The sequence below is a fragment of the Xanthomonas sp. genome (assembly GCF_017163755.1).
Taxonomy (GTDB): Bacteria; Pseudomonadota; Gammaproteobacteria; order Xanthomonadales; family Xanthomonadaceae; genus Xanthomonas_A.
Window position 1 is genome coordinate 1 of sequence record NZ_JAFIWC010000012.1, and the last position, 111,638, is coordinate 111,638.

Sequence of the window (111,638 nt, forward strand, 5' to 3'; positions counted from 1 at the left end):
GCTCAACGCCATCGCGCGTGATCGAGCGCCTTATGCCCCTCCTGGGATCGCTCCTGCATGACAGTTGACTCCTACAGAAGGCAGACTTCTGGCTAGCCGAAGGCACTGGCCGTGAAGAAAAACTCCGGGGTCAAGCCATCGAATCCGGCGCCGCGCGGCAGCGTACGGCAAAAAGCGCGGCGAAACGAACTCGCCGCACGTCAACGCGGCGACTTGTGCTGCGCCGCCGCCAGCGCTACAGCACCCGCCACGTCCCCGGTGCCAGCCCGTCCAGCCGGTGCGCGCCGACCGCCACCCGCACCAGGCGCAAGGTCGGCAGACCGACCGCGGCGGTCATGCGCCGCACCTGGCGGTTGCGGCCCTCGCGCAGCACGATCTGCAGCCACGCGTCGGGCACCGTCTTGCGGAAACGCACCGGCGGATCGCGCGGCCACAACGCCGGCGCCGCCTCCAGCACATCCGCCTGGGCCGGCGCGGTGGGGCCGTCGTTCAACACCACGCCGTCGCGCAGGCGCTGCAGTTGCCCGGGCTGCGGCATGCCTTCCACCTGCACCCAATAGGTCTTGGGCTGCTTGTGCCGCGGGTCGGTCAGGCGGTGCGCCAGCGTGCCGTCGTCGGTCAGCAGCAGCAGGCCCTCGCTGTCGTAGTCCAGCCGCCCCGCCGCGTACATGTCGGCGGGCAGCCCGAATCCGGCCAGCGTGCGCCGTGGCGGCTGGCTGCGGTCGGTGAACTGGCACAGCACATTGAACGGCTTGTTGAACGCGATCAGCATGTGCAGCGCTATGGGCAGGCGGTAGGCGCGAAGGAATCGCGACGCAGGCAGCGCCGCGCGCGGGACCATTCTCCCACGCGCGATCGCCGCGCCGCTGGTGTCGCTTACGGCTTGACGAACTTCAACGTCATCCGGTCGCTCTCGCCGATCGCCTTGTACTTGGCCTCGTCGGCGGCGTCGTGGCTGTTGCTCGGCGGCAGCGTCCACACCCCGCCCGGATAATCCTTGGTGTCGCGCGGATTGGCGTTGACCTCGCTCTTGCCGGCCAGCTTGAAGCCGGCGGCCTCGGCCATCGCGATCACCTGCGCCTGACCCACGTAGCCGCTCTTGTCGTCGGCCGGCACGTCGGCCTTGGCGCGGTGTTCGACCACGCCGAGCACGCCGCCGGGCTTGAGCACCTGGTAGAAGCCCTTGAACATGCCCTCGGCCTGGCCGGACATGCGCCAGTTGTGCACGTTGCGGAAGGTCAGCACCAGGTCGGCCGACGCGGCCGGCCCGAACACCGGCGCGGTGGGCGCGTAGCCGACCAGCTTGGCCTTGCCGTACTGCGCCGGCGCGGCGGCGAACTTCTGCTCCAGCGTCGTGCGCGCCTTCTGCTGGTAGTCGCGGCCGCGGCCTTCAGGCACCGCCGCCGGATCCACCACCGCGGCCACGTACTGGCCACGCTCGCGCAGGTACGGCGCCAGGATCTCCGAGTACCAGCCACCGCCGGGCGTGATCTCGATCACTGTGTGGGTGGGCTTGATGCCGAAGAACGCCAGCGTCTGCCCGGGATGCCGGTAGGCGTCGCGTGCCACGTAGGCGCGGTCGCGCCAGCTGCCGTCGATCGCGGCCTGAAGCGCCGGATCCGGCGCCGGCAGGCTGGCGCTGTCGGCGGGCTTGATCGCCTGCGCCGGCGGGATCGCCAGCGTCGCGGCAATGGCGAGGGTACAAGCGCAGGCAAGGGTGGTTCGAAGGCTCATGGCGTACGTCCGGTTTCGATGTGAGGCGAGCCTAGCATGCATGGCTGCGCACCCGAACGTTGCCGTCGCGTTAGCGCGAATCACGCAAACGGAACGCTGTTTTCGCCACCATCGCCCCGATACCGAAACCCCGGGCGACTATCCTGTCGCCCTTCCCCACAGCGGAGCGTTCCCCATGCTGCACACGCGCGAACTCGGCCGTTCCGGCCTGCACGCGGCGCCGCTCGCCTTCGGCGGCAACGTGTTCGGCTGGAGCGTCGACGCCAAGACCTCCTTCGCCTTGCTCGACGCCTTCGTCGACGCGGGCTTCAACCTGATCGACACCGCCGATGCGTATGCGGCGTGGGTTCCCGGCAACCGCGGCGGCGAGTCGGAAACCCTCATCGGCCAGTGGCTCAAGCGCAGCGGCAAGCGCGACAAGGTGTTGATCGCGACCAAGGTCGGCAAGTGGGCCGAACGCCCGGGCCTGTCCGCCGACAACATCGCCGCGGCGGTGGAAGAATCGCTGCAACGCCTGCAGACCGACGTGATCGATCTGTACCAGGCGCACGAGGACGACGAGTCGGTGCCGTTGGAAGCCTCGCTGGCCGCGTTCGGGCGGTTGATCGAACAGGGCAAGGTGCGCGCGATCGGCGCCTCCAACTACAGCGCCGAACGCCTCGCCGAGGCGCTGAAGGTGTCGGCGCAGTACGGGTTGCCGCGCTACGAGACCTTGCAGCCCGAATACAACCTGTACGACCGCAGCGGCTACGAAGCCGGCCTGGAACCGCTGGTGCGCGAGCAGGGCCTGGGCACGATCTGCTACTACGCGCTGGCCCGCGGCTTCCTCAGCGGCAAGTACCGCAGCCCCGCCGACGCCGCCAAGAGCCAGGCGCGCGGCGACAGCGTCATCGCGCGCTATCTCAACCCGCGCGGACTGCGCATCCTCGCCGCGCTCGACGACATCGCCGGCAAGCATTCGGCCACGCCGACCCAGGTGGCGCTGGCATGGCTGATCGCGCGTCCCGGTATCGCCGCGCCGATCGCCAGCGCGACCAGCATCGAGCAGTTGCAGCAGCTGCTGGCGGCCGCCCGCCTGGCGCTGTCGGCCGACGACGCCGCGCAATTGGATGCCGCCAGCAAGGAGACCCCATGAGTTCCGTTCCCCACACCACCCGCGTGGTCCTCGCCTCGCGCCCGACCGGGGCGCCGACCGCGCAGAATTTCCGTATCGAACAGGCGCCGCTGGCCGCGCCCGGCCCCGGCCAGGTGCTGTTGCGCAACCGCTGGCTGTCGCTGGATCCGTACATGCGCGGGCGCATGAGCGATGAGCCCTCCTACGCGTCGCCGGTGCAGCTGGGCGAGGTGATGGTCGGCAGCACCGTCGCCGAGGTGCTGGAATCGCATCACGCGGACCTCAAGCCCGGCGATTTGGTGTTGGTGCAAAGCGGCGGCTGGCAGACGCATGTCGTGGCCGATGGCGCCGATCTGCGGCGCAAGCTCGATCCGCAGTCGCCGCTGCCGCCGAGCACCGCGCTCGGCGTCTACGGCATGCCCGGTTTCACCGCCTATGCCGGCCTGCACGAGATCGGCAAGCCGCAGAGCGGCGAAACCGTGGCGGTCGCCGCCGCCACCGGCCCGGTCGGCGCCAGCGTGGCGCAGATCGCCAGGTTGCGCGGCGCCAGGGTGATCGCCATTGCCGGCGGCGCCGACAAATGCCGCTACCTGCGCGAGGAACTGGGCGTGGACGTGGCGCTGGACCATCGCGCCGCGGACTTCGCCGAGCAACTGCGCGGCGCCGCGCAAGACGGTATCGACGTCTATTTCGAGAACGTCGGCGGGCATGTGTTCGATGCGGTACTGCCGCTGCTCAACGATTTCGCGCGGGTGCCGGTGTGCGGCACCATCGCCACCTACAACAAGAGAGGCGAACTGCCGCCGGGGCCGGACCGCCTGCCGGCGCTGCTGAACCAGGTGCTGCGCCAGCGGCTGACCTTGCGCGGCTTCATCGTCAGCGACTTCGTCAAGCTGTACCCGGAGTTCCTGCGCGAAATGGGCGCATGGCTGGCCGACGGCCGCGTGCGCTACCGCGAGCATGTCGTGCACGGACTGGAGAACGCGCCGCAGGCCTTCATCGACATGCTCGACGGCGGCAACTTCGGCAAGCTGGTGGTGCAGCTGGACTGAGAACGGCGGCGCGGGCGGTTTTCAAGGACGCGGCGCCGGCGGCGGCGTCCACCGCGCGCCCGCCCTCTGGCAACCTATCGGCCCCACCTCTGCGAACCGGCGACACATGAAAGACCTGGCGGACGAGCGCCCCGAATTGGCCCAAGAAATAATGGCCCTCATGGCGTCGGGCAACGAACTGGACGAGCGCAAGGAAGACGGGGCCAGGGCCATGTACCAGAAGGCATGGGACCTGCTGCCCGAGCCGAAGCTCGGATGGACGCCGTTGTCGGCATGGGTCGCGGGCTCTTTTTTCCAGTTGCACTTCGACGCCGGCGACTTCGAGGCGGCCAGACACTGGGCGCAGAAGACCCTGGAGGGCCGGGAATCGGATATCGACACCGGCCCCTTGCTCAATCTCGGAATGGCGTGCTTCGAACTGGGAGAAACTGCCCAGGCGTACGAGTGTTTCGACCAGGCCCACCGCTTCGGCAAGGCGCGCGCCTTCCAGGGACGGCCCAAGAAGTACCTGACGTTCTATCTGGATAAGAGCTAGCCGCGCTTCGGCGGGCCAGGCGTGCGCCTCGAATTACCTGGGCATGACTGCGGCCCGCATGACCGCGACGTCTTTGAGAGCGGCTTCGGTCATGGCGCTGTCCGGCAAGGCATCCGGCGCGCCCATCATCGGCACACCGGCGCCCCCCGCACTCATTGCAGCAGGAAGCGCAGCAACGCGTCGTTGAATGCATGCGGCGACTCGATATTGCACAGGTGGCGTCCGTGGACCTGCGCGAGCTGCCCGCGCAGCGCCTGCGCGGCGATCGCCTGCAGCTCGGCGGGCGGGCATACCGGGTCCTCGTGCCCGGCGATGGCCAGCAGCGGGGTGACGATCGCGCCGAGCGTGTCGCGGAAATCGGCGGCGGCCACCGCCTGGCAGCAGGCCACGTAGGCGCGCGGATCGGTAGCCAGGAAGCGCGCCATCATCGCGTCCACCAGCGCCGGCTGTTTCGCCGCGAAGTCCGCGTTGAACCAGCGCTCACGGGTGCCCGCGCACAGCGTCGCCAGGCCGTCGGCCTGCACCTGCGCGATGCGCGCCTGCCAGCTGTCCGCGGTGCCGATCTTGGCCGCGGTAGCGCATACGCTCAGCGTGTGCAGCCGCGACGCGGCATGCGCGCCCAGCCATTGCCCGGTCAGGCCGCCGATCGACAGGCCGCAGAAGTGGGTGCGCTCGATCGACAGCGCGTCCAGCAGCGCCAGCACGTCGCCGGCGAGCGCGGCGATCGTGTACGGGCCGGCAACGGCGGCGGACGCGCCATGGCCGCGGCGGTCGTAGCGCAGTATCCGGTAGTACGGCGCGAAGGTGGCGATCTGCGCATCCCACATGTGCAGGTCGGTGGCCAGCGAATTGCAGAAGGTCAGCCATGGGCGGCCTTCGGTGCCGTCGACGCGGTAGTGCAGGCGGTGCGTGGGGAGTTCGAGATAGGGCATGGCGATGGCCGACAGGGAAAAGGCGTGCGAACGTTGGCTGCACTCGAAGTCTAGCGCTCTTGTCGCAACGCCACTTGCTACCGGGCGCGCAGCAGGACGCATGCCGCGCCGGAGGTCGCCGAACGCGCCACCTACTGCTGCAGGGCCAGCACGAGGCACAGGAAAGCGCGCACGTTGGACGGCAGTGCGCGCGAGAGAAATGATCCGGCGCCGCGATGCGCGACCCCGGTGCGACGCGTGCGTTCGGCAGGGTATCGCCGCCTGCGCCGTCGGCGTTAGCATGCGTGCATCCCGATCGTCGTCCGCGCGCCGTGCCTCCCATCCGCCACGTCCTGTTCGTGTGTGCCCGCAACCGGCTGCGCAGTCCCACCGCCGAGCAGGTGTTCGCCGATTGGCCGGGCATCGAGACCGCCTCGGCCGGCGTCCACGCCGACGCCGACACGCCGGTGACGCCCGAACTGCTCGCCTGGGCCGACCTGGTGCTGGTGATGGAACCAGGCATCGCCGCAAGCTGACTGCGGAGTTCAAGCGCCACCTGGGCGGCAAGCGCGTGGCATGCCTGGACATTCCCGACGATTACGCCTTTATGGCGCCGGCGCTGGTGGAGCGCCTGCTGCGCGCGGTTCCGTCGCATCTGCCACGGCGTTGAGCGTCGTTCGGTTGCGTTGCGCGAATGCAGTGCCGACGCGACGCCGAGATAATCGGAAAATACTTTTTTGAAAAAACCCTTGCGCAATGAAAACAACGCAGGTAATGTGCGCGCCCATCAGCCGGCACATCCGGCTCCAGCACGCGACCAGACCATGAATATCCGCCTCTTCAACGCCCATCTGCCCAGCCTGCCGCGCGAATCGCGCGCAGCGGCGATGCGCGCGCTGCGCGGCAAGGCGCTGCGGCTGGACCCCACCATCTGATCGACTGATCTTCCGCTACGGAGATCGGTCACGCCGATCTCCGAGGAACGCGAACGCCCTCGGACACCACGCCGGGGGCGTTTTGCTTTGCGCGTTCGCAACGTGTTTGGTCGACCCAACCCCAGGCACCCGGGCATGGAATGCCCGGAAACAGGGAAGTTTCGCTAGCCAGGCGCGCAAGCGCTGCGTCCAGGTGCCGGACGCGGGCGGCGGGGAAAGGATCGATGCAGGAATTGCCGCTTCGACAGAGGCGTCAATCGGGAAACGATACTTAATGGTCGCTAGCGGTACGGGATGATATTCCCGTCCGGTGCGCACGGCACTGCCGTCGCGTATGCCTGTGGCCGGGACGTGCCGTTTCCAGCAGACGTTAGCTCAGAGGTAGAGCGGTGGTTAATCCACTGGTCGCCGGTTCGACTCCGGCACGTCGCTTTTGGATAGCTCAACTGGATAGAGCATCGGAAACTTAATCCGACGTTGCGGGTTCGATTCCCGCTCCGAAAAACATGACCTTTCACGTCATGCGCACTACCGGGCGCAAGCCCAGCAAGCCGCGCCGTGCGGGACAGGCCGCGCGCACCGCCCCGGGCGTTGCGCATCGCATGTACCGCAGCGCCGCTGCCGCCGCCACGCCGCCCTGGACGTGCGTGCCCGCGCCGACGATCGCATCGCAATGCACCGCGATGCCGCGTCCGCACTGGCCTTGCGCACCGACAGCGCACGTCGGCCGCGGTAGCGACGTCAGGCGCGCGCTTGCGTTCCTTCCCGCGTTGCGTGCGGCGCCTGGCGCCGCACGAGACCCGGCGGCGCCGATGGCGTCGCACCGTTGCGTCCTCGCGCTCGTCGGTCCGGCGCGCTGGCGTCGTTCACAGGACCGGATCACCAGAGCCACACACAAGGAGAACGTGCCATGTTCTGGACCAAGCGGGTCGTGATCGGCGATAGCGAGCGCGGCCTGGTGTATCGCAACCGGCGTTTCGAGCGCGTGCTCGCGCCCGGCGTCTACCGTCTGTTCGATCCGTCGCAGCGCGTGGAGGTGAAGACCTTCGATATCGCCGGGCCGGAGTACGCCGGCCACGATGTCGACGCGCTGATCGCGCGCCTGGGCGCACAGTTGCACGAGGTGTTCGTGCTGGCCGATCTGGGCAGCGACGAGGTGGGCCTGGTGTTCAAGCAAGGCAAGCTCGAGGACGTGCTGCCGCCCGGTACCCGCCGGCTGTACTGGCGCGGGCTGATCGCGGTGGAGGTGATGCGCGTGCCGCTGGGCGAGAGCCTGGCGGTGCCGCCGGATGTCGCGCAGCGCCTGCGCCAGCTCGGCGTGCTGTCGCGCTTTGCGGCCGCGCTGGAGGTTCCGGCCGAGTCGGCGGGACTGGTGTTCGTCGATGGGCGGCTGCAGCAGACCCTGCGCCCCGGCCACTACGCGTTCTGGAACTTCCGCAAGAACATCGTCGCGGAGGTGATCGAGCTGCGTATCCAGTCGGTGGAAGTGTCGGGACAGGAGCTGCTGACCCGCGACAAGGTCAGCCTGCGCGTCAACCTGGCCGCGAGCATGCGCGTCGCCGACCCGGTCGCGGCACGGACGCGGGTGGCCAAGTACGGCGACCAGCTGTACCGCGAGCTGCAGTACGGTTTGCGCCGTGCGGTCTCAGCCAAGACACTGGACGAGCTGCTCGGCGACAAGGCCTCGCTGGACGCGGACATCTTCGGCTACGTGCGCGGGCAGGTCGCCGGCTTCGGCATCGAGGTGCTGGGCGTGGGCGTCAAGGACGTGATCCTGCCCGGCGAGATGAAGGAGATCCTCAACGCGGTGGTGCAGGCGGAGAAGTCGGCGCAGGCCAACGTGATCCGCCGCCGCGAGGAGGCCAACGCCACGCGTTCGCTGCTCAATACCGCCAAGCTGATCGAGGACAACCCGGTGCTGATGCGGCTCAAGGAGCTGGAGGCGCTGGAGAAGGTCACCGAGAAGATCGACAAGCTCACCGTGTTCGGCGGCCTGGATGGCGTGCTGAAGCAGTTGGTGACGATGAAGTGATACCGCCTGCGCGGCAAAGGAAGCGCCGCGCAGGCCCCGAAGGAACGAAGACATGACGACTCAGAACTACGAATTGCTGCATGCCGAAGGCAGCGCCACGCCGATCAAGGGCTGGGTGCACGGCGTGCCGCTGGAGGCGCAGGCCCACGAACAGCTGCGCAACATCGCCTCGGTCCCGTTCGTGGGACCGTGGGTGGCGGTGATGCCCGACGTGCACCTGGGCAAGGGCGCGACGGTGGGCTCGGTGATCCCGACCCGCGGCGCGATCATCCCGGCGGCGGTGGGCGTGGACATCGGCTGCGGCATGGCCGCGGTGCGCACCACGCTGCGCGCGTCCGACCTGCCCGACAACCTGGCCCAGCTGCGTTCGGGCATCGAGCGCAGCGTGCCGGTGGGCAACGGCCGCGGCGGCGAGCACCGCAAGCTGCCGGACAGCATCGCCACGCGCATCGCGCAGTCGGGGCTGGTGGAGCGCCTGGACACGATCAAGGCCAGGCACCGCCGCATCCGCACCGACAAGCTGGACTGCCAGATCGGCACGCTCGGCGGCGGCAACCACTTCATCGAGATCTGCCTGGACGAGACCGGTGCGGTGTGGGTGATGCTGCACAGCGGCTCGCGCGGCACCGGCAACCTGATCGGCACCTACTTCATCGAACGCGCGCGCGAGCAGTTGGCGCACCGCGTGCTCGGCTTCCACCTGCCGGACAAGGACCTGGCGTTCTTCATGGAAGGCGAGCCGCTGTTCGACGACTACGTCGAGGCGGTGTCCTGGGCGCAGGACTACGCGCGCGCGAACCGCGAGGCGATGATGGCGCGGGTGCTGGCGGAGATGCGCCACCGCCTGCCCAAGTTCCAGTTGGAGAAGCTCGCGGTGAACTGCCACCACAACTACGTGCAAAAGGAAACGCACGCCGGCGAGGAACTGTTGGTGACCCGCAAGGGCGCGGTCAGCGCCCGCGCCGGCGAACTGGGCATCATTCCCGGCAGCATGGGCACGCGCAGCTACATCGTGCGCGGGCTGGGCAATGCCGAGAGCTTCCACAGCTGCAGCCACGGTGCCGGCCGGGTGATGAGCCGCACCGCGGCACGCCAGCAGATCACCCTGGCCCAGCACCGCGAGGCCACCGCGCACGTGGAATGCCGCAAGGACGCGGCGGTGATCGACGAGTCGCCGGCGGCGTACAAGTCGATCGACGCGGTGATGGCCGCGCAGCGCGACCTGGTGGAAGTGGTGCACACGCTGCGCCAGGTGGTGTGCGTGAAGGGCTGAGGCCGCCGCGAGGCTTGCGGCGGCGCCGGCAGGCGCAGGCCGTCCGTTCGCGGACGGCCTTTTTTTTAACCACCGCTCGCGCTATCCGGCTCGCTGTCTTCGGCGATCAGCGCATGATGCAGGCCGATGCCGGCGAGCACGCCGTCGGCCGAGGCCAGGGTGGCGTTGCCGAACATGCGCGCGGCATCGCCTGCCGCGTACACCCGCCGCAGGCTGGTCGCCTTCTTCTCGTCCACGCGCAGATACGGCCCGAGCGGGCCGTCGTCGAAGGCGCAGCCCAGGCGCTCGGCCAGCGGCGTGGCCATGGCCATCGGTGCGGACAGGAACAGCGCCTGGATCGCCACGCGTTCGCCATCGGCCACGCGCATGCCGTCGATCGCGGTGCCCTCGCCTTCCAGCGCGACCGCCTGGCGCGTCTCCACCTGCACGCCGCGCCTGGCCAGCCTGGCCATCAGCGCGGCATCGTCCAGCGGCATGCCCTGCGCGAACAGCGTCACCTGGCCCCAGTCGGCCAGCATCAGCGCCTGCTCCGCCGAGCCCGTGGTGCCGTTGCCGAGCACGCCGATGCGCGCCTGCCTGCCGAGCTCGTAGCCATGGCAGTACGGGCAGTGCATCACCGTATGTCCCCAGCGCGGCGCCACGCCCGGCAGGTCCGGCAACTGGTCAGCGACGCCGGTCGCCAGCACCATGCCGCGCGTGCGCGCATGCCGGCCATCGGCCAGCACCACGTCCCAGCCGTCCGCCAGCGGCTTGGCGTCTTCGACCTGGCCGTCCCACCAGCTGACGGTGGGATAGGCCAGCACCTGCGCCTTGGCCTGGGCCAGCACCGCGCTGCCCGGCATCCCGTCCAGCGCCAGCAGGCCATGGGAATGCGCGGCGCTGCGGTTGCGCGGCAGGCCGGCATCGATCACCAGCACGCGGCGGTGCCCGCGCGCCAGCATCGTCGCGGCCGACAGGCCGGCGAAACTGCCACCGACGACGACGGCGTCATGCTGCATGGGTCTTCTCCTGTCCGAGTTTGCGTTGCACGCGCTGGCCCAGCTTGCGCAGCGTCAGTGCCTGAAGTTGCGTGACCAGCGCCGCCTGCGCCTGCCGGTAGCCGTCGTCCAGCGCGTCGTTGACCGCGCGCTCGATCGCGCAGCCCGGATGCGCGCCGCGCACGCCGTGGCCGAGCAACAGCGGTTCGCCCAAGGCGACGTACACGTCGTACAGGCTGATCGCGTCCGCCGCGCGCGCCAGCTGCCAGCCGCCGCCGTGGCCGCGCGTGGACTCGACCAGTTGCGCTTCGCGCAGCCGCGCCAACAACCGCCGCACCACCACCGCGTGACTGTGCAGGCAGGCGGCCATCTGCTCGGAGGTCATCGGCTCGCCGTGCTGCGCCAGGTGGACCAGCACGTGCAGCACGTCGGACAGCTGCGTGTTTCTTTTCATGTAACGATCATAGTTACATTATCTGGGCGATGTCCAGCCCTGCGGAATTCAGCTGCATGAGCGACTCGCGTGGCTGCACCGAGCATGCGCCGGCGAGGAAGCTCGTCGTCGAATGCAGCCTATCGGCAGGGCCGTCGGCGTTGCGTGCATGAGCGCCGGCGCTGCGCGCCCGATCCGGCGGCGGGCCTTCGCGACGTCGGACAGCCGCGCAACCGGCAATGCCGACATGGCCTCCGTGGATCCCGCATGTTCCGCGGCGGGCCGCTGCGCCGCCTGCGCGTTCCCGCCGCTACGCCGCGAACGGCGTCGGGCCCAGCGCGTCGGCCAGGTGGTCCAGGAACGAGGCGATGCGCGCCGAGACCGCGGTATTGCGGTAATAGACGCCATGAATCGGCTGGCGCACGTCCAGCGTGTGCTTCGGCAACAACGGGACCAGGCGGCCCTGGCGGCGGTCGGCGACGGTCATGAAGTCGGACAGGCAGACGATGCCTTCGCCGGCCAGCGCGAGCTGGCGCAGGGTTTCGCCGCTGGAGCAGGCGATGGCCGGACGGATGTGCAGCGTGTCGCCGTCGCTGCCATGCAGCGGCCATTGGTTGAGCGACTCGGGCTGGGTGAAACCGAGCAGGGTGTGCCGCGCCAGCTCGTCCACCTGCCTCGGGGTGCCGTGCCTGGCCAGATAGTCGGAACTGGCGAGCACGCGCAGGCGGCTGTGGCCCAGCGCACGGGCGTGCAGGCTGGAGTCGCGCAGCGCGCCGATGCGGATCGCCAGGTCGGTGCGGCGCTCGATCAGGTCGATGATGCCGTCGTTGCTCGCCAGTTCCAGCTCCACTTCCGGGTAGCGGGCGCGATAGCCGGCCACCTGCGGCACGACGACGTGCAGCATGAACGGCGTGGCGGCATCCACGCGCAGCCGCCCGGCCGGGCGCTGCCGGCGCGCGACCATCTGCTCCTCGGCCTGCTCCACCGCCGCGACGATCTCGCGCGCGCGCTGCAGGAACGCCTGCCCTTCCTCGGTCAGGGCCAGGCGCCGGGTGGTCCGGCGCAGCAGCGTGGTCTGCAGTTTCTGTTCCAGCCGTCCGAGCGCGCGGCTCACCCCGGACACGGTCTGGCCCAGCGCCTCGGCGGCGGCGGTGATCGAGCGGGTGTCGACCACGGCGATGAAGGCCTGCAGTTCGTCGAGCGTCGTCTTCATGGCTGCGCGGGATGGGAGCGGTGCGTCGATTATTGACCAGAAAGCGAAAGTCATTGGCCGATGACCGGGTTTTTCCGCAAGGATCGCTCGCCCACACTGCGCGCCTTCCCACCCCAGGACGCCTCCATGTCCCGTTCCCTGCCTCCCGCTCTGCTGGCGCTGACCCTGGGCGCCTTCGCCATCGGCACCACCGAGTTCGTCATCGTCGGCCTGGTGCCAACCATCGCCGCCGACCTGGGCGTCAGCCTGCCGTCGGCCGGCCTGCTGGTCAGCCTGTATGCGTTGGGCGTGGCGATCGGCGCGCCGGTGCTGACCGCGCTGACCGGCCGCGTGCCGCGCAAGACGCTGCTGGTGGCGCTGATGGCGCTGTTCACCGTCGGCAACCTGGTCGCCTACCTGGCCCCGGGCTACGCCGCGCTGGTGCTGGCGCGGGTGCTCACCGGCCTGGCGCACGGCGTGTTCTTCTCGATCGGCTCGATCATCGCCACCAATGTGGTGCCGAAGGACAAGGCCGCCAGCGCGATCGCGGTCATGTTCACCGGGCTGACCGTGGCCCTGGTCACCGGCGTGCCGCTGGGCACCTTCATCGGCCAGCATTTCGGCTGGCACGCCACGTTCCTGGCGGTCGCCGCGCTGGGCGTGCTGGCGCTGCTGGGCAGCATCGCGTTCGTGCCGCGCGCCGTGCACCACAGCGCGCCGGCCACGCTGCGCCAGCAGCTGCAGGTGCTTGCGCAGCCGCGCCTGCTGCTGGTCTACGCGATGACCGCGGTCGGCTACGGCGGCTCGTTCACCGCCTTCACCTATCTGGCGCCGATCCTGCAGGACATCAGCGGGTTCAGCGCCGGCGCGGTCGGCGGGGTGATGCTGCTGTACGGCGTGTCGGTGGCCGCCGGCAACCTGTGGGGCGGGCGCCTGGCCGACCGCCGCGGCCCGATCGCCGCGCTGAAGCTGATCTTCGCGTTGCTGGCGCTGGTGCTGCTGGCGCTCACCTTCACCGCCGGCGATCGCGTGCTGGTGCTGGCCACGGTCCTGGCCTGGGGCGCGGTCGCGTTCGGCAACGTGCCGGGGCTGCAGGTGTACGTGGTCAAGCAGGCGCAGCGCTTCGTGCCGCGCGCCACCGACGTGGCCTCGGGCCTGAACATCGCCGCGTTCAATGTCGGCATCGCCGGCGGCGCCTGGCTCGGCGGCGTGATCGTCGAGCGCATCGGCCTGATCCATACGCCGTGGATCGGCGCGCTCGTGGTCGCGGTCGCGCTGACCGCGTTGAGCGGCTGGCTGGACCGCCGCGATGCGCGCCGCGATGCGTCCGTTGCCGCCGCGCCGGTCGTACGCTGACAGCGGCGTCCTCTTTTCCCCCTGCAAGGAGTCATCCCATGAGCATTCCCGCATTCGGCCTGGGCACGTTCCGGCTCAAGGACCAGGTCGTCATCGACTCGGTGCGCAACGCGCTGGAACTGGGCTATCGCGCCGTCGACACCGCGCAGGTCTACGGCAACGAGGCCGAGGTCGGACAGGCCATCGCCGAGGCCGGCGTGCCGCGCGAACAGCTGTTCGTCACCACCAAGGTGTGGACCGACAACCTCTCCCGCCACGCGCTGCTGCCCAGCCTGCGCCAGAGCCTGGACAAGCTGCGCAGCGACTGCGTGGACCTGGCCCTGATCCACTGGCCCTCGCCACACGACGCGGTGCCGATGGCCGAGTACCTGCACGCGCTGGCCGAGGCCAAGGCGCAGGGGCTGACCCGGCAGATCGGCCTGTCCAACTTCACCATCGACCTGACCCGGCAGGCGATCGAGCTGCTCGGCGCCGACGCCATCGCCACCAACCAGATCGAAGTGCATCCGTATCTGCAGAACCGCGCGCTGGTCGGGTTCCTGCAGGCGCAGGGCATCCATGTCACCTCGTACATGACGCTGGCCTACGGCAAGGTGCTCAAGGATCCGCTGATCGTCGCGGTCGCCGCGCGCCACCAGGCCACGCCGGCGCAGGTCGCGCTGGCCTGGGCGTTGCAGCAGGGCTACGCGGTGATTCCCTCGTCGACCAGGCGCGAGAACCTGGCCAGCAACCTGCTGGCGCAGACGCTGCGGCTGGACGCGCAGGACATGGCCCAGATCGCCACGCTCGACCGTGGCGAACGCCTCGCCAATCCGGGCGGCATCGCGCCGGCGTGGGACTGATCCGGCGCGCTTCGCGCCGGGTCGTGCCGGCGTCGCATGTGCGATCGGCATGGCGGCGCCCGTGGCGATGCGGCAACGCGCATCGCCGCGGCCACGGCTCGCGGGCGTGTAAGCGTTTACGCGTCTACCGGATCGTCCATGCACGTCCCTGATCGGTTCAGCGCCCGCCTCGCCGCTCGATGCGTTTCGCTGACGCAGCCGGAAATATCCGCTAGGATCGGATCGACAGGGGGGTTGGCTTCGCGAGGAGACCTACCCATGCAGACCGCTTCCGCTCTTGCTCGTCCTGTTGTCGATCTGGATGCCGAGATGGCCTACTGGCAGGATGCACACGCCAACGGACGGCTCGGCCGCTTCGGCTTCTCCGATTATTCGATGCTGCTGAAGATGGGCTACGACGTCTATCTGGCCTATCCGCGCGCCACCGAGGCGCAGCTGTACCGCGTGCTGCAGGACTCCTATCACCAGCTGGCGCCGTCGCTGTCGGTGCCCTGGGACGAGGCGCGCTGGCTGGTGCGCCATGCGTGGCATCACCTGGAGCAGTCCACGCGCAGCCACTAGGGGTTTTTTGTTCGGCGAAACGGACGCTGCTGCAGGGCGACTTCGGTCGCGACGGCCTTGCCGGCATCGCCTGTCGCGACTGAAGTCGCTCCTGCACCCGTCGGCCGAATCGGACGCCTGAAGCTGGCGATGCCCGAAGCTGGCAGAGAAGGACGCTCGACAGCTCAGCGCGACGTCGGCGCGTCGGAGGTACGCTCCTTGGCTTCGATGCGTCCGTGGAATTCCTTCGAGCCCTTGCCCGGCGAGGTCGCCGCATCGCCCTGCGTGGTCTTGAGCCGCTGCTTGCGCTGCTCGACCACGTTCTTGGCCAACGCCACGCGCCGCCCCACCACCATCTCGGTCAGCCAGTCGATCAGGTAGCGGGTGTATTCGAGCTGGTGCTCCTTCTGCGTCAGCGCGTGGTCGGCGCCCTTGATCAGCCGCGAGGTCAGCGAGCGCGCGTTGACGAAGGCCGAAGCGTAGTTCTGCGTCACCTGGTGCGGCACGATCACGTCCTGCTCGGCCTCGACCAGCAGCACGTCGCCGCGGAACCGCGCGCAGGCGGCCAGCGCGACGTTGTCGCCGGGCTCGACCACGCGGTGCCGGTACGGCATCAGGTCCGGATCGCGGTTCAGCGCCACCTTCGGGCCATCCCAATGCGCGTCCTTGTACAGCGCCGGCGAGCGCAGCGCGAGCCACTCCACCGGACGCTCCAGCGTCAGCAGCGATGCCAGGTAGCCGCCGTAGCTCAGCCCGACCACCGCGATCGATTCCGGATCCACGTGCGGCGAGGCGGCGAGCCGGTCGTAGGCCGCCTTGATGTCGGCCAGGTTCTGCGCGCGGGTGACCGTCTCGCGCATCGAGGCCAGGCCCTCGTGGCCGCGCAGATCGAAGGTCAGGCACACGCAGCCCAGGCCGACCGCCTCGCGCGCGCGCACCAGGTTGTGGTGCTGGTTGCCACCCCAGCCGTGCACGAACAGCACGCCCGGCATGCCATTGGTCGGAGTGAGCAGGGTGCCGCTGAGCTCGTCGTTGTCGACGGCGATTTCGATGCTGGAAAGTTTCGCTTCCATCCTTATCCGGTACCTAGCACCTGCCGGTACTTGAGCAGATGGCCCGCCCGCGCGTCTTCGCCACGGTAGTAGACCTGCGCATCGGCCGGGGCGGGCCTGTCGTCGTGGAACTCGCGCGTGCACGCGGCGACCGTTCGCAGTGCGGGATCGCGCAGGAATGCCTCGACCGCGGCGAGCTCGGCCGGCGTGGCGCCGCCGATCCGCCAGGACTGCTCCAGCACGCCGCTGAGCCGGATGCCGTCGCGGTCGAAGCCCTCGATCACGTCGTAGTTGCGCCGCGATGCATAGAAATCAGGATAGGCGCGCGAGATGAATTGATCGTATACGCGCGCCTTGGTCACCGCTTGGCGGTGATCCGGGGCCAGTTCGCCGGCCAGCAGATCGTCCAGCGTGCCGCGGATCACGAACAGGTTCGAGCCGCCATAGGCCTGCCGGCCATCGCGGTCGCGCGTGGTGGTCTGGGTGCCGTAGTAGGCGATGGTGAGTCCGGCGCAATCGACCTGGCCGACGCTGAAGGTGACCGGCCGCTCCAAGTGCCGCTCCAGCACCACGCCGTGCTGCGCCAGATAGTCCGGGCCCAATGCGTCCAGCGCTTCGTACAGGGCCTTGCCGTCGTCCAGCAGGCGCTGGCCCATGCCGCCGACGCCGGTGGGCAGCTTCAAGCGTACCTGGCCGCCCACGCACAGGCGCGCATACGCCTGCAGCGCGTCTTCGCGCGCGAACGCGGCATAGCCCGGCACGGTGGCATCCACCAGCGCGCCGCCGAGCGCGTGCTGCCATCCCTGCGGCGCGGCGGCATGCGCATCGACCAGCGGATGGGTGATCACCTTGGTCGCCACGAACGCGTACGGCACCACGCCGCCGAGCAGGTCGCAGGCGCCGCGCAGGCCCAGCCGCGCCGCCTGCGCGGCGGTGAGGGTGTCGTCGGGCACGTAGAAGCCGCGGTCGCCGTCGGCCGCGTCGCGCTCGAACGGCAACTGCATCAGCCGGGCGACCTCGCGGGTCAGCCAGGCATAGGTCGCGGCTTCGTGGCCGTCGTCGGGATGTTCGCGTATCGCATGGCGGAGGACTTGGTCGTGTACGGCAGAAACAGCCATGCGCGGCACTCCGCGGGTGGACGTGAACAGGAGCATCAAGCGCGATACCAGCCATACAGGGCCAGCAGCAGCGCGAGCAGCAGCACCAGCAGCAATGCCAGCAGTGCCTGCCCGATGCGGCTCTCGCGCAGCCGCTGCCACCATGCGCCGGCCTCGGACAGGCCTGCGGGCGCTTGCGGGGGGGCTCGCGGCGGACGGCGCGGGGGAGTGACCATGCCCACAGGCTGTCCGGGCGCGCGTTTTGCTGCGGTGAACAATATGTCGGCAACTCGTCATCCACGCGCGGCATGAAGACGATGTGTGACCGGCGCCGCAACGATGGTTCCCGCTGCGCGCGTTGCCTTGCGCGTCGCGCTAGGCGCTGAGCCAGCGCCCGGCGGTCTGCCGCTCGATCTGGTGCTTGCCCGCCAGCGTGTGCATGCCGTGCAGGGTCGCGCGGATCGCATCGGCGTAACCGCTGCGCCACAGGTTGGCGCGCGACTCGCGCGACGGCGCATTGCCCAGGACGATCGCGAACGCCTGCAGCCGCTGATCGGCCAGCGTGGCGCGGTCCAGGAACGGCTGTTCCGGCGCGATCACATCCACCGGCGCCAGCCAGGCATCGGCGACCAGTTCCGCCACGCCCACGCGGTGCGACAGCTGGTGCATCCCGGTCAGGGTCTCGTGCAGCATCTCCAGGTACGCCCACTGCCACAGCGCGACCTTCAGCTGCAGGTCGTCCTGATCCAATGCGCGGAGGGCGCCATCGACCTGTTCTATGCGTAAATCGTCCATCGCCAGCGCTCCACGACGCATCACAGGATGGGGCCATTCTGCCCGCAAATGATGATGGCATTGTGAGCCGCGGCCGACCGCGTGTCCCAGGCGTGATCCAGTTCGCGCCAGTGCGATGGCCTGGTCCGCCACCGTGGATGGGCGAGACGTGCAGAGCCAGCGCGGCTCCCCCAAACGCGGCGTCCGGTCCCGGCGCTGCCGGCTGCGCCCGGCTCCCCTGCCTGCGCGCGCCGGGTACCACGACACCGCGCTGACATCGCCTGGCTAGCATGTGCGCCAGCGCGGCCGCCAAGACGGCCTGCATCCATCGCCACGCGAGGAGACGTCGCATGCACGTACAGACCTGGCTGCTGCCGCCGCACGATTGGGTGCCCAACCATCCGCGCCTTCCGGTGCTGGCGTACCGCGCGGTCGCGCTCGGCGGCGACGACAAGGCCGCCGCGTTCGAGCGCGCCTTCGCCGCCAACGGCTGGCCCCCGCAATGGCGCGACGGCATCTACGACTATCACCACTACCATTCCAGCGCCCACGAGGCGCTCGGGATCGCCTGCGGCACCGCGACGCTGGTCCTTGGCGGACCGGACGGCGTGCGCACCACGGTGACGGCCGGCGATGCGCTGCTGTTGCCGGCCGGCACCGGGCATTGCTGCGTGGAGGCCAGCGACGACTTCCTGGTGGTCGGCGCCTACCCTGCCGGGCAGGACTGGGACATCTGCAAGCAGGCGCCAAGCGAAGCGATGCTGCGGCGTATCGCGCAGCTGCCGTTCCCGGACAGCGACCCGCTGGGCGGCGCGCAGGGGCCGTTGCTGGAGCATTGGCGCGCGCAGTAGCGCACGCACGGCCAAGCGCCTGTCCGCGGGTTGCCGCGGGCCGGCTCCTGCCGACGGCGGCAGCCGCCGCCAGGACGGGTTGCAGCGCGCGGCCCGGTTCGCGGCGTGCCGGCATCCGTCGCATGGCGATCGCGGTACCAGCCCCGGCATGCCGGGAAATCAGGTGCGTGCGGCGCCGAATCGCCGGCGAGCCGTCCGCGGGCACCAATTCGGTGCGTTGCGTCCATGCGCGCACGGACTGCAGCGGCGCAGGCATGACTTCCCGCACCCTGACTTACCGCAGGCGACGGCTCCGTCCCCAGCGCCGATGCTGCATGCAGGCCATCCAGGAACCGCCGTCATGCGTCCGCTGCTTCGCGCCTGCACATTCTCCCTCGCCATCTGCGCCACGACCGCCGTCGCCGGCCCGCAGCTGTCCTCGCAGCAATGCGGTTTCTCCACCCCGTACGACGTACGCGTCGACCGCGACGGCGTCCTGCTGCGGCAGGCCGACGGCGAGCCGTCCAGCGTGCTGATCCATGACGGCGCCTTGCAGGTGGACGGCGCCGCGCAACGGCTCACCGCGGCCGATGCCCAGCGCCTGCGCCGCATCGAACAGGGCGCGCTGGCGGCGATGCCCGAGGTGGCCGGCATCGCCCGCGAGGCCGTGGGCATCACCTTCGACGCGTTCAGCGGCGTGGTGGAGGCGATCACCGGCAGCCGCAGCAAGGCGCGCAAGATGGACCGCCACCGCGATGCGGCGCTGGCCCACCTGGACCGCACGCTGGGCAAGGGGCTGTGGCAGCAGGAGCTGTTCGACGAACGGTTCGAAGCCGAGGTGAGCGCGGCGGCCGAGGAGATGGCCGGCACGCTGACCCGCGGTGTGGTCTGGGCGATGTTCACCGGCGGCACCGACGCCATCGACCGGCGCACCGAGGCGATGGAGAAGGACATGGACCGGCGCATGGAGGCGCGCGGCAAGGCGCTGGAAGCCCGTGCCGACGCCCTGTGCGACAGGATCGCCGCGCTGGACGCACTGGAAGAACAGCTCGACTACCGCCTGCCCGACGGCAAGCGCCTGGACCTGCTCGAGCACACCGGCAAGCCGGGCAAGCGTGCCGACACGACCGTCGCCGACGCACACGCTTCGCACAGCCGCTGAATCCGGCGGTACGGGAAGCGCTCGGGACGCGCGCGCCATCAGGAGGCTGTGCGTGCCGCGCCGCGGTACGGCCACCAGCGCTTGCGCTAGCATGGGACGCGTCATTCCCGCGCCCTGCCGGAGGCCTCGATGCGCCGCCCTGTTGCCGCCCTGCTCCTGCTCTTGCTGTGCGCCTGGGCATCCGAACTGCACGCCCAGGCGGCATCGGCCGATCTCGGCCTGTGGCGCCTGTACGACGACACCCTGCGCCGCGCCAAGTACATCGACCTGACCCACGCCTTCGCTCCGGTGCAGCCGGTGTGGCCCGGCTTCGCCGCGGCCCGGTTCAAGCCCGCCGTGGCCGGCAGCGACATCTCCGGCTACGCCAGGCGCGGCGACGAATACAGCTACGACAAGCATGGCTTCGTCGCCACCGCCTACGAGTTGAGCACCGACCAGTACGGCACCCAGCTCGATCCGCCCGCGCACTGGAATCCCAGGGGGGCCACCATCAGCGACCTGCCGGCCACCTACACGCTGCGTCCGCTGGTGGTGATCGACGTCCACGACAAGGTCGCCCGGGATCCTGGCTACCACGCCGGTGTCGCCGACATCGACGCATGGGAAAAGCAGCACGGGCGGATTCCGGCCGGGGCGGTGGTGATGATCCGTACCGACTGGTCCAAGCGCTGGAACGACCCCAAGCGTTTCGTGGAGAAGCCCTTTCCCGGCATCACCCTGGACGCGCTGAAGCTCCTGCACCTGCAACGCCGCATCCTGTTCCACGGCCACGAGCCGCTGGACACCGACGCCACCGCCACCCTGGAAGGCGAACACTGGCTGCTGCACCACAACTTTGCCCAGGCCGAAGGCGTGACCAACCTCGACCAGGTGCCGCCGGCAGGCGCATTGATCGCCATCGGCTACGCCAAGCCCGAAGGCGGCACAGGCGGCTTCGCCCGCTATGTCGCCATCGCGCCGCCCGACTGGCCGCATGGCGTATCGGTGGACCAGGTGCCTGGCGCGCCGCTGCCGGAGCAGCCGTCGGAACTGGCCCGGGACAGCGACGGCGTGATGCGCCCGCGCGGCAAGTGATTGCCTGGTCCGTGACTGATCGTGCGTCAACGGCCTAGATGCGCGCGGCGGAAAAGGACTTCCCTCGCACGTCCTCGCCCCTCAGGGCAGCGACCTCGCACCTGTTTCCCAGACCGCTTCGGCGGGGTCGAACTCGGCCGTCATCATTGTTCCTGCCCTCCAGCCGAACCCGGCAACGGCCAGTGGCCCTTCAAGCAATGGTTCCAGAGCAAAGTTCCTCTCGATGTCGACCTCATTGATCGCCGACGTGACGAATGCCGCCAGCCCCAGCTCTGTCGCGCTCGCGTAAATGGCCTGGGAAATGTGGCCCACATCCAGGACTACAGCGCGATAGGCTTTCGAATGATGCCTGTACTTCCAGAAGCTTCGCGCATAACGAGGTGCGAGTATCAACTGTACAGGCGCGTCCGCGAACCAATGCTGTCCGGCCAGCATCTCCCTGGCGGCCGCAGCAAGTGATCCGTCAGGCGCTGGCATAGGCTCCAAGGCGTGATCTATCGGATGGTAGTGATAGAGACCGGGAGACACGCCCTCCACCCGGTTCACCAGCAGGTAGATCTCGGTGGGATGCAGTCCGCCGCCGGAAGGAACGTTCTTCTTGAGAAACGCCATATCGTCGTGAACGCGCACGATTTCCTGAGCCATCACCACTCGCTGCATCATCCGCGCGAACAACTCCAATCCCAGCGGACGGTCCAGATCGAAATTCCTGCACGTGACCCGCCTCGATAAGAGCTTTTCGTATGCGTCCGGCTCAAGCCTGGGGAGCGGAAGCGACTCCTGACCCTGCGCCAACCTGGATATGGCTTCCGCAGGAGGAACTCCAAGCTTGCTCCGCAGCCCCGCTGCGGTCGCCATCTCGCCAGCCTCCATTGCAGCGACGCTGTCCAAACCGTGCCAACGGCTGAATTTGTGGGCCAGCGCGGCGATAGGCCACCAGTGTGCAGAGCGGTTGCGTTCGTCCTGCTCGCGCATTGCGGCGTGGCCGTCGCCATCGCTGACCAGCAGGCCGTTTATCAACAGGGTTTCTATCAGCTCTGGCGGATATGCCTCCAGCGTACCGCTTTCGATCCATTCTTCAGCGCTCATGCGCCCCAGAAGCTCCCGCTCAGGCTCGGTGACTTCCACTTCTGCATCCAGATGAGGCGCAAGCGCTAGCCAACGGATCTTCCGGCTAATTCCGACTCCCCCTTTGAACAGCGACAGCAGATCGAAATCGGTCGATTCCCTGGGCTCAAAAAATACGATTCCACAGCGACGCACGCGCATTTTTTTCCTTGTTTTCTAGCCCCGGGAGCTACTTCTTGCAGCGCTAAAGAAATGGGCTCGACTGCCGATAGATTCTTGCACTGCATCACAACTAGCATCATGCTAACGCTGCTCCCACCCTTCACTCCGCCAAGAGAATGCACGCGTGACAGACAGTGATGGATCCTCCTCCCCTCCGATCGACCCGGCAATTGCGGCGAAACTGCTTGACCTGCTGAGCTCGGACGATGCCTTTCGTACTGCATTCGAAGCCGATCCGGTGTCGGCGCTGGCCTCGATAGGGCTTGACCTTGGCGGCAAGGAATCAGCCAGATGCATGAAAGTCGAGGTCATGGCATCCAAGGAGGAGCTTCTGGCCTCCAAGGAGCTGCTGCTGAAGCACCTGGTCTCCGGTGCGGCATTTCAGAATCCGCACTGTTTCGAAGCAAACAAGATCGAGGGCCACCTAAAGTCCGGCGGTTGATTGCCCAAGACCATGTTCCAGCCTCTTGATGCGCCGCGAGGAATTTTCGGCATCGGCGACGTTGAGAGGCTGGAATATGAAGCTACCCGCCACTTCCGCGTATGCCAGGCCGCGCGCGCCGGCTATCGCCTTGTCCTGCTCGAGCGCGGCCGATGCGTCGCCCATCCTCGCCAGCGCGTCGCGCATCACCACTCTGGCCTGAAATAGCTCCTGTCCATCCAGTTCCGGCTTGAGTAGCGCGACTGCTTGGTCGGGATGACCTTCGCTCAACAGCTGATTGGCCTGGACGACTATCGCCATCCTGTGCGCCGTGGCATCGCCCGAGTCCGCCGCCAACCTGATCAGTCCCGCGAAATCGGCGGGGAGCTGCTCTCCTCCCGCTCTTTGCATCAAGTAAACCGCGACCAGGGCAAAAGAGACATAGTCCGCTTTGTCACTGCCCGGTCTCAGACGCAGACCCGCAATGAGCTCGCTCGAATAGCTGTACAGCTCGCTCTTCAACTGCGGGCTGGGCATATTCGCCACTCTCATGGACAGCGACATCAGCCTGAAATCATGATGAAGCAACTCGGACTCGCCGGTGACGCGCAGTGCTTCCCTGTCCGCGAGCGAAGCGGCTTTCTGCAGGTCGCCACCCTGCGCGGTAACGGCAACGCTGGTGACGAGATCCGAGGGCCGAAGCGGGCCGGCGTGGCCTATAGTCCTCTGCTCGACCACCCTTTGCGCGGCCGCGAGATCGCCGGATGCGGCTAGGGCGAGTGCACTGCCTATTCCGGCGGCAGATCCGAACTCCCGCTCCGCTTGCCGGAAGTACTCGAGCGATTCCTTCATCCGACCTTGAGCGAGTTCGGCCCTGGCGAGTTGCTCGAGGGCATAGCCTCTCAACGGATTCTGGGTGGCTGTGGCGAGTTTCGAATATTTCGAAGCTTCCGCATAGTCGCCTTTCACCATCGACAGCCAGCCATAGTTGGCCGCACCGGCGTAGTAATCGGGGTAGAGCTGCACCAGCAGCTTCCAGCGCCGCGCGGAATCTTCGGGTTTTGCCGAGAAGTACTGCGCCTTCCATGCCTGCAAGTAGAGCTGGTCCCTTTTGGGCAACCTTTCGATATTGGCCAGCGCCGCGGAAAGATGCCTTTTGGCAGCCTCGGCATCTGCACGGCTTACATAGACCCTCATGATGGCGGCATGAGCCAATGAAAAGTTCTCGTCCAGTTCCAAGGCGCGGGCGAAGTATTCGATCGCCAGGTCGTTTTCCTTCTTCGCATACGCCTCCACGCCAAGCGAATACGCCCTCAGCGCATCGATACTTGATGTGGCCACTTGAGGCAGCGGCTGCGAGCTTTTGGCGATCGAGCCCATCGCCTCGCCCAGTTTGTCTCGAAGCTGCGCCGTCACGTCATCGATGGACGCCAACGCGGAGTCCAGGCCTTTGCCGTCCTTGGATACAACCATGACTGTCGACCCGCTCGAAGGATCGACCACGTCCACACTCACCCTGAGCCGCCCCCCGATTTCCGCGACCGTGGGCAGCAGCACAGCCTTTGCCCCATCCCGCTGCGCTATCTCCGAAGCCACCGTCCGGTCCAGCGAGGTGCTCGCGCCTTGCCGCATCCGCGCCAGCGTATCTCGCACCTTCATGTCGCTCAGCACATTCACGTAGCGCGACTGCTCCAGGCTGATCCGGAACGCCTGCTCCAGCGAATCGTCGAGCAGCGTGTTGCCGGTCAGGTTGCGCAGGTCCCCCACCACCACCCAGTCGCGTTCGGCGAAGGCGATCGCCGGTTGCGGGCGGGTGGCGACCCAGGTGCCGACGGCGACTCCGGCGATCAGCGCCACTTCGGCGGCCAGCGCCGCCGGGCGCCGCCACAGCGGCAGGTCGCGCCAGGCCTTCGGGGTCGGCTTGGGCGCGCGCAGCGGCGTGTTGTCGATCTCGCCGACTTCGTAGATCTCCTGCGCAGTGGGCACGCCCTTGAAGCGCCAGCGCCCGTGCGATTTCCACAGCAGCCGTTCGCCGCGCTCGCCCAGCTCGCGCGCGGCGCGATGGGTCAGCGATTCGGCCACCGCCGACAGCAGGATCTGGCCCGGCCGCGCCAGGCTCATCAACCGCGCCGCCATCGGCTTGGCCAGGCCTTCGACCTCCAGCGGCTTGGCGCCCACCTGCACCGCTTCGTCGCTGTTGCGCCAGGTCAGCACTTCGCCCACGTGCAGCCCGGCGCGCACCTTCAGCTGCAGCTTGCGCGGCGCGGCCAGTTCGTTGAGGCCGCGGCTGTAGTCCAGCGCGAAGCCGAGGCCGTCGATCGGCCGCTCGAACAGCAGCAGCAGGCCGTCGGAGCGGTCGATCAGGCGCCCGCGCCAGCGCTGCTGCAGTTCCAGCACCAGGTGGTCGTGCTGCTTGAACAGCTCGGCCGCGTTCGCATCGCCCAGCCGCTCCACCAGCGCCATCGAGTCGCACAGGTCGGTCAGCAGCAGCGTGCGCAGTTGCGGGGCGTCGGGCTGCGGCGGGTGGGCGTCGTTCATGGGCAGCTCGATGCTCGTAAGTGTGGCTCAGCGCGAGCCGGGGGCGACGTCGTGCCAGTACAGCCGGTTGCCGCCCAGGCGCTTGGCCTCGTACAGCGCGGCGTCGGCGTTGGCGTACCAGTCGTTCCAGTCCGAATGCGGATCGACCAGGCTCACGCCGATGCTGACCGGGCAGATGTGCGGCAGCGGGTGCGGGACGCCGAGCAGGTTCTGCACGGTGGCGATCACGAATTCGCCGATGCGGCGCAGGTCCTGCTCGTTGCCGGCGGCGACCAGCAGGCAGAACTCGTCCCCGCCCAGGCGGCAGGCGATGTCGTCGACGCTGGCGACCGAGCGCAGGATGTTGGCCACGTTCTGCAGCACGCGGTCGCCGACCAGGTGGCCGTGCTCGTCGTTGATGCGCTTGAAGCGGTCGCAGTCGATCAGCAACAGGCCGGGACCGGGCGAGCGGCCGTCGCGGCGGCATTCCTGCAGGCGCAGGATCAGGCCGCGGCGGTTGTGCAGGCCGGTCAGCTCGTCGGTGCGCACCAGTTCTTCGGTCTGGCTGAGCTGGTGGGTGGTGGCGTAGAGATTGTCCAGCGCCGCTTCCAGGTCGTGGTTGCGGCGGCGCAGCTGGCGGATCAGGGTCTGTTCGTTCATCACCACGCGCATGATCGTGCGGCGCAGGAAGTAGGCGACCAGGCCGGGGTCGCGTTCGACCAGGCGCTGGAAGTCGTCGTGGTCCAGTTCGACCAGCGCGCCGTCGCTGGCGGCGATCGCGTCGGCGCTGCGCATGTGGCTGCCGATCAGCAGGCCAAGCTCGCCGAAGAATTCGCCGTGCCCAAGATGCTTGACCACCAGGTCCTCTCCGAAATCCAGGTCGATCACGCCGCTGGTGATCACGAACATCGCACTGCCGCCGTCGCCGCGCCGGAACAGCACCTCGCCGGCGCGCACCGCGCGCGGGCGGCCGAACTCGGAGAACAAGCGCAGTTCGGCCGCGGTCAGCACCGCCAGCTCGTTGGTCTTGGGCGCTACCGCGGGAAAGATCGAAGTTGTGTCGCGCATATTCGGCGCGGCGCTGTCGCAGGTCATCCGGTGCCCCACTACTACTCGAGCATCACAGTGCCGGAGTTAGGCCGGCAGCATAGCACCTGAATAATCCGTTCACCGAGACATCACAACCAATCTCGGTCATAAATGAGACAACCTGTCGAATCGGCCCGCAGCGCGAAGCGCCGACCCGCATCGGACCTTTGCCTACCGTTGCCGGGTCGGTCCGCCTGGATCCGGTAAGCAGCAAGCAACTCCACCCGACGTCCACGCTCGCCGGCACGAAAAAGGGCCCGGGACGAACCCGGGCCCCGCCCCCTCCCAGGGGTCCGGCCAATAGACACCTGGCTGCAGGTCAGGCGGCCTTCTCGCCGTGGAACTGCTCCTCCTCCGTCGAGCCGCGCAGCGCGGTGGTCGACGACTGGCCCTGCTGGATCGCCTGCGCCACCGCGTCGAAATAGCCGGTGCCGACCTCGCGCTGGTGCTTGACCGCGGTGAAGCCGCGATCGGCGGCGGCGAACTCGGCTTCCTGCAGCTCGACGAAGGCGCTCATCTGGCGGCGGGCATAGCCGTGGGCCAGGTTGAACATCGAGTAGTTCAGCGCGTGGAAGCCGGCCAGGGTGATGAACTGGAACTTGTAGCCGTAGCGCGCGATCTCCTTCTGGAACTTGGCGATCGTCGCGTCGTCCAGGTTCTTCTTCCAGTTGAAGCTCGGCGAGCAGTTGTAGGCCAGCAGCTTGCCCGGGAACCTGGCGTGGATCGCCTCGGCGAACTGGCGCGCGAACTCCAGGTCGGGCTTGCCGGTCTCGCACCACACCAGGTCGGCGTAGGGCGCGTAGGCCAGGCCGCGGCTGACCGCCTGGTCCAGGCCCTTGCGGGTCTTGAAGAAGCCCTCGACGGTGCGCTCGCCGGTGACGAACGGGCGGTCGTTGCCGTCGATGTCGCTGGTCACCAGGTCGGCGGCCTCGGCATCGGTGCGCGCGACCAGCAGCGTCGGCACGCCCAGCACGTCGGCGGCCAGGCGCGCGGCGTTGAGCTTCTCGACCGCCTCGCGGGTGGGCACCAGCACCTTGCCGCCCATGTGCCCGCACTTCTTCACCGAAGCCAGCTGGTCCTCGAAGTGCACGCCGGCCGCGCCGGCCTCGATCATCGCCTTCATCAGCTCGAAGGCGTTGAGCACGCCGCCGAAGCCGGCCTCGGCATCGGCGACGATCGGCTGCAGGAAATCGATCTCGTCCTTGCCCTCGGCGTGGTGCAGCTGGTCGGCGCGCAGCAGCGTGTTGTTGATGCGCTTGACCACCGCCGGCACCGAGTCGGCCGGGTACAGCGATTGGTCCGGGTACATCTGCCCGGCCAGGTTGGCATCGGCGGCGACCTGCCAGCCGGACAGGTAGATCGCGTTGAGCCCGGCCTTGACCTGCTGCATCGCCTGGTTGCCGGTCAGCGCGCCGAGCGCGTTGACGAAGTCCTTCTCGTGCAGGTACTTCCACAGCTTCTCGGCGCCGAGCCGGGCCAGCGAATGCTCCACGTGCACGGTGCCGCGCAGGCGCACGACGTCGTCGGCAATGTAGTTGCGAGTGATCCCGGCCCAGCGCGGATGGGTGTCCCAGTCGTGCTGGATCTGTTCGGCGGTCTGCAGCGTGGTGCTCATCTTGCGTTCTCCTCGGATGGATACGGCGGATGGAACGGTGGAGCGTTCTTGCGGATCAAACGTGGACGGCGGCCGGTGGACTCACAGCGCAACGGCGAAGCCACCGCCTTGGCGCCGGTAAGAGGTCGGATCCGGGAACACCGCTTGCACGATCCCCATTCCCGAATCCCCACTCCCGGCCTTCAATCAATCGATCATCCGGTAGGCCGGCAACGTCAGGAATTCGGCGAGCTCGTCGCTGCGGGTCAGCGCGTCGAGCAACGCGGCCGCATCGTCGACGCGGTGGCCGCCGGGCAGCAGGCCGCGCTCGCCCAGGCGCGCGGGCAACTGGCGCATGCACGCGTCGAACAACGCGAAGTCGATCGCGGTGCCGTCGTCCAGGTGCAGCCCGCCCACGTGCAGCCACTGCCACAGCTGCGCGCGGCTGATTTCGGCGGTGGCCGCGTCTTCCATCAGATGGTGGATCGGCACGCAGCCGTTGCCGTCCAGCCATGCCGCCAGGTAGCGCACGCACACTTCGATGTTGCCCTCGAAGCCGGCGCGGGTGATGGTGCCGGGCGACGGCGCGATCAGCGTGTCGCGATCGGCCTGCACGTCCTCGCGGCGCACCGCGTGCTGGTTGGGCGCGGTCATGTGTTCGTCGAAGATCGCGCGGGCGATCGGGATCAGCGCCGGATGCGCGACCCAGGTGCCGTCGTGGCCGGCGGTCACTTCGCGCAGCTTGTCCGCGCGCACCCGCGCCATCGCCTGCTCGTTGGCGGCCTCGTCGTGGCCGATCGGGATCTGCGCGGCCATGCCGCCCATCGCATGCGCGCCGCGGCGGTGGCAGGTGCGGATCAGCAATTCCGAATACGCCTTCAGGAACGGCTGGGTCATCGTCACCTGGCCGCGCTCGGGCAGCACCCTGTCGGCGTGCTTACGGAAGGTCTTCAGGTAGGAAAAGATGTAGTCCCAGCGGCCGCAGTTCAGGCCGACGATGCGCTCGCGCAGCGCGTGCAGGATCTCGTCCATCTCGAACACCGCCGGCAACGTCTCGATCAGCACGGTGACCTTGATCTGCCCCTGCGGCAGGCCCAGCATCGCTTCGATGTGCGCCAGCGCGGTCTCCCACAGCGCCGCCTCCTCCATCGACTGCAGCTTGGGCAGGTACAGGTACGGGCCGCGGTCCTTGGCCAGCAGCGCGCGGCCGTTGTGGAAGGCGAACAGCGCCGCGTCGAACAGCGCCCCGGCCAGCGGCTGGCCGTCGACCAGCACGTGCTTCTCGTCCAGGTGCCAGCCGCGCGGGCGCACGACCAGCACCGCCTGCTCGTCGTAGGGCTTGAGCGCATAGCGCTTGCCCGGCCTGCCGTCGTGCGCGGCCGGCGCGGTGAAGGTCAGGGTGCCGGCCACCGCCTCGGCCAACGCGCGCTGGCCGGCGATCAGGTTGCGCCAGGTCGGCGCGGTCGAATCCTCGAAGTCGGCCATGTACACCTTGGCGCCGGAGTTCAGCGCGTTGATGACCATCTTCGGATCGGTCGGGCCGGTGATCTCGACGCGGCGGTCCTGCAGCGCGGCCGGCAGCGGCGCCACGCGCCAGTCGCCGTCGCGGATGGCGCGGGTGTCGGCGCGGAAGTCGGGCAGGCCGCCGCCGTCGAAATGGGCCTGGCGCTCGCGTCGCGCGGCCAGCCGCGCCTGGCGCTCGGGCTCGATCGCGCGGTGCAGCGACACCAGCAGCGCCAGCGCGGCCGGCGGCAGGACGGCGTCCTGCCCGGCCAGCGAGGCGGTCAGGGTGATGCCGGGGGTCGGACGGACGGCCGGGTCGGAAGCGGGGGCGAAAGCGGCGGCGGACATGGGGGACTCCTCGGTGGTTCCAGGCTTCCACCGTGTTCCTGCCACAAGTATTTGACAATACAGTTTTATCAATGCATTAAATAAGTTCGCCTTATACCCGTCACGTCATGCCCACGCGCACTGCTGCAACTCCGCGTTTTTCCTACAAATCCGACCGGCTGAAACCGCTGCGCGCGTTCTGCCAGACGGTGCGGCTGGGCTCGGTCTCACGTGCGGCCGAGGCGCTGTTCGTCAGCCAGCCGGCGGTTACGCTGCAGCTGCAGGCGCTGGAACGCGAGCTGGGGGTGGTGCTGTTCGAGCGCAGCGGGCGGCGCCTGGCGCCCAGCCGCGAGGGCCAGCTGCTGTACGAGATGGCGCAGCCGCTGGTGGAAAGCCTGGACCGGCTGGAGGCGGAGTTCCGCGACAAGGTGCGCGGACTGGACGCAGGCGAGCTGAACATCGCCGCCAACAGCTCCACCATCCTGTACCTGCTGCCGAAGATCGTCGAACACTTCCGCGCGCGGCATCCGGACGTGCGCCTGACCCTGCACAACGCGATCAGCGCCGACGGTACCGACCTGCTGCGCGAGGACGCGGTGGACCTGGCGGTGGGCTCGATGCTCGACGTGCCGGCCGACCTCAACTACGCGCCGGTGTACCGCTTCGAGCCGCTGCTGATCCTGCCGCTGGAACACCCGCTGGCGGCCAAGGCGCGGCCGAGCCTGGAGGACCTGTCGCCGTATCCGCTGATCCTGCCGCCGAAGCGGCAGATCACCTACCGGCTGGTGGACCTGGTATTCCAGCAGGCACGGGTGCCGTACACGGTGGCGCTGGAAGTGGGCGGCTGGGAAGTGATCAAGCAGTACGTGGCGATGGGCATGGGCATCTCCATCGTCAGTTCGATCTGCGTCACCGACGCCGACCGCAGCCGGCTGGTCACCCGCTCGATGAGCGACTACTTCCCCGCGCGCAGCTACGGCGTGGTGGTGCGCAAGGGCAAGTACCTGTCGCCGCAGGCGCGCGCCTTCATCGAACTGATCCAGCCGGACCTGTTCTCGCCGCGCGGCTACGACGACAGCGGCCCGTCGGAGCGCTGAAGCGCGCGCATCGGGTAAGGTCGCGGCTGTTCCCGCCGCTGCGCGCCGTCCTGCCGATGACCGAGTCCCGCCCGTGCCGCTACGCCGAAGCCGCCGCGCCGCCGGCATGGCGCGAACGCCTGCGCTGCACCTGGCGCTTCCGCCAGGGCGATGGCCAGGCGCCGGCCCTGGTGCTGCCCGACGGCTGCGTCGACCTGATCTGGGACGGACAACAGCTGTTCGTCGCCGGTGCCGACCGCCGCGCCCACCTCGCCGCGCCGGCGCCCGGCAGCGTGCTGACCGGGGTGCGCCTGGCCGCCGGCGCGGGCAGCGCGCTGCTGGGCCTGCCGCTGCACCGGATCGCCGAGCGCCGCGTGCCGCTGGACGCGCTGTGGGGCGCGCGCGGGCGCACCCTGCAGCGCCGGCTCGAGGACGGCGCCGATCCGGCGCGGACCCTGCAGGCGCTGTGCATCGGCGAGGCGGCGCCGGCCGACCGGCAGATGGCCTGGCTGTTCGCGCAACTGGCCGATGCCGGCGCGCCACGCGTGGCGACGCTGGCGTCCGCGCTGGGCGTCAGCGAACGTTCGCTGCGCCGGCGCTGCCACGACGCGTTCGGCTACGGCCCCAAGACCCTGGAGCGGGTCCTGCGCCTGCAGCGCTTCCTGCGCATCGCGCGGCAGCACGCCACGCTGACCGACGCGGCGCTGGAGGCCGGCTACGGCGACGCGGCGCACCTGGTGGACGACGCGCGCGAACTCACCGGCCTGCGCCCGCGCGAACTGGTGCTGCGGCACGCGCGCTGAGCGGCCGATGCGGCTGCGCGCGGCGCTGGCCGTTTTCGCCAAGCCGGCGCGGCGCGGGCAGCCGATACTGGCCCCCCATCTTGCGCAGACGAGCCGCCATGAACCGCGCCGACCAGCACCACCGCATCGACTACCTCGAATTCGCCGTCGCCTCGATCGACGCGGCCAAGGCGTTCTACGGCCAGGCCTTCGACTGGAGCTTCCAGGACTACGGCCCGGACTATTGCGAGTTCCGCGACGGCCGCCTGACCGGCGGCTTCTTCCACGGCACCGCGCAGCCCGGTGGCGCGCTGGTGGTGCTGTATTCCAACGACCTGGCCGCGACCCAGGCGCGCATCGAGGCCGCCGGCGGCCGCATCGTGCGCCCGCCGTTCGACTTCCCCGGCGGCCGCCGCTTCCATTTCGCCGATCGCGACGGCTACGAGCTGGCGGTGTGGTCGGAGCACTGAACGCGGCAGCGCGGGGAGCCGCGCGTTCGACGCGTGGCGATGCAGGCGCCAGCGAAGGTTGCGCTGGCGCGGCGGCCAGGCCACGCCCGCTGCGGACTCACCCGCTCGCGTAGTGGCTCAGGAACAGGTCCGCAGTCGACTCGGCGACCTGCGCCTTCTGCTGCGCCGACAGCGGCGCCTGGCCCAATGCGATCTGCGGCCAGAACGCGAAGCCCTTGACCAGGCTCTGCAGCTGCTGCGAGGCGAATTCGGGCTGCAGCGGGCGCAGCCGGCCGTCGGCCAGCGCCGCGCGGATCCACACCGTAGTGCCTTCTTCCTTGCTGCCCAGGCGGGCGATGATGTCGCGCGCGTGCTCCGGCGAACGCATCGCCTCGGCGATCGCCACCCGCGACAGGTCCACGAACGCCGCGTCGTCGAGCATGCGCAGCTTCTGCAGCAGCAGTTCGACCAGTTGCTCGCGCAGCGGCCGCGCCGGGCTGTAGGCCAGGCTCACTTCGCTGATGCCGCGTTGCCACAGGTGGCGCACGATCTCCACGAACAGCGCGTCCTTGCTCGGGAAATGGTTGTAGACGGTGCGCTTGGACGCGCCGGCGGCGGCGGCGACGCGGTCCATGCTGGTGCCATCGAAGCCGTGGGCGCGGAACTCGGCCATCGCCGCATCGAGGATCGCCAGGCGCTTGCGGTCGGTGAGGCGGGCCGGGACGGCCGGCGAGTCGGATGAACGGGACATGGCGACATTTTACACCGGGCGGTTTACTTCTGGACGAATGAAACTACACTGTGTAGTGTAAATTCATCCCTCCCCGCCGCCGCGCCGACAGCGCAGCCGCACCTGCCAGGAATGCCCGCGTGAGCGCCTCCGTCCTTCCCGCTTCTTGCCGTGCCCGCCGTTATTCGGATTCGCCGCAGCACCGGGACGGCCGCTTCCGCAACGCCAATCCCGATGCGCACGCCAGCCTGGGGTTCCTCGCCACCGTGCGCCTGGCCTGGGAGTTCCTGTTCCACAAGCCGGCCGACAGCGTGCCGGCCGAACCGGTGCCGGTGGCGCCGCTGAGCCGCGCGCAGCTGCTCGCCGCGCCCGACCGCAGCCTGTTCCGGCTGGGCCACTCCAGCGTGCTGCTGAAGCTGCGCGGCGGGCTGTGGCTGACCGATCCGGTGTTCGCCGAGCGCGCCTCGCCGTTCTCCTGGGCCGGACCCAAGCGCTTCCACGCGCCGCCGATCGCGCTGGACGCGCTGCCGCCGATCGCCGGGGTGATCCTGTCGCACAACCACTACGACCACCTGGACCGCGCCACCATCCGCCGCCTGGCCGACCGGGTCGGCGTGTTCCTGGCGCCGCTGGGCGTGGGCGACCTGCTGATCCGCTGGGGCGTGGATCCGGCCAAGGTGCGGCAACTGGACTGGTGGCAATCGACCACGGTGGACGGACTGCGCTTCGTGGCCACGCCGTCGCAGCACTTCTCCGGGCGCGGGCTGTTGGACAGCGGCCGTTCGCTGTGGGCGTCGTGGGTGATCGCCGACGACGACCTGCGGGTGTTCTTCAGCGGCGACAGCGGCTACTTCGACGGGTTCAAGGCGATCGGGCAGGCGCACGGCCCGTTCGACCTCACCCTGATGGAAACCGGCGCCTACGACGTGCGCTGGCCGCACGTGCACATGCAGCCGGAGCAGAGCCTGCAGGCGCACCTGGACCTGCGCGGGCGGCGGATGCTGCCGATCCACAACGGCACCTTCGACCTGGCGATGCATGCCTGGCACGAGCCGTTCGACCGCATCGCCACGCTGGCGCAGGCGGCGGGCGTGGCGCTGGTCACGCCGCGGATGGGCGAGCACGTGGACCTGGCCGCACCGGCCAGCGGCACGCCCTGGTGGACCACGGTGGCCTCGCCGGCGACGCGATGAAGCGCTGAGCGGCGTCGGGACGGGCTATTGGATGGCGCGCCCACTGCGCGCCCGGATCGGCATGCACGCTGGCTTGAAGGAGCCGCCAGCCTGCCGATGCACGAATCGTCCGCTGTACTGCCCGCTGCCCGCTGCCCGCTGCCCGCTGCCCGCTGCCCGCTGCCCGCTGCCGAGCGCGGCGCGGCGCTACAGCCTCGACCACTCCAGCCCTTCGCCGCGCCGGTAGTACACCGCCAGCGCCTTGCCGTAGACGCGGTCGGCGTCGACGAAGCCGAAGAAGCGCCCGTCGAAGCTGTCGCCGCGGTGGTCGCCGAGCACCAGCAGCTTGCCTGCCGGCACGCGCAGGTCGTGGATGTCCGGGCCGCCGCCGGCATCCAGGTCCAGCTGCACGAGGCGGCCGCCGAAGCGCTCCTGGTCGCCCGCGGCGCCGGCCTGCAGCGGCACACCATTGATCGACAGATGCCCGTCCGCCAGGTCCACGCGATCGCCGGCCACCGCGACCACGCGCTTGATCAGCCGGGTGCCGTCGTGCGGCGAGTCGAACACCGCCACGTCGCCGCGCTGCGGCCGGCCGCGCTCGAGCAGGCGCAGCTCGGTGAACGGCAGGCGCAGGCCGTAGGCGCTCATGTCCACCGCCACCCGGTCGCCCGGCTCCAGCGTGTGCTGCATCGAGCCGCTCGGCACCACGTAGTGGTTGGCGAACGAGGAGCGCGCGGCGGTCAGCAACAGCAGCATCGCCGCCACCGGCAGCAGTTCCCTGCGGATCCAGGACGCGGCGCGCCGCGTGCGGGAGTCTTGCGCGTAGGCTGAGGTCATCGGGCACCTGTGGATTGGGATGTGGGCATCGCAGTGGCGACCCCCAGCGACAGTGCGCTCGGCACCGCATGGCGTACAAGTGACGCAAGACATAGGCCGCGTCTGCGCCGCGGCCTGCGCCTGGTTGCCTTGTGCGACACCTTGACCTCACATGCGGTCGCATTGATGGCTCGGAGGCAGCCGGGCTGATGGCCCGAGGCCACCCGGAGCCCTCCCCAGGACTCCGCCAGCGCTTCACGAGCTCCTGTAGGAGCGGCTTCAGCCGCGACGGGCGCAGCGGTGACGTTCACGGCGTCGGCGCACAGTCGGGGCTGAAGCCCCTCCTACAGCGCCTCCATGGGCGTCCAGTGCCGCAAACGAAAAACGGGATGGCCGCTTGGCCATCCCGTTGCTTCGCCGCACGTGCTGATGGAGGCTCAGTCCTTCAGGCCGCGGTTCTCCAGCAGCGGTTCCACGCTCGGGTCCTTGCCGCGGAAGTCGCGGTACAGGGTGGCCAGATCGACGGTGTTGCCGCGCGAGAGGATCTTGGCGCGGAAGATGTCGCCGTTCTTGCGGTCCAGGCCGCCGTTCTCCTTGAACCACTCGAACGCGTCGTCGTCCAGCACTTCCGCCCAGAAATAGGCGTAGTAGCCGGCCGAGTAGCCGCCGCCCCAGATGTGGTCGAAATAGGTGGTGCGGTAGCGCGGCGGCACTTCGGCCAGGTCCACCTTGTACTTCTTCAGCGCGTCGGCCTCGAACTTGGCCACGTCCTGCAGCGGCGCATCGGCCGGCTGGGTGTGCCAGGCCAGGTCGAGCAGCGCCGCCGACAGGTATTCGGTGGTCGCGTAGCCGCTGTTGAAGGTCTTGGCCTTCTGGATCTTGTCGACCAGTTCCTGCGGCATCGGCGCGCCGGTCTGGTAGTGCTTGGCGTAGTTGGCGAACACCTTCGGATCGGTGGCCCAATGCTCGTTGAACTGCGACGGGAACTCGACGAAGTCGCGCGAGGTGCTGGTGCCGGCGATCGACGGGTACTTCACCTTGGAGAACATGCCGTGCAGCGCGTGGCCGAACTCGTGGAACATGGTGGTGACGTCGTCGAAGCTCAGCAGCGCCGGCTGGCCTGGCGCGGGCTTGGTGAAGTTGCACACGTTGTAGACCACCGGCTTGGCGCCGGTGAGCCCGTCCTGCTCGACGAACACGTCCATCCATGCGCCGCCGGACTTGCTGTCGCGCTTGTAGAAGTCGGTGTAGAACAGCGCCAGCGAGCTGCCGTCCTGGTCGAACACCTCGTACACCTTCATGTCCGGGTGGTAGGTCGGGATGTCGGTGCGTTCCTTGAAGGTGATGCCGTACAGCTGCGTGGCGGCGTAGAACACGCCGTTGTGCAGCACGTTGTCCATCTCGAAGTACGGCTTGATCTGCGATTCGTCCAGGTCGTACTTGGCCTTGCGCACCTGCTCGGCGTAGAAGTCCCAGTCGGCGGCGCCGAGCTTGAAACCACCCGTCTTTGAACCAGCTTGCTGCGCGTCGATCACCTTCTGCATCTCGGCGATCTCGCTGCGCGCCTTGGCGGTGGCCGCCGGCACCGTGTCGGTGAGCAGCTTCAGCGCCGCGTCCGGGGTCTTGGCCATCTGGTCGCTCAGGCTGTAGGCGGCGTAGCTGTCGAAGCCGAGCAGCTTGGCCTTCTGCGCGCGCAGCTGGGCCAGGCGCTGGATGGTCTGGCGGGTGTCGTTGGCGTCGCCCTTCTCGGCGCGCGACTGCGAGGCGGCCATCACCTGCGCGCGCAGCTCGCGGTCCTTCAGCGAGGCCAGCACCGGCTGCTGGGTGGTGTTCTGCAGCGCGAGCAGGTACTTGCCGTCGAGCTTGCGCGACGTGGCGTCCTGCGCGGCCGAGGCGATGTCGCCGTCGGACAGGCCGTCGAGCCTGGCCTTGTCGTCCACCACCACCGCGCCGGCGGCGGAGGCCGCGACGAGCTTGGTGTGGAACTGCGTGGCCAGCGTGGTTTCCTCGACATTGAGTTTGCGCAGCGTGGCCTTGTCGGCATCGGACAGCTGCGCGCCGGCGCGCACGAACTCCTGGTAGTCGCGCTCGACCAGGCGCTTCTGCTCCGGGTCCAGGTTCAGCGTGTCGCGCTGGTCGTAGATCGACTTGATCCGCGCGAACAGCTTCGGATCCAGGCTGATCTCGTCCTGGTGCGCGGCCAGCTTCGGCGCCACCGTTTCCTGGATCTTCTGCCGCTCGTCGTTGGTGTCGGCCTGCACCAGGCCGAAGAAGATGCGGCTGACCCGGTTCAGCGTCTCGCCGCTGCGCTCCATCGCCTCGATGGTGTTGGCGAAGCTGGCCGGCTCGGCGTTGTCGGCGATCTTGCGGATCTCGGCCAGGTGCTGCTTCATGCCCTCTTCGAACGCCGGCAGATAGTCGGCGTCCTTGATCTTGTCGAACGGCGGCGCCTGGAACGGCAGCGCGCTGGCGCTCAGCAGCGGGTTGGCGGCGGGCGCCGGGGTCTGTGCGGGGGCTTGGGTTTCGGGCACGGGGGTGGACTCCTTACCGGAACAGGCCGCCAGGGCCAGAGTGATGGCGGCGGCCAGTACGACAGTACGCGACATGGGGTGGAACTCCTGACAGGGACACGGTGGCGGGGCAGCCGCGCACGCTACGCGGTTTGCGCGGGGGCGGCATGTGCCATTGGATCTGGGCAGGAACTGACCGGTGCCGAGAGTCGCCTGCGGACTGAAGGTTCCCGCGTCGCGACTGAAGTCGCTCCCACAGGGGGCATGGCCGGCACCGCGACGGCTGCGACGCTCCTTGTGGGAGCGACTTCAGTCGCGACGGGCCTTGCCTGGAATGCCTCGGCCGAATGGCGCTCGCCAGCCGGCTCGCACCTTTCGGTTGCGGTGCCCCCGGCAGCGGCAGCACGTCGTCCTTGAAGATCGCCACGTGCGGCATGCCGTCGGCGCCGATCTCCAGCTGTTGTCCATGCCTTCGATGCGGACTGAAGGTTTCCGCGTCGCGACTGAAGTCGCTCCCACAGGGAGCATGGCCGGCAACGCGACGGCTGCGACGCTCCTTGTGGGAGCGACTTCAGTCGCGACGGGCCTTACCCGGAATGCAGGGACCGGCTGACGATTGCCAGCCGGCTCGCACATCGGGCTACAGCGCCCCCGGCAACGGCAGCGCTTCGTCCTTGAAGATCGCCACGTGCGGCACGCCGTCGGCGCCGATCCAGCCGCGGTACATGCCCTCGGTGTTGAACGGGAACGCCACGCTGCCGTCGGCGCCCAGCGCGATCGCGCCGCCGTCGCCGCCGGCCTTGGGAATCTGCTGGTCGATCACCGCCTCGGCCGCCTGCGCCAGGCTCTGCCCGGCGTATTTGACCCGCGCGCAGATGTCGTAGGCGGCCACCGCGCGGATGTAGTACTCGCCCCAGCCGGTGCCGGACACCGCGCAGCGGCTGTCGGCATAGGTGCCGGCGCCGATGATCGGCGAGTCGCCGACGCGGCCGTAGCGCTTGTTGGTCATGCCGCCGGTGGAGGTGCCCGCGGCCAGCCGGCCCTGCATGTCCAGCGCCAGCGCGCCGACGGTGCCGAAATGCCTGGCGGTCTCCAGGTCGGCGTGCGCCTGCTTGCCGGCTTCTTCCTGCAGCGCGCGCTGCAGCTGTTTCCAGCGCTTGTCGGTGCGGAAGTACGACGGATCGACCAGGGTCACGCCGTGCCGGCGCGCGAACGCCTCGGCGCCGTCGCCGACCATCATCACGTGCTCGGACCGCTCCATCACCGCGCGCGCCAGCAGGATCGGGTTCTTCACCCGGCGCACGCCGGCCACCGCGCCGGCCTTGCCGCTGGCGCCGTCCATGATTGCCGCGTCCAGCTCGTTGCGGCCGTCGTGGGTGAACACCGCGCCCTTGCCGGCGTTGAACTGCGGCGAATCCTCCAGCACCGCGATCGCCGCGGCGACCGCGTCCACCGCCGGCTTGCCCTGCGCCAGCAGCGCCTGCCCGGCGCGCAGGGCCGCCTGCATCGCCGCACGCGCCTGCGCCTGGTCGGCGGCGCTGGTGCTGGCGCGTTCGACCCCGGCGCCGCCGTGGATCACCAGCGTGGTGGTGGGAATCTCGCGCATGCGTCCGCCGTCCACCGCGTAGTAGCGGTGGAACGATGGCGACTCGACCCTGCCTTCGGGCAGGTAGAGGGTCGAGCCGGGGCCGACGCCGACGGTCTCGATGCGCGCGGCCTGCAGCGGCTGCCCGGCCGGCGTGGCCGGCTGCAGCGGGCCGGCGACCACGGTGGCGCCGGCCTGCGGATCGGTGGCGTAGATGCGCGCGCTGCCGTCGCGTTCCACCGCCAGCGCGGCGCTCTCGTCCACGCCCAGGCCGATCAGCGGCTGCCCCGCCGGCGCCAGCGTCGCCGCCTTGGCGCGGAACGCGAACAGCCGGCCGAGCCGGTCGCGTTCGTTGAAATGGGTATCGGTGACCACGCGCTTGAGCAGGTCCAGGTGCAGGAAACCGGTCTCGAGGGTGGTCGCCGGCCCCAGCGGGTCGGCCAGCGCCGGCGCGCTGGTCAGGCTGCCGCCGTCCATCGCGCCATAGACGTACTCGCCGAGCATCGCCAGGCCGGCGCTGGTGCCGCCGAGCGGCTTGCCGGCGCGTACGTGCGCGTCCAGCGCCGCGGCCACCGGGGTGTCCTTCCAGTAGCGCACGTAGCGCGACTGGTCGCCGCCGGCGATGAAGATGCCGTCGGCGCGGGCCAGGCTGCGCAGCAGCGCCGGGTCGCTGGACGCGCCGCGACCCTTGAACACGAAGGTCTCCACCGACGCGACGCCGCCGACGTCGCGGTAGAACGCCTCGGCCATCTCGTTGCCCTGCGAGGCGCGCAGCACCACCACGTGGCCGTGGCCGGCCTTGGCCAGGAACCAGCGCAGCGCGTCGTAGTTGCGGTCGCCGCCGCCCATCAGCAGCAGCCCCGGCGCGACCGGACCGGGCGTGGGCAGGGCCCGGTCGCCGACCAGGTACTGGCGGTAGTCGCGCGCGGCGGCGGGCACGGCCAGGCACAGGCCCAGCAGCAGCATCCAGGGCCGGAACGTGCCGACGAAACGGGTCATGCGGATCTCCTAGAGGGGCGGACAGGCACCGAGCCTAGCGGCTCTTCGCAGACAGGGGACGAACGGCGGCGCGGTTTCCCCCTGCGCAGCGCCGTTCGCGAGGCGGCGCCAGGCGCTGCAACACCTCGGTGCAGTACCGCATCGGCGACCATGCGCAGCTGTCGCTGGCGGTGACCGACCTGTCGACAAGATGCCGCCGCACGACCGCACCTACACCGCGTACCCGTACTACGACGTGTCCTGGTTCGACACCGTGGGACGCAGCCTATACCTGCAGTACACGCACAAGTTCGGCGGCAGCGCGCTGTAGCGGCGCTGCGGCTGGCGCGCTTTTCGGCTGTTCCAGATCGGAGAGCGCTCTTTGTGGGAGCGACTTCAGTCGCGACGGGGCGTTACCGGCAATGCCCGTCGCGACTGAAGTCGCTCCCACAGGTGACATCCACCTGTGCCGAAGATGTCGCCGCGGCTGCACCTACACGCCCCGTCCGTACTACGACGTGCCCGGGTTCGACACCGTGGGCCGCAGCATGTACGCACAAGCGACGGCAGCGCGCGGTAGCGGCGCTGCTGGGGCATGTTTCGACGGCGCGCCCTTGTAGGAGCGGCTTCAGCCGCGACAGGGCGTTACCGGTAGCACCCTGTCGCGGCTGAAGCCGCTCCTACAGCAAGCGCATCCGCATCGACGTGCCGGCAAGCCTCACAGCGTATCGCGGTGCTTGCCGCGCCACGGCCGGTACCAGGTGCGGATCGCGGCGATGTCGGCGTGCATGTCGTCGCTGGTATGGAACAGCGGGCCCAGGCCGACGGTGCGGCTGGGGTAGTCGAAGTAGACCGGGAAGATCGGCACCTCGGCGCCGTGGGCGATCTTCCAGAACCCGACCTTCCATTTCTCCACGCGCTTGCGCGTGCCTTCGGGGGTGATCACGTACCACATGCGCTGCGCGCCGCGGATCAGCGCCACCGCCTGCTCGACCACCCCGCGCGGCGACTTGCGGTCCAGCGGGATGCCGCCGAGCTTGCGCAGCAGCGGCCCCAGCGGCCACCAGAACAGCTGGGTCTTGCCGAGCACGCGCACCTCGAAGCCGACCGCGAACTTCACCGCAAAGCCCAGGAAGCCGTCCCAGTTGGACGAATGCGGGGCCACGATCATCACCACCTTCGGCGCGTCCGGGAATTGGCCGACCACCCGCCAGCCGGTCAGGCGCAGCGCGGTGCGGCCGAGCCAGCGGCCGAAGCGGCTGGGCTTGACCATCGGCATGTTCGGGGTGGCGGGCGGCAACGAGAAATCGTGTTCGGTCAAAAGTTCACTCCCAGCGGCCGGGCGAACGGCCGCGTTTGATCTGGCTGCGCTCGCGCTTGGCGTCCAGGCGCCGCAGCTTGGCGCCGTGCGAGGGCTTGGTGGCGATGCGCCGCTTCGGCACCGACAGCCCGGCGGCGATGAACTCGGCCAGGCGCTGGCGCGCGTCGTCGCGGTTGCGGTCCTGGGTACGGAAGCGCTGCGCGTCGATCACCAGCACGCCCTCGGCGGTGATGCGGCGATCGCGCCGCGCCAGCAACCGCGCGCGCAGCGGCTCCGGCAGCGACGGCGAGTTGGCCAGGTCGAAACGCAGCTCCACCGCGGTGGAGACCTTGTTGACGTTCTGCCCCCCCGCGCCGCTGGCGCGCACGAAACGCTCGACGATTTCGCTTTCCGGAATCGACAGGCTGGCCGAGATGTGGATCGCATCGTTCCCCATCCGCCGATTGTAGGGCATCCGCAATACCGCTTGATTTACCCGCGCCCCCCGCCGCCGGGCCGCGCGCGACGGCTGAACCGTTGCCGGATCCGTTCCCCTGGCCGGGTCCGAGGGAGCGCTACGATCCGGCCTGCATGTCGCTCTTCTGTGGGAGGGACTTCAGTCCCGACGGGCGACCTGGCCGGGCGTCGGGACTGGAGTCCCTTCCACAAGTGGCACTGCGAAGCCTGGCTTTCCCTGTCGGTGAAGCCGCCTAGCCGAAATGGCCCAGCGCTCCAGGCGGCTGCGCTGTTCACGCCCCTTGCCGATCGTTGTCGCACCGGAGCCAGGGCCGAAGCCACGGCAGTTCGGCAACCTCCACGCCTGATGCGTTGCAGGACTTGGCCCGGACGCGACCTCCCCTGCCAAGCGCCCGGGCCCATCGCTGCCGGCGCGCCCGGCGCACGACCCAACGTGCGTCTGCGCACGTCGCCCGTCTGGACTGAAGTCCCTCCCAAAAGAAGAGCGCGCGTCGTCAGCGGCGACGCCATGGCGATTCCCGTATCCTGGCGCCGGTCCCAGAAAATGCAGGAAGCTCGATGAAACCGACCCACTCCCCGGCGCGCGCATGGCCGCTGCGCCTGCTGCTGGTCCTGATGCTCGCCCTGGCCGTCGCGCCCGCGCTGGCGGTGCCGCCCAGCGATGCCGACGTCAACCGCCTGCTGTCGGCGTCGCGGGCGCAGAACATGCTCGACACGATGCTGCCGCAGATGGAGGCGATGCAGCGCCAGCAGTTCGCCCAGCTGACCGCGCAGCGCCAGCTCACCCCGCAGCAGCAACAGCAGTTGCAGCGGATCCAGGAACGCACCGAGGCCACCGTGCGCAAGGCGCTGTCGTGGCAGGAAATGCGGCCGATGTACGTGACCCTGTACAAGCAATCGTTCTCCAAGGAGGACGTGCTGGCGATGGCCGAGTTCTACGAGAGCCCGGCCGGCCAGAGTCTGCTCGACAAGACCCCGCTGCTGATGCAGAACCTGGTGACGGCGATCCAGCAGAAGATGACGCCGCTGTTCGCCGACCTGCAGAAGGACCTGGAGAAGATCGTCAACGAACCGGCCGCAGGCACGCCCTGAAGCCTCGCGCCATCGGCCCTGCCGGAGCCGATGGCGCGGCCGCCCAGGCGGCGGGCGCCGCGTAGCCTGATGGCAGCCGGCCTTGATGCCCGGCTGCGGACGCGCTTGGCCGCTGAAGCCGTTGTCCACGCCGGCGCCATTTCGACGAGCTCGCCACTGAGCAGCAGCGCCTGCGCGAATCCGCCGGTCACCGCCGCGCGAATGCGCCCGCTGCGCCCGTGGAGGACGCGAAGCGCCCTGACGCACGCGGTGGTCGGGACACCAACGAACCGTAGATGACGCACGGCCATCCATCGCCCGGCACGAACCTGCGCTCCACGCCCCTCCTACGGCAGGTGCAGCGCCCTGCGCGGACTGCCCCGTGTGCAACCTTCAGCGGCCATCACTCCGGCCGTCGCCAGGGCGCCGTCGGCCAGCCGAACAGGCCGAAGGTGCGCTCGAACGCCGCATCCAGCGGCGCGCGCGCCTCGATCCGGCGCCCGTCCGGATGCGGGAACGCCAGGCGCTCGGCATGCAGCAGCATGCGGTGCACGCCGTGCATGCGGAAGATGCGGTTGTGGCGGCCGTCGCCATGGCTGGTGTCGCCGATCATGTGGTGCGACAGGTGCTTGAGATGGCGGCGGATCTGCCGGAAGCGGCCGGTCACCGGGCTGCAGCGCAGCAGCGCATAGCGCGAGGTCGCGAACTCGCCCGATGGCACCGGCAGCTCGCCGATGGCCAGCCGCGCGAAGCGGGTCAGCGCCGGCTTCTTCAGCGGCTTGCCCGGGCCGCCATCGAGCGCGTGGTCGACTTCGAACACCTCCTCGGCCGGCCAGCCGCGGCACACCGCCAGGTAGTCCTTGTCCAGGCCGCCGTCCATCAGCGACTTGCCCAGCGCGCCGGCGCTGTGGCGGTCGAAGGCCAGCAGCAGGCAGCCGCTGGTGGCGCGGTCCAGCCGGTGCACCAGGAACACCGGGCGGCCGAACTGCTCGCGCAGCCGGTCGGCGAGGAAGTCGTTTTCGCCGCGCGCCAGCTTGCTGTCGTGGACCATCAGCCCGGCCGGCTTGTTGACCACGGCCAGCGCCTCGTCGCGGTACAGCACCTCGATCGCCGGCGCCGGCGGCGTGGCAGCGGCTTCGGCTTGCAGTTCGCTCATCGTCGGTTCCGCGCCGGTCGGCGCGCGGTCGCGCCGACGCCTGTGGCGTGGGCGGTGCGCCGGTGCCGGTCGCCGCCGCGATGCGGGTATGACGTGGCGTCGCCGCGTCCGGCGCTGGCGCGTTGCGGGTGGTCGTGCATGGCGGTTCTCGGTGGTGGCGGGCGACGGGCGCTGCGAAGGCCGGACGCGCGCGGCGCTAGCGCCGCCACCACGCCGACAGCAGGCTGACCATGCCTACCGCGCCGGCGCCCCATGCCCACACCGAGACCGCTGCCAGCTGCGGCCCGCCGGCATCGAGCGCGTACAGCAGCGCGGCCACGGTCAGCAGGCCGACGCCGGTGATCGCGGTGACCACGCGCCGCTGCATGCGCAGCAGGATCAGGTTGAGCTCGAACAGGTCGCGCGAACGCATCGACAGCTCGTGGCGGCCTTCGACCTGCTGGCGCAGCCAGGCGTGGACCAGGCGCGGCATATCCGGCGCGTGGGTCATGATCTCGGGCAGGCGCTTGCGCAGCTCCTGCAGCGCGCGCTGCGGGCTGTAGCGTTCGAGCAGGATGCGCTCGAGCACCGGCCGCGCCACCGCCCAGATGTCCAATTGCGGATCGAGCTGGCGGCCCACGCCCTCGATGTTGAGCAGGGTCTTCTGCAGCAGGATCAGCTGCGGCTGCAGGGTCAGCTGGTAGCGCTGCGCCACCCGGAACAGCTTGATCAGCACCTCGGCCAGCGAGATCTGCGACAGCGGGCGGGTGAAGTACGGCTCGCACACCGAGCGCGCCGCCGCTTCCAGCTCGTCGATGCGCACGTTGGCCGGCATCCAGCCCGCCTCCACGTGCAGCTCGGCCATGCGCCGGTAGTCCTTGTTGAAGATGGCCATGAAGTTCTCGGCCAGGTAGTACTGATCTTCCTGCGACAGCTGGCCCATGATGCCGAAATCCAGCGCGATGAAGCGCGGGTTGATCCGCCGCGACGGATCGCTGTCGACCCAGATGTTGCCGGCGTGCGCGTCGGCGTGGAAGAAGTTGTCGCGGAACACCTGGGTGTAGAACACGCGCACGCCCTTGGCCGCCAGCGCCTTGCGGTCGATGCCGGCGGCGTCGAGCGAGGCGATGTCGTCCGACGGAATGCCGCGCACCCGCTCCAGGGTCAGCGCGCGCTCGGCGGTGTGGCTCCAGATCACCTCCGGCACGTACAGGTCGTCCGAGTCCAGCCAGAAGCGGCGCAGCACGCTGGCGTTGGCGCCTTCGCGCTGCAGGTCCAGCTCGGCGGCCAGCGTGGTCTCGATCTCGGCGACCACTTCGCGCGGGCGGATCTTGTCGGCGCGCGGATGCGCGCGGTCGACCAGCGCGGCGGCGGACTTGAGCAGCGCGATGTCCGCGCCGATCTGCCGTTCGATGTCCGGGCGCAGCACCTTGACCACCACCTCGCGGCCGTCGTGCAGCGTCGCCGCATGCACCTGCGCGATCGACGCCGAGGCCAGCGGCGTGGTGTCGAAGCTGGCGAAGGCCACGCCGATCGGCTGCCCCAGCGCCTGCTCGACGATGCGCCGCGCCGCCTGCCCGTCGAACGGGCGCACCCGGTCCTGCAACAGGGTCAGCTCCTCGGCCACGTCCGGCGGCATCAGGTCGCGGCGGGTGGACAGGATCTGCCCGAACTTGACGAAGATCGGGCCCAGGTCCTGCAGCGCCAGGCGCAGCCGCGCGCCGCGCGACTGCGCGGCGATGTCGGCGCTGGCGCGCGGCACGAACGGCTTGGCCAGGCGCAGCCAGCGCTCGGCCGGGGTGCCGTCGAGCAGGTCGTCCAGGCGGTAGCGCAGGACCACGCGGCCGATGCGGCTGGCACGGAAGATCGCCTTCATGCGCCGCGCCCCGCATCCAGCCGCGCCACGCGCGCGGCCAGGCGCTCGACATCGTCGCGGATCGCGTCGACGTCGTCGTAGAACGCCTCCAGCTCGGCGCGCGGCACCACGTCGCGCGATTCCTCGGTGACGTACTCGGCGGCGGTCTGCGCCAGGTCGCGCGCGCTGCGCTGCGCCTGCTGCAGCGCCGAGCGCACCGCCTGCGCCAGCTGCACGCCCAGCACCTCGCCGAACACGCGGGTGAACGGCTGCTGCCAGTCCGGATCGAAGCGGCCGGCCAGCTGCTGCAGGCGCCGCGCCAGTTCGGCATCGCCGGACACGCGTACGCGCCCGCCCGGCGCCGACGGCCGCCGCGCCTGGGCCAGGAACGGCAGCTGCGCGAACAGCCCGCCGAGCGTGCTGCGTACCGACAGGTCCGGCTCCTGCGCCGCATCCACCGGGCCGACCCGCAGGCGCGTGCCCTCCACGCGGATCTGCAACGCCAGCGCCGGCGCGTCCAGGGTCAGCGCCACGCGCTGGCCGTCGAGGCCGCGCAGCGCCTCGCGGGTGTCCGGGTCCAGCGCCAGCGCGCGGTTGAGCGCCGCTTCCAGCGCGCGGCCGGCCAGGGGCTTGAGGGCATCGAAGGGGGAAGGCGACATGCCGCGCATTCTACAAGGGTGCGGCCATACGCCATGCGACAACGCGCGGACTGGGTGCGGGGCCGGCGAGGGTTCATGCTATGCGGCCCTGAGCGACGCCCTGCGGCGAGGAATCAATACATGCGCAAGATCCGGGTCGGCATCATCTTCGGTGGCCGGTCGGCCGAGCACGAGGTGTCCCTGCAATCGGCGAAGAACATCGCCGATGCGCTGGACCGCGAACGCTTCGACCTGCGCCTGATCGGCATCGACAAGCGCGGCTGCTGGCATCGGTGCGGCGACCCCGGCGGCTTCCTGCTGCATGCCGACGATCCGGCGCGCATCGCGCTGCGCCTGTCCGCCGACGAACCGGCGCTGGACCCGATGCAGGCGCTGCAACAGCTCGACGTGGCATTCCCGATCGTGCACGGCACGCTCGGCGAGGACGGCTCGCTGCAGGGCCTGCTGCGCATGGCCGGCCTGCCGTTCGTCGGCTCCGGCGTGCTCGGCTCGGCGGTGGCCATGGACAAGGACGTGGCCAAGCGCCTGCTGCGCGACGCCGGGCTGGCGGTGGCGCCGTTCGCCTGTTTCCACCGCCACACCGCCGCGCAGGCCGACTTCGCCGCGCTGGCGGCGCAGTTCGGCCTGCCGCTGTTCGTCAAGCCGGCCAACCAGGGCTCGTCGGTGGGCGTGAGCAAGGTGCGCGACGCGGCGCAGTTCGACGCGGCGCTGGCGCTGGCGCTGGGCTACGACCGCAAGGTGCTGGTGGAGGCGGCGATCGCCGGGCGCGAGATCGAATGCGCGGTGCTCGGCAACGAGGCGCCGCAGGCCAGCGTGTGCGGCGAAGTGGTGGTGCACGACGACTTCTATTCCTACGAGACCAAGTACATCAGCCAGACCGGGGCCGAAACCGTGGTGCCGGCGGCGATCGACGCGGCCAGCGCGCAACGCATCCGCGACATCGCCATCGACGCCTATCGGGCGCTGGACTGCGCCGGGCTGGCGCGAGTGGACGTGTTCCTGACCGCCGCCGGCGAGGTGCTGGTCAACGAGGTCAACACGCTGCCCGGCTTCACCCGCATCAGCATGTACCCGAAGCTGTGGCAGGGCAGCGGCCTGAGCTACCGCGACCTGATCACGCGGCTGATCGAACTGGCACTGGAGCGGCGCGCGCCGCTGCCGGAGAACGGCGAACAGGCGGCATGACGGCCGCGGCGAGCGGGCGCTTCAAATGCCCGCAGATGCGACGCGCGCAAACGCAAACGGCCCGCGCACCGGATACGCTCCAGCGCGCGGGCCGCACGTGTCCTGCGACGCGGTCGACTACACCTTGCCGCGACGGAACATGGAGATCACCGCCAGGATCAGGAACACCACGAACAGGATCCAGGCGACGTTGGTCGCCGCACCGGCGATACCGCTGAAGCCGAGCACTGCGGCGATGATGGCGATGACGAAGAAGATGATGGCGTAATGCAGCATGGCAATGTCCAAATGTTGTCGTGCCGAATCGGCGCGGGGACATCTTCTGCAAACGCCGGTCGTCACGAGGTGACGGGCGTGTCGTTGCGCCATGATGATGCCAACCGCGCCAGACCCTGCTCGATCGTCACCCGCGGCACGTAGCCGAAGTCGCGCCGCGCCGGTTCCATGCTGTACCAGTGCGGCGTGCACAGCTGCTCGGCCAGGAACCGGGTCAGCGGCGGCTCGCCGCGCAGCCGCAACAACGGCCACAGCGTTTCGCACAGCGCGCCGATCCGGTAGGCGGCCTTGAACGACAGCGTCTTGTGCACCGGCGGCGCGCCGACCGCGGCCAGCAGCCGGTTGATCAGGTCGCGCATCGGCAGCGGCTCGCCGTTGGAGATGAAATACGCCTTGCCGGCGCAGGGCGCGCCGACCGCCAGATGCGCGAACGCGTCGAAGTGGGCCTGCGCGGCGTTGTCGATGTAGGTGGTGTCGACCAGGTTGCTGCCGTCGCCGACCAGGCGCAGGCGCCCGGCCCGCGCGCGCGCGGCCAGCTTCGGTAGCAGCTGGTTGTCGCCCGGCCCCCAGATCAGCCGCGGGCGCAGCGCCACGGTGGCCAGCTGCGCGTCGTTGGCGGCGAGCACGGCGCGCTCGGCGATCGCCTTGGTCGCCGCGTACGGCGCCTGGAAGTCCTCCCCGTACGGCACCTGGTCCGCGCCCAGGCCCTGGACCGGGTGCGTGGCGCGATGGGTGACGCTGGGCGTGGAGGTGTAGACCAGCCGCCCGACGCCGGCCGCACGGCAGGCGGCGAGCACGTGCTCGGTGCCGACCACGTTGGCCTGGTGATAGCTGTCGTAGCTGCCCCACGCCCCGGCCTTGGCCGCGTTGTGGAATACCGCGTCGGCGCCGGCGATCGCGTGCCGCACCGCCTGCGCGTCGGCCAGGTCGCCGCGGATCTGGCCCACGCCCAGCGCCTGCAACTGCGGATAGTGGCCGCGGTTGAAGCTGAGCACCTCGTGGCCGCGTTCGAGCAGGCCGCGGCACAGCGCCTGCCCGAGGAAACCGCCGCCACCCGTCACCACTATCTTCATCGCCTTACCGATCCGTGCCCGCAGGCCGCACACGATAGCCCGCGGCGGCGGCCGATGGCGACGCGGCGCCACGGCCGGCGGCCGGCGCGCATGCGCAAGCCCCTGATCCGCAACGACTTCATAATTCTTCACCCGCACATCAGGCACTTCATCGGCGGCCGTGGCGCAGTGGCCGGACCTCAACCCGGAAGCCCACCATGCCGCGTCTGTCGATCCTGTTGCTCGCCGTCCTCGTGCTCGTCGTCGCCCCGCTGCGCGCCGCGCCCGCCGTCCCCACCCCGCCCGCGCTCGACGATGGCTGGCCGGTCGCCGACGCCGCGGCCGCCGGCTGGAACCTGCCGCTGCTGGCGGCGATGGAACAGGCCATCGCCGACGGCCAGGCGCCGGACACCCGCAGCGTGCTGATCGCGCGCGACGGCGCGCTGGTCTACGAACGCTACTTCGGCGGCGCCGACCGCGAAACCCGGCACGACGCGCGCTCGGCGACCAAGAGCGTGACCGCGCTGCTGGTCGGCGCGGCCATCGACCGCAAGCTGATCCCCGACGCGCAGGCCAGGGTCTACGACTACTTCGGCGAGCGCCAATGGCAGCACCCGGACCCGCGCAAGCGCCGCATCACCGTCGAGGACCTGCTGACGATGAGCTCGCAGTGGGAATGCGACGACGACAACGCGTTCTCCGCCGGCAACGAAGAGCGCATGTACCTGAGCGCGGACTGGACCCAGTTCGCCCTGGACCTGCCGATCAAGGGCTATGCGCCGTGGATGAAGCGGCCGCAGCAGAGCCCGCACGGGCGCGCCTTCGCCTACTGCACCGCCGGCTCGTTCCTGCTCGGCGCGCTGGTCGAGAAGGCGAGCGGGCAGCGCCTGCAGGACTTCTCGGCGCAGGTGCTGGAACGGCCGCTCGGCATCGCCGGCGCGCAGTGGAACCTGTCTTCCGAAGGCGTCGGCATGGGCGGCGGCGGCACCCGCTACCGCAGCCGCGACCTGGCCAAGTTCGGCCAGCTGCTGCTCGACCAGGGGCGCTGGCGCGGCCGCCAGGTGATCTCCGCCGCCTGGGTGCGGGCGATGACCACGGTGCATGCGCAGGCGCGCGAGGACGCCGACTACGGCTACCAGCTGTGGCGCTTCCGCTTCCCGGTGCGCGGCGCCGAACGCGGGGTGTGGGCGATGTCCGGCAACGGCGGCAACTACGTGTTCGTGCTGCCCGAGGAACGCCTGGTGGTGGTGATCACGCGCAGCGCCTACAACACGCGGCAGATGCACCCGCAGTCGCAGAAACTGCTGGCCGACTACGTGCTCAAGGCGCTGCCGTAGCCGCGCCGGTTTCCGCCGGCAGCAGCCCGGCGCCGCGCAGCCGCGCGCGCTGCGCGGCGAGGTCGGCATCGATCCGCGCCAGCAGCGCGGCGAAACCCGGCTGCGCGCGCAGCGGCGCCAGCAACGGCGAGGCGCGCAGGTAGCCGGCGTTGCGGTAGCCGGCCGCCTCGGCGCGGCGCAGCGCCTGCAGCGCCGCCTCCGGCGTGCCAGCGCGCAACAGCAGCACCGCGGCGTCGACCGCATCGAACGGATCGCCGCCGCGTTCGACGCTGCCGAGCAGTCCCTGCGCGCGCGCATGCAGCGCGCCCGGCGCCGGCACCGGCTGCGCCGCCACCGCCCACGCCACCGTCTGCGCGAAGCTGCCGTGCGGGCGCAGCCGCAGCGCGCGCAGGCTGGCCTGCCGCGCGCCCGCCGCGTCGCCGCGCGCCAGCGCCAGCTCGGCCTGCAGCAGGTGCAGGCCGGCGTGTTCGGTGCCGCGGCCCAGCGCCTCGTCCAGCGCCGCCTGCGCCTCGCCGGCACGGCCGTGCTCGAACAGGAAGGCCGGCCACGCCTGGTTGGAGAACACGTTGTCCGGATACAGCTGGAAGCTGCGCCGATAGCGCGCCTCGGCGGCGCCGGCGTAGCCGAGCAGGCTCAGATTGCTGGCGATCTGGATCGGCAGGAACCGCACCCGCGCCGGATCGCGCACCGCCAGGTTGGCCGCCAGCGCCTGCACCAGCCGCCCCTGCCGCTCGTACAGGTAGGCGGCCGAACCACGCACCGCGTCGGCGCCCGGGTCCAGCTGCAGCGCGCGCTCGTAGGCGGCCAGCGCGTCGGCGTTGCGCCCCTGGCAGTCCAGCGCGTAGCCGCGCGCCGAATGGGCGGCGGCCAGCCGCGGCTGCACCGCGGCCACGCGCTCGGCCAGCCGCTGCGCCTGCACCGCGAACGCGGCGTCGCCGTCGTACTGGCACACGCGCGCGCTGTACGCGCGGCTGAGGCCGAGCTGCGCCTGCGTATCGTCCGGCGCCTCCTGCAGGCGCTGCCGGTACAGGGCGATCGCGCGTTCGTTGTCGTCGCGCTGGCCGATGCCGGCGTAGTAGTCGGCGCGCTGCAGCAGCGGCGCGCGCGCCGGCGGCGACGTGCGCGACCCCAACTGCCAGGCCACGCCGCAGGCGACCAGCGCCAGCAGCGCGGCGCACGCGGCGATCCATGCGCCGCGTCGGCGCCGCGCAGCCGCCGCTTCCGGCACCGGCGCGGCAGCGGTGTCCGCCTGCACCGGCGCGCACAGCTGGTAGCCCTGCCCGCGCACCGAGCGCAGGTAGCGCGGCTGCCGCGACGTGTCGCCCAGCGCCTGGCGCAGCAGGCGCACGCGCTGGGTGACGGTTTCCTCGTTGACCTGCGCCGGCGCCCAGACCCGTTCGATCAGCTCGTCGAAGCCGACCACCCGCTGCCCCTGCAGCAGCAGGTAGTGCAGCAGGCGGAAACTCAGCCCGCCCACCTCGAGCGCGGCGCCGCCGCGTTCCACCCGCTGCCGCGCCACGTCGATATGCAGGTCGTCCAGGCGGTAGCGTTCGCTCATGACGGCCGGCTCAGCGCACGCGGCCCGCCGCCCATATCGCCAGCTTCTCGCGGCCGATCTTGGCGTTGTGGCGGATGTCCACCGGGAACCCGGGGTGGCGCAGGAAATCGGCGATGCCGCGGGTGTGCGCATGCGCCTGCGCCAGCGCATGCAGCGCCGCCGGCGCGTCCGCCGGCGCGGCCACGCCCGGCTGCAGTTCGTAGCACAGCACCGGCCGCTGCGCGCCCGCCGCGCCGACGCCGACCAGCGCGCTGCGCCGCAGCCACGGCAGCGCGTTGAACACCGGCTCCACCTGCTCGGTGAACAGCGTGCCGGCGGCGCTCTGCACGCGCTGGGTCTTGCGCCCGCAGAACCACAGCCGGCCCTGCGCGTCGAAATAGCCGACGTCGCCCATCCGGTGCACCACCTGCTCGCGTCCGTCGGCGCGGCGTTCGCGGATCTTGGCGCTGCGCGTGGCGGCATCGCGCCGGTAGTAGGCGTCGGTGGCGGTCGGGCCGGCGACGGTGATCTCGCCGACCGTGCCGTCCGCCACGCACAGCGCGTCGTCCCACTCGGCGATGGGCGCATCGTCGATGCGGATCACCCGCACCTGGTTCGGCGGCACCGCGCGGCCCACGCAGGTGCCGGCGCCGGCCTCGGTGGCGGCGCGGGTGGCCTCCAGTTCGCGGCCTTCGATCACCGCCACCGGCAGGCATTCGGTGGCCCCGTACGGGGTCCAGAACTGCGCGTCCGGCGCCAGCAGCGCGCGGATCCTGGCGACCACGTCCGGCGGCACCGGCGCGCCGGCCGAGGTCACCCGGGTCAGCGTCGGCAGCGGCTGGCCGTAGTCGGCCAGCACCCGCATCAGCGCCGGCGAGCCGAACAGCTGGGTCACCCCGAAGCGCGCGATCGCCGCGTGCAGCTTGCGCGGATCGGCCTTGGCCGGGCGCGTCGGGTCCATGTCCGGCAGCACCGAGGTCAGCCCCAGCGCGGGGTCGAACAGCGCGAACGGCGGGAACGTCGGCAGGTCCACGCCGCCGGGCCGCATGTCGAAGGCGTTGCGCAGCAGTTCGATCTGGCCGGCGAAATGCCGGTGCCGGTACACCACGCCCTTGGGCACGCCGGTGGAGCCGCTGGTGAACAGGATGGCGGCGACGTCGTCCGCGCCGGTGGCGCTGAGCTGCGGGCCGCTGCCGGCGCCGTCGCGTTCCACCTGCGCCAGCGTGGTGCCGCCCCAGCCGTAGCGGCGCCCGGCGGTGACCAGGATCCTGGCCGACCTGGCCCAGCCCAGCAGCCGCCGCGCCAGCTGCGCCAGCGGGATGCCGATGAACGCCTCCGGCTGCGCCTCGTCCAGGCATTGGCGCAGCGCGCGCTTGTCGATGCCGGGATCGACCAGCACCGGCACCGCGCCGGCCTTGAACAGCGCGAACATCAGCAGGAAGAACTCCGGCGACGGCCGCACCATCACCACGCAGCGGGTGCCGCGGCCGATGCTGTGGCGCGCCAGCCCGGCGGCGATGGCGTCGCTGCGCGCGTCCAGCTGCGCATAGCTCACGGTGACGTCGTAGGCCGCCAGGCCGTCGGCACCGCGGCGGCCGGGACAGCGCAGGGCGATGCGCTCGGGATGCTCGCGCGCCAGTGCAGGCAGCGCGGCGGCGATGTTGCAGAGGGAGGTCATCGGCCGATTATCGCCGATGGCGCCGCCCCGGCAGGCAAACCCTGTGGACGGCACGCGCACGACGGCCCCACGCTGGATGCGGCGGATGCGGACGCGGCAGGCCGCAGGAACCACGTTCGGCCAGGCCACCACGAGCACTCTCCAGAACGACTCGTGCAGGCCCCTTTCTCCCGCCGCAAGCGCGGCGACGGGCCTGAACGCCGCCGCCGCGGTTCAGCCCGCGCCTGCGCGGGCCCTTGCGTGCCACCGCGATTGCGGCAGAATGCCGCGCCCCCCACGCTGTTTGCCGCGCAAGGCCCGGCTCCCATGGCACATCCCTGCCTCACCTGCGGCGCCTGCTGCGCCTACTTTCGCGTCAGTTTCCACTGGAGCGAGGCCGATCCGGACATGGGCGGCAGGGTGCCGATCGCGCTCACCGAGCCGCTGCGCACGCACGAGCGGGTGATGCGCGGCACCTCGCAGTCGCAGCCGCGCTGCGTGGCGCTGGACGCGCGCATCGGCGCGTACTCGCGCTGCAGCATCCACCCGCAACGGCCGTCGGTGTGCCGCGACGTGCCGGCATCATGGGAATTCGGCGCGGCCAGCGCGCAGTGCGACAAGGCGCGCATCGCCCATGGCCTGCCGGCGCTGACCCCGGACGACTGGGACGGGGTGGTCGAACGCAACCATCCTGACGCCTGAGCGCGCGGACTACGCGCAACGCCCGGTTCGGGCAGAGGGCCGAGGTCGCCTGAAATCCCTCCTGCAGGGCTCGGTCGGATTCTGTACAAGCGGCTCCAGGTGGCTCGTGCCGTCATCAGCCGCCGAGCGAGTGCAGGCCCGGCACGGGATGCGGCCTGTCGAAGCTGAAGCCACGCCTGCGATCGCCGCTGCGACCGCGCAGCGGCGGCCGGCCTCGAACCGGCGAACGCGTGCGCATCGAGGACATCCCGGCCGAGCCGTGCAACACCTTGTCGAGCAGCGACGAAGACGTGCAGGAACTGCCCAGGCAGCACTACAACGGGTGCGTATCCAGGAAGCGGCGGATCGCCGGCACCAGCACCGCGGCCTTGTCCTCGAGCACGTAATGGCCTGCGTCGTCGAAGGCCTGCACCTGCGCGTTCGGCAACGCGGCGCGGAAGCCATCGAGGAAATGCTTGTCGAACACGAAATCCTTTAGGCCCCAGCCGATGAACGCCGGGCGGTCGGCGAACTCGGGCAAGCGCCGGCCGGCTTCTTCCAGCAGCGGCCACGCCCGGTCGCGTGGGCTCAGCGGAATGTCCTGCATGAAGCGCACCGTGCTGATGCGGTTGGCCCAGCTGTCGTACGGCGCCACGTAGGCACGGCGTACGTCGGCCGGCATGCGCCGCTCCACGCCGATCCACGCGGCGCCGGCCGAGAACGCGTTGAAGCGGCGGATCAGCAGCTCGCCCAGCTTCAGGTCGCGGCCCAGCGCGATCTGCCACGGCATCTTCTTCGCCGCCGGCATCGGGAACGCGGCGGTGTTGGTGATCACCAGCCGCTTCACCTGCGCCGCATGCGACAGCGCCCAGCCGAAGCCGATCATGCCGCCCCAGTCGTGCACCGCCAGCGTCATCGGCCCGCCGATGCCCAGGTGCCCGAGCAGCGCCGCCACGTCGTCCACCCGCGACTGCAGCGTATACGCGTAGCCCGGTTGCGCGCCCAGCGCATCGTCCGGCTTGTCCGACAGGCCCATGCCGATGTGGTCGGGCACGATGCAGCGATACCTGTCGCTGAGCGCGGACACCAGGTTGCGCCAGTAGTAGCTCCACGACGGATTGCCGTGCAGCATCACCACCACGTCGCCATCGCGCGGGCCTTCGTCCAGGTAGGACATGGCCAGCCCCGAGCGGACCTGGAAGCGCTGCGGGGTGAACGGGTAGCCGGGGTAGTTCATTGGATCCAGATCCCTCAAAGATGGAAGCGATATTGCGTTGTATTCGGCACTGGAAACAACGCGCATCTTGCCTGGTGGCAGCGCGTGCATGGGTCCCCCATGACCTGCCATGTGCCGCGCCAGCAGACCAGGCAACCTGCTTCCACGCATCCGCGCCGCCAGCATGCATCACGCGCGTTGCGGCTCCTCGGCCCCCCGGCCCAGGAGGTCGAAAAGAGCGCGGTTCACGTAGTAGTTGTTGCGGCCGATTCGCAGCTTCTGCAGCACGCCGTCTTGCGCCAGCGTATCCAGGTACTTGGTCGCGGTCAGGCGCGACACCCCCAGCTCGCGTTGCGCAAATTCCACCCGGGTATAGGGATGGTTGAAAAGATTGTTGATCAAGTCCCGGCTGTAGAACCGATAGTTCTCGCGTACACGCTGCTTGGTCGCCTGCAACAATTCCTTGATGGCCACGATGGTGGCGACCGTCTCGGCGGCAGTGGCGGCGACCGCATCGAGCATGTAGAGCACCCATTCCTCCCATGCGTCGCGTTCGCGCACCGCCTGGAGCAACCGGTAGTAGTCCGGCTTCGTCCTTACGATATGCCGGCTCAGATACAGCACCGGGATATCCAGCAGTCCCTCCTTGACCAGATACAGCACGTTGAGGATGCGCCCGGTACGCCCATTGCCATCGGAGAAGGGATGGATGCTTTCGAACTGGTGATGGATGAGCGCCATCTTCACCAGCGGATCGGCCGCAAAAGGCGGCTGGTCGTGGATGAAGCATTCCAGTTCCCCCATCAACCGGATGACGTCGTTTGCGCTCTGCGGCGGTTCGTAGATGACCCGCCCTGCGCCATCGCGCAATGCGGTCCCGGGCAGCTTGCGAAAACCGGCGCGATTGCACTCCAGCTGCTCTTGGATGCCCGACAGCGTGTTGAGCGTCAGCAGTCCGCTCTGGCGTACCAGTTCGAAGCCGGCGCGCAACGCTTGCCGGTAGCGCAGCACTTCCTTGATCGCCGTACCCGTGGCGGCCCCTGGGCTGTCTTCGCGGTACAGGTCGTCCTGGGTTGTAACGATGTTCTCGATCGCCGAGCTATCGCGCGCTTCCTGCAGGGTCAGCGTGTTGATCAGGATGTTCTGGTTCGGAATGCTGGCGGCGACGCCCTTCAGCTCGGCCAGATTCCGGCTGGCGCCATTGAGGCGCTTGAGGATGGCCGCGGTCTCGAAGCGTGCCGGATCGAGTCGCTGCAGCGCGGGAATGGGCATGGCGGCGTCCATGTGCAAGGAAAGCGAGTTTATATACATGTCGCCGCCAACATGTATAATTTTTTAATAATTCTATGCACATCTGCCGCCGGAGACGTGCCCCGGCGCGCGCCCCTACCAGACCACCTCGGCCATCGAGCAATTCAGGCCCGAGCCGATGCCCATCAGCGCGATCCGGTCGCCCTTCTTTAGGCGTCCCAGTTCCCGCAGCTTGCTCAGCACGATCGGTACGCTGGCCGGGCCGATGTTGCCGTGTTCGCCGAAGATCGTCATCACCTTCTTCGGGTCGATGCCGAAGTTCTTGATGAAGGCCTGGGTGTGCGGCAGGCTGACCTGGTGGATCACGAACTGGTCCAGCTCGTCCACCGCCCAGCCCAGCGCCTGGCGCGCGGCGACGAAGGTCTTCTGCGCCAGCTTGATGCCCTCGATCAGCAGCATGCGGGTGTCGGTGACCATGCGGTCCAGGTTGCCGCGGCACAGCTTGTTCCACTGCGTCGCCGAGCGGGTCACGCCGCCGCGGTAGCGCGGCGCGTCCGGGACCAGGTCGCCGCGCGCCATCACCATCGCCGCCGCGCCGCAGCCCAGGGTCAGCGCCGCCAGCTCGTCGCGGAACTCCTGCGCGGTGACGTCCGGGGAGGTCATCCGTTCCAGGGTCTTCTCGTAGACCAGGTTGGCGGTCTCGCCGTCCACCACCAGCGCGTAGTCGATCTCGCCGCGCTCGATCATCCGCGCGGCGATGTCCATGCCGTTGATGAAGGCCAGGCAGGCGTTGGCGACGTCGAAGGTCATGCATTCCTCGCCCACGCCCAGGTTGCCGGAGACGATGCTGGCCGTGGACGGTTCCAGGTAGTCGCGGCTGACCGAGGTGTTGACCAGCAGCCCGACCTGGCCGGCGGTGATGCCAGCGTCGTCCATGGCCTTGCGCGCCGCCAGCGTCGCCGCGTCGGAGGCCTGCATGTCGTGGTCCCACATGCGCCGCGCATGGATGCCGGCGATGTCGCCGAGCACGTCGGTGCGGATGCCCAGGCGGTCGAAGGTGGGTTGCAGACGTTCGTTGATCTGCTTGGACGTCAGCGTGTGCGGCGCATCGATATGCGCCAGTCCCGCGATGGAGACATTCTTGAAGAGCATCGAAGTTAGCGCCAGGGTCAGGCGAGGGGGCGCCAATTCTAGCGGTTGCCCGGTTTTACCGCATCTTTACATTTCCCGGGCCGGGCGCCCGGCCCAACGGTTCAGCCAGCGCCGCAACGGTAGGCGGCGTAGCGCTGCTCGCCGTCGACCGGCTCGGCCAGCGCCTGCACGGTGTTGGCGCCCACTCCGTGGGCCTCGTTGCGGGCCAGGGTCTCGAGCTCTTCGCGCACCCGCAGCGGGTTGCGCTGGTAGAAGCCGACGCTGCTCTTCACCGACACCACCACCTCGCCCTGCTTCTGGCAGCCGGCCGGCGGCTGGCCCGGCGGCAGCACCCGCACGGCCTTGCCCTCCGGCGCCATCGGCACCCAGGTGCAGGCGGCGAGGCTGGCGATCAGGGCGGTCACGATCAGAAGGCGCATGGGCGAAGGCCGCTGGGACAAGGGAACCGGGATTGTGCCGCAGATCGCTGAATTGGCAATGACGGCCGGCCCGCGACACCGCCCGCGCGGGTTCCGCCGGCCGCGAGCCCCCGTCCCGGGCGATGCCGGGACGGGGGCCGCCGGCTCCTAGCGCTTGGGCGCCGGAGCGCCGGCCGCGTCCACCGGCTTGCCGTCGGCATCGATCACGGTGACCTCGCCCAGCTTCAGCGCGCGCACCGGGCGCTCGGTCTGCTTCAGGTCGCCCACCACCACCCAGGTCAGCGCGTTGGGGTCGAGGAGGGCCGCGGCCTGCGCCACCTGCGCCGGGGTCATCGCCTCGATCTCGGCCTTGCGCCGGAACACGTAGTCGTCCGGGCGCCCGTTGCGGACGATGCCGCTGATCGTGCTGAGCACCGCGCTGGCGGTCTCGTAGGCGCCGGGCAGGCTCAGGGTCTGGATGTTGCGGATCCGCGCCACTTCTTCCTTCGAGGGGGGCACCTTGCCGCTGGCGAAGGCGCTGATCTCCTTGTGCATCTCCTGCAGCGCCGGGGCGGTCTTGTCGATCTGCACCGGCGCGGCGGCCGCCCACGGGCGCTGGCCCAGCGCATTGGACGCCGAACTGCGCGCGCCGTACGACCAGTGCTTGTTCTCGCGCAGGTTCATGTTCAGCCGCGAAGTGAATTCGCCGCCGAGCACGCCGTTGGCGATGTCGAAGCGGGTCGAGGCCGGATCGGTGGACGGCGGCACCAGCTGCGCGGCGAACAGGTTGGCCTGCACCGCGCCGGGCTGGTCGATCAGGTACACCCGCGGCCGCGCCGGCCGCGGCGCCGCGGCCGGCGCCTTGAGCGCCGGCGCCGCGCCTTCGCCCTTCCAGTCGCCGAACTGCGCGTCCAGCAACGGCACGATCTTGGCCAGCGTGGTGTCGCCTACCACGATCAGCGTCGCCTGCTCCGGCCGCAGCCAGTCGCGCTGGAAGTCGACCAGGTCGGCGCGCTCCAGCGCGGCGATCGCCGCCTCGGTGCCGCTGCCGCTGAACGGGATCGCGTACGGATGGCCGTCGCCGTACAGCAGCGGCGGCAGCACGCGCATCGCCACCGCGGCCGGCTGCGCCTTCTCCTGCTGGATGCCGGCGATCCAGGTCGCCTTGATCCGCTCGATCTCCTTCTGCTCGAAGCGCGGGCGCCGCAGCATGTCCGCGTACAGCGCCAGCGACGGCGCCAGGTTCTCCTTCAGTGCCGACAGGTAGGCGGTGCCGGCGTCCAGCGAGGCGCCGGCGCTGAGCTTGGCGCCCAGCGCATCGGCGGCGTCGGCGAAGCCCAGCGCGTCGTAGCGGCCGGCGCCCTCGTCGAGCAGGCCCATGGTGAAGTTGGCGGTGCCGGACTTGCGCCCCTGGTCGGCGCTGAAGCCGCCGGGGAACTCGTAGCTGAACTGCACCACCGGCACATCGTGGCGCTCGGCCAGGATCAGCCGGGTGCCGTTCTTCAGCGTGGCACGCTGCAGCGCCGGGAACTTCAGTTCGGGGAAGCGCGCGGTCTGCGGCACGCCCGCGGCGCGATCCACCGCACTGGGCAGCGTGCGGTACCTGGGATCGGCCGGCGGCGGGTTCAGCGGCGCCGGCTGCACCGCCGGCGCCTCGGCCAGCGCCACCCGCGCGCCCGGCTCGATGATCAGGGTGTGGTCGCCCTGCGCCAGCCATTTGCGCCCCACCGCCTTGAGCTGGCGCGCGCTGGTGTCGTCGATGGTGGCCAGCGAGGTGCGGAAGCAGCCGGGGTCGCCGACATACACCGCGCACTCGGCCAGCGCATCGGCCTTGCCGCCGAAGCCGCCGATCCGCTCGATGCCGCGGACGAAACCGGCGCGGAAGGCGGTCTTGGCGCGCGCCAGTTCGTCCTTGCCCGGGCCGTCGTCGATCAGCCGGCGCAGTTCCTCGTCGATCGCCGCCTCGACCTTGGCCGGATCCACGCCCTGCTTCACCGTGGCGATGATGCCGAAGTTGGAGCCCAGTTGCCCCGGCCACGCGCCGGCGCTGATCTGGTCGACCAGCTTGTCCTCGTGCACCAGGCGCCGGTCCAGCCGCGACGACTTGGCGCCGCCCAGCACCTGCGCCAGCAGCTGCAGCCGGTCGATGTCCTCGGTGCCGGTCTGGGCCACGTTCCAGACCCGGTAGATGCGCGCCTGCGGCACCTTGTCGGTCATCGTCTGGCGGGTGGCGACGCTGCGCACGGCCACGTCGACCTTCGGCTGCGCCATCGTCGGCCCGGCGGGGATGTCGCCGAAGTAGCGCGCGACCTTGTCCCTGGCGGTGGCCAGGTCGATGTCGCCGGCCAGCACCAGCACCGCGTTGTTGGGCCCGTACCAGGTGCGGAACCACTGCTTCACGTCGGCCAGCGACGCGGCATTGAGGTCGTTCATCGAACCGATCACGCCGTGGTGGTACGGGTGGTCCTTCGGGTACAGCGCGCGGCCCAGCGCGTCCCAGGCCTGGCCGTAGGGCTGGTTCTCGCCCTGGCGCTTCTCGTTCTGCACCACGCCGCGCTGCTCGTCCAGCGCGGCTTGGTCGATCGCGCCGAGCAGGTGGCCCATGCGGTCGGACTCCATCCACAGCGCCATGTCCAGCGCGGTGGTCGGCACGTTCTGGAAATAGTTGGTGCGGTCGTTGTTGGTGGTGCCGTTCTGGTCGGTGGCGCCGACCTGCTTGAACGGCTCGAAGAACTCGCCACGGTGGTTCTCGCTGCCCTGGAACATCAGATGCTCGAACAGGTGCGCAAAGCCCGTGCGCCCGGCCGGCTCGTCCTTGGCGCCGACGTGGTACCAGAGATTGACCGCCACGATCGGCGCCTTGCGATCGGTGTGCACGATCACCCGCAGCCCATTGGGCAGGGTGAACTGCTCGAACGGGATATCCACCTGCGCGCTGGCCGGGCGCTTGGCCGAGGCCGCGGGCGGCGCGTACGCCAGGGTGCCGACGGCAGTGGACAGGGCGATGGCCAGCAGGGCACCACGCGGGCGCGACAACACACTCATGCGAGTTCCTTCGGGAGTGGTGGAGTACGGCCGTTGATCGTAGCGGTCCTGAACGGCGCTGGCATCAACCCCACCCATAGCGGCCGCAATCGGCCCGGCAGCGACGCCCGGCGCCCATCCCGCCGGCCAGAACACCTGCGCCGCGAGGCGCGAGATGCGTACGGCGCGCGTACGCCACCGGCCGGTGTCCGGACAGCGGACACTCGCGGTCCAAAAAATTCCCTTTTTCATCAATAAGTTGAACTTGGCACGGCGCCTGCTTTGCACTAGCTGGCATATGAGACGCCGAGCGAAAGATGAACAGTAGCTGAATAAAATTAGAAAACCAGAAAAACCGCTTGCTCTTCCTGATTCGGTGTACTACCTTACTACCACACCACTGCTCAACAACACCAAGACAACGAGGCCCGCCATGAAAACCGCTTCCTTCGCCCTGACCTTCGCCATCGCCGCCGCCTTCGCCGCGCCGAGCTTCGCCGCCAATGCCGTCACCACCCTGGAGACGGTGCAGGTTCGCCCGTCCGCCGATCAGCTGGCGCAGCGCGACGCCGAACTGGCCAGCGGCATCCCCACCCTGGCATCGGTGCAGGTGCGTCCGTCGGCCGAGCAGATCGCGCAGCTCAACGCGGAAACGGCGATGGGCCAGCGCGTGGTCACCCTGGCCGCGGTGCAGGTGCGTCCGAGCGCCGCGCAGGCCGCCGAAGCGCAGGCCGCCTTCGTCATCGGCACCGCGGTCAGCGGCGCGCTGAACAACGCGATGCTGCAGTTGCAGCCCAGCCTGCAGGGCCTGGGCCAGAACCTGGCCACCCAGCTGGTGCGCTGAGCCGGAGAAAGGATTCCCCGGCGCCGGCCGGAGCCGACGCGTAAACTGCGCCGATGACCGCCACGCCCACGCTTCACGTACTGCTGTTCCAACCCGAAATACCGCCCAACACGGGCAACGTGATCCGCCTTTGCGCCAACACCGGCGCGCAGCTGCACCTGATCGAGCCGCTAGGCTTCGACCTCAGCGACCGACAGCTCAAGCGCGCCGGCCTGGACTACCACGAGTACGCCCGCCTGCAGGTTCACGCCTCGCTGGATGCGGCCCTGCATGCGATCGCACCGCCGCGCCTGTTCGCGCTGAGCACCCGCAGCGACACCCGCTACGACGCACCTGCCTTTGCCGATGGCGATGCGTTTCTGTTCGGACCGGAGACTCGCGGCCTGCCCGCCGACGTGCTGGCGCAGGTCGCGCCCGGACACCGCCTGCGCCTGCCGATGCGCCCGGACAACCGCAGCCTCAACCTGTCCAACGCCGTCGCCGTGGTGGTGTTCGAAGCCTGGCGCCAGCTGGGATTCGCGGGCAGCCAGTAGCGGCTCAAACACGCAGCCGGCGATGTGTCGCCGGATTCGCGGGCGGCTCGGCCCCCGCGAGTTGCAGGGACCGCCAGGCAATGCCGCTGCGGGCCGCAAGCGCCCCCTGATCCTGGGCCATGAACCGCCGGAATGTGACCGCCCTTTCCGGTGGCGCGTCAGCCGCGCTCAGGCCGTGGCATGGACCCTGGTCTTGGCGACCCGGATATCGCGCACCGGCGGGGCGCCGAACATCCGGCCGTACTCGCGGGTGAACTGCGGCACGCTCTCGTAGCCCACGGCATAGGCGGCACTGCTGGCCGAGGTGCCTTCCGACAACATCATGCGCCGCGCTTCGATCAGGCGCAGCTGCTTCTGGAACTGCAGCGGCGAGAGCGTGGTGACGGCACGGAAGTGCTGGTGGAACGTCGAGGCGCTCATGCCCGCCGCCTCGGCCAGGCGTTCCACCCGCAGCGGCTGCGCGTAGTCGGACCGGATGATGGCCACCGCCCGCGCCACGCGCTGGGCGCTGCCTTCGGCCATGCCCAGATTGCGGATCGCCGGGCCATGGCGTCCGGCCAGCAGCCAGAAGTGCATCTCGCGGATGAATTGCGCCTTCAGGACCGGCATGGCGGCCGGGCGATCGAGCAGGCGCAGCAGGCGCAGCGCGGCGTCGGCGACCTCGCTTTCGGTCGGTTCGACCCGTACCGGCGCGCCGATCTGTTCCTGCGCCACGTCCATCTCCAGCGCGAGCGCTTCGATCACCGCCGGGTCCAGGTCGAACACCAGCGAGTAGTACGGCGCGCCCGCATCGGCGCGGGTGATCTGGCTGACGGTGGGCACGTCGGCGGTGATGAGTAGGCAGTCGCCGGCGCCGAAGTCGAAGGTGCGGCTGCCCATCATCACGCGCTTGCTGCCTTGCACGACCAGGGCGACCAGCGGACGCGAGATGGCGTACTGCAATTCGCTGGGCGTGGTGGCGCGGATCGTCGTCAACCCGGCGATCGGCGTGTCCGCGACGCCATGGGCGTCGGCATGGAAGTCCGCGTAGCCGCGGACGGCGGCGAGCAGGGTGTCGGCCATCGGCGAACGATAGTCCCGCCCGCGTGGAGAATGCAATCGCGCCGGAGCATCAGGCAAGAACGTGCGAGGTTCCGGCAACCGGCCCGGCCCGCTCGGGACCAGAGTGATCGTGCACCGGCGCCGGGCATTCCGCCCGGCCCGCTTCCCACCAGGAGACGCACATGACGCGCAAGACCCGTGTTCTGATGTTGGCCACCCATGGCTTCGAGGAAGCCGAACTGGCCCAGCCGCGCCAGGCCCTGCTCGATGCCGGCATCGAGGTCACGCTGGCCGCGCCCCATGCCCGGCCCATTCGCGGAGTGATCTACGACGAGGCCGCCGGCATCTCCAATCCTTCGGAGCGGACCTTCACTCCCGACATGACCCTGGAGCAGGTCGATGCCGGCGCCTACGATGGCCTCGTGCTTCCCGGCGGCGTCACCAACCCCGACTCGCTGCGCATGTTCCCCAAGGCGATCGAGCTCATTCGCGCCGTGGCCGACGCCGGCAAGCCGGTGGCCTCGATCTGCCACGGTCCCTGGCTGCTGATCGAGGCGGACCTGGTCCGCGGCCGGCGCACCACCGGCTGGTACTCCATCCGCGTGGATCTGAAGAACGCCGGTTCGGAAGTGGTCGATGCCGAGGTCGTGGTCGACGGCAACATCATCACCAGCCGCATGCCTTCCGACATTCCGGCCTTCAACCGCGCCATTCTCGACGCCCTGCGCTGAGTGCGGAGCCCGATCGCTTCGAAGAAGGAAGCGAGCGGCGCCCAGCGCATTCCCAGGCATGCCGCCGGAGCGCGGCGGATGCAGGCGGTCGCCCCGCCGAGCGATCGCGGGCGCCGCTCGGCCCACGACGACCATGGAAATAGGCAAGAAGAGCCGAGGAACCGGCAACCCGCCCAGATGGCCCCGCCCGACATTGTTTCCGTCGCCTCGACACCACTGACAGGAGCCTCAGATGTCCACGATTTCGCTCGTTACCGGCGCCAGCCGGGGCCTCGGCCGCAACACCGCATTGAGCATCGCCCGCCACGGCGGCGATGTGATCCTGACCTACCGCAGCGGCGAAGCCGCCGCGCGCGAGGTCGTCGGCCAGATCCAGGCGCTGGGCCGCAAGGCCGTCGCCCTGCAGCTGGACACGGGCGACGTGTCGACCTTCGCGCGCTTCACCCACAACGTTGCCGCGGCGCTGGCCGACACCTGGAGTCGCGATACGTTCGACCACCTGGTCAACAACGCCGGGCACGGCGACATGGCCGCCTTCGCCGAGACCACCGAAGCGCAGTTCGATGCGCTGTTCAACGTCCACGTCAAAGGGGTGTTCTTCCTCACCCAGGCGCTGCTGCCGCTGCTGGCCGACGGCGGGCGCATCGTCAATCTGTCCTCGGGCCTGACCCGGGTGACGTACCCCGGCTTTTCCGCCTATTCCACGGCCAAGGGCGCGGTCGAGATCCTCAGCGTGTGCATGGCCAAGGAACTGGGCAGCCGCGGCATCACCGTCAACACGGTGGCGCCCGGCGCGATCGAAACCGACTTCCTCGGCGGTGCGGTGCGCGACATGCCCGACCTGAACAAGCAGTTCGCCGACATGATCGCGCTGGGCCGGGTCGGCGTGCCCGACGACATCGGTCCGATGATCGCCAGCCTGCTGGGCCCGGACAACCGCTGGATCACCGGCCAGCGCATCGAGGTCTCCGGCGGCCAGGCCATCTGAGCTCGCGCCCCGGTTGGATGAGGATGCCGCAGCCATCGCCGCGGCAGCTGTCGCAAGTGCCGGCTTCGTCTTTGCGGCCGCAGCAGGAAGGCCTAGCCGGCGGCATCGCGCAACGGACGACCGAGCCTTCGCCTTGCCCCACCGAGTGGACCAGCAACGAGCGCCAGAATGGGCACCGCCGGGCCACGGCAGAGACCACGCATCGCTTGCGGAAGACGCCGTATCGGGCCGAATTTTCGAGCCGCCTCTTTGCCGTTTGTCCCCATCCCTAGGATGGAACGGGTTTGCAGTCCGATGTCACGTACAAAGTTCCGCATTTGGGCGGCTAATTTATGTACTGGTCAGTTTGATATTCAGGGCAGGTTCGAACGCATAACGGATAATTTACATATCGGCAGCGAACGGCTCACCGCCTCAGCGCCGACAAACCAATAACAAGGTATTCCGATTATGAAGACTTCCCTGCTTGCTCTCGGCCTCCTGGCCACCCTGCCGTTCGCTGCCTCTGCCGCCGAAGGGCTGTCCTACAACTACGCTGAAGCCGGCTACGTGAAGACCGACGCCGATGGCGGCGACGCCGATGGCTGGGCCATCAAGGGCTCGTACGCGATCAACCCCAACTTCAGCGTGTTCGGCGACTTCAACCGCCAGAAGACCGACTTTGGCGATGTCGATGTCGACCAGTGGCGCGTGGGCGTGGGCTACAACCACGAGATCGCCAACAGCACCGACCTGGTGACCCGCGTCGCCTACCAGCGCTTCGATCCCGAATTCGGCACCAAGTTCAACGGCTACAGCGTCGAAGCCGGCGTGCGCACCGCGTTCAACCCGTACTTCGAGGTCTACGCGCTGGGCGGCTACGAGGACTACACCAAGAAGGACGGCATCAACCCGGATGGCGAGTTCTACGGCCGCCTCGGCGCCCAGGCCAAGCTCAACCAGAACTGGGGCCTGAGCGCGGACCTGAAGATGAACAACGACGGCGACAAGGAATGGTTCGTCGGCCCGCGCTTCAGCTGGTAAGCCGTACCGCGTAACGCCGCGCGCAACGTCTCTCTCTCCCGCTGCGCGCGGTTGGAAGCCCGGTCTTGCGACCGGGCTTCTTCTTTTTGCGGCTGCGCACGCGTTCGAACCCTCGGACGCATAGCGCGATGGAAGAAAAAAAGCCCGGCCGAAGCCGGGCTTTTTCGTTTCGCGCTCGCCGACGGGTCAGCTGAACAGCGTTCGCGGGTACTCGGGCTTCTGCTCGCGCGCCAGCAACTGCTGCAGGCCGACCGCCGGGGTCAGCTCGCCGTGCAGCACCGCGCGCACCGCGTTGGAGATCGGCAGGTCGATGCCGTGGCGCTCGGCCTGGCGCATCACCTCGTCGGCGGTCTGCACCGATTCGACCACCTGGCCGATCGCGCGCACCGCCTCGTCCAGCGCCTGGCCGCGGCCCAGCGCCAGGCCCAGCCGGCGGTTGCGCGACAGGTCGCCGGTGCAGGTCAGCACCAGGTCGCCGAGCCCGGCCAGGCCCATCAGCGTCTCCGGCTTGCCGCCGATCGCCGCGGCCAGGCGCAGCATCTCGTTGAGCCCGCGGGTGATCAGCCCGGCGCGGGCGTTCAGGCCCAGACCCATGCCGTCGGCCACGCCGGTGGCCACCGCCAGCACGTTCTTCATCGCCCCGCCCAGTTCGGCACCGACCATGTCGTCGCCGGTGTAGGCGCGGAAGGTCGGGCCGTGCATCGCGTCGGCGACGCGCTGCGCGAACGCGGCGTCGTCGCCGTGCACGGTGACCGCGGTCGGCAGGTCCAGCGCCACTTCCTTGGCGAACGACGGGCCGGTGACCACCGCCAGCGGCACCGCGTCGCCGAAGATCTGCTGCGCCACCTCGTGCAGGAAACGCCCGGAGCCCGGCTCGAAGCCCTTGGTCGCCCACGCCACGCCGGCGTGCGGCGGGCGCAGCGGCGCCAGCTGGTGCAGGGTTTCGGTGAAGGCGTGCGACGGCACCACCACCAGGATCCAGCTGGCATCGCGCACCGCCTCGGCCAGGTCGGTGGTGGCCTGCAGCGTCGGCGGCAGCGCGATGTCCGGCAGGTAGCGCGGATTCTCGTGGCGCTGGCCGATGGCATCGGCCACGGCGGCGTCGCGCCCCCACAGCACGGTCGGGAACCCGTGCCGTGCGGTCAGCGCGGCCAGGGCGGTGCCCCAGGAGCCGGCGCCGAGAACGGCGATCTTGTTCGCTGGCTTATCGCTCATTGCGTGCGAACGGGCCGGCGCTCAGGCGTTGCCGGCCGGTTCCGAGTCGGCCAGCGACTGGTTCTCGCCCTGCTGCGCGCGCTGGCGCAGGGTCTCGGCGTACAGCGCTTCGAAGTTGATCGGCTGCAGGAAGAACGGCGGGAAGCCGCCGGCCTGGATCAGGTCGCTGACCAGCGAACGCACGTACGGGAACAGGATGTTCGGGCACTGCGTGCCGAGCAGCACGTCGATCGCCTGCGGCTCCAGGCCGACCAGGCCGAACACGCCGGCCTGCTGCACTTCGGCCACGTACGCGGTCTTGCCGGCGGCGGTGCAGGTCAGGGTCACCGCGAGCACCACTTCGAAGGCCTGCTCGTTCAGGCGCTGCACGCGCTGGTTGAGGTTGAGCTGCAGTTCCGGCTGGGCGCTGTCGTTGAACACCGTCGGCGAGTTGGGCGATTCGAACGAAACGTCCTTGACGTAGATCTTCTCGATGGTGAACGCGGGGCCAGCAGCGGCTTCGGCCGGCGCCGCGGCGCCGTTGTTGGTGACGTCGGACATTTCTTGACTCCGGTGGATTCAGATAACAGAAAGAATCGGGATTATCACATGCGGAACCACGGCACCGTGGCCCGGCGGACGCGGGCGGATCAGCGGCCCTTGACCAGCGGCAGTTCGGCCTGCTGCCAGGCGGCGATGCCGCCATCGAGCACGTAGACCTGTTCGAAGCCGGCCTTCTTCAGTTGCTTGGCCGCGCCGCTGGAGGCGGTGCCGGTGCGGCACACCAGCACCACCGGCGAGCTCTTGGCGTTGGCCACCTGCTTGCTTTCCGGGCCGAACTGGCTCGGCGCCACGTTGCGGCTGCCGGCGATGTGCCCCTTCTCGAAGTCCGCCGATGCCGACAGGTCGATCACCAGCGCGTTCTCGCTGTTGATCAGCCGGGTCAGTTCGGCCGGGCGCAACGACTTGAAGCCGCGGAACAGGCGCGCCACTTCGGTGACGATAAGGGCGATGGTCAGTCCGACCAGGGCCAGGGCCAGCATCGGGTTGCGGCCGGCGAAGGCCTGCAGTTCTTCGAGATTCACAGGAATGAGGGGCGGGAAACGGGCGCCGATTGTCGCACAGCTGGCCGCCGCCACGGCTGCCGCGGCGCTACTGCCCGTTCCACAGGTCCGGCAGCCCGTCCTGCAGCCACCAGGTCTTGGCCTGCGGGTCCCAGCGCCAGCGCTCGCGGTAGCGCACGGTGCGCTCGGCCTGGGTGTTGCGGTTGATCACGCCCAGTTCGATGTCGCGGGTGACCTCGCCGTCGGGCGTGCCGGCCACGCGCCCCACCTTGTACGAGGACACCTGCACCTGCCGGTAGCGCTCCAGTTCCAGTTCGGTCAGCGGATGCGCCAGGCGGTAGGCCGGATCCACCGCATCCCAGGCCGTCTCGAATTCGCTCCAGCGGATCGTCGCCGTGTATGCGGTCTGGACCTGCTCGAGCTTGTTGCGCTGGCTGCGGCTGGCGGCCAGGGCGTCGCCGGCCACGGCCAACAGCAGCAGCAGCGCGGCGGCGCGGAACATCGGATGCATGGCAACGAACCCCGGACGGACCCAGCGCGCATCCTACCCTTTCGCGATCGCCACGAAGCGACCGCTCAGCGTCGCGCTGGCCGCGCCCTGCGCCGGCCCCACCTGCGCCTGGATGCCGATGCGTGCGCGGCCGCGCTGGCGCAAGGTCTGCACGAACACCTCCCAGTCCGCATCCGCGTCGGCGCCGGCCTGCGCGTGCAGGTCGTCGTACAGCGGCGCCAGATAGCGCACCTGGGTATCGGCGACATAGACGTCGGCCTGCAGTCCGGCGCGGTGCAGCTCGCAGTTGACCAGCGCCCAGCCGGCCAGGGTCATCACCGAACCCAGGCTGCCGCCGAACGCGTTGCCCTTGTCGTTGACGTTGGCCGCCAGCGGCGCGCTCACGCGCAGGCGCCGCGCCGCATAGCCCTGCACCGCGGCCTGCAGCGCCGCCACCGGCGGCATCGCATCGAACTGGCCCTGCAGCTGGCGCAAGAATGCGTCGAAAGAAGGATCCGCTGCCATCGCGTGCGATTGGTGCCGTGGTTCGGGGCTCGCATAATGCCTGGCATGAGCGCGCATGCAACCCCGGCCCCCGGTCCCTGGCACCTGATCTCGCTGCGTCCGCAGGGCGAGCATGCGCCGCTGCGTCGCGCCGCCGCGCAGGTCGGCGCGGCGCTGCTCGCGGTGTCGCCATGGCGCCTGCAGGCGATCGACGACGACGACGCGCGCGACGCGCTGGATACGGCGCTGGCGGCGCCGCGGGTGGTGTTCAGCAGCCCGGCGGCGGTGCGCGCGGCGGCGGCGCTGCGCCCGCTGCGCGCGCAACCGGGCCAGCGCTGGCTGGCGGTGGGCGGCGGCACCGCACGCGCGCTGCGGCGCCACGGCATCGCCGAGGTCGCCGCGCCCGCACGGATGGACAGCGAGGGCCTGCTCGCGTTGCCGCAGCTGGCCGGCATCGACGGCGCGGTCGGGCTGGTGACCGCGCCCGGCGGCCGCGGCCTGCTCGCCGCGCAGCTGCAGGCGCGCGGCACCCCGCTGTACCGCGCCGATGTCTACCGCCGCGTGCCGCTGCCGCTGCAGGTGCGCACCCTGGCGCGGCTGCGCGCGGCGATCGGGCCCGGCGTGCTCGCGGTCAGCAGCGGCGAGGCGCTGCAGCGGGTGCTGGCGCAGCTGCCCGAGGACATCGCCGGGCAATGGCGCCGGCAGCCGCTGGTCGCGGCCAGCGCGCGGCTGGCCGACGCGGCCCGCGCACTGGGCTTCGTCCAGGTGGTGGAGGCCGACGGGCCGCGTCCACGGCAACTGGCCGCCGCCGCGCGCGCCGCGATAGGGGCGGCGCTTCGCTGAACGCGGCCCGCAGGTGCGGCTTGCGGCATGCGCGCCGCTCGCGCCATGCTTCGAAGGTGCCATCCTCCTGCCGTCGCCCTCGTCGCGACGGAGGTTGATCATGGCCGACAAGGATGCTGATGATGAATGAAATCCCTGCCCCACCGCGTCGGTCCAGCCGCTGGATCTGGCTGCTGCTGGTCGTCGCCGTGCTGGCGGCACTGGCGTTGGCCGGCTGGCGCGGCTGGGAAGCGTGGCAGGCGCGCGCCGCGCGCGCGAGCGCCGTGCAGTCGGACCTGCAGCAGCAACTGCAGGCGCTGGAGCGCAACCTGGACGCCCTGCGCCGCGACCAGCGCGCCACGGTCCAGCGGGTACAGGACGCGGCCAGCACCAACCGCGTGCTGCGCGACGAGATGCTCGGCCTGAGCCAGCGCAACGCGCTGCTCGAGGACAGCGTGGCCAGGCTCGCCGACCCGAACCGCCACGGCGCGCAGGCCTTGCGCCTGGACGAGGTCGAACTGCTGCTGAGCCAGGGCCAGCAGCGCCTGGCGATCGCCGGCGACGTGCAGGGCGCGCGGCGCGCCTACGCGCTGGCCGGCGGCGTGCTGGAAGGCGTGGACGATCCGACCTATCTCAACCTGCGCCAGGTGCTGCTGCAGGAGCGCACCGCGCTCGACGCGCTCGGCGACGGCCCGCAGGCGAGCCTGTCGGCGCGCCTGGACGCCTTCGCCGCCAGCCTGGACGCGTTGCCGGTCCAGCCCGCCGAACACGCGCAGCCGCCGCTGTGGCAGCGCCTGCTGGCGCCACTGGTCAAGATCCGCCCCACCCAGCCCGGCGTGCTCGTGGCCCGCTCCGAGCGGCTCGCCGCGCACGACGCGCTGCAGCTCGAATTGAGCCTGGCGCGCGCGGCGCTGGAGCGCGGCGACGGCAACGGCTACCGCGCCGCGCTGGACCGCGCCGCGACCTGGCTGCAGCGCCTGTGGCCGGATTCGGCGGCGCTGCGCGAGCGCCGCGCCACGCTCAAGGCCTTGCGCGACACCGCGCTGCGCCCGGCGATCGCCGAGCTGGGCACCACCTTGCAGCAACTGCGCAGCATGCGCGACGGGAGGACCGCACCATGAAACCATTGCGCAGCGTGATCGTGCTGCTGATCGTGATCGCCCTGGGCGTGCTTGGCGCCCAGTTCCTGGCCCAGAACCACGTCCGCGACCTCGGCGAGGTCGTGGTCCGCGTCGGTGGCAACGACTACATCGCGCCGATGCCGCAGGCGGTATTGCTGCTGCTGATCGCGTTCCTGGTGCTGTGGCTGCTGTGCAGGCTGCTCGCGTTCCCGTTCCGCGCCTGGGGCCGGCACCGCCGCCAGCAGTCGCGCGCGCGCCTGATCGAGGGCCTGAGCGCGCTGCACAGCGGCCACTGGCAGCGCGCCGAGAAGCAGCTGAACGCGGCCGCCGACGACCCGCCGGTCAGCGCCATCGCGCTGGCCGCCGCGGTACGTGCCGCCGACGCGCGCGGCGATGCGGCCGCGGCGACGCAATACCTGCAGCGCCTGGCCGAGCGCGACGCCGGCGCGCATGCGCTGCTGCAGGCCGAGCGCCACCTGGCGCTGCAGCGTCCGGTCGATGCGATCAACGCGCTGGACGTGGCCGCGGCACAGCCGCTGCCGCCGCGCGGACTGTTGCTGCGCACCGAGGCGCTGACCCAGATCGGGCGCGCCGGCGAGGCCTACGGGCAGCTCGGCGCGCTCCGCCAGCAGCAGGCGCTGCCGCTGGACGCCAGCGCCGCGCTGGAATCGCGGCTGGCCGCGGCCGCGCTGCAGCAGGCCGCCGATGCCAACGAACTGGCCGAGCGCTGGGAAAGCCTGCCCAAGTCGCTGCGCAGCGAGCCGGCGGTGGTCGGCGCCTATGCCGTGCGCGCGGCGGCGCTGCGCTGGGACGAGGCGGCGCTGCGCAGCCTGGAGCAGGCGCTGGACACGCGCTGGGACGAATCGCTGGCCGCGCTGTACGGGCGCCTGCCGGTGGAGAAATACGACTCGCGCCGCGCCAGCGCGCAGCGCTGGCTGCAGGCGCATCCGCAGAGCCCGGCGCTGCTGGTGACCCTGGCGCGACTGGCGCGGCAGCAGCAGCAATGGCCGCTGGCCGAGGAGTTCCTGCACCGGGCGCTGGCGCAGGGCGCCGGCGCCGAGGCGTGGGAAGCGTTCGGCGACGGCTACGCCGAACATGGCGAAGCGGCGCTGGCGCAGCTGTGCTACGCGAACGCGCTGCGCGTGGGCCGCGGCGAGGCGCCGCTGCCATTGCCGCCACGCGCGCTGCGCGGCCAGATCCAGGACCTGGCGGTGGGCGAGGATCGCGACGAGCACGGGCTGCCGCGGCTGCGCGAGTGAACTGCGCGCGTGGATGAGTGGCCGACGCACGGCCCTGCGACGCGGCGCTGTGCGTGGCTCGGCGCCGCGCGTCGGCTGCGCGCAGGGGCGCGCGCCATCGCGATGGAGGATCGGCTGCGGCGCTGGCTACGTGGCGAGCCGGCGCCGGTCCGGCCTCAGCTGCGCAGGCCCGGCGGCAGCGGCGGCAAGCGGGCCAGGAACACATCGCACACACCGCGGTAGCGTGCATAGCCCTCGTCGATCCGCCGCGGGATCAGCAGCCGCGCGCCGTGGATGCCGACCACGAACATCGCCAGGAACAGCACGATGCCGACCACCACGCCGGCCTGCGCATCGATGACGCGGCCGATGGCATAGCCCAGCGCCGGCGGCAGCAGCACCCACCCGCCATCAGCAGCAGGAAGCCGTTGCGGCGGCGGCGGTGCGCCTGGCACAGCCCAAGCAGGTGCGCGCTGCGCTTGCGCACGATCACCGCGACGATCGCGTAGATCAGCATGCTGACCAGCACCAGCAGCAACAGCCATGGCGTGTGCCAGTAGAACGTATGCGCGCTTTCGCGCCGTACCCTCACCCCAACCCCTCTCCCGGTGGGAGAGGGGCTTAAGCGCGCCGCGGCTGTTTCCTTCTCCCCTTGGGAGAAGGTGGCCCGCAGGGCCGGATGAGGGTGCGGGCGGAGCCCCGTGCAGTCAGCTCAGCGAGACCTTACGCTCGTCCTAACACGCAGCGGCGGCGACGGCGTTGCCAAGCGCGGCTGCGCGGCGCGAATACGCCTGTGCCTGTGGGCTTGCGCCCGGCTTGCGCGCCGTGCCGCCGCGGCCCCCACCCACGCGACGGCAGGCGCTATCGGCCGGGCGCGGAAGCCGGCATAGCCGCGATCCGGAAGGCGGCAGCCTGCAGTGCGGAAAGGCCGGCCCTGCGCCGCCGGCGCCGTGGCGCCGTCAGCGCTCGACGATCGCCACCACGCCCATGCCGCCGGCGGTGCAGATCGAGATCAGGGCACGGCCGCCGCCGCGCTCCTGCAGCTGCTTGGCCACGGTGGCGACGATGCGCGCGCCGGTGGCGGCGAACGGATGCCCGGTGGCCAGCGACGAGCCCAGCGGATTGATCTTGGCCGGGTCGATCTGCCCCAGCGGCGCGTCCAGCCCGAGCCGGTTGCGGCAGTAGTCCTCGCTCTCCCAGGCGCGCAGCGTGCACAGCACCTGCGCGGCGAAGGCCTCGTGGATCTCGTAGATGTCGAAGTCCTGCAGGCTCAGGCCGTGGCGCTTGAGCATGTCCGGCACGGCGATGGTCGGCGCCATCAGCAGGCCTTCGCCATGCACGAAGTCCACCGCCGCGACCTGCGCATCGCGCAGATAGGCCATCGGCACATGCCCGTGCGCCTGCGCCCATTCCTCTGAGGCCAGCAGCACCGCAGCGGCGCCATCGGTCAGCGGCGTGGAGTTGGCGGCGGTCAGGGTGCCGCGGCCGCTGGTCTTGTCGAACGCCGGCTTCAGCGTGGCCAGCTTCTCCAGCGAGGTGTCGGCGCGCAGGATGTTGTCGCGCTCCACGCCGCGGAACGGGGCGATCAGGTCGGCGAAGAAGCCGCGCTCGTAGGCGGCGGCCAGCTTCTTGTGCGAGGACACCGCCCAGGCGTCCTGCGAGTCGCGCGCGATGTTCCACTGCTTGGCCATGTCCTCGCAGTGGTCACCCATGCTCTTGCCGGTGCGCGGCTCGGCCACGCCGGGGAATTCGGGCTTGAGCTCGGCGAACTTGAAGCTGCGGGTCAGCGCGCGGATCTTGTCGCCGGTGGTCTTGGCGCGGTTGGCCGCCAGCAGCCTGGCGCGCAGCTTCTTGCCATAGACGATCGGCACCTCGGAGGTGGTGTCCGAGCCGCCGCCGATGCCCGAGTCGATCTGCCCCAGCGCGATCTTGTTGGCCACGGTGATGATGCTGTCCAGGCTGGTGCCGCAGGCGCGCTGCAGGGTGATGCCGGGCGTGAGCGGCGACAGGCCGGAGGACAGTGCCGCCTCGCGGCCCAGGTTCCAGTCGCTGGAGTGCTTGATCACCGCCCCCATCGCCACTTCGCCCAGCTGCTGGCCGTGCAGGCCGTAGCGTTCCACCAGCGCCCCGAGCGTCCGTACCGACATGCCGAGATTCCCCACATCCGCATATGCCGTGTTCTGCCGGCAAAACGGAATGCGGACGCCGCCGAGGATGGCGACGGGACGGGCTGCTGGCATGGGATTACCTCGCATGAGGGTCGGGGACATGACCTGCACGTTAGCGCAGGCATAATGAAGCGAGTGTAGCTTTGCGCCCGCGACGGGCCAACCGCCAAACGATGAGCCAAGCCGATACCAGCACCAACGCCCGGGGCGTGATCGCCCTCGAACTCGCCGGAGGCGCGGCACCGGCGCACGCGGCCCTGCCGCATGCGCTGGCCGGCGAACTGGCCGAGAAGGTCGGCCGCGACCTGGCGCAACTGGTGCCGGCGGTGCGCGAACTGGAGCTGAGCCTGGCCGGCGCCCATTTCGACCCGGCGGAGGTGCTGCGCCCGGGCTGGCCGATGCACCGCCGCCTGGACGAGCTGCGCGCCCGCGCCCCCGGCCGCGATGCCGGCCCGCGCCTGCTGGCCTTCGGCGCCGACGCCGATGGCAGCGTGCCGCTGCCGTTCCAGGCCGACGCCGCGCTGCTCGGCGGCGCGCTGCGGGTGGTGCCATTCCTGCTCAGCGGCCCGGCCGAGACGGTGCGTCCGGTCGCCGACGCGCTGGAAGAGCGGCTGCTGGCGCAGGGCATGGCGCAGCCGGACACCGCGCTGCTCGCGCAGCAGGCGTTCGGCGCGCAGATCGAGCACGCGCGCTACCTGACCGGCAACGACCTGGCCGCGATGATGTCGATGCAGTACGACAACCAGGGCCTGGCGCCGCTGTGGCCGCTGATCGAGACCGCGCTGCTGGCGCCGGACCAGGAAGAGTGGCTGGCCGCCCCGCCCGAGCCGCTGCTGCGCTACCGCGGCGGGGAGGTGCGCATGGCCCTGTTCGACCCAGCCAGCTGGTGCGCGCATTACGCCTACGACCGGCAGGACTGCGAGCGCCTGCAGCGCGTCTACGAACAATACCTGGCGCGCCAGCGGCAGCTGGCCGCGGTGCTGGAGGCGCACGGCGTGCCGGTGCTGTACGTGCACTGCGAGGCCGGGCAGGACGCGAGGCAGGCGCTGGCGGCCTGAAGCGACGCCGGGAACCGCCGTTGTCGGTGGACGACCCCGTCCCTTCTTCGGAAAGCGCGTGCACAAAGGGACCGGCCGGTTTTTAACTGCGATAGCGGACGGGCGCCAGCGCGCGCCCGTCCGCTATTGGAGCGGCTGCCGCCGCTCGCCTACTGTGCCGCAGCGCCCGCAGGTGCCGGCGTCGCAGCGCTGGCATTGCCCTTGATCACGCCGCAGGCCAGGCGGCCGCCGGCGTTGCCGGTGGGCTGGGTCTTGTAGTCGTCCGGATCGGCGTGGACGATCACCGCGTGGTTGAGGATGTCGAAGCCGTCGCCCTTGCCGATGTTGACGTTGTTGGACACCGGCGCGTCGATCGTGGCCTTGCCCTCGGCGTCGGCCTTCAGGTTGGGCATGTCGCCGCCGTGGTGCGGATCGGCGCCGACCTGGCCGTGGTCGGCCTTGGCCGGGTTGAAGTGGCCGCCGGCGCTGCTGCCGTCGGGCGCGCTGCAGTCGCCGAACTCGTGGATGTGGAAGCCGTGCTCGCTGTTGGGCTTGAGCCCGGTGACGGTGCCGGCGACGTGCACGGCGCCGTTGACCACGTTGAAGCTGACTTCGCCGGCGACCTGGTTGCCCTGGGTCGGGCTCAACGCGGCGGTGGCGCTGGCCGCCGCCTGGGCCGCGGGCGGGGTGGCCGGCGCCGGTTCGGCGGCGGGCGCGGCGGCAGGCGGCTGCGCCGCGCTCGCCGGGGCGTCGGCGGCGGGCTCTTCGCGTTTGCACGCGCCCAGGGCGAGGGTCGTGGCCAGGAACAGGGCGGTGGGCAGAATACGCATGGGAGGTTCTCCTTGCTGGGGGCCGCGGGATGCGACGGACATGCCGGGACCGGCCCGGCGGATGTTCGGTTAGCGGAGCACGCGGATCACGCCGCAGGCCACGCGCGCGCCGGCATTGCCGGCCGGCTGGCTGCGGTAGTCGTCCGGGTCGGCGTGCACGACCAGCGCGCGCCCGGCGATGTCGGTCGCCGCGCCGCCGCCGAGCACCACGCCGTGGAGCACCAGGTCCACCTGGGCCACGCCCTCGGCATTGGCGTTGAGGTTGTCCATGTCGCCGGCATGGTGCGGGCCATGGCCGGCGCGCCCGTGCGGCGTACCGAGCGGGTTGAAATGGCCGCCGGCGCTGCTGGCGTCGGCGGCGCTGCAGTCGCCGCGCTCGTGCACGTGGAAGGCGAACGCGCGGTTGCGCGGCAGGCCGCCGAGGGTACCGGTGATGCGCACGCCGTCGCCGGCCGGCACCAGCAGCACCTTGCCGCTGACCAGGCTGCCCGACGCCGACGCCAGTACCGCCTGCGCCTGTTGCGCGGTGCTCACCGGCGCCGGTGCCGGCGCGGCGGGCGGCGCGGGCGGCGCCGGTGGCGTGCTGCTGCAGGCGGCCAGCAGCAGCGCGCTTGCCATCGTCGAATACAGCCTGTAACGCATCGATGCCTCCTTGAATCGGGCAGAACCTAGAGAGATGGCCGTGCAAGCCCCATGAAGGTGCGCGCGCCAGGGCCGCAGTCTAACCGCACGGCCGGACGCGGCCGTTTGCTGCGATGTGTCAAGCCTCGCGTCGGCGCTGCGCCTATAGTCCGGGCGCCATGACCACCCGCAAACTACGTCCCCCGCTGGTGGCGAACGCATGGCCGGGCGGGTCGCTGACCGCGCTGTACCAGCGCTGCCGGCCGGCGCTGATGTCGTTCTTCCGCCGCCGCGTCGCCGATCCCAGCGAGGCCGAGGACCTGACCCACCAGCTGTTCGCCAACCTCGCCGCGTCCCCGGGCGCGGTGTGCGACGACGGCTACCTGTTCCGCAGCGCCGCCAACCTGCTGCGCGACCGCGCGCGCCGCGAGAAGGTGCGCGCGCTGCACCGGCAGCATGCGCCGGCCGAGCGCGGCGTGGAGACGCTGGACCCGCCGCGGGTGCTGGCCGGGCGCCAGGCGCTGGGCGAAGTCGCCGATGCGCTGGAGAAGCTGGCGCCGCGCACCCGGGCGATCTTCCTGCAGTTCCGCCTGGAGAACATGAGCCAGGCGCAGATCGCGCGGTGCTACGGCATTTCGGTCAGCGCGGTGCAGAAGCACCTGCTGCGGGCGATGACCGAGCTGGCGGAATTGATGGAGCAGGCGCCATGAGCGGCGAATCGGCCGCCCAGGCCGCCGCGCGCTGGTGCCTGCTGCTGGCCACGGGCGAACCGTCGTCCGCGCAGCGGCAGGCGCTGGACGCGTGGCTGCAGGCCGATCCCGAACACGCGCGCCTGCTGCAGCGCGCGCGCCGCGCCTGGGCGCTGACCGGCGCGGCGGCGCAGCACCCGCGCGTGCAGGCGCTGCGCGCCGCGGCGCGTGCCGATGCGCGGCGCGCGCCGCGTCCGCTGGCCTGGGCGGTCGCGGCCAGCGTGGCGCTGGCCGCGTTCGGCGCATGGTGGATGCTGGCGCCCGACGTCTACCGCACCGGCCTGGCCGAACAGCGCGAGGTGGTGCTGGACGACGGCTCGCGGATCGCGCTGGATGCCGACAGCCAAGTGGAGGTGCATTACCGCAGCCGGCTGCGCGAGCTGCGGCTGCGCCGCGGCCGCGCCGCGTTCACCGTGGCCAGGCAGCGCGAGCGCCCGTTCGTGGTCGAGGCCGGCGACAGCCGGGTGGTCGCCACCGGCACCGTGTTCAGCGTCGAGCGGGTCGGCACGCAGGTCCGGGTGGCGCTGTACGAAGGCAGCGTGGAGGTCCAGGCCGGCGGCCGCAGCGTGGCGCGGCAGGCGCCCGCGCCGCAGCCGCTGGCCGCCGGCCAGGCCTGGACCTCGCCCGCCGGCGACGCCGGCCGCGCGCGCATCGTCCGCGTCGATCCGGCGCAGGACCAGGCCTGGCGCAGCGGGCTGCTGCTGTTCGACGACGAGCCGCTGGCCGCGGCGGTGGCGCGGGTGAACCGCTACAGCCCGGTCCCGCTGGAGCTGAGCGAGGCCGCCGCCGCGCGGCCGCTGCGGGTCAGCGGCATGTTCAGGGCCGGCGACAGCGCCGCCTTCGTCTCCGGGGTGACCGCGGTGCTGCCGCTGCGCTCGCGGCCGCGCGGCGACGCGGTGGTGCTCGAGCCGCGCTGACCCGCCGCGCCCGCGGCGCCGCAGGTGTGGGTTTGCCGCGCTCGTGCGTTGTCTTCTGGCGAGAGCGGTGGCGCACCCGTGCTGCCGTGCCTGCCATGAGGAGAGAGCCCGTCATGCCACTGCCCGTCCGTTTGCTCCCCGCCGCCGTGCGCGCCTGCCTGCAGCTCGGCCTGACCCTGGCGCTGTCCGCCCCGGCATGGGCGCAGACCGCGCCGCCGCCGGCCGCCGCGCGCATCGCTTTCGACATTCCGGCGCAGGACCTGGCCAGCGCGCTGGTCGCGTTCGGACGCGCCTCCAACCAGCAGCTGGTGTACGACCGCGCGGTGGTCGCCGGCAAGCGCAGCGCGGCGCTCAGCGGCAGCTACGAGGCCGAGGAAGGACTGCGCCTGCTGTTGTCCGGCAGCGGGCTGAGCGTGCGCGCGACCGGCCATCACGTGCTGGTGATCGAGGCGCCGGCGGCGGCGTCCGACGCCGGCGCGCAGACCCTGGACGCGGTGGTCGTCACCGGCACCACCGCCGCGCACCGCACCGTGCTGGAGTCGTCCTCGGCGATCACCGTGGCCGACCGCAAGGCGCTGGAGCGCAAGGCGCCGCGCAGCACCGCGCAGGCGCTGGAGATGATCCCGGGCATGTTCGTGGAGGCGTCCGGCGGCGAGATCTCCAACAACTTCTCGGTGCGCGGCATGCCCGGCGGCAGCCAGCAGTTCGTGCAGCTGTCCGAGGACGGACTGCCGGTGTTCTACACCAACGCGCTGGCCGACACGATCCTCAAGCAGGAGCTCGGCATCGACCGGATGGAGGCGGTGCGCGGCGGCACCTCCGGCATCCTCACCGTCAACGGCGCCGGCGCCACGGTCAACTTCCTCACCCGCAAGCCCGGCGCCGAGCCGGAAGGCACGCTGCGCCTGACCACCTCGGACTTCGGCACGCGTCGCATCGACCTGTGGCAGGGCGGGCCGATCAACCAGGACTGGCACTACAGCGTCGGCGGCTTCTACCGCGAGTCCGACGGGGTGCGCGACCCGGGCTTCACCGGCGACCACGGCGGCATCGTGCGCGCCACGATCGGGCGCATGTTCGAGCGCGGCGAGTTCGGCTTCAGCCTCAAGCTGGTCGACGACCACAACACCTTCCAGTTGCCGATCCCGCTGCAGGACGCCGGCGACCCGCGCGGCGTGCCCGGCCTGGACGCCAACACCGGCACCATGCTCAGCGGCGACAACGTGGTGATGCGGGTGCGCACCGCGCCGGCGTCGGGCAGCAGCTGGCAGCGGCACGACCTGCGCGACGGCGTGCACGTCACCGCGTTCGCGCCCGGCTACCACTTCGAATACGACATCCACGACGGGCTGACGTTCCGTTCCAAGGGCCGCTACACCGACTTCGAAAGCGACTTCAATTCGGTGTTCAGTTCCGACAACGCCTCGCTGGTGCCGGCCACCTACCGCCTGGACCGCGCCAACTTCGGCGACATCGGCGTGCTGCTGGACCGCTTCGCCGCGCAGGGCGCGGTGCAGGCCGGCCTGCGCCGGGTCAACAACGGCGAGGTGATCGCCGGCGCCGACGCGCTCAACGCGCTCAACGGCAACGGCCTGGTCACCCACAGCATCACCGGCAACAACCGCCGCGACGTGGAGGAGTTCGTCAACGACGCCAGCCTGACCTGGCAGGACGAGCGCAACAGCTTCACCGCCGGGCTGCTGTATTTCCACAGCCGGGTGCGCGATTCCAACATCGGCGCCTCGACCTTCGTCAGCGAGGTGCGCAACCGCCCGGACCGCATGGACATCGTCGCCCTGGACGCCGCCGGCAACGTGGTCGGCGCGCTCACCGAGGACGGGCTGCTCAACTACAGCAACTGGGGCGACAGCAACAACCGCTACAAGGCCGACTCGCTGTCGCTGTACCTCAACGACGAGTTCCAGGCCACCGAGCGGCTGCGCATCGACGGCGGCGTGCGCGTGGAGCACTACGACATCGACTTCTACGAGGGCATCTCGCTGCCGATGCAGCCGGTCGAAGGCGCGTTCGACGCGAACGGCAACGACGTGGACGACATCATCGCCAACAACTACCTGGCGCAGTTCGGCGGCGGCGCGTTCACCGGCCGCTACACCCGCTACGACAGCGGCTTCACCGAGACCGCCGCGACGCTGGGCGGCACCTACCTGCTCAACGACAACTTCGCGCTGTACGCGCGCTATGCGCGCGGCTTCCAGGCCAACGGCCGCTTCGACCCGGTCAAGATCGATTTCGGCGAGGTCGGCCTGCGCTACCAGAACAAGAGCCTGACCGCGTCGCTGACCGGCTTCCGCACCGCCTACAAGGATTTCCTGTTCTCGCGGCTGCCGCCGGGCGCGGCGACCGAGGTGCGCTTCTACTCGGACATCGTCTCCAACGGCGTGGAGTTCGACGTGCTGTGGAAGCCGGCCGCGTATTTCCAGCTGCAGGCCACCGGCGTGGTGCAGCGCTCGGAGATCGAGGTCAACGACGATCAGGGCACCGGCTTTGCGCGGCTGTTCGACGGCAACAAGCCCGAACGCACGCCGCCGGTGAACGTCACCGTGACCCCGAGCCTGCTGCTGCCCGACGGTCGCGGCGAGGTCTACGTGTCCTACCATTACGTGGACAAGATCTATTCGGACATCGCCAATACGCTGGAGCTGCCCAGCTATGGCGTGTGGAGCGCGGGGGTGATGTACCGGCTCACGCCGAAATGGCAGCTGCAGGCGAACCTGGACAACCTCACCGACGAGGTCGGCCTGACCGAGGGCAACCCGCGCTCGGGATTCGCCGAGAACAGCGGCGTGTCCGGCGCGTTCTACGCGCGGCCGATCCTGGGCCGCAACCTGCTGCTGAGCCTGACCTACGATTTCTGAGCCGAGGAGCCGAGCGATGCGCATGTTTTCCTGGCGCCGGCTGCCCGCCGGCGCGCTGCTGGCGCTGGCGTGCGGCTGGCTGCCGTCCCTGGCGCTGGCGCAGATGGCCGCGCGCGATGCCGGCGCGCAGGCCGCCGCATCCGCACCCGCCGATGGCGATGGCGATGGCGATGGCGAGACGCTGCGCTTCCGCATCCGCGAAGGCCGCAACGACAACCTGTTCTATCGCCATGGCCGGATCGCCGCGCACGCGTTGCTGACCGCGGGTACGCAGCCGCGCCTGCTGGCCGCCTTCCCCGCCGGCAACAGCGGCGCCGGGGTGTGGTTCCAGCCCACCCGGGCGCCGGTGCAGTGGCAGGCGCAGGGCGAGTTGCGTGGCGTGCAGCGCGAGGATGCGCGCGGACGCGCGCTGCGCGGGATCGCACTGGAGGCCAGCACCGACGCGCCGGCGCTGGCGGTGCGCGAGGCGGTGCTCGGCAGCGTCCGCGTGCTGCGCGACTACCAGGCCCTGGGCACGCGGCCGGACGCGGTGGCGACCGCGCCGACGCACCAGGGCCAGCGCCTGCGCTGGGCGCGCGACCGGCTCGACGGCCAGGCCGGCTATGCGCTGGAGCTGGAGGTGCTCGACGGCCGCATCGATGCGCGCCCGGGCCAGCCGCTCGTGCTGCGCGCCGCGGCGGGCAAGCCGCTGCGCCTGCGCTTCACCGCGCTGACCGGCGAGGCGCCGCTGACCCCGCTGACCTCGGCGCAGCTGTTCACGCCGCAGGCGGGCAGCGATCCGCGCAGCCGCCAGGCCCTGGCGTTCCTGAGCTACGAGGAGAAGCTGCTGGCCGGTTCGTGGCGGTTCGACACCTACTTCGGTCGCGACACGCTGATGTCGCTGCGCCTGCTGCTGCCGGCGCTGGCGCCGGAGGCGGTGGAGGCCGGGCTGGGCTCGGTGCTGGCGCGGCTGGACGGTGCCGGCGAGGTCGCCCACGAGGAGGACATCGGCGAGTTCGCGGTACTGCGCCACCGCGCCGAGGGCCGGGCCGGCGACGCCACGCCGATCTACGACTACGCCATGGTCGACGACGACTTCATGCTGGCGCCGGTGGCCGCGGCGTGGCTGCTGGACAGCGAGCAGGGCCGCGCGCGCGGCGCCGCGTTCCTGGCCCGGACCACGCCCGGCGGGCAGACCTACGGCGCCGCGCTGGCGCGCAACCTGCTGTGGGTGGTGGAGCGTAGCGCCGGCTTCGCCGAGCAGCCGCGCTGGGACCGGCTGATCGCGCTGGGACCGGGGCGCGCCACCGGGCAATGGCGCGACAGCGAGCACGGCCTCGGTGGCGGCCGCTATGCGTACGACGTCAACGCGGTGTTCGTGCCGGCGGCGCTGGACGCGGTCGCGCGGCTGCAGGCGCAGGACCTGCTGCGGCCGTACCTGACGCCGGCGCAGGCGCGCCGGCTGCAGCGCGCGGCCGAATTCGGCGAACGCTGGCAGCGCCATGCGCCGGCGCTGTTCGCGCTGGAGCGCGAGCCGGCCCAGGCGCGGCGCGCGGTCGCCGCCTATGCCGAAACGGCCGGCGTGGATCCGGCACCGGCCTTGGCCGCGCTGCCGCGCGGGCCGCTGCGCTTCGACGCGCTGGCGCTGGACGGCGCCGGGCGACCGGTGCCGGTGCTGCATTCGGACGGCGGCTTTTCGCTGCTGTTCCTGCACCCGCCGCCGCCGGCGCTGGACCGGCTGGTGGACGGGTTGCTGCGCCCGTTCCCCGCCGGGCTGATGACCGACGTGGGCCTGCTGGTGGCCAATCCCGCCTACGCGCCGCCGGCGCTGCAGGCCCGGTTCGGCGCCGACGCCTATCACGGCACCGTGGTGTGGTCGTGGCAGCAGGCGGTGCTGGCGGCCGGGCTGGAGCGCCAGCTGCAGCGCGACGACCTGCCGGCGCCCACCCGCGCGCGCCTGCTGGCGGCGCGCAAGCGCCTGTGGACGGCGATCGACGCCGCGCCCGAGGTGCGCACCTCGGAGCTGTGGTCGTGGACCTACGCCGACGGCCGCTACGCGGTGCGCGCGTTCGGCCAGGCGCACGGCGACGCCGACGAGTCCAACGCCGCGCAGCTGTGGAGCACGGTGTTCCTGGCGCTGCGCCCGCCGGCGCCGTAGCGATCGGGACTCGGGACTCGGGACTCGGGACTCGCAAAAGAGTATCCGCGGCGCGCATCGCCGCAATGGCGTGTGAGGCCATGCCGCAGCATGGATCCTGCACTGGCCTGCACCTGCCCGCGCACAGGAAACCGCGCTGTCCCGAGTCCCGGGTCCCCAGTCCCGATTACAGCCAGGCGTCAGCGCCGTCGCCGTCCCGGCCCGAGCTTGCGCGTGACCGTGTTGCGGCCCACGCCCAGGCGCGCGGCGGCTTCGGCGCGGCGGCCCTGGGTGAAGCGCAACGCCACCTCCAGCAGCGCCTTGTCGAAGCGCTCGCGCGCCTCGGCGTGCAGACCCTCGGCGCCGTCGGCCAGGCGCTGCTGCGCCCAGGCCGACAGTTGCGCGTCCCACTCGCCGCCCTCGCCGCTGCGTTCGCGGCGGGCGCCGCGGCTCAGCGCGCTGTCCACGTCGTGGGCGTCGATGGTTTCCGCCGGCGCCAGCGCGGCCAGGCGCCAGCACACGTTCTCCAGCTCGCGCACGTTGCCCGGCCAGGCGTAGCCGCGCAGCGCGTCCAGCGCCGCCAGCGACAGCCGCTTGGGCGGCGTGTCGAGCTTGCGCGCGGCCATCGCCAGGAAATTCTCGGCCAGCTGCGGCACGTCGGCGCGGCGTTCGCGCAGCGGCGGCAACTGCAGCCGCACCACGTCCAGCCGATGCAGCAGGTCGGCGCGGAAACGGCCCTGCTCGACCAGCGCTTCCAGGTCCTGGTGGGTGGCCGCGATCACCCGCACGTCGACCCGGATCAGCTCGCGGCCGCCGACGCGGAAGAACTCGTTCTCGGCCAGCACGCGCAGCAGCCGGGTCTGCAGCGGCAGCGGCATGTCGCCGATCTCGTCGAGGAACAGGGTGCCGCCGTCGGCCTGTTCGAAGCGGCCGATGTGGCGCCGCTGCGCGCCGGTGAAGGCGCCGGCCTCGTGGCCGAACAGTTCGCTCTCCAGCAGCTCGGCCGGAATCGCCGCGGTGTTGAGCGCGACGAACGGCTTGCGCGCGCGCGGCGATTCGTTGTGCAGCGCATGCGCGACCAGTTCCTTGCCGGTGCCGGTCTCGCCGTTGATCAGCACCGACAGCGGCGCCTGCGCCAGGCGGCCGATGGCGCGGAACAGCGCGCGCATCGCCGGGGTGTCGCCGATCAACTCGGCGCTGCCCTGGCTGGGCGCCGCCACGCCGACCGCGGCCTGGTCGGCGCCGGCGTCCGGCAGCGCGCGCGCGGCCAGCGCCACCGCATCGTCCAGGTCGAACGGCTTGGACAGGAACTCGTGCGCGCCGCCGCGGAACGCGCCGGCGGTGCTGGCCACGTCGGTATAGGCCGACATCACGATCACCGGCAGCTGCGGATGCGCCGCCTTGAGCTTGTCCAGCAGCACCAGGCCGTCGTCGCCGGGCATGCGCACGTCGGTGAACAGCAGGTCCGGCAACGGCCGCTGCGCCAGCGCCTGCAGCGCCGAGGCGGCGCTGTCGAAGCCGTCCACGGCATAGCCGGCATCGCGCAGCGCGGTGGACAGCACGAAGCGGACCGAACGGTCGTCGTCGACCACCCAGATGCGTTGCGATCCTTCCCGGGATTCAGCCATCGGAATGCTCCTGTTCGGGGTCCGCTGCGGCCTGCGGCAACAGCAGGGTGAAAACGGTATGGCCCGGGCGCGAGCGGAAGCTCAGCGCGCCGGCGTGTTCGCGCGCGACCTGCTGCGCCAGCGCCAGCCCCAGTCCGCTGCCTTCGGCGCGGCCGCTGACCAGCGGCAGGAACAGGTGTTCGGCCAGTTCCTCGGGCACGCCGCGGCCGTCGTCGACGATCTCCAGGCGCAGGCCGCGCGCGTGCACGCGGTCGCCGATGCGCTGGCCGTGCTCGACCCGGGTGCGCAGGGTCACCTGCGCGGCGCCGGCCTGGATCGCGTTGCGCACCAGGTTCCACACCGCCTGGGTCAGGCGGTCGGCGTCGCCGAGGAACTCGGGGATGCTCGGGTCGTAGTCGCGCTGCAGCCGCACCGACCAGCCGCCCTCGTTCTCGGCCAGGCGCAGCACCCGCTCCAGCACCGCGTGGATGTTGAGCATGGCGTGCGGGCGCGCCGGGGACGGCGACAGCAGCTGGTCGAGCAAGGTATTCAGGCGCTCGATCTCCGCGCCGATCAGCTCGATCAGTTCGCGCTCGTCCTCGTCGCGGTGCACCGCGCGCCGCGCCAGCAGTTGCGCGGCGCCCTTCAGCCCGGCCAGCGGGTTGCGCAGCTCGTGGGCCAGGCCCTTGAGCGCGGCGCTGAGCGCGTTGGGCAGCGCCTGGGTCGGATCCAGGGTGGGAAATTCGTCGACCGGATGCGCCTCGAGCAGCCAGCCGCCGTCGTCCAGCCGCGACAGCCAGCCCTCGGCGAAGCGCGGCGTCTCGCCCGGCACCGCCAGCGCCATGCGGTGCAGGCGCAGCACGTCGCGCTCATCGTTGAGCAGGAACCGCGCCAGCGCGTCGCCCTGCACTTCCAGCGAGGCCAGCGGCTGGTCGAGCAGGCGCCGCACGCTGACGCCCAGCCAGCGCGCGAACGCGGGATTGGCGCCGAGCAGGCGGCCGCCGGCATCGGCCCAGACCACGGGCGTGCCAAGGGCGTCGAGAGAGGGCGGAAGCGGGATCGCAGTCATTGCACCAATGTAGTGCAAAGGGCGCCGGACGGCGCTGAACGCCTGGCAGCGCGGGGCATCGGCCCGGACCGGCCGACAGCGGGGACCGCCGCCGCGACGGGGCCGGTCGCCGCCACCGCCGCCGGCGGACACCAGGCACCGCGGGCAACGGAGAAGGGAAGAGCGAGGCTAGCGGCCACGCGGAATACCTCGATCGCTGAGAAAACTGCCGTCGTTCCGCCCCATGGAGCGCCGGCGATGGCCTCTGGCCGCCCGGACCGGCCCATGCCGGCCGCAGGCGGGATTGCCGCAGCGGCCCGCGACCGAGGTCGCGGGCCGGTCGTACTCGTTACCCGGCTCAGGACTCGTACGCGGATTCGCCGTGCGAGGTGATGTCCAGGCCTTCGCGCTCGGCCTCTTCCGGTACGCGCAGGCCGAACACCAGCTTGGCGATCAGGAAGCCCACCACCGACACCAGGCCGATCCACACCAGGGTGATCAGCACGCCCTCGGCCTGGATCAGCACCTGGCGGCCGATGCTGTAGTCGTCGCCCTTGACCCCGCCCAGCGACGCGGCGGAGAACACGCCGGTCAGGATCGCGCCGATGATGCCGCCCAGGCCATGCACGCCGAACACGTCCAGGCTGTCGTCGGCGCCGAGCAGCTTCTTCAGCCCGGTGACGCCCCACACGCACAGCACGCCGGCGGCCAGGCCGATGGCGATCGCGCCGAACGGACCGACGGTGCCGCAGGCCGGGGTGATGCCGACCAGGCCAGCGACCATGCCCGAGGCCACGCCCAGCGCCGAGGACTTGCCCTTGATCACCTTCTCGGTCAGCGACCAGCCCAGCACCGCCGCGGCGGTGGCCAGCAGCGTGTTGAGGAAGGCCAGCGCGGCGCCGGCGTTGGCTTCCAGGTTGGAGCCGGCGTTGAAGCCGAACCAGCCCACCCACAGCAGCGAGGCGCCGACGAAGGTCAGGGTCACGTTGTGCGGCTTGATCGCCTCGCGGCCGAAGCCGGTGCGCTTGCCGACGAAGTAGGCGCCGACCAGGCCGGCGATACCGGCGTTGATGTGCACCACGGTGCCGCCGGCGAAATCCAGCGCGCCCTTGTCGAACAGGTAGCCGCCGGTGGCCCAGACCATGTGCGCCAGCGGCAGGTAGCCGAAGGTGAACCAGATCACCGAGAACAGCAGCACCGCGGCGAACTTCACCCGTTCGGCGAACGCGCCGACGATCAGCGCGCCGGTGATGCCGGCGAAGGTCAGCTGGAAACCGACGAACACGTACTCGGGCAGGCTCACGCCCTTGGTGAAGGTCGCCGCCAGGGTCTCGACGGTCACGCCCTTGAGCAGGGCCTTGTCGAGGTTGCCGATCCACGGGCCTTCGCCGGAGAACGCCAGGCTGTAGCCGTACACCACCCACAGCACCGCGATCAGCGAGAACACCACCGCGACCTGGATCAGCACCGACAGCACGTTCTTGGCGCGGACCATGCCGCCGTAGAACAGCGCCAGGCCCGGCACCACCATCAGCAGCACCAGCAGCGTGGAGGTGAGCATCCAGGCGACGTCGCCCTTGTCCACGGTCGGCGCGGCGTCGGCCGCCGCCTCCGCGGCGGGCGCGGCGGCGGCCGGCGGGGTGAGTTGCTCGGTGGTCACGTCCGGTGTCGGCACCGGGGTGACTTCCGCCTGGGCGAAGGCCGTGCCCGGCACGCCCATCGCCAACGCGCTGATCACCATCAGCATGCATACCGCATAGAACCGGGCCTTCCACCCGGCCAGTAGACGTGTCTTCATGAAGGGCTCCGAGTAGGGGTTAGAGCGCATCGGCGCCGATTTCGCCGGTGCGGATACGCACGACCTGTTCGATCGCGGTGACGAAGATCTTGCCGTCGCCGATCTTGCCGGTGCCGGCCGCGGTCTGGATCGCCTCGACCACCGCATCCAGGCGCTCGTCGGTGACCACGGTCTCGATCTTGATCTTGGGCAGGAAGTCGACGACGTACTCGGCGCCGCGATACAGCTCGGTGTGCCCCTTCTGCCGGCCGAAGCCCTTGACCTCGGTGACGGTGATGCCGGACACGCCCGCCTGCGACAGGGCCTCGCGGACCTCGTCGAGCTTGAACGGCCGGATGATGGCGGTGATCAGTTTCATGCGCATACCCCGTTGGTGGAAGGAGCCGGCCGCCGACAACGTCGGCCGGCGGTTGCAAGTCACCCGGCGCCGCGGATGACGCCGTACTGCCGCGCGCACGTGCCGCGGATCACGCCGCTGGCCCGCACCAGGTGCGAAGCGCTGCGGCGACGTGGGAGGGAGCGTGGCCCACGGCACGTATGCGGTCTTTCTATCCCCTGAATGGCTTGGTGTTGCGGCGCGACTGCGCAGGCCACTGCGACGGCTCCCCAGCCGACGAAGTGGCGGCGATGGCGAAGGAGGGAGGGGTAACCTTCGCCATCGCCGCGCGTGGAACTCAGTTGGCGTAGTACAGCTGGTATTCCAGCGGGTGGGTCGCCGCGCGGAACTTGGTCACTTCCTGCATCTTCAGCGCGATGTAGCCGTCGATGAAGTCGTCGCTGAACACGCCGCCGGCCTTGAGGAACTCGCGGTCGGCGTCGAGCGCTTCCAGCGCCTGGTCCAGGCTCGAGCACACCTGCGGGATCTGCTTCTCTTCTTCCGGCGGCAGGTCGTACAGGTCCTTGTCGCTGGGCGCGCCCGGGTCGATCTGGTTCTTGATGCCGTCCAGGCCGGCCATCATCAGCGCGGCGAAGGTCAGGTAGCCGGACTGCAGCGGATCGGGGAAGCGGATCTCGATGCGGCGCGCCTTCGGGTTGGACACCCACGGGATGCGGCACGAGGCCGAGCGGTTGCGCGCCGAGTAGGCCAGCATCACCGGCGCCTCGAAGCCCGGGACCAGGCGCTTGTAGCTGTTGGTGCCGGAGTTGGTGAAGGCGTTGATCGCCTTGGCGTGCTTGAAGATGCCGCCGATGTACCACAGCGCCATCTGGCTCAGGCCGCCGTAGCCGTCGCCGGAGAACAGGTTGGTGCCGCCCTTGGCCAGCGACTGGTGCACGTGCATGCCCGAGCCGTTGTCGCCGACGATCGGCTTGGGCATGAAGGTCGCGGTCTTGCCGTTGCGGTAGGCGACGTTCTTGATGATGTACTTCATCATCATCAGCTCGTCGGCCTTCTTCACCAACGAGTTGAACTTGGTGCCGATCTCGCACTGGCCGGCGGTGGCGACCTCGTGGTGGTGCACCTCGACCTCGATGCCGACCTGTTCCAGGGTCTTGCACATTTCCGCGCGCAGGTCCTGCAGCGAGTCGGTCGGCGGCACCGGGAAGTAGCCGCCCTTGACCGCCGGGCGGTAGCCGCTGTTGCCGCCTTCGATCTTGCTGCCGCTGCTCCAGGCCGCTTCTTCCGAATCGATCTTGAAGAAGGTGTGGCCCATCTCGTTGCCGAAGCGCACGCCGTCGAAGATGAAGAATTCCGGCTCCGGGCCGAAGAACGCCTGGTCGGCGATGCCGCTGGACTTCAGGTACGCCTCGGCGCGCTTGGCCACGCCGCGCGGGTCGCGCCCGTAGCTCTGCATGGTGGCCGGGTCGAGGATGTCGCAGGTCAGCACCAGGGTCGGGTCGGCCATGAACGGGTCGACGAACGCGGTGTCGGCGTCGGGCAGCAGGACCATGTCCGACTCGTTGATGCCCTTCCAGCCCGAGATCGAGCTGCCGTCGAACATCTTGCCCTCTTCGAACAGCGACGGTTCGATGATGCTCACGGGGAAGGTCACGTGCTGCTGCACGCCCCGCATGTCGACGAACCGCAGGTCGACGAACTCGACCTTGTTGTCCTTGACGAGCTTCTCAATATTTTCCGCAGACATCGATGAAACCTCGGGTTGGTAAAAGACTTGCCATGTGACAGCAATCGCCGTGCCAACTGCATCCCATTCACAAGTCCTTGATTTTGGTGAAGGACGCACGAAGAAGGGCTGAGCGCGATGCGCCATTTTGGTGCTTTATGCGTGCGGCGCACTGAAATGGTGCTTTCGGCAATGTTCTATCCTTGGCGCCGCTCCCTCCCCCATGAGCCGCACGTCCCATGACCGACCTGTTCTCCGCCCTGTTGCTGGGCATCCTCGAAGGCCTGACCGAATTCCTGCCGATCTCCAGCACCGGCCACCTGCTGATCGCCGAGCAATGGCTGGGCCGGCGCTCGGACTTCTTCAACATCGTGATCCAGGCCGGCGCGATCCTGGCCATCAGCCTGGCGTTGCGGCAGCGGCTGTGGTCGCTGGCCACCGGGCTGGGCGATCGCGCCAACCGCGACTACGTGCTCAAGCTCGGGGTGTCGTTCCTGGTCACCGCGGTGGTCGGCCTGGCGGTGCGCAAGGCCGGCTGGGAACTGCCCGAAACGGTGCAGCCGATCGCCTGGGCGCTGGTGATCGGCGGGGTGTGGATGCTGGTGGCCGAGCACTTCGCCGGCAAGCTGCCCGACCGCGACGCGGTGACCTGGAAGGTGGCGATCGCGGTCGGCCTGGCGCAGGTGGTGGCCGGCGTGTTCCCGGGCACCTCGCGCTCGGCCTCGGCGATCTTCCTGGCGATGCTGCTGGGCCTGAGCCGGCGTTCGGCCGCGGCCGAATTCGTGTTCCTGGTCGGGATCCCGACCATGTTCGCCGCCAGCGGCTACGCGTTCCTGGAGCTGTACAAGGAAGGCGCGATCGGCAGCGAGAACTGGACCGACGTGGCGGTGGCCTTCGCCGCGGCGGTGGTCACCGGCTTTGCGGTGGTCCGCTGGCTGCTGGGCTACATCAAGTCGCACCGGTTCACCGCGTTCGCGGTGTACCGCATCGTGCTCGGCACGGCGCTGCTGCTGTGGCTGCCGGCGGCCTGAGGACGGCCTCTGCGCGTGTCATACCCTCACCCCAACCCCTCTCCCGATGGGAGAGGGGCTAAGGCGGTGCTGTTCCTTCTCCCACCGGGAGAAGGTGGCCCGAAGGGCCGGATGAGGGTACGGGCGAAGCCTGGTGCGCCCCGCCTGGCCCCAGACCCTGGCCGCCGTACCCTCACCCCAACCCATCTCCCGATGGGAGAGGGGCTAAGGCGCGGCTGTTCCCTTCTCCCACCGGGAGAAGGTGGCCCGAAGGGCCGGATGAGGGTACGGGCGGAGCCTGGTGCGCCCCGCCTGGCCCAGGACCCTGGCCGCCGTACCCTCACCCCAACCCCTCTCCCGATGGGAGAGGGGCTAAGGCGGCTGTTCCCTTCTCCCACCGGGAGAAGGTGGCCCGAAGGGCCGGATGAGGGTGCGGGCGACGCCTGGTGCGCCCAGCCCGGCCCAGGACCCTGGCCGACGTACCCTCACCCCAACCCCTCTCCCGATGGGAGAGGGGCTAAGGCGGCTGCTCCCTTCTCCCACCGGGAGAAGGTGGCCCGAAGGGCCGGATGAGGGTGCGGGCGACGCCTGCTGCGCCCAGCCCGGCCCAGGACCCTGGCCGCCGTACCCTCACCCCAACCCCTCTCCCGATGGGAGAGGGGCTCAGGACGCAGGGCCTCAGGCCAGCGCGCGATTCAGGCTGTAGGTGCCGTACAGGCTGGCCTCGGCCAGCACGTGGCCCTGCATCGCGCGCAGCGCGTCGGCGGCGGTGAAGCGCGGCGGCAGGTCCAGCGTGGCCACGTCCAGCGCGAACAGGCGGAAGAAGTAACGGTGCACGCGCAGGTCGTTGAACGGTGGATACGGGCCGTCGTAGCCGTAGTAGTCGCCGCCCATGTCCGGATCGCCGGCGAACCAGTCGGTATAGCTGTTCAGGCCCTGCCGCGCGCCCTCCAGGCCGGGCGGTTGCTGCTTGCCCCTGACGGTGACGCCGTCGCTGGCGCTGCCTTCGGCGATCTCGCGCACCGCGGCCGGAATCCCAACGACAGCCCAATGCACGAAATCGGTGCGTGGCTGTTCGACCGGGATCTGCAGATCCTCGCGGCCGACCGTTTCCGGCACCGTCGGCACGTCCGGGTCGATGCACAGCAGCGCAAACGAGGCGGTGCCGTCCGGCACCTCGTCCCAGGCCAGGTGCGGGTTGCGGTTGCCGCCGAAGCCGGTGGCCGCGCCCATCGCAAAGGTCGCGGCGATCGGCTGGCCGGGCTGGATGCTGTCACTGCGCAGACGCATGGAATCCTCCGTGGGGAACAGGTCAGGCTTCAGGATAGCCAAGCCGCACCGCCACCGGGGTGAGCAGGGCGAAGGCCGCGCCCAGCTCGCCGGCATAGGCGCGCCAGCGGCCGGCGGGCAGGCGCGCCGCGCCGAGCGTGGGCAGGGTCGGGAACGGCACGCCGAAGGCGTCCTGCAGCGCCGCCGCCAGCGCGGCCGGATCGGCATCGATGCCGTCCAGGCGCAACAGCCGGTGCGGATACAGGTCCTGCTCGTGCAGCTGCGCGACCTGCGCCAGCACCGCCGCCAGCCAGCGCGCGCCGTCCTGCGGCGAGGCCAGTCCCAGCGGCGCCGGCGAGCCGTAGGCCAACCAGTCCAGCAGCATGTCGCGCGGATCGCGCAGCGCGACCAGCAACCGCCCTTCCGGCAGCTGCGGGCGCAGCGCGAGCAGCAGCACGTTGTCCCACCACAGCAGCCAGTCGACGATATTGCCCTCGTCGATGCCGCGCGCCGGCAGCTGCGCGCGCCATTCGGCGACCAGCGTGGCGGCGTCCAGGTCGCCGGCCGCCAGCTCGGCGATGGTCCGGTAGCGCTGGAACGCGTCGACCGGCGGCTGCGTGCCGAAGCGGTCGCCGCGCAGCACGCGGCTGGCCGCGCCCATCACCGCGACCACCCGCTCCACGCCGCTACCCGGCGCGCCCCAGACGAACAGCGGCCGCGCCCGGACCTGCGGGTCCACCGCCGCCAGCGCCGGCCACTGGGTCAGAGTCGGCCCCGGCGGCGGCAGCGGCAGCCGGTGCGGCAGCTGTTCCTGCTGGAACTGGATCCAGGTCGCCAGCGCGTCGGACGTGCGCCCGGCGCGATCCTGCACCGACGCCAGCCACGGCCGCAAGGTGGTGCGCTCGGCCTCGGGCAGGCGCGCGATCAGGCCCTGCACGTGCGCGATGGCCGCGTCGGCATCGCGCGCCAGCAGCGCCTCGACGATGCGCTGCTCGGCGCTGCTGCGGCCCGGTTCCAGCGCCACGATGCGCCGCGCCACCGCCTCGGCCTGCGCATCCTCGCCGGCCATCTCGTGCACCCGCAGCTGCGCCTCCAGCGCCGGCACGTGCGCCGGCATCGCCGCCTGCCAGCGCTCGATCAGCGCGCGCGCCTCGGCGCCGCCGACCGGCTCCACCGCCAGCCGCGCCAGCCACAGGTCGTGCTCGCCCGGCGCGGTGGCCAGCGCCGCTTCCAGCGTGGCGCGGGCATCGTCGACCGCGCCGAGCCGTTCCCAGGCGATCAGCGCGGCGTGCAGCGTGCGCCGGTCGGCCGGCCAGGCGCCGAGGGCGCGGCGCAGGTGCGGCAGCGCGTCGGCCGGGCGCCCGGCCTGCAGTTCGTATTCGCCGGCCAGGCGGCGCATGCCGGGGGTATCGCCGGCCGGATCGGCCAGCACCGCCGCCAGCGCCGCGATCGCGTCGTCGAGCCGGCCCTGGCGCTGCGCCAGCTGCGCGATCAGCGCGTGCAGCGCGCTCGCGCCCGGCGTCAGCTCGGTGACCCGGCGCAATGCGGTTTCGGCGAAGGCCAGATGCCCCTTCTCCAGATAGGCGAAGCCCAGCGCATACAGCAGCCGCGGATCGTCCGGCAGGCGCTTGCTGGCGTGCGAGAGCAGGCTCAGCGCGCGGTCGGCGTCGCCACGGCGCAATGCCAGCATGCCGTCGAGCGCGAGCAGCTGCGGGTGTTCGGGCGCCAGCCGCGCGGCGGTGCGGCTGAGCCGTTCGGCCTCGTCCAGGTCGCCGCGGCCCAGCGCCAGCTGGCCGCGCATCACGTAGGCCAGGAATTGGTTGGGATCGAGCTGCGCGCTGCGCGCCAGCGCGTCCTCGGCCTGGGCCAGGTCGCGGCCGCCGAGCAGCATGCCGGCGCGCAGCAGGTGCAGGCTGGCGTCTTCCGGCGCCAGCGCAATCGCCTGTTCGATGCTGCGCAGCGCGGCATCGCCGTCTCCGCGCTGCTGCTGCGCCAGCGCCAGCCAGCGCTGCGCCTGCGGGTCGTCGGCGGCCTGCGCCACCCAGGCCTGCGCCAGGCTCAGGGCTTCATCGTTCGCCTGGCGGCGCAGCGCATCGAGGATTGGGGCTTGCATGGAGGGTCCGGCTCTGGGCAAACCGGCATTGTAGCGGGCCGGCTCAGGCGGGCAGCACGCCGCTCAGCCGCTCGGCCACCCAGCGTTCGGCGAAGCCGTCGCCGCGCGCGTTCTCGATGAAGCCGCAGTGCCCGCCCCAGCGCGCGATGTCCAGCCGCGCCTGCGCCGGCAGCTCCCAGGCGCGGAAGTCCTCCAGCGGGATCACCGGGTCGTCCTCGGCCATCAGGATGTCGGCCGGCACCGCCAGCTCGCGCAGCCGCGCGCCGGCGATCGAGTAGCTGTCGAAGTACGCATCGAGGCTGGCGAAACCGGCGTGGCGCTCGGCCAACCAGGCCATCAGCCCGCGCATGTCCAGCGCCAGGGTGGCGTCGTCGTAGCCGTGCCGCTCGGGGAACAGCTCGCGCTTGCGCAGCAGCGACTCGCGCCACTTGCGGCGGAAATACCAGTCGTAGAACTGCGGGCCGTTCTCGATCCGCTGCATCGTGGTGGCCGGGTCCAGCAGCGGGCACACCGCGGCCACGCGCTGCAGCGGCAGCCCGGCGGCGGGCGCGCGCAGGGCCAGGCGCAGGGCGAAGTTGCCGCCGAGCGAATAGCCGGCGGCCAGCAGCACCGGTGCCGGGAAGCGCCGCCACAGGTCGCAGGCGGCGTTGACCACCTCGTCCAAGCGCTCGGAATGGAACAGGTCCACGTTGAGGTGGTGAGTGCCGCCGTGGTCGCGGAAATTGAGCCGGAACACCTGATAGCCGCGCGCCAGCAGCTGCGCCGCGGTCAGCCGCATGTAGCCCGAATCGGAGCTGCCTTCCCAGCCGTGCAGCAGCAGCACGGTGCCGCGCGGGGCGGCGCCGGCCGGCACGCTGAGCCAGCCCTGCAGGCGCACGCCGTCGCCGCCGTCGAGGATGTGTTCGCTGGTGGCCGCGCCGCTGGCGGCGAGCAACTGCTCGCCGCGGCGGCGGCGCAGCGCGCTGGACCCGATCACCGACTGTACGTGCGGATTGCGCAGCCAACGCGGGGGGAGGTAGTCGGCGGCCATCATCATCGGCATGGAGCTTGCGCCGCGCGATTGGAGCAATACTTCAAATCGCCTGGGCCGCAGTGTTCCACGTTCAGCGTTGCGCCATCGCCGCGACGATGCGCGCACGCGAGATCTCGGCGATGCGCCGGCGCCCTTCCACGTCCTGCAGCCGGATCGGCTCCAGGAAGTGCACCTCGGCCACGCGTCCCGGCTCGCCGAGCAGGCGCAGGAAATTGGCGAAGAAGCTCTCGCCCGGGCCGAACGCGACCACGGCCTGCGCCGAGCCGCCGGCGCCGTAGCGCAGCGCCACCGGCTGCACCGCGACCTCGGCCTCCACCGCGGCCTGGAAGATGCGCGCATGGAACGGGCCGACCTCGCGGCCGCCGCGGGTGCGCCCTTCCGGGAACACGCCGACCGAGCGGCCGGCGCGCAGCCGCTCCACCATCGCCTGCAGCACCCCGCCCAGCGACTCGGTGCTGCCGCGCTGGTGGAAGATGGTCTGCCCGCGCGCGGCCAGCCAGCCGACCAGCGGCCAGCCAGCGATCTCGCGCTTGGCGACGAAACCCATCATGCGCTGGCTGTGCAGCAGGGTGATGTCGATCCAGCTGACGTGGTTGGCGACGAACAGCACCGGGTTGGGCAGCGGCGTGCCGACGCGGCGCACGCGGAAGCCGAAGATGCGCACCAGCCAGGTCGACCACCAGCACACGGTGCGGTCGCCGAACGACTCGGCGCCGGCGCGGCCCGGCGACAGCGCCATGCACGCCAGCAGGACAGGCAGCGCCACGAACACGTGCAGCGCCAGCAGCGGAAGGCGATAGCCGTAACGCACCCAGCGCAGCGCCCCGCCGCTGGGGCGCGTGGCGGGTGGGGAGAACTCGCTCATGCGGACAAGGTACCGAAGCCGGGGACGGAAGCTGCCTATTGTGTCAGTCCCAAGACGGTTGTGGCTCAGCTGCGCGCGATCACCGCCAGGGTCAGCCGCGACACGCACACCGGCTTGCCGGCGGCATCGTCGATCCGGATCTCCCAGACCTGGGTGGTGCGGCCCACATGCAGCGGGCGCGCGGTACCGGTGACGCTGCCCTCGCGCACGGCGCGCAGGTGGTTGGCGTTGATCTCCAGGCCCACGCAGACCAGGCCCGGCGCCACGGACAGGTTGCCGGCGCTGCTGCCCAGGGTCTCGGCCAGCGCCACCGACGCGCCGCCGTGCAGCAGGCCGTAGGGCTGGAGCGTGCGCGCATCGACCGGCATGGTCGCGCGCAGCCAGTCCGGCCCGGCCTCGGTGAAGACGATGCCCAGCTGCTCGATCAGGGTGCCGCGCGCGGCGGCGTTGAGGGCGGCAAGATCGACGGGTTCGCGGAAGGCCATGGCGCAGGGTCCGTGCAGGAAGAAGGCGCCAGCCTAGCGGCAAACCCCGCAGCGGGCGACGCAACGGGCCGTGGCGGCGCTACCGCCCTTCTGGCATCGCGCCGCGCCGCAGAACGTCCCGAACGCCAGCTTCAGCGGCTGGCCTGCATCCAGCATCCGCGTTTGCACCGACAGTCCCGTGCACGCGCCGCCGCCTTTCCGGGTCCCGAGTCCCGGTCCCGAGTCCCGCCCACTTTTAAAGAATCGGCACCAGCCCGGAGCCGAACGCCGTCAGCATCCGCACCAGCAGCCATTTCGGGCCGACGTTGACCTCGGGGAAGTCGCCGACCGCGCTGTAGCAGCGGTGGAAGCCGGGATCGCGCCGGGTCAGCGGCGCCGGGCAGTCCGGACCAGGCTGGAATTCGTAGTTGGTGGCATAGCGCCATGGCCAGAAATCCAGCACCGGCAACGCCTCCGACGCCTTGCCCAGGCTGTAGTTCAACCCCGACAGCACCGGCGGCTTGGTCCGCGGCGCCACCGTCCACGAGTTGGACGGCTCGATGTCGCGCAGGATACTGGCGGCCAGTACCTGCGCGAACGCCGGGTCGTCGATGATCACCGCGCCTTCGGTGTTGTAGTTCTCGCTGCGCGGATCGAAGTTGTGGGTGCCGATCACCGCGATGCGCCGGTCCACCACCAGCGACTTGGCATGCAGGCCCATGCGCGCGCCCTCGCGGGTCACCGGCAACGGGCGGTTGGCCGCCTGGCGGCTGAGGAACGACGGGCGCGTCTCCGTGCGCAGCACGCGGCGGTCGACCTGGCTGCCGTCGTTGCGCCGCCCGCTGCCGCTGGGACCGCCGCTGTTGCCGCTGCCGCTGCCGAGCATGCTGGAACGGCCGGCGGCGCTGCCGCCGATCAGCGGGTTGCGGCCGCCGTCGTCGACACCGGCGTCGGGATCCATTTGCAACGGCGACGGCAGCAGGTTGGCGTAGTCCACCGGCGCGTCCAGCGGAAACGGCTTGTATTCGTAGATGTCGAAGCCCAGTTCGCGCAGGTTGCGCCGCTTGTACTTGTACGACAGCGCATACACCACCGGGTTGTCGGTGGAGGCCAGGCTGTTGGTGGCGACGATGATCGTCGGCGGCGTCGGCCGCTTGCGCAGTTCGCGGAACAGCGCCTGCGCCGGGTCCGACAGCACCAGGTACGGCGTCTGCAGGATGATCTCGCGCTGCGCGCCGGTGATCAGGCTGACCCGCTTGGGCACGATCGCCGCCACCGCTTCCTTGGACGGCGCATCGCGCCGGTGCTTCTGCGGCGGATCGGCGGCGTAGCTGACGTTGCGCACCGGCAACGCCGGGCGCACGAAGGCGTCTTCGACAAAGGCCGGATCGGAGGCTTCGGCGCTGACCCGCTGCACGCGCTCCGGGCGCTGGAAGCGCGCCGGCGGCATCGGCGGCACGCCCTCGCGCAGCAGCAGCTTGCCCACGTCGTTGAGCCGCGCCACCGGCACGCTGCGCCGCGCCGTCCAGTAGGCATCGAAGCTGGCCGCCATCTCGCGCGCCACCGGACCGGCGACCAGCACGTCGCGGTCGCGGAAGTTGTACTCGGCATCCCAATCGTAATAGTCGTCCTGGTAGTTGCGCCCGCCGACCACGCCCAGCGCGTCGTCCACCACCAGCATCTTGTTGTGCATGCGCTGGTTGAAGCGGCGGAAACAGCACACCACGCTGGCGGCGTAATGGAAATAATTGGGCTTGGCCAGGCCGAAGGTGGGGTTGTAGACGCGCAACGAGAAGTTCTGGTGCGCGCCGGCCAGCGCGCCGAGGATCTGCAGGTCCGGGATCGCCGACAGCTGGTCGATCAGCACCCGCACCTTGACCCCGCGCCGCGCCGCGGCGAGCAGTTCGTCGATCACCAGCCGCGCGCTGTCGTCCTTGTCGAAGATGTAGGTCTGCAGGTCGATGCTGCGGCTGGCGCTGCGGATCAGGTTCAGCCGCGCCACCAGCGCTTCCTCGCCGTGGTCGAGGATGGTCGCGTAGTGCTGCGGCGCCGCTGCGCTCGACTGGCCGAACGCCTGCCCGCCCAGCGCGCGCAACGGCGAATCCAGCGCGCAGTTGTCGCGCTGGCTGCATTCGACCCGGGTCTCGCGCGCCGCTTCGGCGACCGCGACCGCGCGGCCCTTGTCGGCCTGCGACAGGCTCGCGCAGCCGCTGCCCAGCAACACCGTTGCCAGCGCCAGGAAACGCCATAGGAATGTCACGGAGCGGCAGCTCCGGTGAGGCGTGCGCGCAGCACGAAGGTGACCCGATCGCTCAAGGCCAGATCCCACTTGTCCATTCCATACCGTCCACGCAGTACCGTACCGCGGCTGATCGCGTCGCAATCATAGCCTGCGCGCGCGCATCCCGCCGGCATCAGGGTCAGCGTTTCCTGGTGGCTGATACCGCGGATGTTCAGGGTGCCGACCACCGCGCCGCCGCTGTTGAGCACGCCCGGCGCGAACGGCTGCGAGTCGAAGCTGAGCTCGGGATAGCGCGCGACATCGAAGAAGTCCTCGCCGCGCATCCACGCGGTGTAGCGCGGTTTGCCGGGGATCTCCACGTAGGCGCTGAACACCCGCAGATGCACCTGGTGGCGTCCGTCCGGCAGGATCTCCACGCTGCCTTCGAAGCGCGGAAAGAAGCCCTCGATGCGCTGCCCGAAGCGGGTGCGTATCTCGAAGCCGAAGCGCGACTGCGCCGGGTCGAACAGGTGCTCCACGCGCGGCGCGGGCGCCGCGGCCTGGGCGCCGGCGGTGGACGCCGGCAGCAGCAGGAACAGCATCCAGGCGCACAGCGCCTGGTGCCGGTGCGTTCGGCGCGGGCCGATCAAGGCCACCAGAAGGCGGTCAGGCGCGCGATGCCCGGTTCGATCGCGGCCTCCTGCGGCAGCGCGAGCACCACCACGCTGGCGGTGGGCATGCCGCGGTAGTCGCCGGACTGGCCGCTGTGCATCAGCGCCGCCAGCCGCTCCAGGCCTGGATTGTGGCCGACCAGCAGCAGGCGCTCGACCTCGCGGTGGCTGTCGAGCAGGTCGGCCAGGGTGCCGGAGGTGGCCTCGTAGATCCGCGGCTCCAGCCGCTGTTCGACGTAGCCGGTCGAGCCGAGCACCGCCTCCAGGGTCTCGCGCGAGCGCCGCGCCGGCGAGCACAGCACGCGGTCGGGCACCAGCCTGTGCTCGAGCAGCCAGCGCCCGGCGGCCTCGGCCTCGGCCAGCCCGTGCGGCGACAGCGGCCGGTCGAAATCGGCCTGGCCGGTCGCGGCCGGCTCGGCGTGGGCGTGGCGCAGCAGGATCAGTTCACGGACAGGAGTGGTCATCATCAAGCCTTCTTCAGCCATTTCAGCAGCGGTTCCCAGTCTTGCTGGTGGTCGCGGATCTGCGCGGAGCGGTAGTCGAACAGGCTGCGTCCCAGCCCCACCAGCACCACGTAGGCCTGGGTGTCGCGCAGCTGCGCCAGCACCGGGTACGGCCAGGCGCCGAGCATCTCCACCGCCTGCTGGGTGGCATGGGTCCATGGCTTGCTGCGATTGATCACCAGGCCCACCGGCAGCTTGCGCTGGTGCACCCGCGGCACCTTGGCCAGGGTATTGAGGAAGCCGACCGTGGCCTCGATGTCCAGCGCCGAGGGCATCACCGGCACCACCACCGCATCGGCGTGGTCCAGGAACAGGGCCAGGTCCTCGGCCATCGCGCCGGCCGCCGCGTCGACGATCACCCGCTGGGTGTCGTCGGGCAGGGTGGCGCGCCAGTTGCGTTTGCGGCTGGCGTCGATCGGCAGCACCGCGCTTTCCAGGCCGGCGCGGCGTTCGGCCCAGCGGGTGGACGACCCCTGCGGATCGGCATCGGCCAGCACCGTGCGCTTGCCCGCCAGCGCGTAGTACGCGGCCAGGTGCGTGGCTACCGTGGTCTTGCCGACGCCGCCTTTGGAGCCGGCTACCAGGATCGTCTTCATGCGCGCCTCGCTTCCGGGGAAGAGGCCGCAGCGTACACCGCCCCCTGGCCGGCCGGTAGTCAATGCGTAGTCAAGCGACCGGGCGCATTGCTATCGTGGCGTCCCCACGGCAACGGACCGCCCATGAGCGAGCTGCAGGACCTGACCGCGCTGATCCGCGCCAACACGCCGCTGATCGTCATCGAGACGCAGGAAGAGGCGCGCATCGTCGAGCTGTTCAAGCAGGCGCTGACCCAGGTCTGGCGCGCGCTGCACCGCTGGTCGATCACCGAGGGCCTGCGCCGCATCGACCTGGACCGCGAGGACGAGCCGTTCGGCCCGCCCGACGCCAGCGCGGTGCTGCAGGCGATCAAGCAGGCCGAGCAGCGCGGCATCTACCTGCTGCTGGACGTGGTGCCGTACCTGGGCTACGCCAGCCACCAGCGCCTGCTGCGCGACATCATCGAGCGCCGCCACTGCCAGCCGCACGTGCTGGTGGTGATCGGCGCCAAGGTCGAACTGCCGCCGGAGCTGGAAGCGCTGGCCACGCGCTTCAACCCGCAGCTGCCCAACGCCAACGCGCTGCTGAAGATGGTGCAGGAGGAAGCGGCCGGGTATGCGCGCGAGTTCGGCGGGCGCCGGGTCGAGGTGGACGGCGAGGCGGTCAAGCAGATCCTGCGCAACCTGCAGGGGCTGAGCCTGATCGACGCGCGGCGCATCGCCCGCCAGCTGATCTACGCCGACGGCGCGCTCAGCACCGCCGACCTGCCGCAGCTGGCCAAGCTCAAGTTCGAGCTGCTCAACCGCAGCGGCCACCTGCACTACGAATACGACAGCGCGCGCTTCGGCGACGTGGCCGGCGCGCGCCGGCTCAAGCGTTGGATCGAGCAGCGCCGCGCGGTGTTCGTCGCCGGCACCGCGCCGCCCGGGCTGGATCCGCCCAAGGGCGTGCTGCTGCTGGGCGTGCAGGGCTGCGGCAAGTCGATGCTGGCCAAGGCCACCGCGGCCGGTTTCGGCGTGCCGCTGCTGCGCCTGGACTTCGGCGCGCTGTACGCCAAGTACCACGGCGAGACCGAGCACAACCTGCGCGGCGCGCTGGCCTCGGCCGAGCAGCTGGCGCCGTGCGTGCTGTGGATCGACGAGATCGAGAAGGGCCTGGCCAGCGGCGGCGAGGACGGCGGCGTGTCGCGGCGGGTGCTCGGCTACCTGCTGACCTGGATGGCCGAGCGCAAGGCGCCGGCCGGCTCCGGCGGCGTGTTCATCGTCGCCACCGCCAACCAGGTGCACGAGCTGCCGGCCGAGCTGCTGCGCAAGGGCCGCTTCGACGAGATCTTCTTCGTCGACCTGCCCGACCCGGACACCCGGGTGGAACTGCTGCGCCTGCACCTGGCCCGGCGCCAGCTGCGCGCCGAGGACTTCGCGCTGCCGGCGCTGGCCGCGGCGGCCGACGGGTTTTCCGGCGCGGAGATCGAACAGGCCATCGTCTCCGGCCTGTACGCCGCGCACGCCGAGGGCCGGCCGCTGGATACCGACCTGCTGATGCAGGAGATCCGCGGCACCCGCCCGCTGTCGGTGGTGATGGCCGAGCAGGTCCAGGCCCTGCGCGAATGGGCGCGCGAGCGCACGGTGCCGGCGGACTGAGCGCGCGCGTTTGGTTTGCAGGACCGTGGCGCGCGAAAGAGCGCCAGGGGCGGCCGGATCCTTCGCCATCGCTCGTGCGGCATCGCTCCCTCAGCGGTGGACGGCCGGTCCGGCGCCGGCGTACGGCGCGCCGCAGGGGCCCACGGCTTGCCGCACTGCAGCGCGCTATCCCATCGCCCCCAGCAGCCACGCCCACGCCGGCAGCGACACCAGCGAGATCAGGATGCCGTAGCCGACCAGCGCCGCGGCCAGGCGCGGGGCCAGGCCGTGCGACATCGCCAGCACCGCGGCGCTGATCATCGTCGGCATCGCCGACTCGAGCACGTTGGCCTGCAGCATCTGCCCGCGCAGGCCCAGCGCCCACGACAGCGGCCAGGCCAGCGCCGGCAACAGCAGCAGCTTCAGCAGCAGGCCGGCGAGCAGCGGCTTGAGTTCCTCGCGCGGCAGCCGCAGCTGGATCGAGAAGCCCACCGCCAGCATCACCAGCGGCAGCATCGCGTCGGCCAGGTGCTGCAGGCCCGACGCGATCCAGGCCGGCGGTTGCGCGGGCATCAGCGTCAGCGCCGCCAGCAGCGCCCACAGCGCCGGGAACTTCGCCATGCGCAGCAGAATCTGCCGTGGCGACGGCGGTGCGTCGCCGCTGTAGCGCGCCAGCACGTACAGGCCGAACGTGGACAGCAGCACGAAGGTGCCGAACTGGTCGTAGACCACCGCGTACGGCAGCGCCGCCTCGCCGAGCAGGGCACGCACCATCGGATAGCCGATGAAGCTGGAATTGCCCAGCGCCACGCACAGCAGCAGCACCGCGTATTCGTCGCGGCGCAGGCGCAGCGGCCGGCGCAGCGCCAGCACCGCCAGCACGGTGACGCCGGTGAGCAGCCACGGGGTCAGCATCACCCCCAGCAGCGCCGGGTCCAGGTGCAGGCGCGGCACGTAGGTCAGCACCGACGCCGGCAGGCACAGGTACAGCACCACCGCGTTCAGCACTTCGGTGGCGTTGCCCGGCAGCACGCGCAGGCGGGCGAACAGCTTGCCGATCGCCAGCATCGCCAGCATCAGCGCAAACGCATCGAAAGCCATCGGTCAGATCGGGCGCGGGCCGTTCAGCATCGCATGCAGGCGGGCGCGGGCGCGTCAACGCGCACGCCCCGGCGGTTCACGGCCAGGCCGGCGGGTTGGCCTGCCATGCGGCCTGCACCTCGGCCAGCAGCGCGCGTTCGTCGTCGCGCCAGGTGGGCAGCAGCGCGTCGAAATTGGCGCCGCTGCCCCAGCGGTCGGGCCAGGTGCGCGCCGCGGCGGCGTACCACTTCACCGCCTCGTCCTTGCGGCTCAGCCGCCACAGCACCAGCGCCAGCGTCGGCGGCACCCAGTCCGGCGCCGCCGGGCGCCCGGGCAGCAGCGCGGCCCATTGCGCCAGCGCGCGCTCGGGCTCGCCGATGCGGTACAGGTCCCAGGCGTAGTTCCACTCGATGTTGCGCCGGTGCTGCGCACTGCCGCCCAGCGGACGCAGCGCCGCCTGGTACAGCTCTTCGCCCAGCTCGCGGCGGCCGCCAGCCATCGCCAGTGCCGCCAGCTGCGCGCGCGCCTCGCTTGCGTTCTGGTCGCGCTGCACCATCGTGGCCAGGCGATCGACCAAGGCGTCGCCTTCGCCCTGGGCCGCCACCACCGGACGGGTGGTGCTGCGGTCCTCGTCGAAATAGAACTCTTTGGGCGCCGGCAAGGTCTGCGCTGCTGCGCCGAACGCCGCCAAGCCAACCCAGGCCACCATCGCGGCCAGCGTGTATCGGTATGCCTTCACTGCTAACGATCCCCTGGAGGTTTTCCCCTCCCCCGTCGGCATCCTAACCGCTGCGGCCCGGCCGGGCGAGTACCCGGGGCGCAAAAGTGCCGCTGATACAATCGGCGCGCCGTTGCGGAGCCGCGTTCCGCGGACGTCGCCAGCCGCCCAGACCCAGGCACGCCATGACCAGTACCGCCGAACTCAGCTCGCCGTCCTCCGCCGACACCCCGCCCGCCGCGCGCCTGGACGCCGATTACACGCTCGAGCACAAGTACACCCGCACCGACGGACGCATCTACCTGTCCGGGGTGCAGGCGCTGGTACGCCTGCCGCTGATGCAGCAGCTGCGCGACCGCGCCGCCGGCCTGAACACCGGCGGCTTCGTCAGCGGCTACCGCGGCAGCCCGCTGGGCGGCTTCGACCTGGAGCTGTGGCGTGCGCGCAAGCACCTGGACGCGGCCAACGTGAAATTCCAGCCCGGCCTCAACGAGGACCTGGGCGCGACGATGGTGTGGGGCACGCAGCAGACCACGCTGTTCCCGGGCGCGCGCGTGGATGGCGTGTACGCGATGTGGTACGGCAAGGGCCCGGGCGTGGACCGCTGCGGCGACGTGTTCAAGCACGCCAACGCCGCCGGCACCTCGCGCCACGGCGGCGTGCTGGCGCTGGCCGCCGACGACCATGCCTGCCGCAGTTCGACCCTGCCGCACGGCTCGGAGGACGAGTTCGTCAGCGCGATGATGCCGGTGCTGAACCCGGCCGGGGTGCAGGACATCCTCGACCTGGGCCTGCTCGGCTGGGCGATGAGCCGCTATACCGGGCGCTGGGTCGGCTTCAAGACCATCGCCGAGACGGTGGAGTCGTCGGCGTCGGTGCAGGTGGATCCGTTCGCGCGGCATATCGTGCTGCCCGAGGATTTCGCGCTGCCGCCGGGCGGGCTCAACATCCGCTGGCCGGACCCGCCGCTGGACCAGGAGATGCGCCTGCACCGCTACGCGGTGCGCGCCGCGCAGGCGTTCGCGCGCGCCAACGGCATCGACCGCGTGGTGATGGATTCGCCGCGCGCGCGGCTGGGCATCGTCACCACCGGCAAGAGCTACCTGGACGTGCTGCAGGCGCTGGAGTACCTGGGCCTGGACGCGCGCGCCTGCGCCGACATCGGCATCCGCGTGTACAAGGTGGGCATGACCTGGCCGCTGGAGCCGCAGGGCATCGCCGCGTTCGCGCAGGGCCTGGAGGACATCGTGGTGGTGGAGGAGAAGCGCGCCTTCATCGAGCGGCAGATGAAGGAGCAGTTCTACAACTGGCCGGCGCAGGCCGGGCCGCGTCCGTCGATCGTCGGCAAGTACGACGAGGCCGGCGAGTGGATCCTGCCGAGCACCGGCGAGCTGACGCCGGCGACCATCGCCGGGGTGATCGGGCGCCGCATCCAGCGCCTGTTGCAATCCAGTGCGATCAGCACCGAGTCGATCGAGCAGCGGCTGCGCTGGATGGACGAGAAGGAAGCGGAGATGGCCCGTCCTCGTGCCATGTTTCCGCGCGTGCCGCACTACTGCAGCGGCTGCCCGCACAACACCTCCACGGTGGTGCCCGATGGCTCGCGGGCGATGGCCGGCATCGGCTGCCACTACATGGTCACCTGGATGGACCGGTCCACCGACACCTTCACCCACATGGGCGGCGAAGGCGTGACCTGGTCCGGGCAGGCGCCGTTCACCGACACCCCGCACGTGTTCCAGAACCTTGGCGACGGCACCTACTTCCACAGCGGCTCGCTGGCGATCCGCCAGTCGGTGGCCACCGGCGTCAACATCACCTACAAGATCCTCTACAACGATGCGGTGGCGATGACCGGCGGCCAGCCGGTGGACGGCAGCCTGACCGTGCCCGACATCGCCCGGCAGATGCGCGCCGAGGGCGTGCACACGATCGTGCTGGTCAGCGACGACATCGGCAAGTGGAAGCGGCGCCGCGAGCAGTTCCCGGCGGACGTGGAGTTCCACGACCGCGGTGAACTGGATGACGTGCAGCGGCGCCTGCGCGAGGTCAAGGGCACCAGCATCCTGATCTACGACCAGACCTGCGCCACCGAAAAGCGCCGCCGCCGCAAGCGCGGCAAGCTGCCCGATCCGGCCAAGCGGGTGCTGGTCAACTCGCTGGTCTGCGAAGGTTGCGGCGACTGCGGCGAGAAGAGCTTCTGCGTGTCGGTGCTGCCCAAGGAGACCGAGTTCGGGCGCAAGCGCCAGATCGACCAGTCCAACTGCAACAAGGACTATTCCTGCGTGTCCGGCTTCTGCCCCAGCTTCGTCACCGTGCACGGCGGGCAGCCGCGCAAGGGCCGCAGGGTCGACGCGGCCGCGCTGCTGCAGGACCTGCCGGCACCGACGCCGCGCAGCGACCTGGCGCGGCCCTGGAACATCCTGATCACCGGCGTCGGCGGCACCGGCGTGGTCACCATCGGCGCGCTGCTGGGCATGGCCGGGCACCTGGAAGGCAAGGGCGCCAGCGTGCTCGACCAGACCGGGCTGGCGCAGAAGGGCGGCGCGGTCACCACCCACATCCGCATCGCGCGCACGCCCGAGGACATCCATGCGGTGCGCATCGCCGCCGGCGAAGCCGACCTGGTGCTCGGCTGCGACATGGTCGTGGTCAACGACTACTGGGCGCTGTCGAAGGTGCGCGGCGACCGCTCGCAGGTGGTGCTGAACACCTACGAGGCGATGCCCGGCACCTTCACCACGCACCCGGACATGCAGTTCCCCGCCGCGCAGATCATCGCCGGGGTGACGCTGGCGTTGGGCGGCCGCGAGCCGTTGCTGCTCGACGCCACCCAACTGGCCACCGCGCTGCTCGGCGACGCCATCGCCAGCAACCTGTTCATGCTCGGCTATGCGTGGCAGCAGGGCCTGGTGCCGCTGTCGCACGCGGCGCTGATGCGCGCGATCGAGCTCAACGGCGCCGCGGTGGCGATGAACCAGCAGGCCTTCGCCTGGGGCCGCCTGGCCGCGATCGACCTGGCCGCGGTGCAGCGCGCCGCCGGGGTGACGGCGGATCCGGCCGGCGGCGCCGGGCCCGCGCCGGCGCCGGCGACGATGCGGCAACTGCCGCCGGGCGACTGGGAAGGCAACGAAGGCGGCGCCAGCGTCGCGCCGCGCAATCCGGACAATGCCCGCGAAGCGCGCGGCCTGCCCGCCGCCGGCGACGATGCCCAGCTGCACTATCTGCCGCTGGACGACGCGCGCCTGTCGCGCTCGCTGGACGAACTGGTCGACCGCCGCCGCGCCTTCCTCACCGACTACCAGGACGCGGCCTACGCCGCGCGCTACACCGCGCTGGTGCAGCGCGTGCGCGCGGCCGAATCGCGCGTGGCGCCGGGCGCGTCCGCGCTGGCCGAAGCGGTGGCGCGCTACCACTTCAAGCTGATGGCGTACAAGGACGAATACGAAGTAGCGCGGCTGTACACCAGCGGCGACTTCCAGCGCCAGGTGCAGCAGCAGTTCGACGGCGCCTATACGCTGCGCTTCCACCTGGCGCCGCCGCTGCTGGCCAGGAAGGACGCGCAGGGCCGGCTGCGCAAGCGCGAGTACGGGCCGTGGATGTTCACCGCGTTCAAGTGGCTGGCCCGGTTGCGCGTACTGCGCGGCGGCAGGTTCGACGTCTTCGGCTACAGCGCCGAACGCCGGCAGGAGCGGCGCCTGATCGCCGACTACGAGCGCACCGTCGGCGAGTTGCTCGAAGGCCTGCGCGCGGACAACCTGGCGCTGGCGGCGGAGATCGCCAGCGTGCCGGAGCACATCCGCGGCTACGGCCACGTCAAGGAAGCGCACCTGCACGAGGCCAAGCAGCGCGAAGCGCGGCTGCTGGCGACCTGGCGCAACCCGAAGGCGCTGCATATCGTGCAGGCCGCCTGAGCCGGCATCGCCGCGCGAGAAACGGCCGGGCTCAAGCCCGGCGCTCATCGGCGCCGAAGCCCCGCCCTTGTAGGAGCGGCTTCAGCCGCGACCATGACGCCGGCGGCAAGTCGCTGCAGGCATCGCTGCACTGCAATGCAGCGATGCCTGCAAAAAGCCCAAGACGCATGCCGGCAACACCTCGCCGTCATCGCCGAAGCGACACGCCGCGACAGACCATCGAACGGCTTGCCGCTAGCGGGCGGATGGCGTTCCTGTGGGCGCGGCCTTCAGCCGCAATGCGTGCAGCGACCATTCGATGCGCGTACCCGCTCCAAACGTCTCCTCGCCACCGATACTGCGCGACCGCATACGAACGCCGTCGACCCGGGAGGTGTCGACGGCGCATTCGATTCATCCATCAGCGATGCACCGGGCCGGCGCGTGCGCGCTTCAGCGAAGGTGGTCCCAACATCAGGTCACAGCGCCGCAGCGCCGCCCGGACCTTTAATACCTGGCCGACCGGGGTCGGACGACGTATCGGCTCGCGATCACACCCGCGGATCCGGCGGATTGCCCTGGCCAGGACGATCGTAACGGTCCGAATCGAAGGCTTCGCGCACCGCCGCCTTGGCCTGCGCCCAGGTCAGCCGCGAACGGTCCTTGACCCGCTCCCAGCCGCTTTCCAGGTCCGATTCCAGGCGATCGTCCCAGCTGCGGTTGCCATAGCGGCTGCGCGCCTGGATGCCGTAGCGGTAGGCCGGACGGTAGTCGTCGTAGCTGGCGTCGGTGTCGCGGTAGGCGGCGCTGTCGAAGCGGCCGGCATAGTAGCGGTCGCTGTCCTCGTAGGTGCGGTAGGTGGTGTCGGCGCGGTGCCAGGAATCGCGCGCCGCCAGGCGTGCGTCGTCCCACTCCAGGCGCGATTCGCCGCGCCGGGTGCCCCAGTCGTGGGACAGTTCGCGCTCGGTTTCGTCCCAGCTGCGGCTCGGATACTGCTCGCGCGCCTGCAGGCCCAGCCCGTAGGCGGCGGCATAGTCGCGGTCGTAGTCGTAGTCGGCTTTCACGTAGTCGCGATTGCGGTATTCCTCGCGCCAGTATTCGGCTTCGCCGGTCGGATCGATGCGCTCGGCCACGCCCTTGCCGGCCGCGGCGCCAGCGACCACGCCGATCGCCGCGCCGACCAAGGTGCCGATCGGGCCGAACACGGTGCCCGCCAATGCGCCCGCCGCCACGCCGCCGGCCGCGCCCCCGACGCCTACGCCGACCGGATGCGAACCCGGCGCGCCGGAAATGGGATCGCGATTGAGATCGCGCGCTTCGTCGTTGCTGCTCATGGGAATGCTCCGTTGGCAGTGAAGGGAATCACCGGCCTGCGTGCGGACGGCCCGTGGTGGCCGCACAGTGGCAAGCCTCCGGTTAACCCCTTGTGCCATCAAGGTGATCGCGTCATAACGCAAACAGCGGCTGCCGTCACACACACCCAACATACGAGTGGGCAGCAATCCTAGAGGCGACCTCGCTCGTCCGTCCTGCCGGTCTGCTGATGGGCAGGTTGAGCAGTTGATCCCAGAACCAGATTGTCCCGCTGCGCAAGATCGCCAGCCCCCGGCGAACCAGTGATGGACATCTCTTCTTCGCCAGTACGATCTGGCAGCATCGCCTCACAGGGGAACCATCAACGAGGATCAGTCATGAACAAGGCCGTTTCGACTATCGCCGTCCTGCTTTTTTCCGCTATTGCCTCAATGGGCATATCGCCGTCGGCTCGAGCCCAGAGCGTCACGCTCGACTGTGCCGGCAGTGACCTTTGTTACGCGGACGTCAGCCCGCCAGGCACGTACAACTACGCGTGGACGTTCAATTCCAATGGGCTGTTCGTCATTTATCCTGGCAACTGCACAAATCAAGTTTATTGCAGCTTCTATTGCCCTCGGGCCAGTGGCTATATCACGGCCAATGTCCTTGTCACAGATGCAAACAATCAGTTCGTGGGTTCAGCCAGCACCCGCGCGCTTTGCACGCCAGAGCCGATATAAGCGCATTAAGTAGCGGCCGGTGCGCTTGGTCGCGACCAGCGCACCTCGCCACTGGTTTTCTGTCCGGTTGGTCTACTTATGCTCCAGCCACCGACGCAAGCCGCTCATCGGCTTCGTGCCGCTACAGGCGAGGTGCGGACCTTCGCCTCAGACATCGGTGACGACTGACTTCCTTCAACGCCGCGCAGTAGCCCTGGTACAGATTCGCCGCCGGCAGTTGGCCTTGCGCATGCATCAGCGGTGCAGCGCCGGCAGCCGGTAGAACGGCACCCGCACGTACTGGTGGCGCTCAATGTGGTGGTGGATGGCGCGCGGCCCGCAGAAGAAGGTCTGCCAGTTGCGCGGGACGATGGGTGCGCGCATTGCGGCGCTGGTCGTCGCAGGCGCGATGGCCGGCATCCTCGGTGATGGCGCGGATGCGCGAACAGCTGCAGGAAGGTCAGCGCCGGCAGCAGCCACAGGCCCACGTACAGCCAGGCATGCCCAAGCGCGGCGAGCGTGCCCAGCAACGCGCCATTGCTGACCAGGATCGAGCCCAGCACCCGCGGCAGGTGGCCGGCCGGCGCAGGCGCTGCGGGTCCGGCGCCACGCGGCCGGCGCCGCCGCAGCGCATTGCGCACGGCGAGCACGTAACCGATGCCGGTGACGTCGCGCAGCAACCGTCCCAGCAGGCGCCTCCGCGTGACCGGATAGTCGGCGATGCCGAACACGATCGCCACCGGATCGTCGGCCACCATCGGCGCGCGGTGGTGCTGCAGGTGCCGCTGGCGATAGGCGAACAGCGACAGCAGCAGCGGTCCGGCCGCGAACAGTTGCGCCAGCACGTCGTTGCGCGCCCTCGTGCATCATCACCGCCAGCGCCCGCTGGGTGCTGGCGACGATCACCGTCGCCAGCGGGAACCGCCACGCGCGTTGCGCGATGGCGCGTGCGCCGCCGCGCTAGCGGCGCGCGCCGTCAGCGGCGCCGCCACACCAGGCAGCGGTTGTTGGCCGGCATGGCCACGTCGTCCAGCAGCGCCAGCCCCTGTGCGCGCGCCAGCGCGTCCACCGCCTCGAAATCGCGCACGCCGCTGGCCGCGTCGCGCGCCTTCAGCCAGGCATCGAACGCGCGGTTGCTGGCGCTG

The 111,638-nt window shown here is 70.5% G+C and carries 100 protein-coding genes, 1 tRNA gene and 3 pseudogenes (1 of these 104 running past the window's edge); 41 read left to right on the forward strand and 63 right to left on the reverse strand.

The features are described from left to right. Positions 1-235 precede the first annotated feature (235 nt). The gene (locus JR065_RS09540) at positions 236-772 is read right to left on the reverse strand and encodes a pseudouridine synthase (protein ID WP_206233856.1); all 537 of its coding nucleotides are present in this window, start codon (positions 770-772) and stop codon (positions 236-238) included. Between the two features lie 104 nt (positions 773-876). After that, a complete protein-coding gene (locus JR065_RS09545; protein ID WP_206233857.1) occupies positions 877-1,734 on the reverse strand; it encodes a class I SAM-dependent methyltransferase in 858 nt (285 codons plus the stop codon). A 175-nt stretch (positions 1,735-1,909) separates the two neighbouring features. Between JR065_RS09545 and JR065_RS09550 the strand changes: the two genes are divergently transcribed. From JR065_RS09550 to JR065_RS09560, 3 genes are all read left to right on the forward strand, one after another. Further along, on the forward strand, positions 1,910-2,869 hold the full coding sequence (locus tag JR065_RS09550) for an aldo/keto reductase (protein WP_206233858.1): 960 nt from the start codon (positions 1,910-1,912) through the stop codon (positions 2,867-2,869). Next, a complete protein-coding gene (locus tag JR065_RS09555; RefSeq protein ID WP_206233859.1) occupies positions 2,866-3,900 on the forward strand; it encodes an NADP-dependent oxidoreductase in 1,035 nt (344 codons plus the stop codon). Before JR065_RS09550 ends, JR065_RS09555 begins: the two co-directional genes overlap by 4 nt. 106 nt (positions 3,901-4,006) lie before the next feature. Continuing rightward, positions 4,007-4,435, forward strand: coding sequence for a hypothetical protein (locus JR065_RS09560; protein WP_206233860.1), 429 nt, complete (start codon positions 4,007-4,009; stop codon positions 4,433-4,435). Between the two features lie 152 nt (positions 4,436-4,587). On the opposite strand, the gene pcaD is transcribed toward JR065_RS09560, so the two are convergent. Next, entirely contained in the window at positions 4,588-5,367 is a 780-nt protein-coding gene (gene pcaD, locus JR065_RS09565; protein ID WP_206233861.1) for a 3-oxoadipate enol-lactonase, read from the reverse strand. 320 nt (positions 5,368-5,687) lie between these two features. On the opposite strand from pcaD, the pseudogene JR065_RS09570 reads away from it, so the two are divergent. The 5 genes and pseudogenes from JR065_RS09570 to JR065_RS09590 all read left to right on the forward strand — a co-directional run bounded on the left by JR065_RS09570 (position 5,688) and on the right by JR065_RS09590 (position 9,586). After that, positions 5,688-6,016: pseudogene (locus tag JR065_RS09570) on the forward strand (low molecular weight protein tyrosine phosphatase family protein). Positions 6,017-6,083: 67 nt separating this feature from the next. Continuing rightward, positions 6,084-6,281 carry a hypothetical protein gene (locus JR065_RS09575; RefSeq protein WP_206233862.1) on the forward strand — a complete coding sequence of 66 codons (198 nt, stop codon included), beginning with the start codon at positions 6,084-6,086 and terminating at the stop codon, positions 6,279-6,281. Between the two features lie 431 nt (positions 6,282-6,712). Next, positions 6,713-6,785, forward strand: a tRNA-Lys gene (locus tag JR065_RS09580). A 406-nt stretch (positions 6,786-7,191) separates the two neighbouring features. Next, positions 7,192-8,313: a slipin family protein gene (locus tag JR065_RS09585; protein ID WP_206233864.1), complete on the forward strand. Its 1,122-nt coding sequence runs from the start codon at positions 7,192-7,194 to the stop codon at positions 8,311-8,313. A 52-nt stretch (positions 8,314-8,365) separates the two neighbouring features. Then, positions 8,366-9,586 (forward strand): RtcB family protein, encoded by a 1,221-nt coding sequence (locus tag JR065_RS09590; RefSeq protein WP_206233865.1) that lies wholly within the window; start codon positions 8,366-8,368, stop codon positions 9,584-9,586. A 65-nt stretch (positions 9,587-9,651) separates the two neighbouring features. On the opposite strand, the gene JR065_RS09595 is transcribed toward JR065_RS09590, so the two are convergent. The 3 genes from JR065_RS09595 to JR065_RS09605 form a co-directional block, all read right to left on the reverse strand. Continuing rightward, on the reverse strand, positions 9,652-10,584 hold the full coding sequence (locus tag JR065_RS09595) for an NAD(P)/FAD-dependent oxidoreductase (RefSeq protein ID WP_206233866.1): 933 nt from the start codon (positions 10,582-10,584) through the stop codon (positions 9,652-9,654). Further along, positions 10,574-11,017 (reverse strand): Rrf2 family transcriptional regulator, encoded by a 444-nt coding sequence (locus JR065_RS09600; protein ID WP_206233868.1) that lies wholly within the window; start codon positions 11,015-11,017, stop codon positions 10,574-10,576. Before JR065_RS09600 ends, JR065_RS09595 begins: the two co-directional genes overlap by 11 nt. 289 nt (positions 11,018-11,306) lie before the next feature. Continuing rightward, positions 11,307-12,209 (reverse strand): LysR family transcriptional regulator, encoded by a 903-nt coding sequence (locus tag JR065_RS09605; protein ID WP_206233869.1) that lies wholly within the window; start codon positions 12,207-12,209, stop codon positions 11,307-11,309. 126 nt (positions 12,210-12,335) lie between these two features. Here JR065_RS09605 and JR065_RS09610 point away from each other — a divergent pair, with 126 nt between their 5' ends. From JR065_RS09610 to JR065_RS09620, 3 genes are all read left to right on the forward strand, one after another. Next, positions 12,336-13,544 carry an MFS transporter gene (locus tag JR065_RS09610; protein ID WP_206233870.1) on the forward strand — a complete coding sequence of 403 codons (1,209 nt, stop codon included), beginning with the start codon at positions 12,336-12,338 and terminating at the stop codon, positions 13,542-13,544. 38 nt (positions 13,545-13,582) lie between these two features. Further along, positions 13,583-14,386, forward strand: coding sequence for a 2,5-didehydrogluconate reductase DkgB (dkgB, locus tag JR065_RS09615; RefSeq protein WP_206233871.1), 804 nt, complete (start codon positions 13,583-13,585; stop codon positions 14,384-14,386). 258 nt (positions 14,387-14,644) lie between these two features. Continuing rightward, positions 14,645-14,947: a hypothetical protein gene (locus JR065_RS09620; RefSeq protein WP_206233873.1), complete on the forward strand. Its 303-nt coding sequence runs from the start codon at positions 14,645-14,647 to the stop codon at positions 14,945-14,947. Between the two features lie 164 nt (positions 14,948-15,111). Here the strand turns inward: JR065_RS09620 and JR065_RS09625 are convergent, their stop codons facing one another. The 4 genes from JR065_RS09625 to JR065_RS09640 form a co-directional block, all read right to left on the reverse strand. After that, a complete protein-coding gene (locus JR065_RS09625; protein ID WP_206233874.1) occupies positions 15,112-15,999 on the reverse strand; it encodes an alpha/beta hydrolase family protein in 888 nt (295 codons plus the stop codon). A gap of 2 nt (positions 16,000-16,001) precedes the next feature. Further along, positions 16,002-17,096, reverse strand: coding sequence for a DUF3182 family protein (locus JR065_RS09630; RefSeq protein WP_206233875.1), 1,095 nt, complete (start codon positions 17,094-17,096; stop codon positions 16,002-16,004). A 35-nt stretch (positions 17,097-17,131) separates the two neighbouring features. Beyond that, complete coding sequence (locus JR065_RS09635; protein WP_206233876.1) at positions 17,132-17,311, reverse strand: hypothetical protein; 180 nt, start codon at positions 17,309-17,311, stop codon at positions 17,132-17,134. Positions 17,312-17,450: 139 nt separating this feature from the next. After that, on the reverse strand, positions 17,451-17,870 hold the full coding sequence (locus JR065_RS09640; RefSeq protein WP_206233877.1) for a hypothetical protein: 420 nt from the start codon (positions 17,868-17,870) through the stop codon (positions 17,451-17,453). Positions 17,871-18,199: 329 nt separating this feature from the next. Here JR065_RS09640 and JR065_RS09645 point away from each other — a divergent pair, with 329 nt between their 5' ends. The 3 genes from JR065_RS09645 (at position 18,200) to JR065_RS09655 (ending at position 20,915) form a co-directional block, all read left to right on the forward strand. After that, positions 18,200-18,700: a cupin gene (locus tag JR065_RS09645; RefSeq protein ID WP_206233878.1), complete on the forward strand. Its 501-nt coding sequence runs from the start codon at positions 18,200-18,202 to the stop codon at positions 18,698-18,700. A gap of 340 nt (positions 18,701-19,040) precedes the next feature. Then, positions 19,041-19,841 (forward strand): DUF2884 family protein, encoded by an 801-nt coding sequence (locus tag JR065_RS09650; protein WP_206233879.1) that lies wholly within the window; start codon positions 19,041-19,043, stop codon positions 19,839-19,841. 129 nt (positions 19,842-19,970) lie between these two features. Further along, entirely contained in the window at positions 19,971-20,915 is a 945-nt protein-coding gene (locus tag JR065_RS09655) for a cyclase family protein (RefSeq protein ID WP_206233880.1), read from the forward strand. Positions 20,916-20,996: 81 nt separating this feature from the next. On the opposite strand, the gene JR065_RS09660 is transcribed toward JR065_RS09655, so the two are convergent. Then, a complete protein-coding gene (locus tag JR065_RS09660) occupies positions 20,997-22,184 on the reverse strand; it encodes a putative peptide maturation dehydrogenase (RefSeq protein ID WP_206233881.1) in 1,188 nt (395 codons plus the stop codon). Positions 22,185-22,329: 145 nt separating this feature from the next. Between JR065_RS09660 and JR065_RS09665 the strand changes: the two genes are divergently transcribed. Further along, positions 22,330-22,647, forward strand: a complete 318-nt coding sequence (locus JR065_RS09665; protein ID WP_206233882.1) for an NHLP-related RiPP peptide — start codon at positions 22,330-22,332, stop codon at positions 22,645-22,647. Here JR065_RS09665 and JR065_RS09670 read toward each other — a convergent pair. The 4 genes from JR065_RS09670 to aceB all read right to left on the reverse strand — a co-directional run bounded on the left by JR065_RS09670 (position 22,630) and on the right by aceB (position 29,677). Next, positions 22,630-25,164, reverse strand: a complete 2,535-nt coding sequence (locus tag JR065_RS09670) for a putative peptide modification system cyclase (RefSeq protein WP_206233884.1) — start codon at positions 25,162-25,164, stop codon at positions 22,630-22,632. The two genes, JR065_RS09665 and JR065_RS09670, sit on opposite strands and share 18 nt — an antisense overlap. A gap of 27 nt (positions 25,165-25,191) precedes the next feature. After that, complete coding sequence (locus JR065_RS09675) at positions 25,192-26,238, reverse strand: GGDEF domain-containing protein (RefSeq protein ID WP_206233885.1); 1,047 nt, start codon at positions 26,236-26,238, stop codon at positions 25,192-25,194. Positions 26,239-26,551: 313 nt separating this feature from the next. Continuing rightward, positions 26,552-27,847, reverse strand: coding sequence for an isocitrate lyase (aceA, locus tag JR065_RS09680; RefSeq protein WP_206233886.1), 1,296 nt, complete (start codon positions 27,845-27,847; stop codon positions 26,552-26,554). A 186-nt stretch (positions 27,848-28,033) separates the two neighbouring features. Continuing rightward, positions 28,034-29,677, reverse strand: coding sequence for a malate synthase A (gene aceB, locus JR065_RS09685; RefSeq protein ID WP_206233887.1), 1,644 nt, complete (start codon positions 29,675-29,677; stop codon positions 28,034-28,036). 107 nt (positions 29,678-29,784) lie between these two features. On the opposite strand from aceB, the gene JR065_RS09690 reads away from it, so the two are divergent. The 3 genes from JR065_RS09690 (at position 29,785) to JR065_RS09700 (ending at position 31,984) form a co-directional block, all read left to right on the forward strand. After that, positions 29,785-30,753, forward strand: coding sequence for a LysR family transcriptional regulator (locus JR065_RS09690; protein ID WP_206233888.1), 969 nt, complete (start codon positions 29,785-29,787; stop codon positions 30,751-30,753). Positions 30,754-30,809: 56 nt separating this feature from the next. Beyond that, on the forward strand, positions 30,810-31,535 hold the full coding sequence (locus tag JR065_RS09695) for a helix-turn-helix domain-containing protein (RefSeq protein ID WP_206233890.1): 726 nt from the start codon (positions 30,810-30,812) through the stop codon (positions 31,533-31,535). Positions 31,536-31,633: 98 nt separating this feature from the next. Next, positions 31,634-31,984, forward strand: coding sequence for a VOC family protein (locus tag JR065_RS09700; protein ID WP_206233891.1), 351 nt, complete (start codon positions 31,634-31,636; stop codon positions 31,982-31,984). A 97-nt stretch (positions 31,985-32,081) separates the two neighbouring features. On the opposite strand, the gene JR065_RS09705 is transcribed toward JR065_RS09700, so the two are convergent. Beyond that, on the reverse strand, positions 32,082-32,714 hold the full coding sequence (locus JR065_RS09705; protein ID WP_206233892.1) for a TetR/AcrR family transcriptional regulator: 633 nt from the start codon (positions 32,712-32,714) through the stop codon (positions 32,082-32,084). A 119-nt stretch (positions 32,715-32,833) separates the two neighbouring features. On the opposite strand from JR065_RS09705, the gene JR065_RS09710 reads away from it, so the two are divergent. Further along, positions 32,834-33,886 (forward strand): MBL fold metallo-hydrolase, encoded by a 1,053-nt coding sequence (locus tag JR065_RS09710; RefSeq protein WP_206233893.1) that lies wholly within the window; start codon positions 32,834-32,836, stop codon positions 33,884-33,886. 186 nt (positions 33,887-34,072) lie between these two features. Here JR065_RS09710 and lepB read toward each other — a convergent pair whose 3' ends face one another. The 4 genes and pseudogenes from lepB to JR065_RS21500 form a co-directional block, all read right to left on the reverse strand. Further along, positions 34,073-34,702, reverse strand: coding sequence for a signal peptidase I (lepB, locus tag JR065_RS09715; protein ID WP_206233895.1), 630 nt, complete (start codon positions 34,700-34,702; stop codon positions 34,073-34,075). Between the two features lie 416 nt (positions 34,703-35,118). Then, complete coding sequence (dcp, locus tag JR065_RS09720; RefSeq protein ID WP_206233896.1) at positions 35,119-37,287, reverse strand: peptidyl-dipeptidase Dcp; 2,169 nt, start codon at positions 37,285-37,287, stop codon at positions 35,119-35,121. 544 nt (positions 37,288-37,831) lie between these two features. Then, positions 37,832-38,797: an isoaspartyl peptidase/L-asparaginase family protein gene (locus tag JR065_RS21495; RefSeq protein ID WP_241093520.1), complete on the reverse strand. Its 966-nt coding sequence runs from the start codon at positions 38,795-38,797 to the stop codon at positions 37,832-37,834. A gap of 222 nt (positions 38,798-39,019) precedes the next feature. Beyond that, positions 39,020-39,775 (reverse strand): annotated as a pseudogene (locus tag JR065_RS21500) (cyanophycinase); the annotation flags it as partial. Positions 39,776-39,888: 113 nt separating this feature from the next. Here JR065_RS21500 and JR065_RS09730 point away from each other — a divergent pair. Beyond that, a pseudogene (locus JR065_RS09730) lies at positions 39,889-40,085 on the forward strand (hypothetical protein); the annotation flags it as partial. Positions 40,086-40,472: 387 nt separating this feature from the next. Here JR065_RS09730 and JR065_RS09735 read toward each other — a convergent pair. Both JR065_RS09735 and arfB read right to left on the reverse strand, forming a co-directional pair. Then, the gene (locus JR065_RS09735; RefSeq protein WP_429001854.1) at positions 40,473-41,027 is read right to left on the reverse strand and encodes a lysophospholipid acyltransferase family protein; all 555 of its coding nucleotides are present in this window, start codon (positions 41,025-41,027) and stop codon (positions 40,473-40,475) included. A 52-nt stretch (positions 41,028-41,079) separates the two neighbouring features. Next, positions 41,080-41,511, reverse strand: a complete 432-nt coding sequence (gene arfB, locus JR065_RS09740; protein WP_206234000.1) for an alternative ribosome rescue aminoacyl-tRNA hydrolase ArfB — start codon at positions 41,509-41,511, stop codon at positions 41,080-41,082. A gap of 542 nt (positions 41,512-42,053) precedes the next feature. Between arfB and JR065_RS09745 the strand changes: the two genes are divergently transcribed. After that, positions 42,054-42,623 carry a DUF2059 domain-containing protein gene (locus tag JR065_RS09745; protein WP_429001855.1) on the forward strand — a complete coding sequence of 190 codons (570 nt, stop codon included), beginning with the start codon at positions 42,054-42,056 and terminating at the stop codon, positions 42,621-42,623. Positions 42,624-43,005: 382 nt separating this feature from the next. Here JR065_RS09745 and JR065_RS09750 read toward each other — a convergent pair whose 3' ends face one another. From JR065_RS09750 to JR065_RS09760, 3 genes are all read right to left on the reverse strand, one after another. Continuing rightward, positions 43,006-43,758, reverse strand: a complete 753-nt coding sequence (locus JR065_RS09750) for a pseudouridine synthase (RefSeq protein WP_206233900.1) — start codon at positions 43,756-43,758, stop codon at positions 43,006-43,008. A 196-nt stretch (positions 43,759-43,954) separates the two neighbouring features. Further along, a complete protein-coding gene (gene ubiB, locus JR065_RS09755) occupies positions 43,955-45,613 on the reverse strand; it encodes a ubiquinone biosynthesis regulatory protein kinase UbiB (RefSeq protein WP_206233902.1) in 1,659 nt (552 codons plus the stop codon). After that, positions 45,610-46,251 carry a ubiquinone biosynthesis accessory factor UbiJ gene (locus JR065_RS09760; protein ID WP_206233903.1) on the reverse strand — a complete coding sequence of 214 codons (642 nt, stop codon included), beginning with the start codon at positions 46,249-46,251 and terminating at the stop codon, positions 45,610-45,612. Before JR065_RS09760 ends, ubiB begins: the two co-directional genes overlap by 4 nt. A 120-nt stretch (positions 46,252-46,371) precedes the next feature. On the opposite strand from JR065_RS09760, the gene ddlA reads away from it, so the two are divergent. Beyond that, entirely contained in the window at positions 46,372-47,436 is a 1,065-nt protein-coding gene (gene ddlA / locus JR065_RS09765) for a D-alanine--D-alanine ligase (protein WP_206233904.1), read from the forward strand. A 117-nt stretch (positions 47,437-47,553) separates the two neighbouring features. On the opposite strand, the gene JR065_RS09770 is transcribed toward ddlA, so the two are convergent. Both JR065_RS09770 and oleD read right to left on the reverse strand, forming a co-directional pair. Next, positions 47,554-47,712: a DUF1328 domain-containing protein gene (locus JR065_RS09770; protein ID WP_206233906.1), complete on the reverse strand. Its 159-nt coding sequence runs from the start codon at positions 47,710-47,712 to the stop codon at positions 47,554-47,556. A gap of 62 nt (positions 47,713-47,774) precedes the next feature. Then, the gene (oleD, locus tag JR065_RS09775; RefSeq protein WP_206233907.1) at positions 47,775-48,785 is read right to left on the reverse strand and encodes a 2-alkyl-3-oxoalkanoate reductase; all 1,011 of its coding nucleotides are present in this window, start codon (positions 48,783-48,785) and stop codon (positions 47,775-47,777) included. 197 nt (positions 48,786-48,982) lie between these two features. On the opposite strand from oleD, the gene JR065_RS09780 reads away from it, so the two are divergent. Beyond that, positions 48,983-50,101, forward strand: a complete 1,119-nt coding sequence (locus tag JR065_RS09780) for a serine hydrolase domain-containing protein (protein ID WP_206233908.1) — start codon at positions 48,983-48,985, stop codon at positions 50,099-50,101. Here the strand turns inward: JR065_RS09780 and JR065_RS09785 are convergent. Together JR065_RS09785 and oleC are read right to left on the reverse strand one after the other, a co-directional pair. After that, entirely contained in the window at positions 50,085-51,659 is a 1,575-nt protein-coding gene (locus JR065_RS09785; protein WP_206233910.1) for a winged helix-turn-helix domain-containing protein, read from the reverse strand. The two genes, JR065_RS09780 and JR065_RS09785, sit on opposite strands and share 17 nt — an antisense overlap. Positions 51,660-51,669: 10 nt before the next feature. Then, entirely contained in the window at positions 51,670-53,316 is a 1,647-nt protein-coding gene (gene oleC, locus JR065_RS09790) for an olefin beta-lactone synthetase (RefSeq protein WP_206233911.1), read from the reverse strand. Between the two features lie 306 nt (positions 53,317-53,622). Between oleC and JR065_RS09795 the strand changes: the two genes are divergently transcribed. Beyond that, a complete protein-coding gene (locus JR065_RS09795) occupies positions 53,623-53,997 on the forward strand; it encodes a YkgJ family cysteine cluster protein (protein WP_206233912.1) in 375 nt (124 codons plus the stop codon). Positions 53,998-54,310: 313 nt separating this feature from the next. Here the strand turns inward: JR065_RS09795 and JR065_RS09800 are convergent, their stop codons facing one another. The 5 genes from JR065_RS09800 to JR065_RS09820 all read right to left on the reverse strand — a co-directional run bounded on the left by JR065_RS09800 (position 54,311) and on the right by JR065_RS09820 (position 61,038). Further along, positions 54,311-55,213, reverse strand: coding sequence for an alpha/beta fold hydrolase (locus JR065_RS09800; protein WP_206233913.1), 903 nt, complete (start codon positions 55,211-55,213; stop codon positions 54,311-54,313). A gap of 168 nt (positions 55,214-55,381) precedes the next feature. Then, the gene (locus JR065_RS09805; RefSeq protein ID WP_206233914.1) at positions 55,382-56,464 is read right to left on the reverse strand and encodes a Fic family protein; all 1,083 of its coding nucleotides are present in this window, start codon (positions 56,462-56,464) and stop codon (positions 55,382-55,384) included. Positions 56,465-56,578: 114 nt separating this feature from the next. Then, positions 56,579-57,595 carry a 3-oxoacyl-ACP synthase III gene (locus JR065_RS09810; protein ID WP_206233916.1) on the reverse strand — a complete coding sequence of 339 codons (1,017 nt, stop codon included), beginning with the start codon at positions 57,593-57,595 and terminating at the stop codon, positions 56,579-56,581. Positions 57,596-57,696: 101 nt separating this feature from the next. Next, positions 57,697-58,014, reverse strand: a complete 318-nt coding sequence (locus JR065_RS09815; protein WP_206233917.1) for a DUF4156 domain-containing protein — start codon at positions 58,012-58,014, stop codon at positions 57,697-57,699. Positions 58,015-58,161: 147 nt separating this feature from the next. Then, positions 58,162-61,038 (reverse strand): M16 family metallopeptidase, encoded by a 2,877-nt coding sequence (locus JR065_RS09820; RefSeq protein ID WP_206233918.1) that lies wholly within the window; start codon positions 61,036-61,038, stop codon positions 58,162-58,164. A gap of 412 nt (positions 61,039-61,450) precedes the next feature. Between JR065_RS09820 and JR065_RS09825 the strand changes: the two genes are divergently transcribed. Continuing rightward, complete coding sequence (locus JR065_RS09825; protein ID WP_206233919.1) at positions 61,451-61,861, forward strand: hypothetical protein; 411 nt, start codon at positions 61,451-61,453, stop codon at positions 61,859-61,861. A 53-nt stretch (positions 61,862-61,914) separates the two neighbouring features. Further along, positions 61,915-62,394, forward strand: coding sequence for a tRNA (cytidine(34)-2'-O)-methyltransferase (locus tag JR065_RS09830; RefSeq protein ID WP_206233920.1), 480 nt, complete (start codon positions 61,915-61,917; stop codon positions 62,392-62,394). Between the two features lie 168 nt (positions 62,395-62,562). Here JR065_RS09830 and JR065_RS09835 read toward each other — a convergent pair whose 3' ends face one another. After that, positions 62,563-63,456, reverse strand: coding sequence for an AraC family transcriptional regulator (locus JR065_RS09835; protein WP_206233921.1), 894 nt, complete (start codon positions 63,454-63,456; stop codon positions 62,563-62,565). A gap of 161 nt (positions 63,457-63,617) precedes the next feature. Here JR065_RS09835 and JR065_RS09840 point away from each other — a divergent pair, with 161 nt between their 5' ends. The 3 genes from JR065_RS09840 to JR065_RS09850 all read left to right on the forward strand — a co-directional run bounded on the left by JR065_RS09840 (position 63,618) and on the right by JR065_RS09850 (position 66,177). Further along, a complete protein-coding gene (locus tag JR065_RS09840) occupies positions 63,618-64,166 on the forward strand; it encodes a type 1 glutamine amidotransferase domain-containing protein (RefSeq protein WP_206233923.1) in 549 nt (182 codons plus the stop codon). 232 nt (positions 64,167-64,398) lie between these two features. After that, positions 64,399-65,154 carry an SDR family NAD(P)-dependent oxidoreductase gene (locus JR065_RS09845; RefSeq protein WP_206233924.1) on the forward strand — a complete coding sequence of 252 codons (756 nt, stop codon included), beginning with the start codon at positions 64,399-64,401 and terminating at the stop codon, positions 65,152-65,154. Between the two features lie 450 nt (positions 65,155-65,604). After that, a complete protein-coding gene (locus JR065_RS09850) occupies positions 65,605-66,177 on the forward strand; it encodes an Ax21 family protein (protein WP_206233925.1) in 573 nt (190 codons plus the stop codon). Positions 66,178-66,363: 186 nt separating this feature from the next. On the opposite strand, the gene JR065_RS09855 is transcribed toward JR065_RS09850, so the two are convergent. The 5 genes from JR065_RS09855 to JR065_RS09875 form a co-directional block, all read right to left on the reverse strand. Then, positions 66,364-67,392, reverse strand: coding sequence for an NAD(P)H-dependent glycerol-3-phosphate dehydrogenase (locus JR065_RS09855; protein ID WP_206233926.1), 1,029 nt, complete (start codon positions 67,390-67,392; stop codon positions 66,364-66,366). 21 nt (positions 67,393-67,413) lie between these two features. Further along, entirely contained in the window at positions 67,414-67,932 is a 519-nt protein-coding gene (gene secB / locus JR065_RS09860; RefSeq protein ID WP_206233927.1) for a protein-export chaperone SecB, read from the reverse strand. Positions 67,933-68,021: 89 nt separating this feature from the next. Next, the gene (locus JR065_RS09865) at positions 68,022-68,456 is read right to left on the reverse strand and encodes a rhodanese-like domain-containing protein (protein WP_206233928.1); all 435 of its coding nucleotides are present in this window, start codon (positions 68,454-68,456) and stop codon (positions 68,022-68,024) included. A gap of 67 nt (positions 68,457-68,523) precedes the next feature. Next, on the reverse strand, positions 68,524-68,946 hold the full coding sequence (locus tag JR065_RS09870) for a hypothetical protein (protein WP_429001851.1): 423 nt from the start codon (positions 68,944-68,946) through the stop codon (positions 68,524-68,526). A 33-nt stretch (positions 68,947-68,979) separates the two neighbouring features. After that, positions 68,980-69,450, reverse strand: a complete 471-nt coding sequence (locus JR065_RS09875; protein WP_206233929.1) for a YiiD C-terminal domain-containing protein — start codon at positions 69,448-69,450, stop codon at positions 68,980-68,982. Between the two features lie 45 nt (positions 69,451-69,495). On the opposite strand from JR065_RS09875, the gene JR065_RS09880 reads away from it, so the two are divergent. The 3 genes from JR065_RS09880 to JR065_RS09890 all read left to right on the forward strand — a co-directional run bounded on the left by JR065_RS09880 (position 69,496) and on the right by JR065_RS09890 (position 72,631). Beyond that, positions 69,496-70,272, forward strand: a complete 777-nt coding sequence (locus JR065_RS09880; protein WP_429001852.1) for a uroporphyrinogen-III synthase — start codon at positions 69,496-69,498, stop codon at positions 70,270-70,272. Positions 70,273-70,394: 122 nt separating this feature from the next. Further along, the gene (locus JR065_RS09885) at positions 70,395-71,372 is read left to right on the forward strand and encodes a uroporphyrinogen-III C-methyltransferase (RefSeq protein WP_206233931.1); all 978 of its coding nucleotides are present in this window, start codon (positions 70,395-70,397) and stop codon (positions 71,370-71,372) included. Continuing rightward, the gene (locus JR065_RS09890; protein ID WP_206233933.1) at positions 71,369-72,631 is read left to right on the forward strand and encodes a heme biosynthesis protein HemY; all 1,263 of its coding nucleotides are present in this window, start codon (positions 71,369-71,371) and stop codon (positions 72,629-72,631) included. Before JR065_RS09885 ends, JR065_RS09890 begins: the two co-directional genes overlap by 4 nt. A 155-nt stretch (positions 72,632-72,786) precedes the next feature. Here the strand turns inward: JR065_RS09890 and JR065_RS09895 are convergent, their stop codons facing one another. After that, the gene (locus JR065_RS09895; protein WP_206233934.1) at positions 72,787-73,011 is read right to left on the reverse strand and encodes a hypothetical protein; all 225 of its coding nucleotides are present in this window, start codon (positions 73,009-73,011) and stop codon (positions 72,787-72,789) included. A 558-nt stretch (positions 73,012-73,569) separates the two neighbouring features. Beyond that, on the reverse strand, positions 73,570-74,865 hold the full coding sequence (locus JR065_RS09900; RefSeq protein ID WP_206234002.1) for an acetyl-CoA C-acetyltransferase: 1,296 nt from the start codon (positions 74,863-74,865) through the stop codon (positions 73,570-73,572). Positions 74,866-74,951: 86 nt separating this feature from the next. On the opposite strand from JR065_RS09900, the gene JR065_RS09905 reads away from it, so the two are divergent. Then, entirely contained in the window at positions 74,952-75,836 is an 885-nt protein-coding gene (locus tag JR065_RS09905) for a hypothetical protein (protein WP_206233935.1), read from the forward strand. A 149-nt stretch (positions 75,837-75,985) separates the two neighbouring features. Here JR065_RS09905 and JR065_RS09910 read toward each other — a convergent pair whose 3' ends face one another. Together JR065_RS09910 and JR065_RS09915 are read right to left on the reverse strand one after the other, a co-directional pair. Next, positions 75,986-76,645, reverse strand: coding sequence for a superoxide dismutase family protein (locus tag JR065_RS09910; RefSeq protein WP_206233936.1), 660 nt, complete (start codon positions 76,643-76,645; stop codon positions 75,986-75,988). A gap of 69 nt (positions 76,646-76,714) precedes the next feature. After that, a complete protein-coding gene (locus tag JR065_RS09915) occupies positions 76,715-77,287 on the reverse strand; it encodes a superoxide dismutase family protein (RefSeq protein ID WP_206233937.1) in 573 nt (190 codons plus the stop codon). 158 nt (positions 77,288-77,445) lie between these two features. Here JR065_RS09915 and JR065_RS09920 point away from each other — a divergent pair, with 158 nt between their 5' ends. The 4 genes from JR065_RS09920 to JR065_RS09935 all read left to right on the forward strand — a co-directional run bounded on the left by JR065_RS09920 (position 77,446) and on the right by JR065_RS09935 (position 83,948). Further along, positions 77,446-77,976 carry an RNA polymerase sigma factor gene (locus JR065_RS09920; protein ID WP_206233938.1) on the forward strand — a complete coding sequence of 177 codons (531 nt, stop codon included), beginning with the start codon at positions 77,446-77,448 and terminating at the stop codon, positions 77,974-77,976. Further along, positions 77,973-78,932, forward strand: coding sequence for a FecR family protein (locus tag JR065_RS09925; RefSeq protein WP_206233940.1), 960 nt, complete (start codon positions 77,973-77,975; stop codon positions 78,930-78,932). Before JR065_RS09920 ends, JR065_RS09925 begins: the two co-directional genes overlap by 4 nt. Before the next feature lie 113 nt (positions 78,933-79,045). Beyond that, positions 79,046-81,811: a TonB-dependent siderophore receptor gene (locus JR065_RS09930; RefSeq protein WP_206233941.1), complete on the forward strand. Its 2,766-nt coding sequence runs from the start codon at positions 79,046-79,048 to the stop codon at positions 81,809-81,811. A 16-nt stretch (positions 81,812-81,827) separates the two neighbouring features. Continuing rightward, positions 81,828-83,948, forward strand: coding sequence for a hypothetical protein (locus tag JR065_RS09935; RefSeq protein ID WP_206233942.1), 2,121 nt, complete (start codon positions 81,828-81,830; stop codon positions 83,946-83,948). Between the two features lie 179 nt (positions 83,949-84,127). Here the strand turns inward: JR065_RS09935 and ntrC are convergent, their stop codons facing one another. The 5 genes from ntrC to glnA all read right to left on the reverse strand — a co-directional run bounded on the left by ntrC (position 84,128) and on the right by glnA (position 90,464). Beyond that, positions 84,128-85,555, reverse strand: coding sequence for a nitrogen regulation protein NR(I) (ntrC, locus tag JR065_RS09940; RefSeq protein WP_206233943.1), 1,428 nt, complete (start codon positions 85,553-85,555; stop codon positions 84,128-84,130). Next, on the reverse strand, positions 85,548-86,603 hold the full coding sequence (locus tag JR065_RS09945) for a two-component system sensor histidine kinase NtrB (RefSeq protein WP_206233944.1): 1,056 nt from the start codon (positions 86,601-86,603) through the stop codon (positions 85,548-85,550). Before JR065_RS09945 ends, ntrC begins: the two co-directional genes overlap by 8 nt. Before the next feature lie 337 nt (positions 86,604-86,940). Then, on the reverse strand, positions 86,941-88,380 hold the full coding sequence (locus JR065_RS09950; RefSeq protein ID WP_206233945.1) for an ammonium transporter: 1,440 nt from the start codon (positions 88,378-88,380) through the stop codon (positions 86,941-86,943). 19 nt (positions 88,381-88,399) lie between these two features. Then, the gene (locus JR065_RS09955; protein ID WP_206233946.1) at positions 88,400-88,738 is read right to left on the reverse strand and encodes a P-II family nitrogen regulator; all 339 of its coding nucleotides are present in this window, start codon (positions 88,736-88,738) and stop codon (positions 88,400-88,402) included. 316 nt (positions 88,739-89,054) lie between these two features. Further along, positions 89,055-90,464 (reverse strand): type I glutamate--ammonia ligase, encoded by a 1,410-nt coding sequence (gene glnA, locus JR065_RS09960; protein ID WP_206233947.1) that lies wholly within the window; start codon positions 90,462-90,464, stop codon positions 89,055-89,057. A 218-nt stretch (positions 90,465-90,682) separates the two neighbouring features. On the opposite strand from glnA, the gene JR065_RS09965 reads away from it, so the two are divergent. Further along, positions 90,683-91,474: an undecaprenyl-diphosphate phosphatase gene (locus tag JR065_RS09965; RefSeq protein ID WP_206233948.1), complete on the forward strand. Its 792-nt coding sequence runs from the start codon at positions 90,683-90,685 to the stop codon at positions 91,472-91,474. Between the two features lie 657 nt (positions 91,475-92,131). On the opposite strand, the gene JR065_RS09970 is transcribed toward JR065_RS09965, so the two are convergent. From JR065_RS09970 to JR065_RS10010, 9 genes are all read right to left on the reverse strand, one after another. Continuing rightward, positions 92,132-92,743: a YbhB/YbcL family Raf kinase inhibitor-like protein gene (locus JR065_RS09970; RefSeq protein WP_206233950.1), complete on the reverse strand. Its 612-nt coding sequence runs from the start codon at positions 92,741-92,743 to the stop codon at positions 92,132-92,134. Positions 92,744-92,765: 22 nt separating this feature from the next. Further along, positions 92,766-94,835, reverse strand: a complete 2,070-nt coding sequence (locus tag JR065_RS09975; protein WP_206233951.1) for a tetratricopeptide repeat protein — start codon at positions 94,833-94,835, stop codon at positions 92,766-92,768. 43 nt (positions 94,836-94,878) lie between these two features. Beyond that, positions 94,879-95,868 (reverse strand): YheT family hydrolase, encoded by a 990-nt coding sequence (locus tag JR065_RS09980; RefSeq protein WP_206234003.1) that lies wholly within the window; start codon positions 95,866-95,868, stop codon positions 94,879-94,881. A 70-nt stretch (positions 95,869-95,938) separates the two neighbouring features. Next, positions 95,939-96,733 carry a lysophospholipid acyltransferase family protein gene (locus JR065_RS09985; protein ID WP_206233952.1) on the reverse strand — a complete coding sequence of 265 codons (795 nt, stop codon included), beginning with the start codon at positions 96,731-96,733 and terminating at the stop codon, positions 95,939-95,941. 65 nt (positions 96,734-96,798) lie between these two features. Next, positions 96,799-97,218, reverse strand: a complete 420-nt coding sequence (locus JR065_RS09990; RefSeq protein WP_206233953.1) for a hotdog fold thioesterase — start codon at positions 97,216-97,218, stop codon at positions 96,799-96,801. A 235-nt stretch (positions 97,219-97,453) separates the two neighbouring features. Further along, the gene (locus JR065_RS09995) at positions 97,454-99,457 is read right to left on the reverse strand and encodes a phospholipase D-like domain-containing protein (RefSeq protein WP_206233955.1); all 2,004 of its coding nucleotides are present in this window, start codon (positions 99,455-99,457) and stop codon (positions 97,454-97,456) included. Beyond that, positions 99,454-100,020, reverse strand: coding sequence for a YceI family protein (locus JR065_RS10000; RefSeq protein ID WP_206233956.1), 567 nt, complete (start codon positions 100,018-100,020; stop codon positions 99,454-99,456). Before JR065_RS10000 ends, JR065_RS09995 begins: the two co-directional genes overlap by 4 nt. Positions 100,021-100,064: 44 nt before the next feature. After that, on the reverse strand, positions 100,065-100,553 hold the full coding sequence (locus JR065_RS10005; protein ID WP_206233957.1) for a SixA phosphatase family protein: 489 nt from the start codon (positions 100,551-100,553) through the stop codon (positions 100,065-100,067). A 2-nt stretch (positions 100,554-100,555) separates the two neighbouring features. Continuing rightward, the gene (locus tag JR065_RS10010; RefSeq protein ID WP_206233958.1) at positions 100,556-101,188 is read right to left on the reverse strand and encodes a ParA family protein; all 633 of its coding nucleotides are present in this window, start codon (positions 101,186-101,188) and stop codon (positions 100,556-100,558) included. Positions 101,189-101,311: 123 nt separating this feature from the next. Here JR065_RS10010 and JR065_RS10015 point away from each other — a divergent pair, with 123 nt between their 5' ends. Next, on the forward strand, positions 101,312-102,808 hold the full coding sequence (locus JR065_RS10015; RefSeq protein ID WP_206233959.1) for an AAA family ATPase: 1,497 nt from the start codon (positions 101,312-101,314) through the stop codon (positions 102,806-102,808). 165 nt (positions 102,809-102,973) lie between these two features. On the opposite strand, the gene JR065_RS10020 is transcribed toward JR065_RS10015, so the two are convergent. Continuing rightward, a complete protein-coding gene (locus JR065_RS10020) occupies positions 102,974-103,888 on the reverse strand; it encodes an AEC family transporter (protein ID WP_206233963.1) in 915 nt (304 codons plus the stop codon). 76 nt (positions 103,889-103,964) lie between these two features. Then, positions 103,965-104,585, reverse strand: coding sequence for a tetratricopeptide repeat protein (locus JR065_RS10025; RefSeq protein ID WP_429001856.1), 621 nt, complete (start codon positions 104,583-104,585; stop codon positions 103,965-103,967). A 185-nt stretch (positions 104,586-104,770) separates the two neighbouring features. Here JR065_RS10025 and JR065_RS10030 point away from each other — a divergent pair, with 185 nt between their 5' ends. Beyond that, complete coding sequence (locus JR065_RS10030; RefSeq protein ID WP_206233964.1) at positions 104,771-108,499, forward strand: indolepyruvate ferredoxin oxidoreductase family protein; 3,729 nt, start codon at positions 104,771-104,773, stop codon at positions 108,497-108,499. A 530-nt stretch (positions 108,500-109,029) separates the two neighbouring features. Here the strand turns inward: JR065_RS10030 and JR065_RS10035 are convergent. Then, positions 109,030-109,812: a hypothetical protein gene (locus JR065_RS10035; RefSeq protein WP_206233965.1), complete on the reverse strand. Its 783-nt coding sequence runs from the start codon at positions 109,810-109,812 to the stop codon at positions 109,030-109,032. A gap of 357 nt (positions 109,813-110,169) precedes the next feature. Here JR065_RS10035 and JR065_RS10040 point away from each other — a divergent pair, with 357 nt between their 5' ends. Further along, the gene (locus tag JR065_RS10040) at positions 110,170-110,514 is read left to right on the forward strand and encodes a hypothetical protein (RefSeq protein WP_206233966.1); all 345 of its coding nucleotides are present in this window, start codon (positions 110,170-110,172) and stop codon (positions 110,512-110,514) included. Positions 110,515-110,618: 104 nt separating this feature from the next. On the opposite strand, the gene JR065_RS10045 is transcribed toward JR065_RS10040, so the two are convergent. Further along, complete coding sequence (locus JR065_RS10045; protein WP_343237260.1) at positions 110,619-111,338, reverse strand: fatty acid desaturase; 720 nt, start codon at positions 111,336-111,338, stop codon at positions 110,619-110,621. A 131-nt stretch (positions 111,339-111,469) separates the two neighbouring features. Then, positions 111,470-111,638: the final stretch of a DUF938 domain-containing protein gene (locus JR065_RS10050; protein ID WP_206233968.1), read on the reverse strand. The gene runs 440 nt beyond the window's last position; the window shows 169 of its 609 coding nt (coding positions 441-609); its start codon lies off the right edge, out of view; its stop codon occupies positions 111,470-111,472.

What these genes read in the sequence shown, in the direction of transcription:
- JR065_RS09540 (WP_206233856.1), bottom strand. Translation starts at nt 772, where the DNA reads ATGCTGATCGCGTTCAACAAGCCGTTCAATGTGCTGTGCCAGTTCACC.
- JR065_RS09545 (WP_206233857.1), bottom strand. Translation starts at nt 1,734, where the DNA reads ATGAGCCTTCGAACCACCCTTGCCTGCGCTTGTACCCTCGCCATTGCC.
- JR065_RS09550 (WP_206233858.1), top strand. Translation starts at nt 1,910, where the DNA reads ATGCTGCACACGCGCGAACTCGGCCGTTCCGGCCTGCACGCGGCGCCG.
- JR065_RS09555 (WP_206233859.1), top strand. Translation starts at nt 2,866, where the DNA reads ATGAGTTCCGTTCCCCACACCACCCGCGTGGTCCTCGCCTCGCGCCCG.
- JR065_RS09560 (WP_206233860.1), top strand. Translation starts at nt 4,007, where the DNA reads ATGAAAGACCTGGCGGACGAGCGCCCCGAATTGGCCCAAGAAATAATG.
- pcaD (WP_206233861.1), bottom strand. Translation starts at nt 5,367, where the DNA reads ATGCCCTATCTCGAACTCCCCACGCACCGCCTGCACTACCGCGTCGAC.
- JR065_RS09585 (WP_206233864.1), top strand. Translation starts at nt 7,192, where the DNA reads ATGTTCTGGACCAAGCGGGTCGTGATCGGCGATAGCGAGCGCGGCCTG.
- JR065_RS09590 (WP_206233865.1), top strand. Translation starts at nt 8,366, where the DNA reads ATGACGACTCAGAACTACGAATTGCTGCATGCCGAAGGCAGCGCCACG.
- JR065_RS09595 (WP_206233866.1), bottom strand. Translation starts at nt 10,584, where the DNA reads ATGCAGCATGACGCCGTCGTCGTCGGTGGCAGTTTCGCCGGCCTGTCG.
- JR065_RS09600 (WP_206233868.1), bottom strand. Translation starts at nt 11,017, where the DNA reads ATGAAAAGAAACACGCAGCTGTCCGACGTGCTGCACGTGCTGGTCCAC.
- JR065_RS09605 (WP_206233869.1), bottom strand. Translation starts at nt 12,209, where the DNA reads ATGAAGACGACGCTCGACGAACTGCAGGCCTTCATCGCCGTGGTCGAC.
- JR065_RS09610 (WP_206233870.1), top strand. Translation starts at nt 12,336, where the DNA reads ATGTCCCGTTCCCTGCCTCCCGCTCTGCTGGCGCTGACCCTGGGCGCC.
- dkgB (WP_206233871.1), top strand. Translation starts at nt 13,583, where the DNA reads ATGAGCATTCCCGCATTCGGCCTGGGCACGTTCCGGCTCAAGGACCAG.
- JR065_RS09620 (WP_206233873.1), top strand. Translation starts at nt 14,645, where the DNA reads ATGCAGACCGCTTCCGCTCTTGCTCGTCCTGTTGTCGATCTGGATGCC.
- JR065_RS09625 (WP_206233874.1), bottom strand. Translation starts at nt 15,999, where the DNA reads ATGGAAGCGAAACTTTCCAGCATCGAAATCGCCGTCGACAACGACGAG.
- JR065_RS09630 (WP_206233875.1), bottom strand. Translation starts at nt 17,096, where the DNA reads ATGGCTGTTTCTGCCGTACACGACCAAGTCCTCCGCCATGCGATACGC.
- JR065_RS09635 (WP_206233876.1), bottom strand. Translation starts at nt 17,311, where the DNA reads ATGGTCACTCCCCCGCGCCGTCCGCCGCGAGCCCCCCCGCAAGCGCCC.
- JR065_RS09640 (WP_206233877.1), bottom strand. Translation starts at nt 17,870, where the DNA reads ATGGACGATTTACGCATAGAACAGGTCGATGGCGCCCTCCGCGCATTG.
- JR065_RS09645 (WP_206233878.1), top strand. Translation starts at nt 18,200, where the DNA reads ATGCACGTACAGACCTGGCTGCTGCCGCCGCACGATTGGGTGCCCAAC.
- JR065_RS09650 (WP_206233879.1), top strand. Translation starts at nt 19,041, where the DNA reads ATGCGTCCGCTGCTTCGCGCCTGCACATTCTCCCTCGCCATCTGCGCC.
- JR065_RS09655 (WP_206233880.1), top strand. Translation starts at nt 19,971, where the DNA reads ATGCGCCGCCCTGTTGCCGCCCTGCTCCTGCTCTTGCTGTGCGCCTGG.
- JR065_RS09660 (WP_206233881.1), bottom strand. Translation starts at nt 22,184, where the DNA reads ATGCGCGTGCGTCGCTGTGGAATCGTATTTTTTGAGCCCAGGGAATCG.
- JR065_RS09670 (WP_206233884.1), bottom strand. Translation starts at nt 25,164, where the DNA reads ATGAACGACGCCCACCCGCCGCAGCCCGACGCCCCGCAACTGCGCACG.
- JR065_RS09675 (WP_206233885.1), bottom strand. Translation starts at nt 26,238, where the DNA reads ATGACCTGCGACAGCGCCGCGCCGAATATGCGCGACACAACTTCGATC.
- aceA (WP_206233886.1), bottom strand. Translation starts at nt 27,847, where the DNA reads ATGAGCACCACGCTGCAGACCGCCGAACAGATCCAGCACGACTGGGAC.
- aceB (WP_206233887.1), bottom strand. Translation starts at nt 29,677, where the DNA reads ATGTCCGCCGCCGCTTTCGCCCCCGCTTCCGACCCGGCCGTCCGTCCG.
- JR065_RS09690 (WP_206233888.1), top strand. Translation starts at nt 29,785, where the DNA reads ATGCCCACGCGCACTGCTGCAACTCCGCGTTTTTCCTACAAATCCGAC.
- JR065_RS09695 (WP_206233890.1), top strand. Translation starts at nt 30,810, where the DNA reads ATGACCGAGTCCCGCCCGTGCCGCTACGCCGAAGCCGCCGCGCCGCCG.
- JR065_RS09700 (WP_206233891.1), top strand. Translation starts at nt 31,634, where the DNA reads ATGAACCGCGCCGACCAGCACCACCGCATCGACTACCTCGAATTCGCC.
- JR065_RS09705 (WP_206233892.1), bottom strand. Translation starts at nt 32,714, where the DNA reads ATGTCCCGTTCATCCGACTCGCCGGCCGTCCCGGCCCGCCTCACCGAC.
- lepB (WP_206233895.1), bottom strand. Translation starts at nt 34,702, where the DNA reads ATGACCTCAGCCTACGCGCAAGACTCCCGCACGCGGCGCGCCGCGTCC.
- dcp (WP_206233896.1), bottom strand. Translation starts at nt 37,287, where the DNA reads ATGTCGCGTACTGTCGTACTGGCCGCCGCCATCACTCTGGCCCTGGCG.
- JR065_RS21495 (WP_241093520.1), bottom strand. Translation starts at nt 38,797, where the DNA reads ATGCGCGAGATTCCCACCACCACGCTGGTGATCCACGGCGGCGCCGGG.
- JR065_RS09735 (WP_429001854.1), bottom strand. Translation starts at nt 41,027, where the DNA reads ATGGTCAAGCCCAGCCGCTTCGGCCGCTGGCTCGGCCGCACCGCGCTG.
- arfB (WP_206234000.1), bottom strand. Translation starts at nt 41,511, where the DNA reads ATGGGGAACGATGCGATCCACATCTCGGCCAGCCTGTCGATTCCGGAA.
- JR065_RS09750 (WP_206233900.1), bottom strand. Translation starts at nt 43,758, where the DNA reads ATGAGCGAACTGCAAGCCGAAGCCGCTGCCACGCCGCCGGCGCCGGCG.
- ubiB (WP_206233902.1), bottom strand. Translation starts at nt 45,613, where the DNA reads ATGAAGGCGATCTTCCGTGCCAGCCGCATCGGCCGCGTGGTCCTGCGC.
- JR065_RS09760 (WP_206233903.1), bottom strand. Translation starts at nt 46,251, where the DNA reads ATGTCGCCTTCCCCCTTCGATGCCCTCAAGCCCCTGGCCGGCCGCGCG.
- ddlA (WP_206233904.1), top strand. Translation starts at nt 46,372, where the DNA reads ATGCGCAAGATCCGGGTCGGCATCATCTTCGGTGGCCGGTCGGCCGAG.
- JR065_RS09770 (WP_206233906.1), bottom strand. Translation starts at nt 47,712, where the DNA reads ATGCTGCATTACGCCATCATCTTCTTCGTCATCGCCATCATCGCCGCA.
- oleD (WP_206233907.1), bottom strand. Translation starts at nt 48,785, where the DNA reads ATGAAGATAGTGGTGACGGGTGGCGGCGGTTTCCTCGGGCAGGCGCTG.
- JR065_RS09780 (WP_206233908.1), top strand. Translation starts at nt 48,983, where the DNA reads ATGCCGCGTCTGTCGATCCTGTTGCTCGCCGTCCTCGTGCTCGTCGTC.
- JR065_RS09785 (WP_206233910.1), bottom strand. Translation starts at nt 51,659, where the DNA reads ATGAGCGAACGCTACCGCCTGGACGACCTGCATATCGACGTGGCGCGG.
- oleC (WP_206233911.1), bottom strand. Translation starts at nt 53,316, where the DNA reads ATGACCTCCCTCTGCAACATCGCCGCCGCGCTGCCTGCACTGGCGCGC.
- JR065_RS09795 (WP_206233912.1), top strand. Translation starts at nt 53,623, where the DNA reads ATGGCACATCCCTGCCTCACCTGCGGCGCCTGCTGCGCCTACTTTCGC.
- JR065_RS09800 (WP_206233913.1), bottom strand. Translation starts at nt 55,213, where the DNA reads ATGAACTACCCCGGCTACCCGTTCACCCCGCAGCGCTTCCAGGTCCGC.
- JR065_RS09805 (WP_206233914.1), bottom strand. Translation starts at nt 56,464, where the DNA reads ATGCCCATTCCCGCGCTGCAGCGACTCGATCCGGCACGCTTCGAGACC.
- JR065_RS09810 (WP_206233916.1), bottom strand. Translation starts at nt 57,595, where the DNA reads ATGCTCTTCAAGAATGTCTCCATCGCGGGACTGGCGCATATCGATGCG.
- JR065_RS09815 (WP_206233917.1), bottom strand. Translation starts at nt 58,014, where the DNA reads ATGCGCCTTCTGATCGTGACCGCCCTGATCGCCAGCCTCGCCGCCTGC.
- JR065_RS09820 (WP_206233918.1), bottom strand. Translation starts at nt 61,038, where the DNA reads ATGAGTGTGTTGTCGCGCCCGCGTGGTGCCCTGCTGGCCATCGCCCTG.
- JR065_RS09825 (WP_206233919.1), top strand. Translation starts at nt 61,451, where the DNA reads ATGAAAACCGCTTCCTTCGCCCTGACCTTCGCCATCGCCGCCGCCTTC.
- JR065_RS09830 (WP_206233920.1), top strand. Translation starts at nt 61,915, where the DNA reads ATGACCGCCACGCCCACGCTTCACGTACTGCTGTTCCAACCCGAAATA.
- JR065_RS09835 (WP_206233921.1), bottom strand. Translation starts at nt 63,456, where the DNA reads ATGGCCGACACCCTGCTCGCCGCCGTCCGCGGCTACGCGGACTTCCAT.
- JR065_RS09840 (WP_206233923.1), top strand. Translation starts at nt 63,618, where the DNA reads ATGACGCGCAAGACCCGTGTTCTGATGTTGGCCACCCATGGCTTCGAG.
- JR065_RS09845 (WP_206233924.1), top strand. Translation starts at nt 64,399, where the DNA reads ATGTCCACGATTTCGCTCGTTACCGGCGCCAGCCGGGGCCTCGGCCGC.
- JR065_RS09850 (WP_206233925.1), top strand. Translation starts at nt 65,605, where the DNA reads ATGAAGACTTCCCTGCTTGCTCTCGGCCTCCTGGCCACCCTGCCGTTC.
- JR065_RS09855 (WP_206233926.1), bottom strand. Translation starts at nt 67,392, where the DNA reads ATGAGCGATAAGCCAGCGAACAAGATCGCCGTTCTCGGCGCCGGCTCC.
- secB (WP_206233927.1), bottom strand. Translation starts at nt 67,932, where the DNA reads ATGTCCGACGTCACCAACAACGGCGCCGCGGCGCCGGCCGAAGCCGCT.
- JR065_RS09870 (WP_429001851.1), bottom strand. Translation starts at nt 68,946, where the DNA reads ATGCATCCGATGTTCCGCGCCGCCGCGCTGCTGCTGCTGTTGGCCGTG.
- JR065_RS09875 (WP_206233929.1), bottom strand. Translation starts at nt 69,450, where the DNA reads ATGGCAGCGGATCCTTCTTTCGACGCATTCTTGCGCCAGCTGCAGGGC.
- JR065_RS09880 (WP_429001852.1), top strand. Translation starts at nt 69,496, where the DNA reads ATGAGCGCGCATGCAACCCCGGCCCCCGGTCCCTGGCACCTGATCTCG.
- JR065_RS09885 (WP_206233931.1), top strand. Translation starts at nt 70,395, where the DNA reads ATGAATGAAATCCCTGCCCCACCGCGTCGGTCCAGCCGCTGGATCTGG.
- JR065_RS09890 (WP_206233933.1), top strand. Translation starts at nt 71,369, where the DNA reads ATGAAACCATTGCGCAGCGTGATCGTGCTGCTGATCGTGATCGCCCTG.
- JR065_RS09900 (WP_206234002.1), bottom strand. Translation starts at nt 74,865, where the DNA reads ATGCGAGGTAATCCCATGCCAGCAGCCCGTCCCGTCGCCATCCTCGGC.
- JR065_RS09905 (WP_206233935.1), top strand. Translation starts at nt 74,952, where the DNA reads ATGAGCCAAGCCGATACCAGCACCAACGCCCGGGGCGTGATCGCCCTC.
- JR065_RS09910 (WP_206233936.1), bottom strand. Translation starts at nt 76,645, where the DNA reads ATGCGTATTCTGCCCACCGCCCTGTTCCTGGCCACGACCCTCGCCCTG.
- JR065_RS09915 (WP_206233937.1), bottom strand. Translation starts at nt 77,287, where the DNA reads ATGCGTTACAGGCTGTATTCGACGATGGCAAGCGCGCTGCTGCTGGCC.
- JR065_RS09920 (WP_206233938.1), top strand. Translation starts at nt 77,446, where the DNA reads ATGACCACCCGCAAACTACGTCCCCCGCTGGTGGCGAACGCATGGCCG.
- JR065_RS09925 (WP_206233940.1), top strand. Translation starts at nt 77,973, where the DNA reads ATGAGCGGCGAATCGGCCGCCCAGGCCGCCGCGCGCTGGTGCCTGCTG.
- JR065_RS09930 (WP_206233941.1), top strand. Translation starts at nt 79,046, where the DNA reads ATGCCACTGCCCGTCCGTTTGCTCCCCGCCGCCGTGCGCGCCTGCCTG.
- JR065_RS09935 (WP_206233942.1), top strand. Translation starts at nt 81,828, where the DNA reads ATGCGCATGTTTTCCTGGCGCCGGCTGCCCGCCGGCGCGCTGCTGGCG.
- ntrC (WP_206233943.1), bottom strand. Translation starts at nt 85,555, where the DNA reads ATGGCTGAATCCCGGGAAGGATCGCAACGCATCTGGGTGGTCGACGAC.
- JR065_RS09945 (WP_206233944.1), bottom strand. Translation starts at nt 86,603, where the DNA reads ATGACTGCGATCCCGCTTCCGCCCTCTCTCGACGCCCTTGGCACGCCC.
- JR065_RS09950 (WP_206233945.1), bottom strand. Translation starts at nt 88,380, where the DNA reads ATGAAGACACGTCTACTGGCCGGGTGGAAGGCCCGGTTCTATGCGGTA.
- JR065_RS09955 (WP_206233946.1), bottom strand. Translation starts at nt 88,738, where the DNA reads ATGAAACTGATCACCGCCATCATCCGGCCGTTCAAGCTCGACGAGGTC.
- glnA (WP_206233947.1), bottom strand. Translation starts at nt 90,464, where the DNA reads ATGTCTGCGGAAAATATTGAGAAGCTCGTCAAGGACAACAAGGTCGAG.
- JR065_RS09965 (WP_206233948.1), top strand. Translation starts at nt 90,683, where the DNA reads ATGACCGACCTGTTCTCCGCCCTGTTGCTGGGCATCCTCGAAGGCCTG.
- JR065_RS09970 (WP_206233950.1), bottom strand. Translation starts at nt 92,743, where the DNA reads ATGCGTCTGCGCAGTGACAGCATCCAGCCCGGCCAGCCGATCGCCGCG.
- JR065_RS09975 (WP_206233951.1), bottom strand. Translation starts at nt 94,835, where the DNA reads ATGCAAGCCCCAATCCTCGATGCGCTGCGCCGCCAGGCGAACGATGAA.
- JR065_RS09980 (WP_206234003.1), bottom strand. Translation starts at nt 95,868, where the DNA reads ATGATGGCCGCCGACTACCTCCCCCCGCGTTGGCTGCGCAATCCGCAC.
- JR065_RS09985 (WP_206233952.1), bottom strand. Translation starts at nt 96,733, where the DNA reads ATGAGCGAGTTCTCCCCACCCGCCACGCGCCCCAGCGGCGGGGCGCTG.
- JR065_RS09990 (WP_206233953.1), bottom strand. Translation starts at nt 97,218, where the DNA reads ATGGCCTTCCGCGAACCCGTCGATCTTGCCGCCCTCAACGCCGCCGCG.
- JR065_RS10000 (WP_206233956.1), bottom strand. Translation starts at nt 100,020, where the DNA reads ATGCTGTTCCTGCTGCTGCCGGCGTCCACCGCCGGCGCCCAGGCCGCG.
- JR065_RS10005 (WP_206233957.1), bottom strand. Translation starts at nt 100,553, where the DNA reads ATGACCACTCCTGTCCGTGAACTGATCCTGCTGCGCCACGCCCACGCC.
- JR065_RS10010 (WP_206233958.1), bottom strand. Translation starts at nt 101,188, where the DNA reads ATGAAGACGATCCTGGTAGCCGGCTCCAAAGGCGGCGTCGGCAAGACC.
- JR065_RS10015 (WP_206233959.1), top strand. Translation starts at nt 101,312, where the DNA reads ATGAGCGAGCTGCAGGACCTGACCGCGCTGATCCGCGCCAACACGCCG.
- JR065_RS10020 (WP_206233963.1), bottom strand. Translation starts at nt 103,888, where the DNA reads ATGGCTTTCGATGCGTTTGCGCTGATGCTGGCGATGCTGGCGATCGGC.
- JR065_RS10030 (WP_206233964.1), top strand. Translation starts at nt 104,771, where the DNA reads ATGACCAGTACCGCCGAACTCAGCTCGCCGTCCTCCGCCGACACCCCG.
- JR065_RS10035 (WP_206233965.1), bottom strand. Translation starts at nt 109,812, where the DNA reads ATGAGCAGCAACGACGAAGCGCGCGATCTCAATCGCGATCCCATTTCC.
- JR065_RS10040 (WP_206233966.1), top strand. Translation starts at nt 110,170, where the DNA reads ATGAACAAGGCCGTTTCGACTATCGCCGTCCTGCTTTTTTCCGCTATT.